Here is a 114150-nt window from a genome sequence, read left to right on the forward strand (position 1 = left end):
AGGCTACAAGGCAGCGTCGATTTCTCGCGCAGCCTGCCTGGCGTGGGCCGCTTTCGCGTCAATGCCTACCGGCAGCGCCATGCCGCGGCCTTGGCCCTGCGCCTTATACCCATCGGCATCCCTAGTCTCGGCAGCCTCGGCCTGCCTCGGGTCGTCAGTGAGCTGGCCCGCAAGCACGCGGGGTTAGTCATTGTCACCGGCCCAACGGGTAGCGGCAAATCGACAACCTTAGCCGCCATGCTCGGGCAAATAAACTCCGAGGAGTCGCTCCACATCTTGACCCTAGAAGACCCCATTGAGTTTTTGCATCGCCATAACAAAGCCATGGTTAATCAGCGCGAAGTAGGCCCCGACACCCCTTCTTTTGCCGCCGGGTTGCGCGCCGCCCTGCGCGAAGACCCCGATGTCATCTTGGTGGGCGAAATGCGCGACTACGACACCACGCAAATCGCCATCAGCGCCGCCGAAACAGGGCATCTTGTGCTTACTACCCTGCATACGCCTTCGGCCTCGCAGACCATTGACCGCATTATCGATATCTTCCCCCCGCATCAGCAGTCGCAGGTGCGCATTCAGCTCGCGGCTTCGCTGCAGGGTGTGGTGGCGCAGCAGCTGCTGCCGCGCGCTGACGGGCCGGGCCGGGTGGCCTGCGTCGAGGTGCTCCTTGCTACGCCCGCCGTGCGCAACCTTATTCGCGAGGGCAAGACGCATCAGCTGCCTTCTATCATCCAGACTAACTCGCGCCTAGGTATGGTGACCATGGACACGTCGCTGCGCGATTTGCGCCAACGGGGTATCATCAGCCAGGAGACATACGAAGTCTACTCGCAAGAGCATACCCTGATGAAGATTCTGGAATAGGGGGGAGGTTTGTGCCGATTCTCTATGACTACCGCGCCCGCTCGGCGCAGGGGCAGCAGTTGCGGGGCCAAATCGAGGCCGAGTTCGAGCATGAGGCCCTGCATAAATTGCAGGAGGGCGGCTTAGTGGTTGTGCACCTCGAGCAGAGCCGCGATATAAAGACCTACTTTTCGCGCGACAGTAAGGGCAACTTTGTTCTCTTCCCCCAGGCGGTCACTCCGAAGGACCTCGCCATTATGTCGCGCCAACTCGCCGTACTGTATGGCGCCGGGGTGAGTATTTTGCAGAGCCTACGCACTGTGGCGCAGCAGACCCGCAATGACCGCCTAAAGGGTATAATGAAGCAGGTAGCGGCAATGGTGGAGGCAGGGCATGGCATGGGCGAGAGCATGAAACGTTTTCCTGATGTTTTCCCCGCGCTGCTCTACAACATGGTGGCGGCCGCTGAAGTCTCCGGCGCGTTAGAAGCAGTCTTAAACCGCGCCGCCGAGTACTTTGAGCGCGACTACGAGCTAGAGCAAGAAATTAAGTCGGCCCTTAACTACCCCAAAATGGTATTTATCGCGCTCTTCTTAGTCGGGGGCTTTCTTATCACCTTCGTCGTGCCGAGCTTTGCCGGGGTCTTTGCCATGCTGGGGGCAGAGCTGCCCCTGCCCACCCGCATACTTATGGGGGCGGGCGATTTTATGCAAGTGTACTGGGTATGGCTCCTTCTCACCATATTTCTCGCTGTAATCGGGGTCAAGATCTATGCCCGCACCAAGCCCGGACAAATCGCCATGGATAATTTAGACCTGCGCTACCCCATACTCGGTGACATCACCAAGAAGCAGTTAGTCTCGCGTTTTTGCCGCAGTCTGGCCACGCTATCGCGGAGCGGCGTGCCCATCATACCCGCCCTAGCCCTCGTACGACAGACTCTCGGCAACTCCGTAATCAGCGAGTCGCTGCGCCCCGCACAAGAGGCGGTGCGCATGGGCGAGCCGGTAGCCCGCCAGCTCGAAAAAACCGGCTACTTTCCGCCCCTCGTCATCCAAATGATCAGCGTGGGCGAGGAAACAGGTAACTTTGACCAAATGCTCGAAAAATCCTCCGACTTTCTCGACTCCGAAATACGGCACACCACCGACAACATGACCCAGCTGCTCGAGCCAATTATCATCGCCTTCCTCGCCCTTGGCGTCGGCTTCATCCTCATCGCTATCGTCATGCCCATGTTCGACACCTTCACCCTCATAAACTAAATATCTTGCCATAAAAAGCAGGAATTCATACTTTAATGTCGTAATAAATCTCTGATATCACCCTATCACTAGAACTTATAAGGAGGGACTATTAATGAAACTACACCATAAATCTCGCCAAAGCGGTTTCACCCTTATCGAACTCCTCGCCGTCGTCGCCATCCTCGGCATCCTCGCCGGCATCGCCATCCCCCGCGTCCTCGGAGGGCTCGAAAACGCCCGCACTAGCGCCAACAATGCCAACCTCGCGTTGTTACAATCTGCCGTAGAACGGTGGGCTTTCGACAATAATCCCACAACGCTAGCGGGTACAACCGGCTGGGATCGCCTAACAGCGCTTGCTGCGGATGGATTAGTCAGTACGCCGGCCACAACTGCGACAGCTGGGCACTTTATTATGCGTGCACCTCTCGAACCCTATCTCGGAAGGTTTCCAAGCCACCCAACCGCAAATCATCACTACAGGATCCAATTAGTGCTCGTCACCGGCACTGTATACCGGGCAACGGTTATCTCTGGACCATAATGCTGTATAGACGCTAGGGCCCGAGGTCGCCTCGGGCCTTTTCCCCACATCCAATCCATCTCACTCCACAAACACTTTTCTCTTGCTTCTATTTTCTTGCCTCTATCCTCTTGCTTCTTGCTTCCAACCTCCAACCTCCAATTAAGGTGGTGTTCCCATCACAACCCTACTCTGGCTCCTCGTGGGCTCCTTTTTTAACGTCGTCATACACCGCTTGCCCCGCGGCGAGAGCATCGCCTTCCCCGCCTCGCACTGTGTGCACTGCGGGGTGCGGCTCTCTGCCAAGGAGCTCATCCCTTTCTTCTCTTACGCCTGGCAAAGGGGGCGTTGCCGGCATTGCGGCAAGCCCATCTCTTTACGTTACCCCTTGGTCGAACTATTGACGGCGGTGTTGCTCACATTACTCTGGTACTTGCACCAGGGTGGGCCGGCGGTTTATGCCTACCTAGCCTTCACCTCTCTTCTAATTGTGATTAGCTTTATCGACTACGACCATTTTTTAATACCCGACCAACTGCTCGTTGCCGGGCTTGGCGTGTGGTTGCTACAGCAACTTTTTCTTCCCTTTATTGCCTGGCCGCTGGCTTTGGCAGGTGGGGCCCTGGCTTTTGCCATGATGCTTGTTATCTACGTGCTCTCGCGCGGGGGCATGGGCTTTGGCGATGTGAAACTGGCGGGGCTTATTGGGCTCTACCTCGGCACGCCGCTGGCCATGCTTTCGCTCTTTCTCGCCTTTGTCCTCGGGGCGGGCATCGGCCTCTTGCTCCTCGCCTCGGGTCTAAAAAAGCGGAAGGACGCCCTGCCTTTTGGCCCTTTCTTGGCTGTCGGCGCGTTCTTAGCCATGGTCTGGGGGCCGCAATTTATCACTTGGTATCGAATCTTTTTTGGACTGTAGGGGTGCCGTATGTTGCAGGGTACACAGCGAGGCTTTTCGCTCATAGAGGTACTGGCAGCGGTGGCGATCTTGGCCTTAGTCGCGCTACCGCTACTTGGCATGTTTACAGCCGCCATGCAGGCTGGGCATGCGGCGCAACTTGGTACCTTGGCAACTCTCCATGCCCAGCAGCTGATGGAGGAAACGATTGCCGGGACGGTAAGCCCTCTAAGCGGCACGATTCCCTTTGGCACTGTCAGTAACTTCTTTTCTTTTTCGAGAAGTATCGTGGATGACCCAACGGGCCTGCGACTGATTACTATTACTATTACTGTTAGTTGGACGGAGGCGCGCGGTCCGCGCTCCTACAGGGTGGTGACTTTGGTTGAATAGGCAGTCGGGCATGACTTTAATGGAACTAACCGTTGGCATTGCCATCATTGCCCTAGTCGCAGTCACCGCCGGCTCTATGTTTGTGGCGGGCATGCGTAGCTTTCAGGCGCGCCATGTCGGCAATGTGGTCATGGCTGACCTGCGCTTCGCCATGGAGGTGGTGGCTAGTGATTTGCGGGCAGCCACCCAGATCTCCCCACTTAATAGTCCTGGGGTTAGTCAAATTCAATTTATACGTCCAAGCGATACTGTGTGGCGCGGCTACCACATTAGCGACCGAACATTGTGGCTTACGCAGACCAGTGCTGCACCGCATTCGCTTGCTGCTAATGTGGCTTCGCTCACCTTTGCCATTGAGCCAACAGCCATTAGCATTACTATGACCAGTGTTACCTCAGTAGATGGAGTAACCGGCAGTGGCTTGCCGCTGACTTTGACCACGCGTGTAATGAGGCGTAACTAGAACGGGGGGCTATGCTAGGGATGCGGACTTTGCCAGGCAAGCAAGCCGGGGGCTTTACTCTTATTGAGTTACTGGTAGTCGTAGCCCTACTTGCCCTCATCGCGGGGATGGCTGTGCCGCGTGTTTCTGCTATCTTGCTCGATCTAAGCTTAATCGCCGAGGCAAGATATGCCCACTCCCACGCGCAGGCTGTGCGCCAGTTCGCCATTATGCGCGGCAGTGCGGTAAGTATACACTATTTTAGCTCTGCCCCGGCCCGGATTCTAGTAATCGACCCTCAGTCAGGGGTAGCGGTATCAGAGTTTACAGAGCGCATTTTACCGGCTGGTTTCCGACTCGAACCCGTTTTACATGGCTCAAAAGTTGTGACCTTTAACGCGCGGGGCGAGGCAACATGGCATCCCTCTGCCGCGCAATTGATTGTTATCCGTGCGCCACATGGGCAGACGCGCAGCTTACGCTTTCACAGTGCGGGGCGAATTATGTTTTTAAACCCGTAGAGAAGGGTAGTTTATTGCTTAATGCCCTTTGTTTGCGTGGTGTCGTGATAGGAGGTACCTGTGCTAATGTCTTTTTTTACTGCCAGTAATGCCTGGCTGTACTTAGTCGCTTTGTTACTGCTGCTGCTCGTCGCGGGGTATTCTCTCTTGCGCTTACGCTCCAGCACCAGAACAACCCTTGGCATTGACGTTGGCAATGCCCAAATTAAGATCGCGGAGTTAAGTGTGGGTAGGCGACCGGCCTTACTGCGCTACGCGATTGTGCCCACCCCTCCGGATGCGGTTCATAATGGCGTGGTTAAAGACGGAGAAGCTTTGGTACTCGTTATTGCTGATGCCATCGCTAGCGCTGGCTTTCGTTCGCGACGTTGTACGGCAGTGTTAACGGGGCAGAATCTGCTGCTACGGCATATTGAGCTACCTGCTATGCCTACCGCGGAATTGCGTCAGGCTATAAAGTGGCAGTTTGAGCAATTTTTTCAGATTCGCCTAGCGGAGATGCTCACTGACTACCAAGTTATCTCGGCTGGCCCCGGGCAGCCCTCTACCGTCCTCCTTGTGGCCATGCAACGCGAGCCGATTATGTCCTTGGTAGACCACTTGCGGCGCGCCGGTCTTGTCGTTCTGGGCGTGGACATTGAGTCGCTGGCTGTGCAGCGCGCCATCGGCTTAACGCAGAGCGCGGACAAAACTAAGGTCACGGAAGCCGCGGTAGACTTTGGTGCGGGTACGACCAATGTAAGCATTTACCATCAAGGGCTACTGCAGGCCAGTCGTATATTAAACATCGGGGGCAATGACTTTACCAGTGCCATTGCCGCGTACTTTGACTTAGACCACGATTCGGCCGAGGCCCTTAAATTACGCCATGGGCTGGCCACGGCGAGCGAGATTGGGCCCGCTGTAGCAGCAGTGCGAGACCGCTTGTTTGGCGAAATCTACAAGACCCTAGACTTTTATTTTACGGAACATCGCGAGCAAAAATTGGCCAAGCTGACTATTGTCGGCGGGGGCAGTAATATGGCGGGCCTAGCCGTGCAAATTGACCATTTTTTAGGCGAAAACCAGGCCATGCTACTGGATACTTTTTCTGTAGAGCTACTTAACCCCCTGCATTTTGTGGAGCACAAGCTGGGGGAAGAGGAGGCCAAGCTGCTAGGGCCTGCGCTAGCCGTAGCCATTGGACTGGCGCTTGAAGAGGTGGTGACGCGATGAAAGTAAATTTACTGCCACTAGAGATGAGGCGGCGGAGTGACTTAAGCCCGTACCAGCGCTACCTAGGTGGTTTTGTCGCGGCATTGGTGCTCCTACCCATGCTCTACACCCTGATGGTGTACCTAGATACCAATCGCTTAAGCCGTGAAGAGGCAGCTTTAGAGGCGCGTCTAGAAGTGCTGCGCCCCTTGGAGGGGCTACTCGCCGAGCGAAATACCTTGGCGCAAGAGGTGCAGGTATTACGGCAGGCGATGGCGGCGCGCGAGAAATTTGCGCCAAGTATTTACCTAGAGGAGATGCTTAAGTTACTGCCCCCGCAGACTATTTTGGCTGATCTTGCGCTCGACCGCGAGACCTTGCGCTTTAGCGGCACCCTCGGCAGTTATACCGAGGCCGCCTACTTGCTGGTCTTGTTTGAGTCGTCACCTCTTTTTGCCAACCCTGTACTTTCACATTTGACCGCGGATGAGGCGGGGTTTGCTTATGACTTTACAGTAGAGCTTGCGGGGGGTGAGGAGTGATGAAAGTAAACATCAGTCCGCGCGAAAAGCGGCTGCTGGCGGGGCTACTCACGTTCGTGCTCTTTTTAAGCTACTACCTCTTTGTTTTAGAACCCTTGCTGGCACGGCAGGCCAGACTACAAACGAGCATTGCTGACAAAAGGATAGAAGTACAGCGCCTGCAGCCGCTCGAAGCACAGGCGCCACAGCTACGGCAAGAAATTACCGCGCTAGAGAGCGACTTAGCGGCTTTGCAGGACTTAGGGCGGCCACTGCCCTTGCCCGATGTGCTAGTTACTTTGGAGCGCTTGGCAGAGACATGGCAAGTGGAGCTCGAGGCACTTGGTCTGCAGGGGGTTGTCCCTGAGACGGGTGGGGCACTTAACTTGCGGTTTAGCACGCAGTATGCCTCCTTTAGTGGTTTTCTGCTCGACTTAGAGCGGCTCGACCACAGCTTCTTGCTTTCATCTCTACGCCTTGCCTCGACCGGAGTGGCGGTCGATGTTGACCTTGCTTTTAGCATCTTTAGTGGTGTCATACCGCCCCGCGACGATATCTTAGTACCATGGCGACTTTCGCCCTTTAATACACGGAGGTAGACTTGTTGTATGGCAAGCTGTTCGGCTTACACTTACTGCGATAGGGCCGCCTGCTTTTCTGCGGGTGGCTTTTCTGTATACTTATTGTATGTGTAGGCGCACGTGAGAGCTAGTCGGTAAAGGGGGAGTTTTATGAAAATTATTCTCATTGGCATGATGGGTAGCGCTAAGAGCACCGTGGGGAGGCTTCTCGCGGCACAACTTCATTGTCCGCTTCTCGATCTAGACAACATGATTGAAGAGCAGTGCCAGCAAGCTATATATGAGATTTTTGCCGAGCGCGGAGAGGGCTATTTTCGCCAGCTCGAGGCAGCTGCCATGCTGAAGCTAGCCGCCCAGGCCGGGCCGGCGGTGATTTCACTTGGTGGGGGAGCCATACTGAACAGCACGGCCATGGACGTACTTAAAGACACAGGGCGAGTGATTTACTTGCGCGCTACTCCAGCACATCTGGCCAAACGCCTAGCCTACAGTGCCGAAAAGCGCCCCCTGCTGCTAGATGCCCCGGATCAGCTCGCTCGCCTTACCGATATTCTTGCCCTGCGGCGCCACATCTACGAGCACTATGCCCATTTAATCCTTGATTCCGACAACAAGAATAGTGCCGCTCTCGCTGCCGAAATTTTGCAGTGGTGTAGCAGTGCCGATGCTCTTAGTTAAAGGCCCTACAGTACAAAAACTACGCGGTGGGGCATGCAGGATTTTCTTACCTACCTAGAGAAAGTTCTTGTAGTTAAAGATGCAATCAAGGAGGTATTTCTGTTGCCGAATGTCTTAGTTATACATGGCCCTAACTTGAATATGTTGGGGCAGCGCGAAAAGCGCATTTACGGCACAACCACTTTGCCCGAGTTAAACAACATGCTCATGGCCGCAGCCACGGCTTTGCAGTGGGACGTCAGTATAGTGCAGAGTAACTCTGAGGGTGATATTGTAACCGCCATTCATGAAGCCTGCGGTCACTACGAATGTATTATTATTAATCCTGCTGCCTACACACACTACAGCATCGCCATACGCGATGCTATCGCCGCCTGTTCTGTGCCCACGATTGAGGTTCATCTATCCAATATCTACCAGCGTGAGGAATTTCGGCATAAATCCGTTATCGCTCCGGTCAGCGTAGGGCAGATTAGTGGTTTTGGCCCCTATGGGTATGTACTGGCCCTGCATGCCGCCGCTAATCTTATCGGCACCTCTCCGGCGATACAAAGTTAGTAGCTCTGCTGGTTGTTAAGCGAAATTATACCAATTTGAGGGGGGAATTATAAATGAACTCGCGACTAGAGAAACTACGCCTAGCACTGCCCGAGGACGTCGACGCCCTGCTTATCTTAAAGCCCGACAACCGCACATACATCAGTGGCTTTACCGGCTCTAATGCCTTTGTGGTCGTAGGCCGAGAGGCAGCCATCTTGCTCACAGACTTCCGTTATGTCGAGCAAGCCACCTTGGAGTGCCCCGATTTTACCGTTAGTGATTATGCCCCGGTTATGACTGACAGCTTAAACGCCGCTCTTGCCGCCGCGAACATTAAGTCGCTGGCCTTTGAGAGTGATTTTGTTACCGTCAGCCAGCATGAAATGCTGCAGGAGAAACTCACGGCAAGGCTACTACCCACTACTGGTCTGGTGGAAAACTTGCGCCAGGTAAAAGACGCCGCTGAAATCGAGGCCATGCGTCAGGCGGCCCTTATCGCTGAAGCAGCTTTGGCCGAGGTCTTGCCTCTTATCAAGGTCGGGGTCAGTGAAAAATATATCGCTCTAAACCTCGAGTTCGCTCTGCGACGCCTTGGGGCTTCACGCCTGCCCTTTGATATTATAGCCGCCTCTGGGCCTCGCTCGAGCCTGCCCCATGGTCGGGCCACAGAACGTCTCATAGAATGCGGAGATTTCTTGACGCTTGACTTTGGCGCTGTGTACAATGGTTATTGCTGCGACATGACCCGCACCTTTGTCGTGGGTGCAGAGCCTACACCCGAACAGAGTAAAGTGTATGGCACAGTGCTCGAGGCGCAACTAGCGTCACTGGCCGCCATTAGACCGGGAATGATCGGCCGCGAGCTAGACCAAGTAGCGCGCGATATCATCACCGCGCACGGCTATGGTGAGAGGTTTGGGCACGGCCTAGGACATGGGGTGGGTCGCGCCGTGCACGAAGGACCTGGTGGAGGCAGTAAATCCGAAGACAAGTACCTCCCCGGCATGGTCATCACCATTGAACCCGGCATCTACTTGCCGGAATGGGGTGGGGTGCGCATTGAAGACATGGTGCTCATCACGGATGACGGCTACAAGAACTTTAACAGCTACCCCAAGGCACTGACTCGCGTCGGCTAGTCAAAGAGCAGTAAAGCCCTATATTTAGGAGGATGCAGCAATGATTTCAACAAGCGAATTTCGTACGGGCCTGACGGTGGAAATAGATGGTGTGGTCTACCAAATCATCGACTTCCAGCACGTCAAACCCGGTAAAGGGGCGGCCTTTGTGCGCGCCAAGCTAAAAAATGTCATGACTGGCGGCGTGCAAGAGATGACTTTTCGCGCGGGTGAAAAAGTGAACCGTGCTCATGTGGAACGCCGCACCATGCAGTACCTCTACGATACGGGCGATTTCTACACTTTTATGGACACCGAGAACTATGAGCAAATGAATGTCAATCACGCCACTATCGGGGACGACATCAAATACCTGAAGCCCAATGAGAATATTAGTCTACTTATGTACCAGGAAAGAGTAATGGGGGTTGAGCTGCCTTTCTATGTGGAGCTCACCGTTGCCGATACCGCCCCCGGCTACCGCGGCGACACCGCCACGGGGGGCAGTAAACCAGCCACTATGGAGACAGGCTTAGTTATCAATGTGCCCTTCTTTATCAATGTCGGCGACAAACTGCGCATTGACACGCGCACCAAGGAATATCTCGATCGGGCTTAATTTGTGGGAGGTGCCTCTACATGCTGTTGACAGGCGACCAATTGCGCCAGATTTTTGCTCATACCTCTCCCTTTACGGCGAACGGAACATTAAAGCCGGAAGGAGAGCGCGTGACCCTGCTCGCCGCTAATGCCAATTTCCCCCTCGAGCTACAATTTCGCGCCTTCGCCATGGCTGCAGCAGCAGGCGATTGTTCTCCCATCATTGTGCAGATTAGCCAAAATTCTGCCGAAGCCGCCGCCGGAGACCCTGGCAAGGTTCCGCCCCTTAAAGGTGTAGAGCACTACAGCCCGGATACTAATGTCGTGCTAGGCGCGCAAATTGCTGCGGCCCAACTTGCCCGCTACGCGCGCGAGTACAACGCGCCCTATGTCGCGCTTTCGCTCGACCACTTTAAAGTGCCGTCCTTTCCGCAGGCAGAGCCGCCACAGGTTGCTGGGCTCTCTTACGAGCTGGCCGAGGCCAAGGTGCAGCATGCCCTTGACCATATGCGGCCCGTGTTTGGTGCAGAAGCAGAGCTAGATATCCGCACGCGCGAGCTCTACTGCCACTACCTCTTAAGCCCCGCCTATGTGCGCTTTAAGCGCGATTTTGCCCGCATTGTGGAGTTGGTGCGCCCCGCATGGGGTATGATTGATACCGAGCACCTGCCGCCCGCCCTTGATTTTGTGGTGACGCGCGACATTCGCGATACAGTGCGCCACCTAGTCGGCAATGAGGAGATTATTATCGAAGCGGAGTTTGGTGCGACTGGCACAAGTGGGCAAGCCCTAGACTACAAGAAACTTAGGGGCGCGGAGTTAGATCATTTTGCGGCACAGGTAGTCTCTTTCATTCAATATACAGGTGCCGATGCCATCGCCTACCCCATCGGCATGGAACATGCCGCCAAAAAAGATAAGCGTCATGAACCAGATATAGAGAGGATAGAGGTAGTACAGACGGCACTCTACCAAGCCCTTGGCCGGTACATACCTTTTGCTCAGCATGGGGGTTCGGGTGCGGCTAAAATTGCCCGTGGTCTCGTAGGCAAGAACAATGTCAATACCCATTTTCTCGTGGAGGGCTCACTCGCGGTAGGAGAGTACGCGGTCGCCCATATTGAAGCCATACGGGCCGGCGACAAAAAATACTGCGGCCCGGCCATCTTCACCCAGTACATGCAGGCGGTAGCGGCAGGTGCTCTAGGCAAGCTTAAAGAAACAGGCAGCCTTAATTTGGGCAAGCAGCTTCGAGAGCACATGTCACTAGCCACACGTAAGCTACCCCGGGCCTCAGTAGGTACACCTATGGGGGCATATGACGAGTAAGGGAGGTTCTGTAGGTGGTTGTACAGATTCCGCGTCCCACCATTGAGCGTCTGCCCCTTTACTTACGCTGTCTTACACGTCTAGCTAGTAGTGGGGTGGAAGTGGTCTCTAGCGAGGAACTTGGCAAATTACTTGCCATCACCTCAGTGCAAATTCGCAAAGATTTGGCCTATTTCGGCGAGTTCGGGCGCAGGGGAGTCGGCTACGATGTTTCTTCCTTGCTCGCGCAAGTTTCGCAAATTCTCGGTGTCGACCGAGCGCGCAAACTGGCCCTGGTTGGGGTGGGGCACCTTGGTCAAGCTCTCGCCAACTATGACGGTTTTCGTGAGCATGGCTTCAATATTTCGGCCGTTTTTGATGCTGACCCGAGCAAAATCGGGCTTACCATTGCCGGGCAGCGCGTTTTGCCGGTGCATCGCATCGGGGAGATGCTGCCCCAGATAGGTGTGGAAATGGCTATTCTCGCCGTACCGGCCCATGCTGCGCAAAAAGTTACCGACGCCCTGGTGCAGGCTGGCATCAAGGCCATCTGGAATTTTGCTCCGGTGCGGCTAATCGTGCCCGACCATGTCGAAATACGCCAAGAAAACATGATTGTCGGCCTACTCGCACTGTCTTACTACTTAGCGCAACGGGGCAAGTAACCAATATTTTGCTTAACCAGCGCTCTGGCGCTGGTTAAGTCTTTGCCCAAAACAGTGTTGACCATGTATAAAACCCATGCTACAATTACAACTGGACAAAGTGATATTTTTCACAAAGACTAAATCATCTGACAAATCATGTGCGAGGTGGGACACCCATGTTAACAGTTGCCGAACTTAACGAGATCAGATCCCGAGTGAGAAAACAGCTGCGCGTGCGTACCAATGGTTCAGCGGTGAAAGTCATTATTTCTGCTGGGACTACGGCTATTGCTGCCGGTTCACGCGCTATTATGGCTGCTGCCCTCGACGAAATTGCTACTAAGGGGCTCTCTACCGTGCAAGTTGAGCAACGTGAAATTGATGTCTTAGCAACCGAACAACCAGCGGTCATTATTTTAGCTCATGACGAAGAGATCTTAGTGAAGAACTGCACGCCAGATATGCTGCGTGAGCTCATGCAAAAAGCCGCGCAACAAAACGGCGAAGTAGCCGATTCCTAATATACGATAGGAGGTGCTGTTATGGCCTATATACGCTCTCATGTTCTTGTTTGCGCTGGTACCGGCTGTACGTCTTCTGGCTGTAAAGCCGTTGAGAACTCGATGCAGGCTGAAATCGCCAGATTAGGACTCGAAGAAGAAGTAAAGATAGTAGAAACAGGCTGTTTTGGTTTCTGTAAAATCGGCCCCATCGTCATGGTCTACCCCGAGGGCTCTTTTTACTGCCATGTTAAGCCGGAAGATGCTCCCGAATTAGTGAACGAGCATCTCTTGAAGGGGCGCATGGTGGAGCGCTTGCTCTATCGCGACGTGCAAAACCCCAAGCCCACCGCTTTTTTTACTGATATCGACTTTTACAAGAAGCAGCAGCGCGTAGCTTTGGCTAACTGCGGCTCGATCGACGCGGAGAGCATAGAGGAGTACATCGGGGTGGATGGCTATCAGGCTCTCGCCCAAGTCGTTACCCAGATGACCCCGGCTGAAGTCATCCATGCTGTTAAGCAATCTGGTTTGCGCGGACGCGGGGGCGGTGGTTTTTCTACCGGTCTCAAGTGGGAGTTTGCGGCGCGCAGCGCAGGCCCAATTAAGTATGTCGTCTGCAATGCCGACGAAGGCGACCCAGGGGCTTTTATGGACCGCAGTATTCTGGAAGGCGACCCTCATTCTATTATCGAGGCCATGGCTATCGCTGGCTACGCCATTGGGGCTAGTCAGGGCTATGTGTATGTGCGAGCCGAGTACCCCATAGCGGTAAACCGACTGGCTATTGCTATCGAGCACGCGCGCACATTGGGTGTTCTTGGCAGCGGCATCTTCGGCACGAAATTTAACTTTGATCTGTCTATACGCCTAGGCGCGGGTGCCTTTGTCTGCGGCGAGGAGACGGCTCTCTTGGCCTCTATCGAAGGCAAGCGCGGCATGCCTAAGCCACGTCCTCCTTACCCTGCGGTGCGGGGACTATGGGACAAGCCCACACTCATTAACAATGTCGAGACCTTTGCCAATATCCCTAAAATCATTACCAAGGGTCCCGAGTGGTTTTCCGCCATGGGCACGGAGAAGTCCAAAGGAACCAAGGTCTTTGCCCTTGCCGGCAACATTAATAACACCGGCCTCGTAGAGGTGCCCATGGGCATCACCCTGCGAGAAATAATCTACGATATTGGCGGCGGTATCCCCAATAAAAAGGCCTTTAAGGCTTGCCAGACGGGTGGACCTTCGGGCGGTTGCCTGCCCGCGTCTTACTTGGATACCCCCGTTGATTACGACAACCTTATCGCTGTAGGCTCCATGATGGGCTCTGGCGGACTTATCGTTATGGACGAAAGTAACTGCATGGTCGATGTGGCGCGCTTCTTCTTGGAGTTTACCCAGGAGGAATCTTGTGGCAAGTGTGTGCCTTGCCGCGAAGGTACGAAGCGCATGCTAGAGATACTAGAGGGTATTACTAAGGGGCATGGGCAGAGTGGGGACATCGACCTGCTGGAGGAACTTGCCGAGACGATTAAGGGCGCGTCTCTCTGTGGCCTAGGTCAGACGGCTCCTAACCCGGTACTCGCCACCCTGCGCTTTTTCCGCGATGAGTTCTTGGCGCATGTTGTGGATAAAAAATGTCCGGCGGGCGTTTGCCAATCTCTCCTGACATACAGCATCATTTCCGAAAAATGCAAAGGCTGCACTCTGTGCAAGAAGGTTTGTCCTGTAGACGCCATAACCGGCAGCCTCAAGCAAGTGCATGCTATCGACAATGCCAAGTGTATTAAGTGTGGCGCCTGTGTACCTAAGTGTCCCTTTAAAGCCATCGTACGCTAGCCACGGAAAGGAGAATTTGCATGGAACGACTTAAGCTAACTATAGACGGTACCCCGGTTGAGGTAGACCCCGGTTCCACAGTTCTCGATGCCGCAAGAAAAGCTGGCGTGCATGTTCCCACTTTGTGCTACCATCCTGAACTGCGCCTAGAGGGTTCCTGCCGCATTTGCGTCGTTGAGATTGAGGGTATGAAGACTCTGGCCGCCTCATGCGTTTATCCCGCCACGAGTGGCATGGTGGTCAGAACGAATTCTGAAGTGGTGCGCAAAACCCGCAAGTCCATAGTCGAACTTCTACTCGCCAATCATCCCCAAGATTGCCTCGTCTGTACTCGGCACGGCACCTGCGAGCTACAAGACCTCTCGCATCAGCTCAATGTGCGTAAGATTCGCTTTAAGGGCGAAAAACGCCAGCTAGCACTAGATGAGAGCAGTATCGCCGTCGTGCGCGACCCCAATAAGTGCATTCTCTGCGGTCGCTGCCTGCGCGTTTGCGAGCATACGCAAAAAGTATCGGCCATTGGTCTCTCCGGCCGCGGCTCGCACTCTGTCGTCACCACACCCTTTAACCATGGGCTAGCTGAAGGCCCCTGTGTCTCCTGCGGGCAGTGCATTAAAGTGTGCCCGGTAGCGGCCCTGCGTGAAAGAGATGCCAGCGAACAAGTATGGAAGGCCTTGGCCAGCAAGAACTTGCATGTTGTCGTGCAGGTAGCCCCTGCTGTGCGCGCTGCCCTAGGCGAAGAGTTTGATATGCGCCCCGGCTCCCTGGTTACGGAAAAGATGGTCACGGCTCTGCGCAGACTGGGTTTTGACCAAGTCTTTGACACCCAGTTCGCCGCCGATCTCACGGTCGTGGAAGAAGGGTACGAACTCCTCTCGCGCCTCGAAAAGAACGAGAATTTGCCGCAAATTAGCTCCTGCAGCCCTGGCTGGGTCCATTACGCTGAGCTTTTCTTCCCGGAGATGCTGGCTCATGTCTCTACTTGCAAGTCGCCGCAACAGATGTTTGGGGCGGTGGTCAAAACCTACTACGCCGAGCGCAATGGACTTGACCCCAAGAACATTTTTCATGTCGCTATCATGCCATGCACGGCCAAGAAGTTCGAAGCCAGCCGTAGCGAGATGGGTCGTAACGGAAGCCAGGATGTAGATGCGGTCCTTACCACTAGGGAACTCGCGTCCATGATTAAAGAAGCAGGCATTGATTTTGCCAACCTGCCGGACAGCGAATTTGACTTGCCGCTGGGTATGTCTTCTGGCGCAGGCACCATCTTTGGTGTGACTGGCGGAGTCACCGAGGCAGTGCTACGCACCGTCTACGAGCTTAAGACCGGTAAAGAGCTAGATGAAGTAGAGTTTCATGCGGTGCGTGGTTTTGGCGGCGTAAGAGAGGCGCAAGTACCCCTCAATGGTTTAACTTTAAAAGTAGCCATTGTTAACTCCTTGGGTCAAGCAGAGAAAGTTCTGCAAAAGGTTAAGGCTGGGTTGGCGCACTACCACTTTATTGAGATTATGGGCTGCCTGGGCGGCTGTATTGGTGGCGGTGGACAGCCCTTTAGCAAGGACGCCGATATCAAACAGAAACGAGCCTCGGCTCTATACCGTCAGGACCACTTAAAGCGTGTGCGCAAGGCCCATGACAATCCGGCCATTAAGGAGCTCTACCGTACTTTTCTCGGAGAGCCCAACGGACACAAGGCCCACGACCTACTTCACACACATTACCAAGAGCGTCCGCGCTACTAATTGGGGGTGCAGTACATGACTTTAGAAAAAAAATGCCACACCTGTCCAGGCTGCGATGGGGCGCGTGATCCTAAGTTTGACGAACTAGACCAAGTCATAGCCGCACACAAGTCGCTTGAGGGTGCCCTCATCATGATTCTGCATAAAGCGCAGCAGATCTTCGGCTACCTGCCCGAGGAAGTACAGCGCTATGTGGCCAAGACACTTAACATTCCCCTCACCGATGTGTACGGCGTCACTACCTTTTACTCCTACTTCTCTCTCACGCCGCGCGGCAAGTACCGCATTGCCATTTGCATGGGCACCGCCTGCTACGTGCGCGGCGCGGGCGAGCTGGTGACGGCCTTTGAGAAGCAACTAGACATTAAAGTCGGCCAGACTACGCCCGATCGTCTCTTTACCCTCGAAGTATCACGCTGCATAGGGGCCTGCGGTCTCGCCCCCGTACTAACAGTGAACGAGGACGTTTACGGCAATATCGGCGCGGACCGCGTTCCTTCTATCATCACCAAGTACCGCGACCGTCAACAAGCTTTAGCGACTGGCAATTAGCCAGTCCTTTTTTTCTTGCCCACGCCCTCTGTCACAATCTTTGTTCTAGAGCTATAATTATAGTAACTCCACCCCTAACTCCCCGCCCCTCTTTTCCTGCCTCTTATTTCTTGCCTCTATCTTCCTGCCTCTTATTTCTTGCCTCTATCTTCTTGCTTCTATTCTCTTGCTTCCTGCTTCTTGCTTCTTGCCTCTATCTTCTTGCTTCTATTCTCTTGCCTCTTGCTTCTATTCTCTTGCTTCTTATCTCTTGCCTCTTGCTTCTTGCTTCTATTCTCTTGCCTCTTGCTTCTATTCTCTTGCCTCTTGCTTCTTGCTTCTATTCTCTTGCTTCTTGCTTCTTGCTTCTATTCTCTTGAACCGGGGTGTTGCACTATGCGCGTTATAACATTATGCGTCGGTAGCTCCTGCTACCTGCGCGGTGCCCACAAAGTTGCCGAGGCTATTGAGCACTTTATTACCAGGCACGGCCTCGCTGCCCAGGTGGAATTACAAGGGCACTTTTGTCTCAACCGTTGTTTAGAAGGTGTGGCCGCCGACCTCGACGGGCACCCTTTGCCGCGCCTTACTCCTGCTAATACGGCAGATATAATGGCTCTGTACATGCTAAAGGAGGCGTAAGCGTGGGAGCAATACAAGTACGACAAGGTTATTGTAAGAGCTGCTATGCCTGTATCCGCGCCTGCGAAGTAAAGGCCACCTCTATACGCCGTGGCCAGGCTTCCATAATTGACGATGACTGCTTGTCTTGCGGCGAATGCCTCGCCCACTGTCCGCAGAAGGCTCGCGAAATTCGTAGCGACATAGAGGTTGTACGCAATTTGCTCAAAGGAGTCACGCCCTTGTGGGCCAGCCTTGCACCCGCAGCCGCGGTGGGCAAGTACACTCTGCTGGAATGGGAGACTAGGCTTATGCGGGCAGGTTTCGCCGGTGTCAGCCTTACGAGCTGGGGGGCAGTGCCAGTCGCCGCCGCCTACAACGAAGCCGCTCTACGCGAGGGCTGGGTGCTTACGACCGCCTGTCCTGCCGCGGTCAAACTTGTCTGCCGTTTTTTCCCTACGCTTACCTCGCATCTCGCCCCTGTGGCCTCGCCCATGCTCACCCATGCCGCCTGGCTTAAGGAGACCCATAAGGCCAAAGTGGTCTTCATTGGCCCTTGCGCCGCCAAAAAGACGGAGGCCCAAGGCAGTACGCACATGGCTGCAGCCCTCACTTTCGCTGAGGTGTTGCCTTTGTTGGCAGAGACTTCACCTGCAGTTGACCGCGAGCATGCCAGCCTCTCTTTTTCTGCGCAAGGGCTGATGCACTTTCCTGTACCGGCGGGGCTCGCGTCGGCAGTCGATGTTCCGGTGCTGGCAGTTGACGGCGTTAGCGATCTATGGGGTTTTTTGCGGCGCGTGGAAAGGGGAGAGACGACTCCGCGAGGCATTGTCGAGATGTCTGCCTGTCGCGGTTCCTGCCTAGGGGGGCCGGCCGCTTTTTGCCGCGACCTCACGCTCTCGGAGCGCCGCGCCATGCTGGTTACTTTGCCTGAGGGGCGAGTACATAGCGCCCTGCCCCTACGCAGACACTTCTTGCCCCAGCCAGTTTTGCGCAACACGCCTAGCGACGCCGCCGTGGCCGATGTGCTTAACCTCTTAGGTAAAGCAGACAAAGCGACAGAGTATAACTGCGGTGCTTGCGGCTACCATACTTGCCGTGACAAGGCCCTTGCGGTGGTAAATGGCCGTGCAGAGCTTGAGATGTGCCTTCCCTACATGCGTACTAAGGCGGAGTCTCTGGCCAATCTTATCCTCGCCTCTACACCGAATGCCGTCATCTTAGTGGACAGAGAACTGCATATTAGGGAGTGGAATGCCGCGGCGGAGCGCCTGTTTGGCATTCCGGAGGCACATGCGCTTCATAGAAATATCGCCGATTTTCTTCCCGCCGAAGACTATGCGGCTCTCTTTGCAAATTCTTTTTCTATACCGGGCAAAAAAATTAGCGTTATCCCGGGTGTAGTCACTCTTTTCACCGCCTCCTTGGTCAAGGGTGGTGAGTTAGCCATGGGCATCTATACAGACATCACCCGTCTTGAGGAGCAGGGTCAAGCCCTGCTTAAAGTGAGGCAAGAAACCATTGAGCGCGCGCAAGAAGTAATTAACAAGCAAATGCGCGTCGCGCAGGAGATAGCGAGCCTCTTAGGCGAGACCACGGCCGAGAGTAAAGTATTGCTCCTAAAACTGATGAAGGTAGTGCAGGGCGACGCCAAATGAGTCTCTACTTCGAGACCTTTTCGCGACAACTTCACAAGTGGGGTGAGGAGCTGTGTGGCGACCATGTCGAAATCGTCCGCACCCCCGAGAACATCATTATTACCCTCGCCGATGGTCTTGGTAGCGGGGTAAAAGCCAATATTCTCTCTACACTGACGACAAAAATAGCCGCCTCCATGCTTAAAGAAGGCGTGCACTTTGATGAAGTGATCTCCACCATGGCCGCGACCCTGCCGGTATGTAGTCAGCGCGGTGTGGCGTACTCCACCCTGACGATTTGTCAGATAAAGCCCAGTGGAGAATGCTACCTGGCCGAATTTGATAGCCCCGAGGCCATTTTTCTGCGGCGGGGAGAGTCACTGCTGCTGCCGCGCCATGAGCGCCTCGTCTTTGGCAAAGCCATTTTTGAGAGCCACTTTAACTTGCAACAAGGGGATACGGTGCTCTTTATCTCCGATGGCGTGATTCATGCCGGCATTGGCACGAGTCTTAACATGGGCTGGCGCCTAGCGAATGTGGCCGCCTATGTCGCCAACCTGGCCCGCAAGAACACTAGTTTGCGCGGTATGGTCAGCTCGTTGGCTAACACTTGCCATCATCTCTATGCCGGCCGACCAGGTGATGACGCGACTATCGTCGGTCTTCGCGCTGGCTTGCCCAAGCACCTGGCGCTACTTACGGGTCCGCCACAAAACATGGCCCTTGACGACATGGTCGTCGACCGTTTCATGTCTCTAGCGGCCATCAAAGTGATTTGTGGGGGAACAACGGCACAAATGGTCGCCCGACGCCTAAATGTGACTGTGTCGACGGCCATTAGCACTATGGACGAAGACGTACCACCTATCGCTACTATGCCCGGCATAGACCTGGTCACTGAAGGGATGCTCACCCTTACCGCCGCGCTCGCCATCATACGCAGCTTCGCCCTAGCGCAGGGGGACCTCTCAGACAGTAAGTTGCTCAAAAATAAGGATGGCGCGTCGCGCCTAGCCGATCTCCTCATGAACCACTGCACACATGTGCTGCTTCTCGTGGGCTGTGCGGTCAATGCCGCGCATATCGAGCACTTAGCGCCACAACTCGGCTTACGCCGCCAACTCACCACTGACTTGGCGCATTACTTGCGCTTGCTCGGCAAAGAAGTGGTAGTGGAATATTTTTAAGCCGCCAGTGACGAAAAACCCCCACAAGCATAATGCTTCTGGGGGCAAATTTACTTAAGTTCCCATTTCCCAGGGGATAGTTGTTCCAGGGTCGAATTTGGCATAGGCGTCTGACATTAAGCTAATGTAGTGGTCTAGGTCAGACGCTGTCTTGGCTTCGCAACGGGTGACAATTACTGGGCCTGTGTTTGAGGCACGAAAGAGGCCCCAGCCGTGGGGAAAGAGGACGCGCACACCGTCGATGGTGATGACTTCGTAGTGCTTGGCGAATTCTTGCCGGAGCATTTCTACGACATTAAACTTTTCGGTGTCGGGACAAGGAATGCGCACTTCGGCCGTCGTATGGTACTGTGGCGCATCAGCCAGTAGCTCTGATAATTTGCTTGTGGTATTAGACATGATGCGTAGCAGGCGGCCGCAGGCGTAGAGAGCGTCATCAAAGCCGTAGTACTCATCGGCAAAAAAGATGTGCCCCGACATTTCACCCGTAAAGACGGCGTTAGTCTCCTTCATGCGCGCTTTAATGAGGCTGTGGCCTGTTTTACAAAACTCCGGACGCCCGCCGAGGCGTTGTACTTCATCTACAAGGGCCTGGGAGCACTTCACTTCTACCAAGCAAAGAGTGCCGGGATACTTGGGGAGTATTTCGCGCCAGAAGAGAATCATGAGCCTGTCACCCCAGACAAAGTCTCCGCGGTCATCGACCACGCCGATGCGGTCACCGTCGCCGTCAAAGGCCACCCCGAAGTCAGCTTTTTCTTCGAGTACTCGGCGGCGTAAGGCGACAAGATTTTTGGGCTTAACAGGGTCGGGCTCATGATTGGGGAAGGCGCCATCTGGGGTAAAGTAGAGGGGGATGTAATCTAAGTCTAAGGTGTCGAGGAAGGCACCGGTAAGCGGTCCTGCGCTACCATTGCCGCAATCGACAACGACTTTTAAGCGGCGCGGTCCTAGCGGGAGTTTGTGCCGCAGGGTGGACAGGTACGCGTCCTCGATATTGTACTCGAGGTGTGTGATTTGCGACACAGGCTCTAGTGTGGTGGCGGCTACCTCGCTCGGTGGTAGTGTAGCGGCCAGGGCGCGTATTTTTTGAATCTCGCTGCCATAGATAGTGCTACTGCCGAGGAGCACTTTAAGACCATTGTCGGGAGGGGGATTGTGGCTGGCAGTTATCATCAGCCCGGCCTCAATTTTAAGGTGCTTGGAGGCAAAATAGAAGGCGGGGGAGGTCACTAAGCCTAGATTGGTGACCTTCATGCCATACTCCGCTGCTAGTGCTAGGATGGCCTGACTAATGCGTGGAGAACTCTGGCGGCAGTCCTGCCCGAGCAAAAACTCACGGTGGCCTTGTAGGGCAAAGTAAGTGAGCACGGCACGGATAAGTTCGTTAAGTGCGGCGGGGTGGAGATCACTTTCTGCATGACCGCGGATGTCGTATTCGCGAAAGATAAGTGGATTAACTGGCACGAAAAAACCCCTCTCATGGCGCATTATCTTTATCAATTTCGCTATTTTAAGGAAGTAACCTTATCTTGGTGGAACTTTGTAACCAAACTGCAACATTGAGCATAGAAGAAGCGATGCACAAGATGGCGAATGTCTCCAAGGAATTAGGCTTAGGTGAGGGAGTGTAGTAAGTGGAACGCAAAGGTATAGTGATGGTGTACACTGGAAATGGCAAGGGCAAGACTACGGCAGCCTGTGGCTTGGTACTTCGGGCGGTAGGTCATGGGCACAAGGTAGCCTTTGTGCAATTTATGAAAGGTCAGCCCACAGGCGAGGTAGAGGCCATGCGAAAATTTTTGCCGGGTGTCGATGTTTTTCGCTACGGTAGAGACGTTTTCGTCGACCAAAGTAACCCTGACCCTGAGGACGAGCAATTGGCTGCAGAGGGTTTACGCCAAGCCCTAGACCTGCTCGCGAGCGATATTGACTTGCTGGTGCTTGATGAGGTCAATGTAGCGATTGACTATGGGCTCGTCTCGGCCGAAAAATTGGTGGCTGCCATACACCACCGCAGACCCCAGATGACAGTTGTGCTCACCGGGCGTGGCCTAAGCCAGATGGTAGAAAATGTGGCCGACTTGATAAGTGAAGTGCGAGAGGTTCGTCACCACTGGCGGAAGGGAATACCGGCCCAGGTGGGGATAGAAGAATAAAGGGTGCGGTATCTCCTATGTTTCGCTGGGGCAAGCTAGGCGAGAAACTGTTGTGGGGGGCGAGTTGTGGACAGACATGCTGTAGAGTGGCGCACTAAGGAGCTTAAGAGCCGCACGGAGAGCTTGAAGGCCTATGTCGGGCGACAGGCAGAGAGCAGTCAGAACCACAAAGATGTACTGCTGCTCGAAACTGTCGCCTGTCTCACGGAACTCACCGAAATCACCGGCGAGTTACTAGAACAATATGTTCAGTTGATGTCGCAGTACGGCCTGCAGCAAGACTTTGCCGAAGAAACAGAGCAAGAGGAGATATACATGCTCTGCCCCCTGAGCCATGGAACTTGCCCAGAATAAACATAGGCGCCCCCGGGGGCGCTTTTTGTTTTAGGGAAGTATTGTCCTAAAGGAGAGAGGTTGTTCATAGTAATGTAATCAGAAGGGCGGGTGAAAACGTGGACAAGACACCAAGCAGTGAATGGACTAGCCTCCTTAGGTATATGCCGTCTTCCTGGCACGAAGTACTGAGCCCGCTGTTGTTTTTCGAACTACGTGTGCGGGTGGACAAACCACTGCAAATCGTGGCGAGAGGTGGAGAGAGACTGCTACCCCTAACGGCCACAAGTCGAGACATTAAGCACCTGGTGGCTGCTTTCTCGCAGAGTTCGCTTTATGCCTTTGAAGAGGAACTCAAGCAGGGCTACATAACACTGCCGGGTGGGCATCGCGTGGGATTTGCCGGCAAGGTGCTGCAGGACGGCGCGGGCAAAGTGAGAGGGCTAAAAGACATATCGTCCCTATGTTTGCGCGTGGCGCGCACTGTGCCGGGTTGTGCCGACCGCTTGCTGTCCTCTTTGCTCGACCCAGGGGGGGTGCCCTACCACACCTTACTAATTTCTCCACCACAAGGTGGCAAGACAACAATGCTGCGGGATATTGTGCGGCAAGTGAGCGATGGCGGCCAGCGCGTGTGTGTGGTAGATGAACGCTCAGAAATCGCTGGCTGCTACCAAGGAAGGCCGCAGTTAGATGTGGGTAGGAGGACTGATGTTCTAGATGCCTGCCCCAAGGCCCAGGGCATGTTGATGGCTCTGCGCGCTCTATCGCCTAATGTACTCGTCACCGACGAAGTAGGGCGCGCCGAAGACGTAGCGGCCATTGAAGAGGCCCTAAATGCCGGGGTACGGGTGCTGGCCACCGCGCATGGTGCCAATTTGGGTGATGTAGCGCGACGCCCACAATTAGCGCCGCTCATGGGGAGAAATTTGTTCCAGAGGGTGGTCATCATGAGTACCCGCTGTGGCCCTGGCACTGTTGAGTATGTTGGCGAGCCCTTGTCAGCAGGATGTTAGACCTAAGATTTATCTTAAGCGTGGCCTGCTTTGGCTTGGTTCTTTCTGGCTCGGCCATGATCGGCTTTGGCATCGCCAAAAATTATGCCGATCGTCCTCGGCAGCTGCAGAGCCTTCGCACCGGCGTGGAAATGCTGCTGACTGAGATCGTCTATGCGGCTACACCATTGTCTGAAGCCTTAAGCGGGGTGGGCAAAACGCAGGCCCAACCTATCGCCGAGTTTTTTGCCGAGGTGGGTACTGGCATTTCTGAGATGATGACCGTAAATGAGGCCTGGGCCAGGGGGCTAGAAGGCCTGCAGTTTTCTTCGGCCTTACTACTGCCTGATCTCGAAGTGCTGCGTTCCCTAGGGGAGGTCCTCGGCGTGAGCAGTAGAGAAGACCAAGAGCGACACTTGCTCTTAGCCTGCCAGCGGCTGCACGCCCTGCATGTAGCCGCAACAGATGAAGCCAGCCGCAATGTGCGCATGTGGCGGTATCTTGGGTTTCTCATTGGGGTGGTCGTCGTTATCATCATCTTGTAGTGGGGGGGTCCTATATGGAGATGAACTTTAGAGACATGATGCAAATGACAGCCTTTTTGCTAGCTTTAGGGATTATCTATAATCTGCTCTACAATTGGGACCGCAAAGAGTCAGCAGGGCTGGTGATGATAACGGGCGTAGTAATGGTTCTCACCTACTTGGTGTACCAGGTGGTGGCCCTGTTTCGGGCCATACAAACACTGATGCACTTCTAAAATGGGTATCTTTCATTTTGTGATTTTAGCGGTGGCAGTGTCGATGGCGACCTTGATCTTAAAACAGTTCCGACCTGAACTAGGACTAGTCCTCGTAGTGGTGGCCTCGGTGGCGCTGATGATGACACTACTAAGTCGCATGGCGGTGGTCATGGCGCTAGTTGAAGAAGTAGCGCAAAGGGCGGATATTGGGAGCCTACATCTTAACACAATTTTTAGGATTATGGGGGTTGCCTTTGTGGCTGAATTTGGAGCTATGCTCTGCAAAGATGCCGGCGAGAACGCTCTCTCCGCCAAGGTGGAGCTGGCCGGCAAGCTGATTATCCTTGGTCTGTCGGTACCCTTGGTGCTAGTGATACTAGAGACTTTGTTGCGGCTGATTCCCTGAGGTAGAAATGAGACGGATAAAGATACTTTTAGGCGTCGTGTTGACCTTGCTACTACTACTGTGCCTAGCTCCACAGGCCCACGGCTCGGAGCAAGCAGGTGGGCTAGAACTTGACGCCGTACTCAATCAACAACTGCGTGAACTCAATTTGCACTCTTTCGAAGAGGTGCTGCGCGATGTGGAAGAAGAGTATGCGGGGTTTGTTCCTGAGCTTACTATAGAGGGTCTGACTTTGGGCTTGGGGGGCAGTGGGGGGCTGAACCCGCGCCAAGTGCTTATCAACTTAAGCCGTTTTGCATTGGGGGAAGTATCGCGGCAAACTTCTCTTCTCGGGAGGATTATTGTTGTAGCGATGCTCTGCGTGCTGATGAAAAAAATGCAGGACAGTTTTGGGGGCAGCGTCGGCAATGCCGCCTATGGCGTCTGTTTTTTAGTGCTAGTGGGCGTCGTTTTGCAGAGTTTCTCTCTACTGACCCGCGAGGTGATGAATGCGGTAGAGCTTATGATAAGCCTTCTTTATAGCTTGCTACCAGTTCTGTTATCACTCCTAGTGTCGCTAGGTGCCGCAGGTTCGGCGGCGCTCTTTCATCCGCTAGTCGCGGCAACAGCGACGACTGTCAGCACAGTGGTCAGGAATTTAGTGATACCACTTATTTATTTCGCGGGGATTCTCACTTTGCTTAATGCTCTATCCGATAAAGTGCAGGTCAGCAAACTAGCCAGTCTACTAAAAGACTTGAGTATCGCCATTCTCGGCATTTCCTTTACCGTCTTTGTCGGTCTCAGTGTGGTGCAGGGCACGGCTGCTGGTGTGGCCGATGGCATTGCTCTGCGCACGGCGAAATATGCAGTGAAAAACTTTATTCCTGTAGTGGGTGGTTTGTTCGCCGACGTTTTTGAAACGGTGGCCGGGGCTTCGCTGCTCCTTAAGAACGGGATCGGTATAACTGGTCTACTTGCTGTGTTTATCCTGTGCGCTATGCCGGCTCTTAAAGTATTAGTCGTAGTCTTTATTTACCGCCTGGCTGCAGCCATTATCCAGCCCATGGGTGTTACCCCGGTGGCCGAGGCCTTGAGCAATTTGGCAAGCATACTCACCGTGTTGGCAGGGGCGCTCATTACGGTGGGTATCATGTTCTTTATATTGATTACCATCGTTATTGGCGCGGGCAATGCTACGTTATCAATTAGGTGAGGGGCAGAAGCATGATGGAGTTTTTGCGCCTGTGGGTGCAGGATATTGTGGTGTTACTAGTTTTGGCCCTGGTAGTAGATATGGCGCTGCCTAGTGGGCCGCAAAAGCGCTATGTCGATTACGCACTGGGTTTGATGTTGTTGCTGCTTCTTTTGAACCCAGTCAAGCACATTTTAGACAATGAACTGAATGTAGCTGCCATGCTAGCCCAGGCGGAGGCGGAAAGCGACAGGAGGCTTATGGTCCATGAACCACTCTCGGCCCAATCGACCTGGCTGACTTACAGAATGATACTGGAGGACCGTATCTCGGAACTGGCGGCAGAGCATAAGGAGGTCATCACCGCGCAAGCGGAAGTGAGCCTTGAACAAGCAGAGGGGAGCGCTAATTTTGGCCGTCCGACCGCTATTTTGCTGACTATACAGGTGCATGCCAGTGTTTTGCCGGGCGGGGCAGAGGAGGCACACTTAAACAGCGACATCAAGGAGCGACTGGCTGAGGTCTACGGCATAGAACAGGCTCACATAGCCATAGAATTTACCAGATAGGAGTGTTACGACTTGGCAAAGGAATTAAATCGCCCGGCGGCTTGGGAGACTACTTTGGCGGCCTCGCTGTACAAGTTAGCTGAAAATAGAAGGGCACAGATGATCTTGGCCATCATTCTGCTGCTCCTAGCGATAAGGATGTTTATCCCGCCAAGCGCGCCTGCCGACCGGGGAACGGTGAGCACCGAGCAAGTGCTGCCTAGTAAGTGGGCTAGTGTGGAGGAGTACCAACTAAGCCTGGAGCGACAACTAGCTCTCACCCTCTCCCAAATGCAAGGGGTTGGGCAAGTGACAGTGATGCTCACCTTAGGAACCACTTTCGACCAGCAGTTAGCTGTCAATGTACAGCAAACTACGCGCACCACCGAGGAAAGAGATGGGACAGGTGTAAGCAATATGACGAAGGAGAAGATAATGTCTTCTCAACCGGTGATGTCGCGCGTAGGGGGGGGTGAAAGTATTGTGGTCACTACCGAACTTATGCCGCGCATCAAGGGGGTATTGATAGTCGCCACCGGGGCGAAAGATGCTAGGATTCAGGAGTCCTTAATGCGAGCGGCACAAACAATTCTCTCGTTACCCGCGCATAAAGTGCAAGTATTACCAGGAAAATAGGAGGTAGAGAACGATGTTGATCGATAAGAAGATGTTAGCGAAATTTCTTTTGACGGTGGGAGTGGTCGGCGGAGCGATGTACTACACCTTGTCATGGCTTTCACCCCCGCCACGCACAGTCAGCAAACTTGAGCCTCTAGAAGTAGGTGAAGTCCTGCCCGTAGTGGCCCCCGTCACGCCACCCGAACGAGATTTTTTTGCTGAGCACCGTATGGAGAGGGCCCGTGAACGAAGTGAGCGCATAGAGCTGCTGCGTGAGATTGTTAGCAATGTCAATAGCACGCCAGAAGCTCGCAGCAAGGCCCAAATGGAGCTAATAAACATCGGCAGCATCAGGGAAACAGAGATGCAAGTGGAGCGCTTAATCCTCGGGCAGGGTTTTAGCGATACCGTTATCTTTTTTGGCAGTGGCTCAGCAGAGGCCATTGTGCGCGCCCCCTCCCTTACTCAAGTAGAGGCACTTGGCATAGCTGATGTCATTCGCAGTGTAGCCGGAGTGAGGCTACAGAACATTAGGGTGCGCTTCCGCAAATAACGTTGTACCGTCTTTGCAGGTTCTGGTATAATAAGCCCGTAACCTTAGGAGGTGATTTGTCTTGGAGAAAGCTCTCCAACATGGCTCATACGAAGTGGGAACTCTGCGTATAGAGCCTGATGTAGTCGGTGCTATCGCTGGCCTAGCGGCAAGCGAAGTGCCAGGAGTGGCAGGAATGAGTGGTGTCTCGCTCGTAGAGATGCTCCGCAAAAGCAACCTATCCAAGGGTGTCAGGGTGACCATAGGTGAGCGAGAGGCAATTGTAGATTTATACATTGTGCTCGAGTACGGCGTGAAGATTCCTGAAGTGGCACAGCGGGTTCAAGAAAATGTGCGCAACGCCATTGAGACCATGACTAGCCTGCAAGTAGTCGAAGTTAATGTGCACATTCAATCGGTCATTATTCAAGAAGCCAGAGAAGAAGCGCTATCGAGTTAGGCATCGAGAAGGGGGTGCTGTCGGGTGAATATCTTTGATCGCATAATGTTGTCTTTGTACACCCTTGCAGTCGCAGTTGTTACGCTCTTGGTCGTCGGAGCATACCTTAATTTTCCCCCAGGTTGGGGCTATGAGGATCTCGGGCTCCTGCTGACTCGGTGGGAACTGATCCCGGTTGCGATTTACTTCTTCGTTTTTAGCGTGCGTTTCTTAGTGTCAGGCTTGCGCCGAGATCGTCCGTCCAAGGCTGCCATAACCCACCAAGGCGAGCTTGGTGATGTGCGTATTGCTGTGAGTGCTGTGCGCAATTTGGCGCTCCGCACGGCCCAAAATGTCCGCGGTGTGCATACGGCGAAAGCCAGAGTGCAGCTTGGCGAACCGGGCCTGCAAGTTTCTCTTGAGGTGTCGGTGGCGCAGGGTAGCCATATCCCTACTTTGACGACCATCCTCCAAGAAGAGGTCAAGCGCAATTTAGAGGTAAGTACGGGGGTTACCGTCCTTGCCGTCAAAGTGCTAGTGGTGGAAATGTCACCTGCCCCCAAGCATAGGTTGCAGTAGGTGTTGACATGAATAGTGGTTTAAGGCAGTTACTGCTGCTTTACCGGGGCAGACTTATCGGCACTACCCTTGGTATCGTGTTGGCACTGATGTGGATTTTTTTAGGGTTTTGGAGCATGGCCTTTGTCGTGGTCTGCGGAGTGGTTGGCTACTACATCGGCGTGCGGTTTGACGGCGACGAAGATTTTCGCGCGTTCTTAGAGCGTGTGCTGCCGCCCGTTGACTAGAACCACCTGTTTAGAGGTGGTTTTTTCATGGTATATTAAGTTAACACGTCAAACAGGGGAGTGTTTTTTTGAGTAGACGCAACGCAAGGGAGGCGGCCCTACAGTCGCTGTTTCAGTTAGAAGTCGGGCAGATGAGCGCTAAAGACGCCCTTTACTTCGCACTCGAAGTGACGGCACTGCCGGAGAAAGATGAGGCCTATGCCCGCACTGTGGTAGCCATGGCCACTGCAAAATGGGACGAGATTAACGGCCTGATCAGCCAATTTGCCGAAGAATGGTCTTTAGATAGATTGGCACGTGTAGACCGTGCTATTTTGCGACTTTCGATCGCGGAGATGCTCCTTAATGCCCACGATACACCAGTAAGCGTAGTTATCGATGAGGGACTTGAGCTCGCCAAAGAATACAGCACGGAGGAATCTAGTCGCTTTATCCACGGCATTTTGGGCAGTGTAGCGAGTAGTCTTGGCTGGGTACAAACATGAAGTCGGCCGTCCTAGGCATTGACACAAGCAACTACACTACTTCCTTGGCCATGGTGTCGGCTAGCGGCGATGTTCTTGTGGATTCCCGCCAACTCTTGCCTGTCAAGGAAGGCGATGTAGGGCTCAGGCAGACTGACGCCCTATTTTTGCATGTACGTCAGTGGCCAGAGGTATTGCAACAAGGTGAGCTCAGCAGCCTGCAGATTAGCGCGGTGGCTGTAGCCACGCGCCCTACCCCTCAGTCGGGCTCATACATGCCTGTGTTCCTGGCGGGACAGGCCTTTGCCGCCACGGTGGCACGAGTGTTAAATGTGCCCCTCATCGAATTTTCGCATCAGGAAGGGCATATGCGGGCGGCACTACTCCACCACGGTATGATTAGTACCTCTTTTGTAGCCGTGCAAATTTCGGGGGGCACGACAGATGTTTTACAGGCTACTCCGAAGCTAGAGGGGGGCTTCGATATCGCCCTGCTTGCCGAGAGCAGTGATTTGCATGCCGGGCAGTTCATCGACCGCGTGGGTGTACATATGGGTTTAGCTTTCCCTTGTGGTAGGGCCATGGACAAACTTGCCGCCGACTATGCCTTGGCGGGTGGCGAGCCACTACCCATACCTTCTGCGGTAAAGGCAGGTTCGATTAGCTTCTCGGGGCCAGCTTCTCATGCCCTGCGTGCGCTAGATAGAGGCCAGGATAAAGGAGCTGTGGCTCTAGGCGTTTTTCGTTGCATCAGTAACTCTTTAGAGAAGGTGCTGCGTGAGCGCGGGGAAGGTAAAGAGAAAGTTCTTCTCTGTGGGGGGGTCGCGGCCAACACACATATTAGGCAGCGCCTGATGGCTCGCCTGCGCCGGCGCGAGTTCGTGCTGGCCCCGCCCCATTTAGCGGGGGATAATGCGGTGGGTATAGCGGTTTTGGGTTTAGATAGAATGCGGAGCAGGGGTCATTTGTGTTAAAATCTCAATGAAAGACTGTGAGGGGGTTCGTACATTGGCAAAAGTTATTGATGGCAAGGCGCTAGCCAAGAGTATTCGTGAAGATGTGGCCAGGGAGATCGCCGCGCTAGATTACAAACCAAATTTAGCGGTTGTTTTGGTAGGGAGTGACCCAGCTTCGGCTACCTATGTGGGCATGAAAGAAAAAGCTTGCCATGATGTGGGCATGGCCTCGCATGCCTACCGACTCTCTGCCGACATTTCGCAAGGGGAGTTGATGACTCTCATTGCGCGGCTAAACTCTGACCCTACGGTCAGTGGAATTTTAGTACAAATACCGTTACCGCGCCAACTCGACCAGATGGCGATTTTCGGGGCGATTCGGCGCGACAAAGATGTGGATGGTTTTCATCCCATGAATGTCGGCTTGCTGAACTTAGGGCTGCCTGGCTCGTTAGTGCCATGTACTCCAGCGGGGGTTATGGAGATGCTAAAGTCGATTGACTACAATTTGAAGGGCAAGCATGTGGTCGTCGTAGGGCGCAGCAATGTCGTCGGCAAGCCGATGTCAACCCTCGCCCTGCTGGCCGACGCTACCGTGACCATTTGCCACCGCTACACAGAAAATTTGGCGTTTCATACCCGTCAAGCTGATGTCTTGGTAGTGGCCGTCGGCAAAGTGAACTTGATAACCAAGGATATGGTCAAGCCTGGCGCTGTCGTTATCGACGTGGGCACGAATCGCGTGGGTAAAAGTTTGGTCGGTGACGTAGATTACGAGGGCGTGGCAGAGGTGGCGTCATACATAACGCCTGTCCCAGGCGGCGTAGGTCCGATGACGATCGCCATGTTGCTTAAGAACACCCTTGAGGCGGCAAAAATGCAGCATGCTTGAGGCTATTTCTGTCCATAATTTGACTCGCCTGGTGCGAGAGCTGCTCGAAGGGAGTGCGCTCCTTAAGAACTTCTGGGTGACGGGGGAAGTAAGCAACTTTAAGGCGCATTCCTCCGGGCATTGCTATTTTACGCTAAAGGATGACCAGAGCAGCGTGCGCTGCGTCATGTGGCGGAGCAGGACGCCGAGCCTGCGTTTTCGCCCTACCGATGGCATGAGGGTTATGGCGCGAGGCAGTATTGGCGTCTACGAGCGGGATGGTACTTACCAGTTTTATGCCGATCAGCTAGAGCCTGATGGACTTGGTTCACTTTATGCCGCCTATGAGCAGTTAAAGGCTAAACTTGAGGCGGAAGGGCTTTTTAGCCCGAGCCGTAAGAGGAAGCTACCCCGCTTTCCGCGTGTGGTGGCCTTGGTCACTTCTCCTACTAGTGCGGCGGTACAGGACATGGTCAAGGTGCTAGGGCGTCGGTGGCCCCTAGCTACAGTTTTAGTGATACCGGTCATTGTGCAAGGAGCTTTAGCTGTGCCCTCCCTTGTCGCTGCCCTCGCCAGTTTGCAAAACTACCCAGATGTAGATGTCGCCATTGTCGGCCGGGGGGGTGGCTCTATAGAGGACCTCTGGGCCTTTAACGATGAGGCTGTGGCCCGGGCGATAGCGAATTGTGTGTGCCCCGTTGTTTCTGCGGTAGGACATGAGACTGATTTCACCATTGCCGATTTCGTGGCCGACCAGAGGGGTGAGACGCCCTCGGCTGCAGCCATGCTGGTGGTGCCCGATATAGATGACCTACTGCGACAAGTAGGAGTCCAGAGCGGCCGCTTGGCGCGGGGTATCGAGAGGAAGCGAGCCTTGTGGCGCCAGCAAATCGACGTTTTATCCTCTCGCTTGGCTTACGCCTCACCTAGGCAGCGCATCACAGAGCACAGAGTAAGGCGCGGAGAACTCGCCCGGCGACTAACGCAGTCGGTGGTGTTTCTCTTGGCTAAGGAACGCAGTCGGATGCGTACAGAAGCCGCTCGCCTACAGGCGCTCAGCCCGCTCAATGTGTTGGCGAGAGGCTACTCGGTAACGCGTAGCTCGTCTGGTAGGGTCATCAGGGCGGAAGCCGATGTAAGCATCGGTGACCATTTAGAAACAACTTTACTGCGAGGCACTATTGTTTCTGTAGTGACAGGGAAAGGAGAATGACGATGACCTTTGAAAAGGCCCTGCAAGAACTAGAGACCATCGTATCTAGATTGGAAAATGGCGAAGTGACCCTAGAACAAGCGCTCGAGATGTACGCGGAGGGTGTGCGACTGCTCGCCATCTGTGAAGCGGCGCTCTCACACGCGGAACAAAAAGTCGAAATTCTGGTCAAGGATGAGCGGAAGCCTTTCCTACCTGAGGTCAGCAGTGAAAACATTTGATCTTAAGCACTACGTTCATTTAGTAAATGAAGCGCTAGAAATATACTTGCCCGGCGAAAAGGAGCACCCTGCCACCATTCATGCCGCCATGCGCTACAGCGTTTTTAGTGGTGGCAAACGTCTCCGTCCGGCCATGGCGATAGCTACATACCAGATGTTTGGCGGCAAGGCCACTAGTATTATGCCGGCAGCCGCGGCCATTGAGTGTATCCACACTTACTCTCTGGTGCACGACGATTTGCCAGCGATGGACGACGACGATTTTAGGCGGGGCAGGGCCAGTTGCCACAAGGTGTATGGCGAAGCGATAGCCATCTTGACAGGAGACGCGCTCTTAACCCTAGCTTTTGAGCTAATGGTCAACCGTTTGCCAGAGTTTCATAGCGCGAGCAAAGTCTTGCAAGCCACAGCAGAATTAGCCCTCGCGGCTGGCACTTATGGTTTGGTAGGGGGGCAGGTAGTAGATATATTATCTGAGAACAAAGAATTGGCCCTTCCCTTGCCTACCTTAGAATACATACACTCTCACAAGACGGGGGCTTTAATCACCGCTGCGGTGAGGATGGGGGCCATTTTGGCAGGCGCTGTTGATAGCGAGCTAGCTCTCTTGACACGCTATGCGGCCCACTTGGGCTTAGGTTTTCAGATTCGCGATGATATTTTAGATGCAACACAGAGTGCCGAAGTTTTGGGTAAGACCGCGGGCAAGGACAGCGCCGCGGGTAAACTGACCTATGTTTCGGTCTTAGGGTTAGCGGGAGCCGAAGAAAAACTAAGAAAGTGCCACGCGGCATGTTATGACGCTCTGAGCTCGCTAGGGGGCAGTGAAATGCTGCGTCAGGCTGCCGATATCTGCTTGACAAAAAACAAATAGGTAGGGAGGCTTGTTATGCCTTGGCTTCAGAATCTGACGTCTAATCCCATATTGTATCGCTCACTTTTGGCCTGGGCCATAGCCCAAGGCCTAAAGGTTGTCGTGGCCTGGTGGAAGTCCGGCTACTTTAGTTGGGAGCGACTTTATGGGGCAGGTGGCATGCCTTCGTCCCATTCGGCCATCACCAGCTCCTTGGTCGCCTCTGTAATTCGTGTAGAGGGCTTCGCCAGCTCCTACACCGCGGTTGCCCTCATTTTTGCCTTCATAGTGATGTATGACGCCACAGGTGTCCGTCAAGCCGCCGGCAAACATGCGGAGGCCTTAAATAAGATCATCATTCAATCGCGCTTGAACGGTCATGTCTCCGAAATTCCACTTAAAGAATTGTTGGGACACACACCGCTAGAGGTACTAGCTGGGGCGATACTGGGTTTAGTCGTGGGTGGATGGCAGTAGTGCATCAAAGCCGTTCTACAAGGAGGAACCATGGTTTTAGAGAGGATTAGTGGCCCTGAAGATGTGAAGCAGCTACGTGGCAGTGAATTGCGCGCTCTGGCCGCGGAACTTAGGCAGGAGATTATTGCCGGTGTGGCTAAGACCGGCGGGCACTTGGCATCGAATCTGGGCGTGGTTGAGCTTACCGTGGCCTTACATAGAGAGTTTTCGACGCCGCAAGACTTATTGGTATGGGATGTAGGGCATCAAACTTATGCCCATAAATTGCTCACGGGGAGAAGGCAACAATTTGCTACCCTACGTCAAGAGGGTGGGTTGAGTGGTTTCCCTAAGCGGAGTGAGAGTTGTCACGATGCCTTTGATACTGGCCACAGCACAACTTCTATTTCTGCTTCCTTAGGCTTGGCTGAGGCGAAGCGCATGAAGGGCGAAGTAGCCCATGTAGTGGCCATCATAGGGGATGGCGCTTTGACGGGTGGAATGGCCTGGGAGTCTATTAACCATGCCGCGCACCTCAACAAGCCTCTCATTGTCATTTTAAATGACAATGAAATGTCCATTGCCCCAAATGTGGGCTCCATTTCTAAGTACCTCGCCGCACTCCGCACCCTGCCTTTTTATCAGAGGACAAAAAGAGAAGTGCAGGGAGTGCTCAAGGGCATACCTCGTGTCGGTTCCCTGCTGGCTTCACTTATCCTGCGTGCTAAGAGCAGCTTAAAGTACCTTGTCGTGCGAGGCATGGTCTTTGAAGAGCTCGGCTTTACCTACCTTGGCCCTGTGGATGGCCACAACATAGCCGATTTGCGGGCAGCTTTGCGACAGGCCAAGCAGATCGGAAGTCCCGTTCTCTTGCATTGTGTTACAAAAAAAGGCAGGGGCTACGCGCCTGCCGAAAGTCGTCCGGAACAATTTCATGGCGTGGGGCCCTTTGATATCGCCACGGGGGCTCGTCTCACGAACGGCGGACAAAAAAGTTTTACCGAGCTCTTTGGTGAAACCATCTGCCTTAAGGCGTCAGCCGACAGCCGCATTGTAGCCATTACGGCTGCCATGCAAGAGGGCACTGGTCTAGGTAAATTTTCTACGAGGTATCCTGCTCGTCTTTATGACGTGGGTATTGCTGAGCAACATGCTGTGACCTTTGCCGCAGGGCTAGCAGCAGGGGGAGCCAAGCCTATCGTGGCCATTTACTCCTCTTTTTTGCAGCGCGCTTACGATCAAGTGCTGCATGATGTCAGCCTACAAAAGTTGCCGGTAGTTTTCTGTCTGGACCGGGCTGGCGTGGTAGGCGAAGATGGCGAAACTCACCATGGCATTTATGATTTGTCTTACTTGCGTACCATACCCGGCATGACTATTTTGGCGCCATCCGGAGGCGATGACTTTGCCTACTTACTCGGTGAAGCTCTGCAAGCGCATGGCCCAGTGGCCTTGCGTTACCCGCGGGACGAAGCGGGGCAGTATGGCTTGTCTAGCTCTCTCACCGGCAGTTACCAAGGAGACGAGGGGCCGTTGGTGCTGCTTGTTGGTGTAGGGCCACTAGTCAAGGAGTGTCTCGAGGCCGCTGCAGTCATCAGACAAGGGGGCAGGAAGGTGGGCGTGTACTATGCGCCGCAGGTGTGGCCCTTGCCAACGGAACTAGTCGCCCTCGCCCATCGGACACCCTTGGTAGTAACGGTGGAAGACAATGTATTGCCAGGTGGTTTTGGGGCCTCTTTGCAGGAGGCCTTGGCTGGCTCTGGCTACTTAGGGAGAGTTAGGAGCCTAGGCTTTACAGATGGTTTTGTCGGCCAGGCGTCTCGCGCTCGCTTGCTCGAGCGAGCAGGACTCACTGCTGGTAGCATTGTTGCTTTGGTAGGTCGCCATGCAGATTAAAAAAGTACGTTTAGACGTTTTGTTAGTGTCCAAAGGCTTGGCCGAGACACGCGAAAAAGCGCAGGCTCTCATTGCCGCGGGCTTGGTTTCAGTCGCTGGCGTGCGCCGTGACAAATGTGGTCATGCCTACCCTAAGGAAGCAGAAGTAACCGTTTCCATGCCGCAGAGGTACGTGTCACGCGGTGGTCTTAAACTTGAGAAAGCCATAGCTGCATTTAACATCGACTTTGCCGGCAAGTATGTGCTAGATGTTGGTGCCTCAACGGGGGGATTTACGGACTGCGCCCTGCAGCATGGGGCCAGTGGTGTGATCGCTGTAGACGTGGGCAAGGGGCAGCTCGCTTGGAAATTGCGCGAAGATGCGCGCGTGACAGTTCTTGAAAAGACCAATGTGCGCTACTTAGAAAGGGCAGACCTTCCCTACGTCCCGGCCATGGCCCTGGTTGATGTCTCCTTTATTTCTTTGCGCTTGGTGCTTCCGGTCCTCCACAAGTTGCTTAGTGAGGGTGGAGAGGTCATTGCCCTTATTAAGCCGCAATTTGAGGCCGGCAAAGAGGTTGTGAGCCGGGGAGAAGGGGTAGTAAGGGAAGAAAAAGTACATATCGCTGTGCTAGAAAGTGTTTTGCAGAGTGCTCGAGAACTATCCTGGGGATTGTGTGGCTTGACATTTTCACCTCTTCGTGGGCCAGAAGGCAATATCGAATTTCTCGGCTGGTGGCGGCTTGGCAAAGCAGACCAAGTAGTCGCTGAAGTCGAGAAAGTTGTGCTAGCTGCACATCACTTGTGCTAGCTGCACATCACTTGTGCTAGCTGCACATCACTTGTGCTAGCTGCACACTAAGAGCTACTCTAGCTTGGGGAAATGAGTGGAAAGGAGGAGCGCTACATGGCTATAGGAGTAGTAGGAAATCTCGATAAGCCTTTGACCGAAGGGGTGACTAGGGTCATCGTCGCTGAGTTCGCAGCTAATGAAGGAACATTGATGCTGCCAAACTGTCTTGCCGAGCGTATTGGTATGCCGAGCTTAGGCTTTTCCGATGAAGAGTTAGCCGAGAAATGCTCTGCCATGATTGTTCTAGGTGGGGACGGGACACTGCTATCCTTCGCGCGTAGTTGGCCCTTCTGGGGAATGCCGCTCTTGGGTGTAAACTTGGGAAATTTGGGCTTCTTAACGGAAGTAGAAGAGGCGGATGTGCTGCGGGCAGTGGCTGTACTTAAGCGCGGGGCACATACCATTCAGGAGCGCATGATGCTAAAGGTAGTAGTACATCGTGAGTGCCGCCAGGTGTATGAATCGTTTGTGTTAAATGACTGCGTAGTCACCAAAGGCGCCTTCGCGCGTATGATTCGTCTTGAAGTGCATATAGGCAACAATTTCTTTAAGACTTTTCCCGCTGATGGAGTAATTATCAGCACGCCCACTGGGTCTACGGCCTATTCATTGTCCGCAGGCGGACCAATAGTCGATCCCAGTATGCGACTGATGCTCTTGACACCGATTTGTCCTCATATGTTACAGGCACGCCCCCTGGTGGTGTCGCCCCATGATCGCATTGCCATCCGGGTACATTCTGTACACGAAGATGTGGTCCTGACCCTAGACGGTCAAGAGGGTGTGCGCCTATACCCCAAGGACGAAGTCATCATTGAGAGCGCGGATATCGTCACCCGTCTCATTAAGATTACCCCCCGCAGCTTCTACGATGTGCTGCGCTACAAACTCTAACCCAGCCCCGCTCTAAACAGTCTTCTCCTCTTGATCCTTGTTTCTCGTTTCTTTCTTCCTGCTTCCTGCCTCCTGTTTCCTGTCTCCTGTTTCCTGCTTCTTGCCTCTTGTTTCTTTCTTCCTGTTTCTTGTTTCTTGCCTCTTGTTTCCTGTTTCTTGCTTCCTGTTTCTTTCTTCCTGTTTCTTGCCTCCTGCTTCTTGCCTCTTGTTTCTTGTTTCTCACTTCTCATGCCGGGGGTGGCCTATGCTTGAAAGACTGATTATTCGCAATCTTGCCGTTGTTGAGGGGCTAGACTTAGAACTTCACCCGGGGCTCACTGTTTTGTCGGGGGAAACCGGGGCAGGAAAGTCAATTATAGTGGATGCCCTCAGCTTGCTCCTGGGGGGAAGAGCGTCTAGCGAGATGATTCGCTCGGGGGCGGACAAGGCTTTTGTGCAGGGAGTTTTTTCTATCTCTGCGCCTGCCGCACTGCAACTGCTCGCTGAATTTGGTATTGAGGACGCCCTTGGTGAAAGTGCCACGCGGGAGACTATCATCACCCGCGAAATTAGCGCGGCGAAGTCCGTCTGTCGCGTCAATGGCCGTATCGTCACCCAAGCGACGCTTAAAGCTCTGGGAGACCACCTAGCCGATATGCATGGTCAACATGAGCATCAATCGCTGTTGCAGCCGTCGCGGCACCTAGGCTTGATAGACCGCTTTGCCGGGGCGGAAGGAGCGGAGCTCCTCGCTAGCTTATCTGTCGAGGCAGAATTGTATCGTCAGTACAAGCGAGAGCTTGGTGAACTGACGAGTGATGAACGGGAGCGCGTGCGACAAAGCGATTTGTTGTCCTATCAGATTGCTGAGATTGCGGCGGCACGCCTGCGGCCAGGCGAAGAAGATGAGCACAAGGCCGAGAGAATGCGGCTCTTAAATTTCGAAAAGCTACATACTGCCGTAGAGCGGTCGTTTATCGACTTGTTCGCGGGGCAAGGGAAGAACAAAGCCGTGGTCGACGTTTTAGGGCGTGCGCAAAATGACTTGCGCGAAGCAAGCCGCCATGCCCCAGAGCTTCAGGAAGTAGCAGGCTTGTTAGAACAAGCCTCATACCTAGTTGATGATGCTTGTCGTACGCTAGGCAAATTTAAGGATAACTTGACCTTTGAGCCCGCACGACTGACTAGCATCGAAGAAAGACTTGACGCCATAGGGAAATTGAAACGCAAGTATGGCGATAGCGTGGAACAGATACTGCTGTTCGCGAAAGCCGCGGAGGAGAGTCTGTTGCGACTGCACAATTCTCGCGAGCGGGCTACTGTTTTGCAGGGCAAGCTAAAGAAACATTTCGCGCAATATGAAGCCTTGGCGGCACGTCTGCGAGTTTTGCGGCTGGCCAAGGGCGAACAATTAGCTCAGTCCTGCACAGAAAACCTCCGGGATTTAGGCATGAAGGAGGCTGACCTCCGGGTGGTGATGCGTCCCCAGGAAGCGTCACTGGTCAACGCAGCGGGGACTGAGATGATGGAATTCTTGTTTACGGCCAACCCCGGCGAAGGGTTGAAGCCGCTCGGCAAGATAGCGTCGGGAGGCGAGATCTCGCGCGTGATGTTGGCGCTAAAGGCCGTTTTTAGTGGCTTAGACGACATACCAACCTTGGTTTTTGATGAGATTGACAGTGGCGTGGGCGGTAAGGCGGCGCAAGCTGTGGCCGAGAAAATAGCGAGCGTGAGTAACGGCCGGCAGGTAATCTGCATATCTCATCTAGCACCGATTGCTGCCTTTGCTGATCACCATTTATGTGTGCAAAAAAAGATTCTGGCCGACAAAACTGTTACCGAAGTGCAACATCTCGATATGGAAGGGCGCAGTCGTGAGTTGGCGCGCATGTTGAGTGGAGCAGAAAGTGCTGCCGCCATGACCCATGCCCAAGAATTGCTAGCTATGCGCAAGAGAGTTCGTAAGTAGGCACAGCCGCCCTAAGAGCTTTTCGCCAGAAATTTGTTGTCTGCACTGCCAGCAACAGGTCTGTTATTATGTTAACTAGCGAGGATAGTAGTTTTTCGCCTTGGTTAACTTACAAGCAGACTCGTTTGTTGAAAGGGGTGCAGCCGTGAAAAGGCAAACTCTAAATACCCTACTAGGGTGTATATTTTCAGCCTTAGTGCTCTTGATATCGCTTAGTCCCGAGGCGAGAAGTATCTATGCTCTGCCTCTTGCGCTCCGTGTGACAGAAGGCAGTTCAGTGATGCTGCCAATTAAGCTACCGTTTTCTTTGGGGGTTTCCTTAGATCAAGCTGGGATGCTACGCATTAATGGCACTGAGCTCGGCCTAGAAGCTGTAAATTTTTGTCTCAGCCGACCGCTAGCGCTAGAGCCTGTGGAGCAAGGGACAGTGGAGTTACGCCTTAGCTTGCTTGGGCTAACCTTACGCCGCATTAGTCTCGAAATAGTGCCAGCCATTCATCTGGTGCCAGCTGGACATTCTCTGGGTGTTAGTCTGCACTCTGACGGGCTAATGGTGGTGGGCTTTGCCAATGTTCGTGGGCAGGAGGCAGTTTTGTCGCCTGGGAGAGAAGCGGGCCTGCGCCTAGGCGATCGCATACTGGCTGCTGCGGGAGTTGATCGACCAGATGCCCATACCTTAGGCCAGATAACCGACGAAGTTGGGCGGCAGGGCCAGCAAGTACCTTTAACGGTGGGGCGTGAAGAGGGCAAGGTGGACACAGTAGTGCGCCCCCATTACTGCGTAGAAAGCCGGCAATTCCGACTGGGTATTTTCGTGCGGGAAAGTGCAGTAGGTGTTGGCACACTGACCTTTGTGGACAGGGAATCGATGATGTATGGTGCCCTAGGGCATGTAATCTCAGATGTGGATACCGGCAAGCCAGTGGAGGTAGGCAGCGGAACTGTGGTGCGCGCCACCGTAACCTCCATTGAGTCGGGTACGCGTGGGGTGCCAGGGGAAAAACGCAGTATTTTTGTGGAGGAGCATAACGAAGTGGGCTCCATCACGAAAAACACGCCATTTGGCATTTTTGGGGAGATCTATACTGATATGACGCATGGTAGAGAGCCGGTTGCTATTGCGCTACGGGATCAGGTGCGCGAGGGGCCTGCCTACATCTACACAGTGATCGAAGGGGAGAAAGTTGAGCGCTTCGCCATAGAGCTGCAGCGCGTCTCTCGGCAACAGTTTACCCCAGGTGGGAAGGGCCTAGTAGTTAAAGTTACCGACGAGCGTCTCCTCGCGAAGACAGGGGGCATAGTGCAAGGCATGTCTGGGAGCCCTATCTTACAGGATGGCAAGCTAGTGGGAGCGGTCACACATGTGTTTGTCAACGATCCGAGCCGAGGATACGGGATTTTTGTGGAGTGGATGGTGGGAGAATCCGGGCTATTAGAGCGGAGAGAGGAAGTCGCACCCACCTTCTTTTACAGGCGTCATTGGCGCGCCTCGTAAAGATACAAAAGCACTGGCCTCAGCCGGTGCTTTTTTCTTAATAAAAGTGTGAGATTAGTCGTTTTATTTTGCAGTAATGAATTTTCTGGCAGGAATACTATATTGCCTTGGCGAAATCATTTCGTTAGGTATAGTTGGCTGAATGGGAGGGGACTCTTTTGGGGGACAAAATCAAGGTTCTCATTGTGGATGACAACCGAGACTTTTGCGAGCTGCTGAGTGAATTTTTGTCAAAACGGCCGGAGCTCCAAGTAGTGGGGATGGGGCATAATGGCGACGAAGCCCTGCGTCTAATGCAGAGCTTGAAGCCTCACGTTTGCGTTCTGGACATTATTATGCCGCATCTAGATGGCATAGGGGTGTTAGAGCGCATGGCTGCACTGCCGGAAAAAGATCGCCCGAAGACGATTATGCTTACGGCGATTGGACAGGAACAGATGACAAAAAGGGTCTTAGAATTGGGAGCTAGCTATTATATTTTAAAACCTTTTAATCTCGAAACTCTAGCCGAGCGCATTCAGCAACTGGTCGTGAGCGAGCCACTGCCTCGCATACCTGTCTTCGAGAAGCAGCAAACGCGGCATCTTGAGCAAAAGATTTCGGACTTACTTCATGACCTTGGCGTTCCTGCTAACATAAGGGGTTACCAGTATTTAAGAGAAGCCATTACCTTGGTGACGGGTGAGCTGCAGCTTTTAAACAGTATAACAAAAATACTCTATCCAAAAATCGCCAAGCAGTATGAATCCACGCCTAGCAGAGTGGAAAGAGCTATTCGCCATGCCATCGAGGTAGCCTGGGCGCGGGGTAATGTGGAAGCGATCAACCGGCTCTTTGGCTACACCGTAGACTATCGACGAGGCAAGCCCACAAATTCTGAGTTTATTGCTAAAGTGGCCGACCGCCTGAGGCTAGAAAGGGCGGTCTAGGAGATAATTATACAAGGCGCCAAGATAGGCTGCTCCTTCTGATATTCTCCCCCTCAGTCTGTAAGATGAATTTTTATCTCATCTGTAAAACTGGGGTGGAGAATATCATTTTGGGACAGCCTTTTGTGCTTTTCTAAACACGCAATTTTCTTTTAAAAGGTTTCTTCCACAAGGAGAAGTATTATTATTGATGATAGACTGTGTTGAAAGAGGTGTACTTTTGACCAAGTATGTCTTACTGATTATTAACCCTGGCAGTACTTCAACCAAGGTCGCTCTCTACGAGGGTAGTGAGTGCTACAGACAAGAAAATCTAAGTCATTCGGCGGAGGATTTGGCGCTCTACCCTGAAGTGGTCGCCCAATATCCCTTCAGACTGCAGAAAGTAGAGGAATTCCTCGCCTCTGTTCTCGCTGACTTGGGTGGCGAAGCTAGACTTGATGCCGTGGCTGGTATCGGTGGCTTGTTGCGCCCACTACAAGGCGGGACTTATGTCGTGAATGAGGCTCTAATTCTAGACTTGCAGCAGGGTGTTCAAGGTCAGCACGCTTCAAATTTAGGTGGACTACTTGCGGCAGGCATTGCCAGTCGCTTCGGGGTCGGGGCCTACATTGTGGACCCTGTGGCGGTGGACGAGTTTGAAGATGTTTCTCGCCTTTCCGGGCACCCTTTAATAGTACGTCGTAGTCTGAGTCATGCCTTGAATATTAAGGCTGTAGCGCGCCGTGTCTGTCATGAGCACGGGCAGAGCCTAGCTCTCTGCAATTTTGTGGTAGCCCACTTGGGTGGCGGGATATCGGTGGCGGCACTGCGTGGAGGCCGCATCATCGATGTAAACAATGCCAATGAGATGGGTCCTTTTTCACCTGAGCGCACAGGTTCCTTGCCGGCGGGAGATTTGGCGCGTCTATGTTTTAGCGGCAAATTCACCGCGGCCGAGATGAAGAAACAGATTGCTGGTCAGGGTGGTATGGTGGCTTACTTAGCCACGAATGATGTCCGTGAAGCATATCGTCGGGCAGATCAAGGTGATGCCTTCGCAAAATTGGTAATTTCTGCCATGACCTACCAGATAGGCAAAGAGATAGGCAGCATGGCCGCCGCGCTACAGGGCAGGGTGGATGCCGTCATTCTAACCGGAGGACTTGCGAACTCGCAGCGCTTTGTGCAAGAGATTGCCCAGTATGTTGATTTTATCGCCCCACTTCGTGTCTGCCCGGGTGAGGATGAGATGCTAGCTCTCGCCGAAGGCGTGTGCCGGGTTTTGGACGGAGACGAAGAGGCTAATATATATTAATGGAGGTGTCGATAATTGATTAAGTCATTTACAGAGCTGCTCGCACAAGCTAAGCAAGGTCCGCGACGGAGGGTGGCAGTTGCCGCCGCTGAAGATGTCGAAGTTATCTCTGCACTCTACGCCGCGCAGAGTGCCGGCATAGCCGAGGCCTTTTTAGTGGGAGACGCCGAGAAAATTCGCTCGTTGGCTGCCGAGGCCCATATTTCTTTAAGCGGTATGGAAATCATTGATGTGCCTGACAAGATGTTGGCGGCCAAGGCGGCAGTTAGCCTAGTGCGCGAAGGTCGGGCGCAGATGTTGATGAAAGGACTTATTGGGACGGCTGATATTCTGCGCGCCGTGCTCGACAAAGAACAAGGACTGCGCAGTGGTCGCGTCTTGAGTCATGTGGCCATTATCGAAGTGCCGACTTACCATAAACTCTTGTTTATGAGTGATGGTGGTCAAAATATTGCTCCTGACCTGGCGCAAAAAGCAGAAATACTGCAGAACGCGGTTGATATAGCTCGTGCCCTGGGTGTGGTAAGGCCGAAAGTAGCTCCCTTGGCGGCCGTAGAAGTTGTCAACCCCAAAATGCAGGCCACTGTCGATGCTTACGAGCTGCAGTTGATGGCGCAGCGCGGTGAGCTAAAGGATTGCCTAGTGCATGGTCCCTTGGCGCTCGATGGTGCCATTAGCGCTGAGGCCGCAGAGCACAAGGGCATTAAGTCGCAAGTGGCGGGTGATGTCGATGTCTTGCTTGTGCCAAATATTGAGGTTGGCAATGTACTCTACAAGACTCTTGTGTACCTATCGCGCGCCCGCGTAGCAGGGCTTATCGCTGGTGCCACGGCCCCCATCGTACTGACTTCACGTTCTGATTCACCCGAGTCCAAGCTTTTATCTATTGCCTGTGCAAGCGTTGTTGCGGGGAGGTAGCATTATGACAAAGCATTTCATTTTATCGATTAATCCTGGCTCAACCTCGACTAAGATCGCTCTCTTTGAAAATGACAGCCTGCTTATGGAAGATAACCTCAGCCACTCGAATGAGGACTTAGCGCCTTTTAAGCGCATCGCCGACCAGTATTCATTCCGCCGCCAAGTTATCGTGAATTTCCTCACAGACCGGGGTTTTGACGTTGCCAAACTATCTGCCGTGGTGGGTAGAGGAGGCTTGCTTAAGCCCATTGCGTCGGGAACCTATGCGGTAAATGACGCTATGGTGCGCGACTTGCATGCTGCAGAACGGGGGGAGCATGCCAGTAACTTAGGTGGTCTCCTGGCCAAGGACTTAGCAGATGAACTAGGGATTCCTTCTTTTATAGTTGACCCAGTGGTAGTGGACGAATTACAGGACGTAGCGCGGCTGTCTGGCCACCCCGCCATTACACGTCGCAGCATTTTTCACGCGCTTAATCAAAAGGCTGTCGCCAAGCGCTATGCGCGCGCCAAGGGAGTGGACTACAAAGCAATTAATGTCATTGTTGCCCATCTTGGTGGTGGCGTGTCGGTGGGTGCCCACTGTCAGGGTCGTGTCATCGATGTCAACAATGCGCTCGATGGCGATGGACCATTTTCGCCGGAACGTAGCGGCAGCTTGCCTGCGGGTGACTTGGCTAGACTTTGTTACAGTGGCCAGTACACTTTGGAGCAAGTAAAGAAAATGCTCACTGGACAAGGCGGCATGGTGGCCTATCTTGGCACTAATGATGGCCGTGAAGTGACGCGCCGCATGGAAGCTGGTGATGCGCAGGCGGGGTTGGTGTTTAAAGCCTTTGCTTACCAAGTAGCCAAAGAGATTGGCGCGATGGCCGCTGCACTGAAGGGTAAGGTTGACGTGATTATCCTCACCGGAGGTTTAGCCCACAACAGTAAGTACCTTGTCCCCTGGATAAGCGAAGCCGTTTCTTTCATCGCCCCTCTGGAAATTATGCCCGGTGAGGGCGAGATGTCGGCTCTCTGTGAAGGCGCGCTGCGGGTTATCATGGGCCTTGAAGAAGCCCGCGACTATGTCTAGGCTGTGGCAGCACCGCGTGACCATTATCACCGGGGGCTATGGCAGCGGTAAAACAGAAGTTGCCATAAACCTGAGTCTGCGTAAGCGACAGTTTTACGAGGCAGACCCCATCTCCCTGGTTGATCTTGACATAGTAAATCCTTACTTTCGTAGTCGCGACAAAGTAGAGCTGCTAGAGAGGCGTGGGGTGGACGTGGTGGCTCCTGTAGGGGAGTTGCGTCATGCCGATTTGCCCGCGCTTCCGCCAAGTATTGGCGGTCTCCTCAGCGATACCAACAAGCAAGTAGTCCTCGATGTGGGAGGAGACCCTGCGGGAGCGACGGTGTTAGGGCGCTACCGAGATATCCTCAGCGAGACCCCTTACGACATGTTCTTGGTTGTGAACCCACATCGCCCAACTACCAGTACGGTTCCTGCAGTGCTAGAGCTGATGCAGGCCCTAGAGCACAAGGCGCGGCTTAAAATCACCGCCTTCTGCAATAACACCAATCTTATGGGACTGACCGTACCCGAGGATGTGGTACGCGGACAGGACTTTCTGCACGAGTTAGAAGTAAGAACGGGGCTTTCGACTGCCTTTGTCAGCTGCAAGGCTGAAATTGCGCCTAGAGTAAGTTCTTTGTTGCCAAACCACACTATTTTACCACTCGAATTGCATATGCTACCTCCATGGGTTAGTGGAGGATAACTATGAGGGAAACTATGAGGGGAGGTTTATTCATGGCCCAAGTTGTTTTTAACGAAGAGAGATGTAAAGGATGCGAGCTGTGTACCATTGTCTGTCCGGTCAAGATAGTAATTATGCAGGAAAAGTACAACAAGCGAGGTTTTAGTCCTGCCGGGGTAAGTGACATGTCCAAGTGTATTGGGTGCGCGGCTTGTGCCCGCATCTGTCCCGATGTAGTCATTACGGTTCAAAAGTAGGAGGGTGAAGTATGGGTCAACGTGTCTTGATGAAGGGTAATGAAGCCATTGCCGAAGCGGCTATAAAAGCGGGTTGCCTTTTTTTCTTCGGGTATCCGATTACCCCCCAGAACGAGCTGCCTGAATATATGTCGCGCCGCATGCCAGAGGTAGGAGGCACCTTTGTGCAGGCGGAGAGCGAAGTGGCGGCCATAAACATGGTGTATGGGGCGGCTGGCGCTGGGGCGAGAGTGATGACCTCCTCTTCTAGCCCAGGAATCAGTTTGAAACAAGAGGGAATCTCCTACATGGCAGGGGCTGAACTGCCCGCTGTTATCGTCAATATCGTGCGCGGCGGCCCTGGTCTGGGCAGTATCCAGCCCGGGCAGGGAGATTATTTTCAGTCTGTAAAGGGCGGCGGGCATGGTGACTACAAACTGGTGGTCTTGGCTCCCGCTAATTTGCAGGAAGCTGTCGATTTAGTAACAGAAGCCTTCGATATCGCCGATCAGTACCGCAACCCCGTCCTCATTCTGGGGGATGGCCTACTGGGCCAGATGATGGAACCGGTAGAATTTAGGCCCCTGCCTGAGCGCAGTTTGCCGCCTAAAGACTGGGCGACGAATGGTTTGCGCAACCATAGAGGGCATAAAAATGTAGTCAATTCACTGGTGCTGCAGGCCGTTGGTTTGGAAGCGCACAATGTGCACCTGCAAGCCAAGTATGCTCGTATCAAGGACGCTGAGCAAAAGGCGGAGCTACTCTACTGTGATGACGCCGAGGTCGTGGTTGTCGCTTATGGCTCGACGGCGCGTATAGCGAAGACCGCCATCCTAGAATTGCGTGAAAAAGGGCATAAAGTTGGCTTACTCAGGCCCATTACCCTATGGCCGTTCCCAGAAAATGCTTTCAACGCGATTATACCCACCGTCAAGACTTTCTTGTGCCTGGAGATGAGTGCCGGGCAAATGGTCGAAGATGTGCGCTTAGTAATTAACGGCCGGAGGCCTGTGGAGTTTTACGGACGCATGGGGGGCATTGTCCCTACTCCAGAAGAGATTGCGGCCCGAATCCTTGAGAGCATGGGGGTGACTAGTAATGGCTAAAGTGTTTGGCTATCCTGATTCTCTCACCGATATGCCGACCCACTACTGTCCAGGATGCACGCATGGCATTATTCATCGTCTTATTGCCGAAGTTATCGACGAGCTAGGTATAGTCGATAGAACGGTAGGAGTAGCTCCGGTTGGCTGCGCAGTCTTGGCCTACAACTACTTCACTTGTGATATGCAAGAGGCCGCGCACGGCAGGGCTCCTGCTGTGGCGACTGGTATCAAGCGTGTTATTCCCGATGGCATTGTCTTTACCTATCAAGGGGACGGAGACTTGGCATCCATAGGTTGTGCGGAGATAGTGCATGCCGCTGCCCGGGGTGAGCAAATTACTACCGTATTCGTTAACAATGGCATCTATGGCATGACGGGTGGACAAATGGCGCCCACCACTCTCCCCGGTGATAAAACTTCGACTTCTCCTTACGGCCGCGACACTATTAAGCAAGGTTTTCCGATTAGAGTCTCGGAGATGTTGGCGACCCTAGATGGTCCGGCTTACATCGCCAGGGTGTCAGTGCACAATGTGGCGCATATCGTGAAGGCTAAACGTGCCATTAAGAAGGCCTTTGAGTACCAAGTGGCCGGTAAAGGCTTTACTCTAGTTGAGGTTCTCTCTACTTGCCCTACGAACTGGGGTCTCACGCCGAAAGAATCGCTCGACAAGGTGCAGCGCGACATGATGCCTTACTACCCCTTGGGCGAGTACAAAGACATCGAGGCAGGTGAGAAGAAGTGACTTTAGACGTTATTATGGCGGGTTTTGGTGGACAAGGTGTCATGCTCATGGGGCAACTTTTGACCTATGCGGGCATGGTTCTGGGGAAACAAGTCTCCTGGATGCCCTCTTACGGGCCAGAAATGCGGGGTGGCACTGCTAATTGCACCGTGATTGTCTCCGATGAAGAAATTGGGTCTCCGGTAGTGACGCGTCCCGATGTGGTGATTGCCCTCAACTTGCCTTCTCTCGATAAATTTGAAGAAGTGGTTGAAGTCGGCGGAGTGCTCATCTACAATAGCTCTCTAATCAAGCGCCGGCCCACTCGCACTGATATTCGCGTTATAGAGATTGCGGCGAATGACATCGCGGCAGAGCTTGGTAACCCTCGCGTAGCTAACATGGTGGCCCTTGGCGCCTTGCTCGAAGCGACCCGTGTAGTTAGTGACGAGAGTATGGAACAGGCTCTTAGGAAAGCGCTCCCCGCCCACAGGCAAGACATGCTACCCCTCAATATGCAAGCCATTAGCCTGGGTCGTGCCGCGGTGAACCTAACTCTCGTCTAGAGGACCCTACAACACCGCACTACAAAACCTCCCCGTCTACCATAGGGGGAGGTTTTTGTAGCATCAGATTTCACCCTTGCCCCCGAGTAGGACTTATGAAAGTAGGACGCCCCGCATAGCATATAGAGCTAATGTAATGGGGGAGGGCTATGGTGTAGTGAAGACGGATGTTTTTCTAGAGCACTTGCGGGAGCGCTGGCTGGCCTTTACTTTATCTGTGGCCATGTTTGTCATCGGCACGATAAGCGGAGCCATCACGATTACCGCCGTCACTTTTCACCAGAGACAGGACTTAATTCGCTACATCAACACTTACTTTGACAGCATCATGGTGGGGACTCTTGAAGCTCCGCCTTGGCAAAGTGTTTTGTGGGCAAACTTTCAAGTAGTGGCGATGGTGTGGCTTTGTGGTCTGTTGGTCTTTGGTGTACCTGCGATTCTTATCTTGTTGCTTATGCGCGGCTTTATCATTGGCTTCAGCGTGGGTTTTCTAGTAGAGGAGTTTGGACTACGGGGCTTCTTCTTTGCGCTCTCATCCATTATTCCCCACAATCTTCTGGCCGTACCCGCCCTAGTGGGACTAAGCGCACTAAGCATATCTTTTTCCTTGGCAGTCATCTTTGGGGCCAGGTCACGCGCAGTTTTACGTAAAAGTGGCTCACCCATCACCAGATTTGCCCTCCATACCATTCCTTATGTAGGGCTCATGGTGCTAGCTAGCCTAGTAGAGGTCTTTGTCACCCCGGTGTTTATTCGCGCGGCACAGGCACTGTTTTAGAGTTTCCCGTTGTGGTATATTGACTAAGAAAGCAGGGGCAGAATAATTGCCTGGGAAATAGACCCAAAGCGTCATTTTGCGACGTGCTTCGACGCACTTTGTTGTATTTTGTACTGAGGAGTTCTGACATGCGATACCTAAAGACGCTTTTTTGTCTTGTGCTGATAGTTCTTTTGGTGGCTAACACGGCCTCGTCTGTTTCTCTGGTCGCCTCACGAGCAGTACTAGTAGCGCAGGGAGGGTCTGATCTTCTCTTTAATCGGGGAGCTGATGTACGTCACCCACCTGCTAGTATAACCAAGGTCTTGACAGCGATATTGGCGCTAGAGAGAGGTAATCTCGACGCTCAAGTCACCTTTAGCCAGCAGGCCGTGTCTGTGGGGGGCTCTTCGCTGAACGCTAGGGCGGGTGATACCTTCACCCTGCGCGATCTTGTCTATGCCGCCATGTTGATTTCCGCCAATGACGCTAGTAACGCCATAGCGGAACACTTAGCGGGTAGCCTAGATAGTTTTAACGAGATGATGAATGAGCGCGCCATCGAATTAGGTATGCGAAATTCTCAGTTTCGCAATGCCCACGGCATGCCGGAGCAGGGGCATTTCTCCACCGCAAGGGACCTCGCTCTACTCGGGCTCCACGCCCACACCGTCCCTCTCTTTACAGAGATTGCGGGAACTGAGCGCTATGTTTTAAGTAGCGGCCGGGTGCTACACAACCAGAACCGTCTCCTCGGGGAGTACTGGGGTGTCAAGGGTGGGAAAACTGGTTTTACAGATGAGGCTGGACAATGTCTGCTTCTCATTGCCGAGCGGGGCGGCTTGGTGCTAGTTAGCGTAGTGCTAGGTTCTGAGGGTCGTAATCTTTGGTCGGACTCCGAGGCACTACTCAACTTTGGCTTCAATAATTTTACACGCCAAGTGCTCGTCAGTGCTAGACAAACGCTCGGGCTACTTGAAGTGCCCTTGGCGGGAGAAGTATTGGTGGTGGCCAAGAACGAGCTCTCTCGCGTTGTTCGCACCGCTGTAGTGAGACAAGCCGTGCCGCACATAGATTTAGAGCTGCAGAAGAGTCTGTGGCCACCCCTTAAGCCGGGACAAGTGGTGGGAGAAGCCATCGTCACGGCGGACGGCGCACAACTAGGTAGGGTGGAATTAACCGTTCCCTCCTATGTGCCTCTCTTTACTGCAGCGCGTGTCAGTATAGTCATAGGTGTAATGACGCTATTCTTTGCGGTGGTCAAGTTGAGACGGAGGTGGCGCAGATGAAAGAGCGCATCATTATCCTTTTTGGAGGACGTTCCGCCGAGCACGAAGTTTCTGTGCAATCAGCAAAATCGGTCATCTCTAATCTAGACGAGAGAGAATTCGTGCCGCTTCCCGTTGGTATTACCAAGAGTGGAAGGTGGGTAGCGGGGCTTGACCCGAGAGAAGTCCTCGCCCGTGGCGATAAAGCAGTGCTAGAGCCCCCGACAGAGGAAGCAAGCTCTATCGCCACCATCTTGGCGCAGGGTGATGTGGTTTTCCCGGTGCTGCACGGTCCTTTCGGTGAAGATGGCAAAATGCAGGGTTTACTGGAAATCATGGATATTCCCTATGTCGGGTCGGGGGTGGCAAGTTCGGCGCTAGGAATGGACAAGATCTTCCAAAAAATCATCTACCGTCAAATGGGCCTCCCAGTCGTCGAATTTTTGTGGACTAGCGCTTTTTCTTACGAAAAAAAACCTACGGACTTCCTTCTACGTGTAAAAGAGCAACTAGGTTTTCCGTGCTTTGTCAAGCCTGCTAATATGGGATCAAGTGTCGGTATTAACAAGGCACTCGATGAAGAATCACTCCGCCAGTGTGTTTCTATCGCGCTCCGATACGACCGCAAAGTACTAGTAGAGAAGCTTGCTAAAGGGCGTGAAATTGAATGCAGTGTCATGGGCAATGACGAACCCTGTGCCTCGTTGCCAGGTGAAATTGTGCCCAATGATGACTACTACAGCTACACCGCCAAGTACGAGTCGCCGTCTACACTCTACATACCAGCGGCTTTGACACCACAGCAAGTTGTAGAAGTACAGACTTTAGCTCTCAAGGCCTACGAGGCCTTAGACTGCGCTGGGCTAGCGAGGGTTGACTTCTTCCTCACTGCTCAAGGCCAAATTTACGTGAACGAACTAAACACCATGCCTGGGTTTACTGCTATCTCTATGTATCCTAAAATGTGGGAAGCGTCGGGCGTTTCGTATGCCGCGCTTATCAGTAAGCTAATTCGCCTTGCCCAAGCGAAGTACGCCGAGAAACGCAGGATTTCCGTAAGTCATAGAGAATCATTATAGGCGAAGGTTCGGTCAAAATAATAGGAGGTGTTCTTTTTGAGTCCTAGATTGGCACAGAGGGGCATGGACATACCTGCCTCACCCATACGCAAGCTTGTTCCTTTTGCAGATGCGGCGAAGGAACGGGGCACCAAGGTGTATCATCTAAACATCGGTCAACCAGATATCGAGACCCCGGCACAGATGTGGGACAAAATCAGGCATTTCGACGAAAAGGTGCTCGCCTATGGACCTTCTAATGGTCTGCTCGAGTTCCGCCAAGGCTTGGCTAAGTATTATGCAAATTATGGTGTTCATGTAAAGCCGAGCGAGATTATTGTCACCACTGGCGGTAGTGAGGCTCTGCTCTTTGCCATGCTGGCTACTTGTGATCCGGGGGATGAAGTCCTCGTTCCTGAACCCTTTTACGCCAACTACAATGGTTTTGCTGTGTATGGCACCATCACCATCGTGCCCGTGACTACCTTGGCTGAAGATGGCTTTCGCCTGCCCGCTAAGGAACGTTTTGCCGCGAAGATAACGCCGCGTACCCGTGCCATACTTATCAGTAATCCCGGCAACCCCACGGGCGTGGTCTACACTAAGGCTGAACTAGAGGTGCTGGCAGAATTAGCCATAGAGCATGACCTCTTTATCATCGCCGATGAAGTGTACCGCGAATTCATTTATGACGGAGAAGAGTTCACCAGCATTATGACCATACCTGGTATGGCCGAGCACGCCATTATAGCCGACAGTATCAGCAAGCGTTTTAGCGCTTGTGGTGCTCGTGTGGGCAATATAGTTACCCACAACAAAACACTGCTCGATTCCATGATGCGTTTCGCACAAGCTAGGCTGTGCCCGCCCACTCTCGAACAGTATGGCGCCATAGGTGCTTTAGAGGTTCCTGAATCATACTTTGCGGATGTGCTGGTCGAATATCAAAAGCGCCGCGACATAGTTTACGCGGGCGTGATGAGTATTCCTGGCGCAGTTTGCAAGCAGCCTAAGGGGGCCTTCTATGTCGTGGCCAAGCTACCTATTGATGATGGGGATGCCTTTGCGGAGTGGATGTTAGCAAAGTTTAGTTTAGAGGGAGCAACCACCATGGTGGCCCCTGCCGCTGGTTTTTACGCGACGCCTGGCTTAGGCCGCGATGAAGTGCGCATTGCCTACGTGCTGAATTCTGCTGACTTAGAACGAGCCATGCACATCTTAGCCAAGGGCGTTCTAGCATACAGGCAAGAGAAGGGGCTCTAGCATTTCTCTGTTCTAATACCCCCCCTACGCGCATAAATGTTAACGATAGTTTATGGGGCGAAATAGGGGGGGGAGAGCTCTATGTGGGTTGTAACTTTGGGACCCTTCCGCGGCAAGCGCATGCAGGGTGTGAAGCTTGTGGCTATGGTGATTGCAGTGCTACTGCTGGCTTTGTTGATTTGGCAAATTGCAGGTCTTTTGACCGCACCAGAACCTGTACTGGAGCAGCGTGCTTTAGATGCGGCGCTCGCGGCTGAGGGCCTGCCTGAGGCAGGCTTCCTAGGGAGACTCTTGGCGCATTTGCGACTGTGGTACAGAGAAGGTTTCTGAAACCCCCCCTCACCAGGGGGATTTTCTTCGCCTAGGCCTCCTTGGCCAGAGAGGAATTATTGTGGCGACGACGAATTATAATAGCCATAGACTGTGCAGAGGGAGGATTGGCGTGGAGACATACATTAGGGAATATCTTGACCATATCGGGGTTGAGCAGGGGTTAGCAAAAAACACCTTGGAATCCTATGGGCGAGATCTACGCCAGTTCAAAGATTACATGGTACAAGCCGCCCTAGATTGGCAACAACTAGACCGGCAGCAAATTCGCCTGTATCTAGAACAATTGCGCAATCAAGGAAAGTCTACGGCTACAGTATCACGCTGCCTTTCGTCAATTCGTTCATTTTTTCGCTTTCTTCATCGCGAAGGCAAGCTATCGTACGACCCGGCGGCAGCGCTCGATACGCCCAAGGTGCATAAGCGACTGCCAAAAGTGCTTAACTTGCATGAAGTCGAGAGACTTCTCTTTGAGCCAACTGACGCGACTCCAGCGGGGCTCCGGGACAAGGCCATGTTTGAAGTGCTATATGCCACAGGCATCCGTGTATCAGAGTTGGTATCGCTCCAGATGATCGACGTCAACTTGGAGGTAGGGGTGTTGCGTTGCTTTGGCAAGGGTGACAAAGAACGCATGGTGCCTTTAGGCTCGGTAGCTGTAACAGCGCTTAACTCCTACATCGCTAAAGGGCGCCCAAAAATGGTGCAGAGAGCTATAGTCGCCTCCCTTTTTGTTAATCACCATGGGCGACAAATGACTCGGCAAGGTTTTTGGAAGTTATTCAAGAAGCATGCCAAGGAAGCCCAAATACCAGTCAATGTCACCCCTCATACCATGCGCCACTCGTTCGCCACACATCTACTCGAGAACGGCGCTGATCTGAGAGCAGTACAAGAGATGCTTGGTCATGCTGATATCAGCACTACGCAAATTTACACACATGTAACTAAATCACGGCTGCGGGAAGTCTATGACAAGGCTCATCCGCGTGCATAGGAGGCATTTTCGTGCAGAAAAAAATAGTCCTAATCGTGCTAGATAGCCTGGGAATTGGTGCTCTGCCCGATGCGGAGGAGTACGGAGACCTAGGTAGCAATACTTTGAAACACGTCTTGGATGCCAACCCAGAATTGAGTCTGCCTAATCTAGCCAAGCTCGGTCTGGGGCAGGTACTCCCCCACGCCGGGCTACCTTGTTCTCTGCCGCTGCAAGGGTTTTTTGGGCGTGCTATGACACGCTCGCGTGGCAAAGACACCATCACTGGGCACTGGGAAATGGCCGGTCTAGTGCAGGACGAGCCCTTTCTTACCTTTCCCCATGGTTTTCCTGCCTCAGTGGTCGCCGAGTTGACTAAGAGAACTGGCCGGAGCTTTCTCGGCAATGTGGTGGCCTCAGGGACCGAGATTCTGGTGGAGTTAGGGCAGCAACACGTAGAAACTGGTTCGCCCATACTCTATACTTCTGCCGACAGCGTTATGCAAATTGCCGCCCATGAGTCAGTTGTGCCTCTTCTGGAGCTCTACGCAATTTGCCGTACAGCCCGGGAGCTAATGCAAGGTGAAAATCGCGTGGCGAGGATTATTGCTCGCCCCTTCACTGGCACAAATACTTTTAGCAGGACTGTCAATCGCAAAGATTACGCAGTTGCTCCTCCCACGCCCACTCTGCTCGATGTGCTCTCTAACACGGGGTATCCGGTGGTTGGAATTGGTAAGATATGTGATATATACATGGGCCGCGGCGCTACCAACTGCCTTAAGACCGACAACAATGCCGAGGGTATGCAGAAGACAGAGAGAGAATACCTACAGGCGGAAAGTGGACTCATTTTTACAAACCTCGTTGATTACGACATGCTTTACGGTCATCGCAATGACGCTAAGGGTTACGGGCAGGCCTTGCTGGAGTTTGACATCTGGCTAGGTCAGTTCATGGCGCAAATTTCCCCCGGAGACTACCTGTTTATTGTCGCCGACCATGGGTGTGACCCGCTGCACCCCGGCACGGACCATACGCGCGAATATGTGCCGCTCTTAGTGTACAATCCTGCCCTGAGCGAGACATGTGCCCTCGGTGATCGGACAACATTAGCTGACGTGGCGGCAACTATCGCTGACCTGTTCGACTTACCAGAGAGGTTTGCAGGAACCTCATTTAAGGAGATGCTAGTGCAGTAATGATAAGATTTTACGATGTTATAAAGAAAAAAAGAGATGGTATGGCCCTCAGCACCGCGGAAATTGACTTCTTTGTACAGGGGATAGTCGACCATAGTATTCCCGACTACCAGCAGAGTGCGTTTCTCATGGCGATCTTCTTTCGCGGTATGGACGAGAGAGAGACGGCGGATTTAACTATGGCCATGGTGAGATCGGGCACGCAGATCGAACTCAAGATGCCTAAAGCGGTAGATAAGCACTCTACTGGCGGAGTTGCCGACACCACTACCCTCGTTGTGGCACCAATCGTTGCGGCTTGTGGCGTGCCTGTCGCGAAAATGAGTGGTCGCGGTTTAGGGCACACGGGGGGGACCGTCGATAAACTTGAGAGTATTCCCGGTTTCTCTACGTCGCTGACCATGGAGCAATTTCGCAAGCAAGTCGCGCAGATTGGCCTGTCTATCATCTCAGCTACCGCCGAGGTAGTCCCGGCGGATAAAGTGCTCTATGCTTTGCGCGATGTTACGGCCACCATTGATAGCATTCCGCTCATTGCCAGCTCCATCATGAGCAAGAAATTAGCTGCTGGTGCGACTCACATTGTCCTTGATGTCAAATTTGGACGCGGAGCATTTATGGCCAAGTATAGCGATGCCGAACGCTTGGCGCGGACGATGATTGGTATCGGGACTCGACTCGGGCGCCCTACAGTAGTCCTGTTGACCAGTATGGATGCTCCGCTCGGCAGTAGCATTGGCAATGCCTTAGAGATTAAAGAGGCCCTTGCCATTTTGACTGGGCAAGGAGGTTCAGCTGATCTCTGCCATGTTTCTCTGGCGCTAGCACGTGAGATGATCCTACATTACTACCCTAGTATGACTGTGGACGAGGCCTGGCAAGCAGCCAAGGAGGCTTTGGTTTCGGGACGTGCTCTCGCTAAGTGGAATGAAATGGTGGCAGCGCAAGGAGGCGACTTGAAGCAAGGTTTGCCCCAGGCGAAGTTTTGTGAGAATGTGCGGGCTTCGCGCGGGGGTTACATTCAGTCCATCGACCCCTTGCTGCTAGGGAGCATGTCCGTGGAGATCGGTGCGGGCCGTAGTAAAAAGGGAGACCTCATTGACTACGCTGCTGGTTTTGTTATCGAGGCGCGTGTAGGCGATTATGTGGAGCAAGGAGCGCCCCTCCTGCAAGTTCACTCTAGCAGTCCTGTAACTGCCGAGTTCTTGGCACGACTTGCTGTGGCGTTTACCATAGTTGACCAACAACCAGAGACCTCGGCGTGGCGCATCGAACGTATCGTCTAATCAGTATGTAATTTCTCACGGCAGGGGTATGCTAAGAGAAAAGTGCTGAGGAGGACTACACTTGTCACAGCGGCATATCCTGGCAGTCGTCGCGATTTTGTGTCTCTGTCTTATTCCTATCCCCGTTGTCGAGGCCACAGCCACAAATCGAAGCCTCCCTGCGATGGCGTTGTCGGAGGCCCTCCGGGTTCCACAGGCGCTATTGATGGATATGGGAACGGGCACCATTCTCTTGGCGAAGGACGAGCATCAACAGAGGCCTATTGCCAGTCTGACCAAAATTATGACCAAGCTCTTGGTCTTAGAAGCGATAGAAGCAAATCGCATCACATGGGATGATCAGGTGCGCATTAGTAGCCACGCACGCCAGTACGGAGGCTCGCAAATTTGGCTGGAAGAGGGCGAAGTTCTTACCGTCGAGCAGCTGTTTTTGGCTGTGGCAGTAGTCTCGGCCAATGATGCCGCGGTAGCCCTGTCAGAGTTTATTGCCGGCAGTGAGGTAGGCTTTGTTGCCCTTATGAATGAAAGAGCGCGTGGGCTAGGAATGACCAACACCAATTTTACCAGCGCTTGTGGACTCGACATCGGTCAGCCCTTCTCCTCAGCTTACGATGTAGCTCTGATGACGCGCGCCTTACTTAAGCATGAGAGAGTGCACGACTTTGTCAGTATCAGGGTAACTCACCTCGAACGGGCGCGCGTGCGCAGTATGCTCGCTAATACCAATCGCCATCTCCTGGCCACCTACCCAGGTTATGACGGTCTTAAGACCGGCTGGACAACGAAAGCTGGTTGGTGTTTGTCTGCGACAGCTAAGCGCGGCCAACTGCGTCTAATTGCCATCGTTCTAGGTGGAAACACCCCGGCAGAGCGCAACAGCGATATAGTGCAACTCCTAGATTATGGCTTCGCCACTTACGAGGGGAAGCGCGTCGTGGAAAAGGGCCAAGAAGTAGGCCTCGCTCGGGTACAAAAAGGTCAGACGGAGCAAGTGAAGCTTTATGCTGCAGACTACTTGGATATTATTTTTCCTAAGGGCCAGAAGAGCGCCTGGGAGCAGAAAACCGAATTCTTCGCTGTGGAGGCGCCAGTGGCTGCGGGTCAGATTATGGGTAGACTGACGATCCTTCAGGACGGCAAGGTTGTAAGACAAGTTGACTTAATGGCGGCAGAGAATGTACCTCGCGCTTCGGCCTTTCTTTTCTTTAACCGACTATGGCGCCGCTTACTGCGCTAGCTACAAACTACCGCATCCCCCATTTTGGGGGTTTTTTCTTTGTTGCGGCAGGATTTGTTTGCCAAGGAGAGAATCCCATAGCAAAGGGAGGTTGACGTTAATGGAGATTGATTTGAGATACCGCGGTAATGTCTTAGTGGTGACACTGAAAGGTGAGTTAGACCACCACGCCGCCGACAAACTGCGGCAGCTGGTGGAAAAAGAGCTGGACAAGGAGATAGCCATCCATCTTTTGTTCAATTTGCCCGGTCTTACTTTTATGGATAGCTCTGGCTTAGGCGTCATACTAGGTCGCTACCGGAGGGTTAATGCTGCGGGTGGCAAAGTAGGTGCCTGCTCGTTGCACCCATATATAGAGCGGTTGTACCAAATGGCAGGGCTACCTCGCATTATCCCGGTCTATGAATCCGAAGAGGCGGCGCTCGTTTCACTGAAGAGATAGCTGAGAAATGGGGGAAAAAAATGGAAAATTGGTTCGAGCTGCGCCTGCCTGCGCTGTCACAAAACGAAAAGTTTGCGCGCACTACAGCTGCTCTTTTTGCTCTTCAGGCGGGTGACTGGTCACTAGTAGAGATAAATGAAATCAAAACGGCAGTGTCAGAAGCGGTGACTAATGCCATTATTCATGGCTACCATGAGTGCTGCGGCGAAATTATAGTAAGTGGCACAGTGGCAGCGGGTGTTGTGGAATTTACTATCTCTGATGCCGGACAGGGCATTGCTGATGTAGAGACAGCCCGTCAACCGTTATTTACAACCAAACCTGAGCACGAACGCAGCGGTCTTGGGTTTACGGTCATGGAGAATTTCATGGATGAGGTAGAGATAGACTCAACACTTGGGCAGGGGACTAAGGTGAAGATGACTAAGTACCTCCTGCGTAAAGTACAATAGAGCCGTAATGAGCACGATAAACGCCAAGAAGGTAGCCAGTGGTCCCGTGCTGAGCGAAGCTGATACACAAGCACACTTGCGTAGTCTTCGCGCTGGAGATAAGTCAGTCCGTGAGAAAATGCTCCTAGGTCACGCACGTCTCGTGTATTCGCTCGTGACTCGTTTTTTAAACAGTGGACACGATCCCGAAGACCTCTTTCAAATTGGCTGTATCGGCCTCTTGAAGGCCATAGACAGATTTGATCTTAATATCGGGGTGAGATTCTCTACCTATGCCGTTCCCCTGATCATCGGGGAGATTCGCCGCTTTTTGCGCGATGACGGGCCTATAAAAGTGTCGCGTTCTATCAAGGAGACGGCACATCGAGTGCGAAAATGTAGCGAAACATTACGGGCCGAACTGGGTAGGGATGCCCGTCTTAGCGAAATCGCCGCCTCGCTCGAGTTAAATGAAGAAGAGATTGTCTCGGCATTGCTTGCTATGCGCCCCATGGCTTCATTGGAAGAGAAGATATCTTCGTCCGACAGTAACTCTATGTACTTGGTTGACTGTCTTAAACTAGAGGAACCGGTGCAAGAGGCAGTAGTGGAGAACATCGCCCTGCAACAGCTAATGGCCAGTCTGTCGCCCAAGGAACAGCGTATTATTACCGCTAGGTACTTCGAAAACAGGACGCAGTCTCAAGTGGCTAGTGAGCTCGGTGTTAGTCAAGTGCAGATTTCGCGCTTAGAAAAAGCAATTTTAGCTCGCTTGCGCCGGCTCCTCGACTAGCTACATGATTTGATAAGTTGTGGAGATACTAGGTTTGAGCGACCAAGTAAGGTTGCACCCTGACAACCGAGGTGGAAGACATGCGGCTCCGGCGAAAACAGATGTACGTGGTTGCTCTGGCAGCAATGCTCACAATTGTTGCTTGGTCGTGGTGGTACCTCTCTGTGCGCCAAGATGATAGGAGACCCCATGGCGCAACGATGGTCAGGCTACAGCTGACAAATGAGGAGGTGCGACATGGCGCAAGTGGTAAAAGTTCTTGAGTTGGTGGGTGACTCCACCCGTGGTTGGCAAGAGGCAATTGAAAACGCAGTGCAGGAGGCCGCACGCACCGTCGACAATATTACCGGAGTAGAAGTCTACAATATGACTGGCAATGTGGAGAGAGGACACATAGTGGAATATAAAGCCAATGTGAAAGTGGCTTTTCTCGTAGAACCACAGCGCTGAAGTGAGGATGTCCCGTTTCGCGGGGCATCTTCTTCTTGTATTATCCTTTTCTCTCTTGTGAACAATAGAGGGGGAGGTGTGACGATGGTTGGCAGCAAGGCTCGTAAAAAACAGTTGCAGCGCAAAGACTACCAGCAACTGAGTGCGCAAAAGAGGTTGAAGATTCCTGTATGGCGGAACACCTTAGTGGCCTTTGTGGTAGGAGGATTAGTTTCGGTGCTTGGTCAAGGACTGATCTTTTTCTATATATGGTTGGGATTTAAGGAGGAGCAGGCGGCGAGTCCGATGGTGGCAACACTGATATTGATTGCCTCTATTTTGACAGGCCTTGGAGTGTGGGATTACCTCGGGCAGTTTGCGGGGGCTGGGGTAGGGGTGCCAGTCACCGGCTTTGCCAATTCCATTGTCTCTTCGGCGATAGAGTTTAAGCGTGAGGGCTACATCTTGGGTGTGGGAGGACGCATGTTTCAGTTGGCTGGGCCGGTTATTGTTTACGGTGCGGTTACAGCCTTCGTTGTGGGACTTATACACGCCTTGGTGCAGTGGTTATGAAGGCGCGGAAGAAAGTCGGTTTGCAGTCTATGGTTTTCTCGCGGCCGGTGGCGATTCTTAGTTCGGCTGCTTGCGTGGGCCCACTCGAAGGGGCAGGTCCCCTGCAGGGGAGCTTTGACGTGGTCTACCCTGACCTGCTAATTGGCGCTAAGAGTTGGGAAGCAGCGGAAACAACTATGATCAAAGAGGCGGTAGAGATCGCACTCGGCAAAGGCAGTTTGTCCACCCAAAGCGTGGACTACTTACTGGCAGGGGACTTGCTCAACCAGTGTATTGCGGCTAACTTCGCGGCTCGCGATCTAGGCATACCCATGCTAGGTTTGTACGGCGCTTGTTCCACCATGGCGGAGTCGGCAGGTCTTGGGGCGGTACTCATTGATGGCGGTTTTGCCCAGTACACGGTGGCAGCTGCTTCTAGTCATAATGCTACTTCTGAACGTCAGTACCGTTATCCAACTGAGTACGGAGGACAACGACCGCCCTACAGCCAGCATACCGTTACTGCGGCTGGGGCGCTACTCCTTAGTAATGGCCTCCACTGCCAAAGTCCCATGCCGCGCATTACGCACTTTACCGTAGGCAAGGTCTGTGATCTAGGTATCAAGGATCCCTTCGACATGGGCTCGGCCATGGCTCCAGCCGCAGCTGACACCTTGCTAAGGCACTTCGCCGATCTGGCTTTAGCGGCGGACCATTACGACCTAGTAGTGACAGGCGACCTAGCCTATGTTGGCCACGCTATCCTTAAAGAACTGCTGCATCAATCCAATTTGGACTTGGGGAGTCGCCTTAACGACTGCGGGCTGATGATTTATGACCGCCATGAACAGCCTGTCTTTGCCGGTGGCTCTGGTTGCGGTTCTAGCGCCGCCGTTCTTTGTGGCTACCTCCTAGACATGCTCAGCTCCTACACCATAAAGCGTCTCTTGTTAGTCGGCACAGGAGCACTGCTTAGCCCTGTTACCTACCAGCAAGGCGAGACCATCCCCTGTGTTGCTCATGCTGTCGCTATAGAAATGTGCCATGACCATTTGGCAGATGAGGAGTTACGATGATATTTCTCTATGCCTTCTTAGTGGGTGGGGCAATCTGTGCTATCGGCCAATTACTCATCGACCTAACCCCGTTGACCCCTGCTCACGTTCTCACGGTCCTAGTTGTCGCTGGGGGCGTCCTCTCTGGCCTTGGAATGTATGGCCCCTTGGTAGAATGGTCGGGGGCAGGTGCGTCAGTCCCCATAACGAGTTTCGGCCATCAATTAGTGCAAGGCGCATTACAAGAAAAGGCCACAGCGGGGCTTTACGGAGTCATGGGTGGGATTTTTGACCTGACTAGTTCGGGAATTACTGCGGCTATAGTCTTTGGTTTCTTCTGTGCCCTTATTTTTGACCCTAAAGGATAGCAGTGCCCTGCGCAATCGCGTTATGTTGGGAACGCGGTTGTGTTTTTCTATGCTATAATTAGGTAGTCATGTGTGGGGGTGTTTAGGTGGAGGTAGTAGTATGCCATGCCAATGCCGATTTTGACGCCCTAGGGTCATTAGTTGCTACTAAAGTACTAAGACCCAGGGCGCTAGCTTGTTTTCCGGGCCATATTAACAAGAAGGTGCGCGAGCTCTATTCACTCTACAAGGACAGTCTCAATATTACATCCGCTGACCATATCAATGTGCAAGAAGTTACCCATCTTTATGTGCTAGATACACAGCGCCCCGAACGTATTGGTAAATTCAAATCCATTTTTGAGCGCAGCGACGTGCGCTTAAGCATTATCGACCATCATCCCTTACAGAGTAATCTGCCCTCATGGGCCAAGCTGCAAGTAGAAATGGTAGGGGCCACTACCACCCTGTTGGTGGAAGAGATTGCGAGCAGGGGGTTATTTCTCAGCCCCAGCCAAGCCACGGTGATGGCAGTCGGTATCTATTCAGACACTGCGTGCCTAACCTCTGGCACCACATCGCCTAGGGACGCCAAGGCGGTGGCTTTTCTCCTCAGCCAGCAGGCTAACTTAGAGGTCATTGCTAGTTATGTTCGTAGCCCGCTGAGCGATGGGCAGCGCACCCTCTTTGAAGAATTGCTCACTGCCTCTCGTGAAGTGTCTGTGAAAGACGCTAAGATAAGGCTAACCTCATGTGAGGTCAACGAATATGTGGACGGACTTGCCGTGTTGGCTTCACGGCTGGCTGAAATTGATGACTGTGATGCCTGTATTGTGGCTGTGAATATGGATGGACGAGTGCATATAGTAGGGCGTAGCAAGAATGACCGCGTGAACATGCATGCCCTGATGCGTCATTTTGGGGGCAGCGGACATCAGCAAGCTGCGGCCGCCACCGTCAAGGGTAAAGGGATAGTGGAGCTCCTGGACTTGATTGAGCAAGTTTTGCCAAGCGTAGTCGAGCCACCCCTTCGCGCTAAGGATATTATGAGTTCGCCGGTAAAAAGTGTTGACCCCGAGATGACCATGGAAGAGGCCGGGCACATGATGCTACGCAGTGGTCACAGCGGCTTGCCTGTGGTCCAAGGCGGTAGCTTAATCGGCATTATTTCTAGGCGCGATCTCGACAAGGCCAATCATCATGGACTGCAAAATGCTCCCGTCAAAGGGTTTATGTCTACTGTGGTCGTTACCGTAAACGGAGAAGCCTCCATGGATGAAGTGCAACGTTTAATGATGGGTAAAGACATCGGTCGCTTGCCCGTGGTAGATGCAGAGGGCGGCATCATCGGCATAGTCACGCGCACAGATGTGTTGCGTACCTTGCACGGCAAAAGCTACCCACATTGGTATCAGACCACTTTTCGTTCGCAGCCTGAGGCGCTTGACTTAGAGCTGCCTAACATTGCCCCCTTACTGGAAAAGCACTTGGGCAACAAAACGATTGGCCTCTTGCTCTTGATTGGGCAGGAAGCGGAGCGGTATGGCGCTAAAGTATACCTTGTGGGCGGTCTGGTGCGAGATATATTGGTGGGCTATCCCAATGTAGATATAGATTTAGTAGTAGAGCCTGAGGCCATTCCTATCGCTAAAATCGTGGCCAAGCTGCTAGGGGCTGAATGCGTTGATTACCCAAAGTTTGGCACGGCGACCCTCACCCTGCCCTCAGGTGATCAGATTGATTTTGCCACGGCGCGCACTGAATTCTATGCGATGCCAGCGGCCATGCCTGATGTAGAATATGCGACTATAAGACAAGACCTCTATCGGCGTGATTTCACCATCAACACTCTCGCTGTGCCGCTTAGCTCATCTCTGTTTGGTAATTTGCTTGATTTTTACGGGGGGCGAGATGATCTTCAAGCAGGATTGGTACGAGTGCTCTACAACCTAAGTTTTGTCGAAGACCCTACCCGCATCATACGTGCCGTGCGATTTGAGCAACGATATGGCTACGCCTTAGAAGAACAAACGGAACGTTTTTTACGCCATGCCCTCGACAATGGTGTGCTGGAGAAAGTTTCGCGCGAGAAGTTGCGCGAGGAGTTACGTTTGTTGTTTGTCGAGGCGTCGGCCCCCCGAGCCATCCTACGCATGGACGAGCTAGCTATCTGGCCACATATCTTGCCACAGTTTCGGCTAACTGATCGGCAAATAGATGTCTTACGCACTGTGACCCAGGTGGATTTAACAGAGCTCGATGTGTTTGCTATTTACAGCACGGTATTGTTTCTGTACCGGCCCTATGCAGAATGGCCGCCACTTATTGAGAGCCTTAAATTGCCACGCAAAGCACGCGATGTCGCCCTTGAGGTGATGGAACAAGCGGCACAGATACTCGGTGCCCTCTCTCTGGAAGAAGCGAATTTAGCAGAATTACTTCTTATGTACGAGCCCCTACATGCCGAGACAAAAGTAATACTTGGCGCACTGGCTAGTAAAGAGGGAGCCAAAAGAATAGAGGCCATGCAAGCATTAGGCTCTGTCAAAATGTCTCTCAAAGGTCAGGATCTTATCGAGCGTGGCATTGCTCCAGGGCCGCTTCTTGGCAGGCTGCTGCGAGATATTAAGAAAGCTCGTCTCGAACGCCTAGTAGCAAGCAGGGAAGACGAGCTGGAATACCTCGATTTGCTCCTCGAGCGCAACCAAAAGGGAGGAAACTAAGCATGGACTTACTAGCACTGCTTCCGGAAAACTTAATCTTTTTGCTGCCTGCGTTGCTCTTGGCACTAACAGTGCATGAATTTGCACATGCCTATGTGTCGCATCGCTTGGGAGACCCCACGCCCAAGTGGCAAGGCAGGCTGACGCTCAATCCTATCGCGCATATCGATCCCGTTGGTTTTCTCATGATCATGTTCTTTCGCTTTGGCTGGGGCAAAGCCGTAGAGATTGACCCTAAGTACTACCGCAACCGGCGGCAGGGGATGGTGCTCGTTTCTGTGGCTGGCCCTGCTGCGAACATTGTTACTGCCTTTGTCTTAGTGGTCGCACACATTCTCGTTATGATACTGAACCCTGCTCAAATGGGGGGCTTTGTGGGGGAACTGCTTAGCACGGCCATTTCGCTGAACATTTTTCTGGCCGTCTTTAATTTGCTGCCCATACCGCCCCTTGATGGCTCTAAAATACTTGCTGGTCTACTGCCGGGTAAGTACTCATATCGTTTTCAGTCGTTCACAAATCAATGGGGCATGTTGCTGTTGTTAGTAGTCGTCATGACCGGCATTACATCATATACGGTGCTACCTATTGGTGGCTTCTTGCTTGACATGATGTACGGAGTGGTACTAGCTTTTGTCGGGATTTTTGTATGAGTGAAGTAGTAGTCAGCTGCGAGAATTTCTCGGGATCTTTTGCCAAGCTCGTGCGCCTGCTCGTGGAGCATGAAATGGATATACTGTCTGTGCGCTTAGAGAACATTGTCGCGCAGGTCATCGAAACTATTATGGACTGCTATGCGCCTTTGTCTGTCGATGAGGCAGGAGTGCAGTTGGTGCTTTGTTCTACACTCCTGCGACTGAAGTCGCGTCGGCTACTGCCTGCTGACGAAGTAGAAGAGACTGAGGCTCTGGCGACTATAAGTTCCACCCTGCCGCCGTCTCTCGCGGCGGATTTTCCCTATGAAAATTATCGTGAGGTTGTGTTAGTACTCGAAAACTTGGCCTCTCAGTCGGCCCTGCTCAGTCCGCGTGGCGCAACAGGGGCTCTAGACATGCCCACAGCCAATGTCTTACTCGGTAAAGTATCGCTGCTTTCGTTAACGGCAGCGTTTGAGCAGGCGCTGCGCACGCGGAGCCCCCATTTTCTCGAAATAGCGCCGCCCGAGTGCTCCTTGCCTTGGGCCATGGATGTACTGCGCCGCACTATCGGAAGGCAGGGCAGGGTTCAGTTTGCGCAGATTCTTCCTGCCACTTGCTCTAGACTCGAGATAATCATGATTTTCTTAGGACTGCTAGAACTGATTCGCTTGGGAGAAGTCGTGCTCCATGGCGAATCGACTAATTTTTACTTAGAGAGCAAGGAGGGCGGCCAAGTTGCTTAGTAAACAGGGGTTGCTCGAAGCGCTTCTCTTTGCTTCCGGCGAACCTATCGAAAAGACCCGACTCCGGGAACTGCTATCCCTAGACGAGAAAAGCCTAGACCTTCTGGTGGAACAATTAGAGTGTAGCTTTGCTGAGGCAACGCGAGGCGTACAGCTCCGGTATACTAACGATAGTTTACAGCTATTGACGAAACCAGAAGCTGCTGATTTAGTGCTACGACTTACCGCGGTACGGCAGTACCGGTTGTCGCAACCGACACTTGAGGTTCTAGCGATTGTGGCCTACAAGCAGCCCATTACAAGGGCAGAAATCGAAGAAATACGCGGAGTTAAGTGTGAGCGGGCCTTACTGACATTAGCGGAAAAAGAGTTAGTGTGTGAAGTGGGGCGCAAAGACACCATCGGTCGCCCCATACTATATGGCACTACCGAACGCTTCCTGCATCACTTCAACCTCCGTTCGCTCAAGGATTTGCCAACACCCGGCTTGCTACCTTAAAGGCGCGCTGCATGCGCGCCTTTAGTTTTGGACACATTAGAACAATGGGTCTAAGTAGGTGTGTCATGGAGCTGCAAATTTTAGCCATCATGTTAGTCGTGCTAGGCGTGGTGGCACTCTTACTAGCAAAAGCTGAGGTCGAGTTAAAGTATGAGCGCAAAGGGTCTGATGATCGCGTTACCATTCGCATGCTCGGCCCCTATGGCGTAGTTTTCCAGCGCACAGAGGTTTCTGTGGTAGATCTTGGCCCCACCCTGGAGTCCTTGCGATTAGAAGTGCAGGTGACCACCAAGGAAGAAGTGGGAGATGCTCCTGTTGTTGACTACCGCATGGAGGCTGATATCAGCGACAGCCAGAAGCTGCTGCGACTAGCGCGGGCGGTGCAGGGCTTAGTACAGGATTACCGACGAGTCATCCAGTACGCAGAGCGAAGAACTAAATTGCGCTCCCTATCATGGCAGACCGCCATTGGTACGGGAGATGCGGCCTCTACAGCGATTCTCTGCGGCATGCTCTGGGGTTTAAAGGGCATGCTCCTCGGGTCACTACAGTCTCGCCTCACCATAGAGGACAAAAACATGACCATAGCGGTCTTTCCGAGCTTTAACGAGCGCAAATTCCAGACCTTCTTGCACTGCATATTGTCCTTGCGAGTCGTACATATTATAGGTGCAGGCTATATTCTATGGAAAGAAAAACGTAAGCGTAAAAAAAGGGGTGAACGCAGTGGAAAGTCATCCAATCCAAGGGCTGATGAAGACAGCCATGGAAAGCATTCAGGACATGGTAGACGTCAACACCATTGTTGGTGATCCGGTGGAAACGCCAGATGGCAGTGTAATCATGCCCATTTCTCGCGTGACTTTTGGATTTGCCGCAGGTGGCAGTGAGTTTGATGTGGGCAAGGTACAAGCGGACGGAGGTTACCCGTTTGGCGGTGGCTCCGGTGCCGGGGTAACTTTACAACCGGTGGCCTTCCTAGTTGTGGGTGGAGGCAATATTCGCTTGCTGCCAGTCGATGCGAACACTATGGCGGAGCGTATTTTGGATGTAGCGCCTCAACTAATTCAACAAATCGGCTCCATGTTGAAACCGCCGATACCCCAAAATCGTAATGGCAGTACCCCCTCGACACCTTAATGACCTCGACTGACGCCCACGAAAAGAGACCTCGCGGTCTCTTTTTGCATGTGCTAGGTGTTTTCTGCTCGCCATATACTCTAAAGAGGCGAGGGGGTGCATCTTGGTGCGGGCTGTAGCGGTCCTCATAGCGATTATTATGGGCTTAGGCTGCTTTTTCACAAGTGGCGAGGCCCTAGGTGTGGCTGCTAGGGCCGCCATCCTTATGGATGTCAACAGCGGCCGCGTTCTCTATGGCAAGAACATACATTCTCGCCTGCCGATGGCTAGTCTCACCAAGATTATGACGGCCCTGCTGGCAGCAGAAAGCGGAAAACTAGACGAGTTGGTTACGGTGCAGGAGGAATGGATAACTGTTCCCCCAAGCAATATCTGGCTTACTGCGGGGGAAAGTATTAGCCTGCGCAATTTAGTCTATGGCCTGTTGTTGCGGTCCGGCAATGATGCGGCGATGTCTATCGCTTACTTCTTGGCGGGGGGAGTGGCACCCTTTAGCCAGGCCATGAATAAACGGGCAAAGGAGCTTGGCGCGCTCGACACTAATTTCAGTAATCCACATGGCCTCCATGCGCGAGATCACTACTCCACTGCCTACGATTTAGCACTTATAACACGAAGCCTGCTTCACAATCCCTTTTTGCGGTCGGTTGTCAGAACAGAACGGTTCGATAGTCGGAGATACGGGGGAGATGTGCCCCGCATTTGGCATAACAAGAATAGGCTACTGCAGATGGAAGAGCAGGCCGACGGCATTAAGACCGCATGGACGGTCGCGGCTGGCCACTGCTTTGCCGCTTCGGCAACTAGGCATGGTTGGCAATTGCTCAGTATCGTACTCAATTCTCCCAACCACTACGGCGAGAGCCGTTCTTTACTCTCTTTTGGGTTCGCCAACTATGCTCCAACATTAGTGGTGCCACGCGGTCTCTTTCAGGGACAGGTGTCAGTGCCAGGAGGAGAGCCCTCGCTTGTCGGTGTAGTGGCAGCTCAGGACCTCTGGTGGGTACAGGGGCATCGCGAAGAGCCCGCTGCCGAGGCCGAGGTGCAGGTCATTCTACCAAAATTTTTGAAGCCGCCCATCGCCTTGGCACAAGTGCTAGGCGAGTTAACCGTAAGCTCGCGGGGAGAGCTTTGGGGCCGAGTAGAGCTCATTAGCGATACCGTGGTGCGCGAGGCATCGCTGTGGCGGCAACTTCTTCGCCAAGTGAGGGACTACGTTCAGTTTGTGAACTGGCCCTTTACGCCTGCCTTATGATGAACACTATCTGGGGAGTTGGCGTGCTAATCTCGATTGGGTACATGTTCCTGGTGGGCGGTGATGCACAGGCACTGGCCAATTCCCTGGCGAGGAGTGGTGAACAAGCACTAGCCCTGACACTCGGTCTAATTGGTACTGTGGCTTTTTGGTCGGGGATGAATCGCGTTGCTGAAGCAGCAGGATTGCTGAAGGCACTAGGGTTTCTGCTCAGGCCCTTATTTGTCCGGCTCTTCCCCTCCCTGAGGCGAGAAGATAGGGCCCTACGCCTAGTGATGTCTAATGTCTGTGCCACCCTGCTGGGGTTGGGCAATGCCGCCACGCCTCTAGGGCTTGAGGCCATGAGAGCTATGCAGGAGCAGAACCCGCGCCAAGATACGGCCACAGACGCGATGTGCACGTTGATTGTGATGAATACTACGGGGGTAACAGTCTTCCCGGCGACGGTGGTGGGTCTCCGCTTAGCGGCGGGCAGTGAAAACCCGATGAGCATCATTGGAGCAACTCTTTTGGCCAGCCTATTTGGCTTAAGTGTTGGTCTAATCGCCGATCGTTTGCTCTCTAGGTGGTGGAGCAGATGATACTACTTATTATTTGCGCGGTGATTTTGGCGACTGGTCTGTGGCGGGGGGTACCAGTCTTCGATGAGTTCGTTCTCGGGGCCAAGCAAGGCGCGCTCATAGTTGTGCGCCTGTTTCCCTATGTTCTCGCCATGATTTTAGCAGTGAACCTCCTAGAGGCCTCCGGTTTGATGGCTCTCTTGGTGCATCATGTGGGGAATGTAGTACAAGGTCTGGGCATGCCTTCAGAGGTAGTACCGCTGGCACTACTGCGGCCGCTGACTGGCAGTGGGTCATTGGCGGTGACACATGGCATCTTGGCAGAGCATGGGCCTGATTCGTTTGTGGGACTCTTGGCATCAACCATACAGGGGAGTAATGACACCACTCTGTATGTGCTGACGGTGTACTTCGGAGCGATTGGCGTCAAGAAAATGCGGCATGGCTTGGTAGTGGGCTTGCTTTCTGACATGGCGAGCCTGTTCGCGGCCGTAGCTATTGTTCACCATCTCTTTAATTAGAGAAGCGGTTGCTTTTACCCATCGCTTGTGGCAAGATTAACCCAAGTGAATTAGAGGGGGTCTACAGATGGGTATTGACGCAAGATTGAACGAATTGGGCCTGGTCATCCCCGAGGCAGCCAAGCCAGTTGCAGCCTATGTGCCAGCGGTGCGCGCAGGGAGTCTGATTTTTGTTTCTGGCCAACTTCCCACGGTCAAAGGTGAGCTCAAATGGAAAGGCATGGTAGGACAAGACCTCGATATCAGTGCCGCTTATGAAGCCGCGCGAATTTGTGCTCTTAACTGCCTCGCCGCTATTAAGACGGTCGAGCCAAACTTGGACAAGATTAAACGCATAGTGAAACTCACCGGTTTTGTCAGTAGCTTGCCAACATTTGGCGACCAACCCAAGGTGATTAACGGAGCTTCAGAGCTTTTGCAGCTAATATTTGCCGAGAAAGGCATTCATGCCCGAGCTGCGGTGAGCGTAGCCTCTCTACCTCTTAACGCCGCCGTAGAAGTCGAGATGATTGTGGAAGTGGAGTAGTAAAGACCCCCTTGCGGGGGCTTTTTTTCAGTGGACGGGGCAACATAAATTACGGCTGAGGAAGGGTGGTGCTGACTTGATAAGGGTAGGTATTGTTGGTGTTGGAGGCAGAATGGGTTCGCTTATTGCCAAATTAATCGATCAGACAGCTGATATTGTGGTCACAGCGGCTGCAGAGCAAGCTACGCATCCCCTCTGCGGTCAGAAGTTAGACCTGGTGGCGAGACCGCAGGTAACTACCTTGGATGAGCTAGACTTGACTGCAGTCGATGTGCTGGTGGATTTTTCTGCGCCAGCAACCTGTCTCAAAGCTCTGTCAGTGGCAGAAAAAAAGGGCTGCGCCTTTGTCTCGGGGACAACCGGCTTAACGGGTGAGCAACTTAATATTGTGCGAGCCGCGGCGTTTAGCATACCCATCGTGCATTCGCCCAACATGGCTCCTGGGGTAAACGTCTTTTTTCATGCCGTAGCGGGTCTGGCCAAGCACCTTGGGGGGGACTACGAGGCTGAGGTTGTGGAAATACATCACCGTTACAAGGTGGACGCCCCTAGTGGGACAGCCAAGCGCATAGTTGAATTTATCGGTCGCGACGTACCCTGTCACAGCCTGCGCATGGGCGAGGTTGTCGGTGAACATCAAGTGCATTTTGCTGCGCATGGTGAGCGCATAACCTTGACCCACCAGGCGGAAACACGCGAGGCTTTCGCCCAGGGAGTTTTGTGTGCCCTGCGCTTTGTCGCGGGGAAGCAGGCAGGGTTCTTCGACATGTCTCATGTCCTGGCTCTCAATCCCTGATGTTGCGTCTACAAAAGGTACTGGCGCAACACGGCCTAGCTTCGCGGCGGGCGGCGGAAGAACTCATTTTGGAGGGCAGAGTTACGGTCAATGGCCAGGTGGCAGTTCTCGGCACCAAAGTTGGTGTGGGGGATAAGGTGGTTGTAGACGGGCAGCCGCTCTGCCAGAGAGAAAGTTTGACCTACCTCATGCTTAATAAACCGCGAGGATATGTGACCACCGTAGAGGACCCCCATGCCCAGAAGACCGTCATGGACTTAATGACTGACATCAAGGTGCGGGTGTTTCCCGTGGGTAGACTAGACAAGGATACTGAGGGCTTGTTGCTGTTCACTAATGACGGGGACCTCACGCATAGGTTGCTACATCCCTCGCGACATGTGGCCAAGACTTACTTTGTTGAAGTTCAGGGGCACCTTTCTTCCGCGGCGATGGGGGCTCTCGAAGCAGGCGTCATGCTTGATGACGGCCTCACGGCGGCGGCGCGAGTTGCTGAGCTGACCCATAAGGCAGCTCGTAGCACATTTCTCCTCACGATTTTTGAAGGAAGAAAGCGGCAGATTAGGCGCATGTGCTCGGTGGTCGGACATGAGGTAGTTTATCTGCAGCGCCTAGCAATCGGCCCGTTGACGCTAGGAGACTTAGCAATCGGGGCCTATCGCCATCTGTCGTCGGATGAGGTCGCGCAGTTAGTGATAGCAACGGAGGAAGCTCACCATGCCTAGTAATGTGCTTGTAATCGGCTGCGGCGCCGCCGGCATGATGGCCGCCCTATTTGCCGCACGGGGTGGAGCTAGGGTCACGGTCATCGAAAGGAACCATTCTCCTGGAGTTAAGCTCTCCATCACCGGGAAAGGGCGCTGCAATATAACTAATGCCTGTTCCGTGAATGAGTTAGTGAGCAATGTGCCGACCAATGGACGTTTCTTGCATAGCGCTTTCAATTACTTAGACAGCAGTTCCACCATGGAGCTGTTTGAAAGCATAGGAGTTAGGCTCACCACAGAGAGAGGTAATCGTGTGTTTCCCGCTAGTGACAGAGCTCAGGAAGTTATTAGTCTGTTGCACAGCGAACTGCTGCGTCTTGGTGTACGGATACACATGGGTTCACGCGTAGGGAGTATTATTAAGCAGGAAAGTGGCACCTTCATACTAGAGTGTAGCGGTGGCAGACGATTTATGGAGGCAGACAAGGTAATTTTGGCCACGGGCGGTGCTTCTTACCCGCGGACTGGCTCCTCTGGTGATGGATACAAGCTGGCGGCCTCACTTGGGCACCGGATTGTGCCCCTGAGGCCCGCCTTGGTGCCTCTTGAAGTTGCCGAAACTTGGGTTAGGGAAGTGCAGGGCTTGAGTTTAAAGAACGTTGAGCTCACCTCGCCCACAGGGCAGGAGTTTGGTGAGATGCTCTTCACGCACTTTGGCATTAGTGGTCCGATCGTGCTTTCCTTGAGCAGTCGCCTGAGGCAGTCTCTAGAGCAGGGTAGCGTCGTGCTCCGCCTCGACCTTAAGCCCGCCCTTACACGCGAGGTTTTAGAAGCACGTCTAAGACGCGATTTTGCCGTAGCAGGAAGAAAGTTCTTTGGCAATAGCTTAGGTGACCTGCTGCCCTCCTCCTTGATTCCGGTATTTGTCAAGCTAGCGCAAATACCGCATGAGCGTCAGGTCAGCCAGATTACCAAGGCGGAGTTTGAACGATTGAGTTTTATGCTCAAGAATTTAAATCTTACGGTCATCCGTCAGCGCCCCATTGACGAGGCCATTATTACCAGCGGCGGTATCACCACAAGCGAGGTAGAGCCGCGCACTATGGAGTCAAAGCTAGTGAGTGGACTTTACTTCGCAGGAGAAATTCTCGATGTTGATGGGTATACGGGGGGTTTCAATCTGCAAATCGCCTGGAGTACGGGTGCGATGGCAGGAAATTATGCGGCAAGAGAGAACTGACGAGAGGTAGTAGCATAGAAGCGGACACCAAAGACTAGTCATTAGAGTGGGTGAAGAGTATTATTGCCATTAGAGGGGCGACAACTTGTGAACAAAATGCGCGTGAGCATATCTTAGAGGCCACGCAGGAATTGCTACTTGCTGTCATAGGAGAAAATAGTATTCACGAGAGCGAAATCGTCAACATAATGTTTACTGCAACGCCTGATATTAGCGCAGCTTTTCCGGCCGAGGCCGCGCGCGCTTGCGGGCTAAGCAAAGTGCCCTTGCTAGGCGCGCAGGAAGTAGCGGTAACAGGCGCACCCTTGCTTTGCATAAGAGTGATGTTGTTGGTTGACAAAGAGCTTCCGCGGGCTATGGTAAGACACATTTACTTGCGGGGGGCCGTGGGACTACGGCCTGATTTGGTGGGGGTGGGTGCCTTGAGGAACATTAACATTGCCATTGATGGCCCTGCGGGGGCTGGCAAAAGTACCGTAGCTCAGAATGTGGCCAAGAAGTTGGGTTTGCGTTACCTAGACACCGGGGCTATGTACCGTGCCCTGACTTGGCTCTCTCTACAAAGAGGCGTGGAACTACGAGATGGCACTTCCTTAAGTGCGTTAGCAGAAAAATTAGCATTTAATCTTAACTCCGACTCGCAGCTGACACTAGATGGTCGGGTTTTAGGCGATGAAATTCGCACACCACAAGTAAATGCCGCAGTGTCATTGGTTTCAAGCCATGGTGCGGTACGCGAGATCATTGTCCGTAAGCAACAACAACTTGCCGCGAGCGGCGGAATTGTGATGGATGGGCGTGATATCGGCACCACGGTACTCGTCGATGCCCCAGTGAAAATATTTCTCGTTGCCGACGCGCGAGAGCGGGCCAGGCGACGTTTGCGGGAGCTAGAGGCCTTAGGACATAGGGTAGATTTGGCGGAAGTGGTGGAGCAAATTATACAGCGAGACCATTTTGACAGCCATCGCGCAGTATCGCCGCTCACCCCTGCCTCTGATGCGATTGTAGTTGACACTACTGACTTGCCCATCGATAAAGTTATTCGGCAAATCTTAGATATTGTCGCTAATAAACAATATGAACTATAAAATACTGAGGTTTCTCGCAGGATGTCTTGTTAGACTACTCTACCGCGTAGAAATAGTGGGTAGAGGAAAAGTGCCTAAGACCGGCGGTGCGATTATCTGTGCCAACCACATACATCTCTTCGACCCGGTGGTCATCGCCCTAGCTGTGGAGCGACCTGTCCGTTTCATGGGTAAAACAGAACTCTTCTCCTGGCCCATCGTAGGTTATCTAGCGAGAAAGGCTGGCGTCTTCCCGGTGAAACGGGGCAGCGCCGATATGCAGGCCATTAGGCAGAGTTTGCGCATCTTACAGGAGGGCGAATTGCTGGGTATTTTTCCTGAAGGTACACGTAGTAAAGATGGCGAGATTGCGCCTTTCTATAGTAGTGTGACCATGTTGGCTGAGAGGGGTGGGGTGCCCGTTATCCCGGCCGCGATTTCAGGGGAATATCGCTTTGGGCGCACAGTCAAGGTGCTTATAGGTGAAACAACCGAACTAACCGCACTTTCCCCTGAACCCTACGAAAGGGGCAAGGCTACTGCCGGGTTGATGGCTCGTATCAAGAGCTTAAAGGACTCTTTACGATGAAAATTTTCGTGGTTGCCCCCACAGGTATGTGTGGTGGGGTAGAGAGGGCCATCGTCATGGCCGAGGAAGTGGCTAGAGAGCAGGGGTTTTCTTTGGGGCCCGTCGTCCACAATCCAGCAGTTGTGCAGAGGTTGTCAGAAAAAGGGCTCAGGCAGATCGACTTAGATGAGGTACAGAGCGGCAGCACTCTACTCATCCGCTCGCATGGAGCTTCTCCCTTGGTGTATAAAACCGCCCGCGAGCGAGGCGTTAAAATCGTAGACGCTACTTGCCCTCATGTCTTGCGTTTGCAGAAGGAGGCCGCAAAGGCCGTTACGGCGGGCATGGACGTGGTCATTGTGGGTGATAGTACACATCCCGAAATTGAAGCCGTACTAGCCCATGCGGCAGGGAGGCCCTTTGTCGTACGCGGTACGGATGATCTTCGGGGTCTTCCTCTTAAGGAGCAAATTGCTGTTATGGCTCAAACAACTGCCTCTCCCGTTCTGTGGCAAACTGTGGTAGAATGGTTAGAGATACAGGGCAAGAAAGTCACCCCAGTAGAAACTATTTGTCGGGCCACGCAAGAAAGGCAAAAAGCAACCTATGAATTGGCCAGAGAAGTAGATATAATGGTAATCGTGGGCGGGAACAATAGTGCTAATACCAGAAATCTGGCCGACATATGTCGGGCGGGGGGCACGCCCACTTACCAGGTCGAGAGTCCTGATGCGCTCGAACGAGACTGGTTTGTTTCGGCCAATCGCGTTGGTATCGCCGCGGGTGCGTCCACCCCTGCATGGATCATTAAGGAGGTCGTCGTTGCTATGGAGAACATGGAAAACAAAGTTTTAAACGAGCAAGAAACGGTAGTTGAGGAAACTGCCACCCAGGAGACAAGTAGCTTCCCCAATCTAAAACGAGGTCAGTTGGTCGAAGGCAAAGTGGTCAGCGTGGACGCCGAAGGTGTCAGTGTTGACATCGGCCAAAAGTCGGAAGCATACATAGCAAAAAATGAACTAAGCAATGACCCCGACCGCTCGCCTATGGACTTGTGCCAAGTAGGTGATACCGTACTAGCGCAGGTGATCCGCATTGATTCCAAAGAGGACAAAGTGCTGCTTTCGCGACGTCGTGCGGTCGAAGAACAGGGTATGAAAGACCTAGCTGCTGCCCGAGAGTCTGGAAAAATTCTGCAAGGCAAAATTTTGGAGGCGGTAAAAGGAGGCGTCATGGTTGACGTCTTGGGTGTCAAAACTTTCATGCCTGCCTCTCATGTTGATCTCCGCTATGTACCTGACCTCGCCTCCTATGTTGGCCAGACAGTCTCGATCATTGTCAAAGAAATCGAGGAGGCACGCCGTAGGGTCGTAGTGTCGCGCAAAGAAGCCCTAGAGAAGAAGACTGAGGAAATTAAAGGAAAAACTTGGGATTCCCTCCTCGTGGGTAGCCTGCGCGATGGCATTGTGCAACGGCTAACTGACTTTGGCGCCTTTGTAGACCTCGGGGGCATTGACGGACTAGTTCATGTCTCAGAGATCGCTTGGCAGCGCGTCACTCACCCCTCTGAAGCGCTGACTGAGGGTCAAGCAGTGCGCGTGAAAGTTCTAGGGGTAGATCGCGAAAAGGGTCGCGTTTCGCTCAGTATCAAGCAGGGCGAAGGCGATCCCTGGAACAGAATCGGCGAAAAGTTCTCTGCTGGCTCTGTTGTTCCTGGTCGTATAGTGCGTACCGCTAGTTTCGGTGCTTTTGTGGAGATTGCGCCCGGCATTGAGGGCTTGGTTCACATTTCGCAGCTCTCTCATGAGCGAGTTGAGAAGACTGAGGATGCTGTCAAACCCGGTGATGAAGTCCAAGTGAAGATCCTTTCCATCGTGCCCACTGAACATCGCGTCAGCCTCTCCATCAAGGACGCCGTTGATCGTCCGCGTGTGGAAAGGACAGAGCGCCCCGAAAAAGGGGAGCGTCGTGAGCGCGGTGACAAGCGCGGTCGTGACGACCGCAATCAGAGCTACCGCGAGGAGAGCAAGGTTACTTTGGGCGATAAATTCGGAGATTTGCTTAAAGAAAGAGATAAGCACTAGACTCCCCCTGCATGCTAAGACGCGCCGCTTAAAAGCGGCGTGTTTTTGTTTTTATGGCAGGATAATCGGGCAAGATAGTTCTAGGACTTGTCAAATGAGGGAAGGAGCCGTCTGATGTTAGGTTTACCAATAGGACTGTTGGTATTGGTTGTAGTAACGATCCTCATCTTGTCGGGCATTGCCCAGCGTGTGCTTGATCGCATGAAGATGGACGACAGAACAGCCTTGGTGCTCATCTTGGCGATGCTAGTGGGGGGCCTTCTGCCCGACTTGCCTCTGGGTAGAACCCTCAGCATCAATGTGGGTGGCGGGCTCATACCTGTCGCCATATGTCTATATCTCTTTGTCACCGCAGGTACGGCCAAGGAGCGTTGGCGCACCGTCATGGCTGTGGCAGCCACGACCGGCGCCGTCTACTTAGTTTCGGCCTTCCTGCCCTCTGACCCCGCCACCATGATTCTGGACCCTATCTACACTTTTTCACTCATCGCCGGAATTACAGCCTACCTGTTCGGGCGCTCACGGCGTGGAGCCTTTATTGCCGGTGTACTTGGCATCGTCCTCAATGACGTAATTTATGGGCTACTCCTCCTCATGGGCCCCTTCACCGGGCAAACGGTGATTGGCGGGGCCGGAATCTTCGACGCCGTGGTCTTAACCGGGCTCTTAGCTGTTCTCTTAGCTGAGCTTGTCGGTGAGACGCGTGAGAAAATTCAAGGGGGACCCGCGCCCATAACGGAAAATCGACCACAGGGTCTCAAGGCGCCAGGAAGGAGTGACAATGATGAAGAATAGGGGTTTTCGGCTTTACCTGCTGCTTATCGTCAGCCTTGTTTTGGCTCTAGCTACGGAACCCATTTGGTCAAGAACGGCGCTGCTAGACAATGCCATGCATCCTGAGATCTTATGCGAGCTAGTAGATGGGCAGCACTTTACCGTTGTTGACGAGGTTTCAGGCGAGGAAATTTTTCGTACTGCTCGCGTCGTCGTCGTCGGCGACATGTACCAACAAGCCGATAATCGCTTCTATGAAGTGGTCGCAGTGCAGGGGCTGATTGCTAAGGCGAGATTCTTACGCTATGAGTCTGTCGGCGAAGTCTCCTCATGGTTTCCGTCCTTTCTCGAAGAGTGGGGTAGTACGGGGGTATTGCCGGACCAGCTACGTACACAGGCGCGTGAAGAAGTGAGAATAGCCCTCTATCACACGCATAGCGCAGAGTCTTACATACCTTCGGATGGCAAGGCTAGTATCAGAGACAAGGGCGGTATTTTCATCGTCGGTGAAAGCTTTATGCAAAATCTAGAGAAACAGGGTGTAGCAGTAGAGCAAGACAGACGCAGTCATGATCCTCATGACAAGAGGTCCTACATGCGTTCGCGGCGTACTGCCGCCGAGATGTTGCGCGCTGTTAATCCCGCTGCACTTCTCGATGTGCATCGCGATGCCCTGCCGCGGCGATTCTATACCACGACAATCAAGGGAAATGAGTTGGCCCAAATACGTTTAGTAGTAGGGAGACAAAACCCGAACATACGGGCCAATAAGCAGTTTGCCCAAGAACTGATGGCCGCCGCCAACAAGCGCTACCCCAACCTAGTGCGCGACATTTTTTTCGGCAGGGGTAGCTACAATCAGGAACTCCACCCCCGAGCCTTGTTGCTTGAGCTTGGCACCTACAGAAGCACTCACGAAGAAGCCAAGGATGGAGCGGAATTACTTGCTGGCGTACTGGCTGCCTACTTAGGTGCCGCAGCTCCCGCTGATGCTGCTGGCATCGCCAGGGAGGGAGGAGCAGCACGCAGCAGCCTGATGTTCGTTCTAGGTTTAGTGCTGGTAGGAGGGCTGGTCTTCCTCTTTCTGAGTACGGGCAGTCTCAAAGAAATGGGCAGCAAGATGCGTCATTTTGTCACTGACGAGTTTAGCATGAAGTCTGGCCGTAAGGAAAAAGCAGGAGCGAAGCGGGATGACAAATCGTCTGACGAAGGTGATTCATAGCTCCCATGGTTTGGCGGCTCTAGTGGCAGGGCTGTCGCTACTGTGTCAGAGTCCTCGCGAGCTAGGGCTTCTCTTGCCGCGCTACCTGGTGCAAATGCAAAAACCGGGGCAGCATGTGATTCTGAGATGTGGCAAACGGGACATCGTATGTTTTCGCAGTGGAAAGCACCCAGAGATAGTCGACATGCTGTTTAACACGGCCAGAGACATTTGGCCGCTCCACAATTTTAGTACACACTACCTCAGAGAAGGGCGCTGCGCGAAGTGGAGGGCCCTTCTCTACACCTACTTGCGGCAGGACTGGCTCATTGCTGGAGAGCTGCGCAGAGATGGGCATGATGCACCTTGGAGATAATCTACTGCTGTTACGGCGGCTCACATACTTCGATAACGGCAGCTGCCTTGCACCTAGGTCTGCTCTCGCGCGACAGGCGACCGTCTGTGAGGGAGATCTTATCTCTCCCTCACTTTGATTGTCTTCCCGCGGCTGACTTGGGCAGGGTATTTCGCTACGGGAGAGATGCTGCGAACAACAACATCTACATTGCCTCATTAGGACCCGACCGTAAGGCTACCTCTAGTGCGCTGCGGCTCTTCTTCGTTGCGGCAGGCCTAAATGAAGAGCATCTGCTAATTGTAGACGCCCTGCAGTGCGTCACTGCACCTATTAGAGTTGGGGGATTTTTATCGCGCCGCTTAGGACTAATCTGCTTAGGCAGACCCCTCTGTGCCTACGGCATAGTCATGAACTTTGCGTGTTTTCAGTCCCTCTGGGAGAGCGTAGTGGCAGCGAGGAAGGTAGGGATTGACGCCCCTAGTTAGGTAGGGGATAATGTGGCATGTAAAGGTTGATGTGGAGGCTTAGTGTGGGCGAAATTGTTAAGATAACCCCAGGTTCGGAAGCCGCTAAGGCGGGACTACAACCTGGCATGGTGGTTACCCATGTCAATGACGGTGAAATTAGGGACATCATTCAGTGGAAGCAAGCTCTCGCCTTCCCCACCATGCATGTGGCTGTCATTCTGGCAGGTGAAAAAAAACTGTTTAAAATACGTCATCGGTCGGGGGAAGAAATTGGGATTGAGTTCGCCTCACCCACCCTTGACAAACTCTGTTCCTGCCACAACAATTGCGAATTTTGTTTTGTGCGACAGATGCCCAAGGGAATGCGCAGCTCGCTCTATATCAAGGACGATGATTATCGGCTGTCCCTTGTTTACGGTTCATTTGTCACTCTCACCAATGTCACTAATGAGGAATGGCAGCGCATACTGCGGGAGGGCATCTCTCCAATCTATGTTTCTGTGCATACGACTAATCCGAAGCTGCGCGTAGAGCTCATGGGCAACCCGGCAGCAGCCGGCATCATGGAGCAGCTATCTCAACTTGTGGCGGGGGGCATTACCGTGCATGTACAGCTCGTGCTCGTGCCCGGTAGAAACGATGGTTTAGAGTTAGAGCGTAGTCTAGATGATCTGCTGCTCCTTAGCCCTGGGATTGAATCTATTGCCGTGGTCCCGGTGGGTCTGACAGGGCATCGCCATGGCTTACCCCTGCTTCACGGCTTCGCCAAAGACAGCGCACGAGCAGTGATCGAAGTCCTGGAAAAGTACAGAGCACGCTGTCGCCGCAAGTTTGGGCGCACCACGGTCTATGCCGCGGACGAATTTTACATCTTAGCAGAAACCGATTTTCCGCAGGCCCACACTTATGATGACTACCCACAGCTAGAGAATGGAGTCGGTTTGGCGCGTCTCTTTCAGGAGGAGTTTCGTCAGGCACTTTCCGCTGCTCGACGAAAGCGGGGGTCCGCCACAAGAGTGTTGTGGGTTACTGGCATGGCTTCGTCTATGGCACTAAAGCGTCTGCAGCATGAACTCAATGCCCGCCACCCTGTATGGGTAGATGTGCTACCTGTGCCTAACCTCTTGTTTGGTGGAGGAGTCACCGTCACGGGGCTACTCGGTGGTCAAGACATAGAGAGGGCCATGCGTGAGGCGACAATTGTGCCGTCAACGCGGGTTCTCGTTCCAGATGTGACCCTGCGCCAAGGTAGATTCTTGGATGATCTATCTGTAGAAGACTTGCAGGTGGCTTTTCCTTTAGTAAATATATCTATATGTCCGACTACGGGGGGAGATCTAGTAAGATACACCCTGGGTCTAGAGGAGTGATTGACAATGTCTTATGTAGCTATTGTTGGTAGGCCAAATGTGGGTAAGTCAACGCTGTTTAACTACCTTGTGGGGCAGCGAATTTCGATCGTCGAAGACTCACCGGGTGTGACGCGTGATCGCATCTATGCCGATGTCGAATGGACTGGTAAGCGCTTTACACTAATTGATACGGGCGGGATAACTTTCGGCGGTGATGACACCTTGCTTATGCAAATGCGCTACCAAGCTGAGGTGGCCGTCGAGTCGGCTGATCTTATCATCTTTATGGTTGATGGTCGAACAGGTGTTACAACAGCTGATAGAGAAGTGGCCCAGCTACTGCGTAACACTAAGAAACCTGTGCTGCTCGTAGTCAACAAACTAGACGTCCCGAACCTCTTTCCGCACGCGACTGACTTTTTCACTTTAGGCCTAGGTGACCCACTCCCTATATCCGCGGCTAATGGGTTGAATTTGGGTGACTTTCTTGACGCTATTATTACTTCTTTACCGCAAGAAGAAGAAACAACCTACGGCGCTGATGTCGTAAAAATTGCTGTCATGGGAAGACCAAATGTAGGTAAATCCTCGCTGGTGAACAGTATTTTAGGCGAAAACAGGGTTATCGTCAGCGACATACCTGGCACGACACGTGATGCAATCGACACCTACTTTGAGCGCGACAATCATAAGTATGTGCTCATTGACACGGCGGGGCTACGCCGGAAGGCGAAAATCAGAGAAGATATTGAACGCTACAGCGTGGTGCGCAGTCTTCGTGCGGTCGATAAGGCCAATATTTGTCTTATGGTTATTGACGCCACGGAGGGAGTTTTAGAGCAGGATAAGAAAATAATCGGCTATGCCCATGAACGGGGCAAAGGGCTGATTTATGTTGTTAATAAATGGGATTTAATCGAGAAAGATGACAAGACCGCTGATCGTTTTGCGAAGAACCTCAAGGCGGAACTATTGTTTGCTGACTACGCCCCAGTGATTTTCGTTTCTGCCAAGACGGGGCAGAGGGTGCAAAAGATCTTAGAGCTCGTCAACTCTGTACGTGAACAACAACGAAAACGGATTTCCACCAGTGCGCTCATGGAGTTGATACTCGAAGCCACCTTGGTGACACCCCCTCCCTCTGAAAAGGGAAAACGTCTGAAGATCGGCTTTGTGACCCAGGTTAGTGTAGAGCCGCCTACCTTCTTGCTCTTTGTCAATGACCCCGAACTTTTGCACTTTAGTTACAAGCGCTTTCTCGAAAATCGCTTGCGGGCAGTCTACGCCTTTGTTGGCACGCCCATAGTGCTGGCCGCGAGGAAGAAGGAGTAGGCAGCATGGATAATAGACAGCGCAGAATTGGCATTGTTGGAGCTGGTGGCTGGGGTACTGCCCTCGCTAAGGTAGCCGCGCACAATAGTCGCAGTGTGCACCTATGGGTGCGCGAAGCTAAGTTGCGCGAAGAGATCGCTCTCCATGGCAGGAACGAGCTCTACCTACCCGGTGTGCAATTACCAGACAACATTGTTCCTGTGTCCGACTTCGCTACTTTCGCAGACTGTGAGTTAGTGATTATGGCGACGCCATCACAGTATGTGGGGACGACAGCACAGATGCTCAAGCCTCATTTGAAGCCGGGCACCATAATCGTTAATGCCGCAAAAGGTTTCGATCTCATCTCAGGCACACGCCTGTCAGTGTTACTTGGAGATACGCTCGGCCTAGACTTCCCTCTAGCTGTTATCTCAGGGCCTAATCATGCTCTAGAGATTGCCAAGGGGCTCCCAGCGGCCTCTGTCGCCGCGGCCAACCATCGAGCAGTAGCTGCTATGGTGCAAGATGCGCTCATGACCGACTTTTTCCGTATCTATACAAATGTTGACATGGTGGGTGTCGAGCTGGGCGGCGCTTTGAAAAATATCTACGCCCTCGCCGCAGGTATCGCAGAAGGCCTCGGCTATGGCGATAACACGAAGGCGGCCCTCATGACGCGTGGGCTCACAGAAATGGTGCGGCTCGGAAAGGCCATGGGCGCGCATCCGGCCACATTTGCCGGCTTGTCAGGCATGGGAGATCTTATTGTCACTTGCACTAGCCAACACAGCCGTAATCGACGTACCGGGCTAGCTCTTGGACAAGGCCAGTCTCTCCATTCTGTGTTGCAGAGTACAACACAAGTGGTGGAAGGAGTAAATGCGACACGAGCGGCAGACAGGCTCTCTAAGGAGTATGGCGTAGAGTTACCGATAGCTCGGGCCTTACATGAAGTGCTCTTTATGGAGCGCGATCCACGTGAGGCCGTACATGAGCTGATGACGCGCCACCGCAAAACAGAAAGTGAAGAGCAATTGCCTTTTGAAGCACATTAAGGTGGGGAAACCCCACCTTTTTCTGTTCTATGGGTATATCGCCAAACTCCCTGAATATATTTTACTGACCAAGCCTTGCTAGTTGGTGCGAGGTGTTCTGGTGTTCCACTCGTGGGGCAGTGCTTGGAGAAAGGGAGGGGAGTGGTTGTTCATGGCTCAGTTTGATTTACTAAAAGACATCGCGGAAAGAACTGGCGGAGACATCTATCTTGGGATCGTAGGCCCTGTGCGTACCGGCAAATCCACGTTCATAAAGCGGTTCATGGAGCTTGTGGTGCTCCCTAACATAGATGACGAGAATGTTAGGGATAGAACTAGGGATGAGCTGCCGCAGAGTGGGGCAGGGCGCACTATCATGACTGTGGAGCCTAAGTTCATTCCTGACGAGGCGGTCGAACTGGCGCTTAAGCCTGGGCTATCCGCCAGAATACGCTTGGTGGACTGCGTGGGCTACACCGTTAAGGGCGCCCGTGGCTATGCTGACGAAAACGGTCCGCGCATGGTCCAGACGCCGTGGCACGACGAACCAATCACCTTCGAAAGTGCGGCTGAAATAGGCACGCAGAAAGTCATTGAAGAACACTCTACGGTGGGCATTGTAATTACTGCTGACGGTTCCTTCTCTGACATTGCGCGGGAGGAATTCGTAGCGGCGGAAGAACGAGTTGTAGCCGAACTAAGGCGAATTGGCAAGCCCTTCTTGGTCATCCTCAACTCAAGTCGACCCACCGAACCAGAGACCGTCGAGCTGAGAAATGAGCTAGAAAAAAGGCTCAACGTCACTGTCTTGGCCCTCAATTGCGCTAAAATGACCGAGGAGGACATCTCGACAGTCCTTAAAGAGTCGCTGTATGAGTTCCCCGTAAAAGAGGTCAACATCAATCTCCCCACATGGGTAGAAGTATTAGACAAGAAACACTACCTACGCGTACAACTAGAGGGTGCCGTAAATGACGGTGTCAAAACTGTAACAAAGCTAAGAGATATAGACCGCCTTATCGAGGAGCTTTACACCTGTGATGCGGTGTTAGAGGTGGTCTTGCAGGACATCGACCTAGCACAGGGAGCTGCCAAGATTGAACTTACCACACCGGAGCACCTTTACTACGATGCCCTGACAGAGGCGGCTGGTGAAGATGTACGAGGTCAAGACACTATACTTAGGCTCGTAAAGACCCTATCCGTGAGCAGACATGAATACGAGAGAATCCGCCATGCCTACAGGGATTCGCGCCTGGCCGGCTATGGGATTTCGCCACCAAGCTTAGAAGAAATGGCGCTCGATCAGCCTGAGATTATTCGGCAGGGAAATCGTTTTGGTGTTCGTCTGCGTGCTACTGCGCCCTCCTTCCATATAATCCGTGTCGATGTCGAAAGCGAGATTGCCCCTATTGTGGGTACGGAAAAACAGAGTGAAGACCTCATTAGATACCTGGTGGACGAATTTGAAGCGAATCCGGAAAAGTTGTGGGAGGCCAATATCTTCGGCAAATCCTTGCAACACCTTGTGCGTGAGGGCATCCAAAACAAGCTGTTGACCATGCCTGACGACGCCCAAGGGAAGCTCAGGGAATGCCTACGACGCATCGTCAATGAAGGTAGCGGCGGGCTGATCGCGATTATTCTCTAGTTCACTTGCCAACTGCGGGTCGCTTGAGCTATAATAAGCAAGCGACGGGCTGTAGCGCAGTTTGGCTAGCGCGCTTGCTTGGGGTGCAAGAGGTCGCAGGTTCAAGTCCTGTCAGCCCGACCATTTTTTCTCCCGTGAACCGCTGATATCTTTCAGCGGTTTTATGTTGTTGTTTCTGCCATACTTGATTTGTGCACGTAGTCGTATACAATAAGAGAGAGCAAACGATGCAGGGAGGGATTTTCCATGGAACATAGGGATGCTGAGTTAGTGGCGGAACAAATCATTGATAAGTACGAGAAATACTTAAATCCTGGTTTATCGCGCCTTTTCCGTTACATGGGATTGGCTACTGTGGAATGGGAAGCTAAGGGCTCTGTAGTTACCGATATTAAGGGCGATCGATACCTCGATTTACTCGGCGGATACGGTATGTATGGAGCCGGTCATTCTCATCCTAAGATTGTTCAAGCTGTCAAGGATCAACTAGATCGTATGAGTATGTCGACGAAAATACTGTTAAATAAACCAATGGCCGATTTAGCTGAGCTACTAGCACAAGTGACCCCAGGTGATCTCCAGTATTCGTTTTTTGGCAACAGCGGGGCAGAAGCGGTCGAAGCGGCGCTTAAACTCGCTAAACTGGCCACGAAAAAACAAGGCATAATTTCAACCATAGGTGCCTTCCACGGCAAGACTCTTGGCGCACTGAGTGCAACTGGGCGTGAGGTTTTTCGGCAGCCCTTTTTACCCTTGCTTCCTGGTTTCAAGCATGTACCATATGGCGATGCCCAAGCTGTGCGGGAGGCGATCGATGAACATACCGCGGCGGTTATAGTCGAGCCTATACAGGGCGAGGGCGGAGTAATTGTGCCGCCACAGGGTTACCTTAGGGAGCTTCGAGAGATTTGCGATGCGGCCAAGGTGCTACTTATTGTCGATGAAGTTCAGACAGGCATGGGACGTACGGGCAAGCTTTTTGCGGTAGAGCACGAGGGCGTGGTGCCCGACATTATCTGCTTGGCCAAAGCGCTTGGAGGTGGGATTATGCCCATTGGCGCCATTGTGGCCAGGCCGCACCTTTGGGATGGTATGATTGAGGCGCCCTTCCTGCATACAACTACCTTTGGCGGCAACCCACTGGCGTGTGCAGCGGCCATAGCGGCCATTCAGGTAACGCTTGAAGAAGACCTCCCCGCGCGAGCAGCAACTATGGGTGATCGCTTCCTAGTTGCCCTAGAGGCCGCCAAAGAGAAGTACCCAGACATTATTGCCGATGTACGCGGTAGAGGGCTAATTATCGGTATCGAGTTCACTGATGCGGGCTATGCTGGCTTTGCCATTTCGGAGCTTGTAAACAACAAGATCTTAGCGGCATACACACTAAATAATCCTAAGGTCATTCGCGTTGAGCCCCCACTCGTGATCACTGCAGAAGAAGTGGACTTGGCGCTTGCTGTCTGGGAGAAAATCTTTGCTGCAGCAGCAGAGATGAAAGACGATATTTAGGAGGTAGGGATATGCCATTTATTGAAGTCTCGACTGTTGTGGCGGGCGATATCTCCGGCATTTGGGAGATAGTCTCTGACATGGAGGGGTATCCTAAATTCATGCCCAATCTGCAGAGCGTTACTATCGAAGAGCGCGGTGAAAATAGTACTGTAAGTAGCTGGGTAAGTAATGTCGATGGGCGCGTGATTAGGTGGCGTGAGCGTGATGTGTTTTTTCCGGCTGAATATAGGATCGCCTACAATCAAATTAGCGGAGATCTCAAGAAGTTCGAGGGCCAGTGGCTTCTAGAGGAAGTTACGGAGGGCGTAAAAATAGTGCTCACGGTGGACTTCGAATTTGGCATCCCCATGGTGGCCACACTACTTAACCCTTTGCTAAAAAAGAAAGTTCGCGAGAACAGTGAGGGCATGCTCGCGGCGATCAAAGGGCTCTGCGAAGGCAAGTAGGAAGTAGCGTTCCAGAGAGGCATGTACGACAAGATTTGACAGGAGGCAACCATAATGGACCAAACCCTTAAACTACTTAAAGAGATAACTGACGCCCCCGGAGTGCCTGGCTTTGAACACGAAGTTCGCAAAGTAATTCGATCCTACATGGATGGGCAAGCAGAAATCACCACCGATCGCATCGGAAGCATCATCTGCAAAAAGGTGGGGAACACTGAGGGCCCCCGCATCATGATTGCCGGACACATGGATGAAGTCGGCTTCATGGTCAGCAAGGTCACCAAGGAAGGTTTCGTCAAATTTCAAACTTTAGGCGGCTGGTGGAGCCAAGTCATGCTCGGACAAAAAGTAACTATCAAGACCAGAAAAGGGGATATTACAGGCATACTAGGGTCTAAACCCCCTCATATTCTCACGCCTGAAGAGCGCAGTAAGGTCGTTAATATTGACGATATGTTTATTGACGTCTGTGCAGCCGATGAGACTGAGGCCAAGGAGGTCTTTGGTATTCGCCCCGGGGACCCCATTGTACCAGACGCAACTTTTACGGTCATGAAGAATGAAAAGTTTCTCATGGCTAAAGCATGGGATGACCGGCTAGGGTGCGCACTGTTCATCGAAGTCATTAAAGCGCTGCAGAACGTAGAGCACGCCAACACAGTCTTTGGCGTAGGTACGGTACAGGAAGAGGTCGGTTTGCGCGGTGCAACGACTAGCTCTTTTGTAGTTAATCCTGACATAGGTTTTGCCCTCGAAGTAGGCATTGCCGGAGATACGCCAGGTGCCGAGAAAATGACCGAGAAGCTTGGCAAGGGCCCAGCGCTGCTCATGTACGATGCCTCGATGATACCACATGTTAAGCTGCGTGATTTTGTCATTGATGTCGCTGCGGAAGTAGGTATTCCACTGCAGTTTGACGTTATGCCTGGTGGCGGTACTGACGCGGGACGCATCCATGTGACCGGACGCGGGGTTCCTAGCCTTGTTATTGCCGTGCCTACGCGCTACATTCATAGTCACTACGGGATCATCCACCGGGATGATTATGAGCACGCAGTGAAACTAGTAGTCGAACTAGTGAAGAGGCTCGACAACGACAAAGTAGCCGAATTGAACGCAGATTAGCCTGCCGTTTCGGGGAGTAAATGTTTTGCCAAGAGCCATATTGCATGTGGCTCTTTTCATTTTCCCAAGAGGCTTAGCGTAAACAATGGTTGACTTGGCATTTTTGCGGTGTCAGTGCCTTTGTCATTTCGTGGGTCTTTGTCGGCCTGCTTATCTACGAGCTTTCCGTCTTGGGCCTAGGCGGGGGCAATTACGCCCTAGGGGAGGGCAGGATAGAGTCTGTACTGCTTACTGCAGGCCTAGCGGCCATTGTCGTGGGTGCCCTAGTAGGTATCGTCCCGGGCTGTGGACCACAAATCATCTTCGTTACTCTTTACGCCCAAGGCTTAGTCCCATTTGCGGCACTACTGGCCAATGCGATTTCTCAAGATGGAGACGCACTCTTCCCGCTGCTCGCCCTTGACCGGCGTTCTGCTCTGTCGGCAACACTAATTACTGCAGGGGTCGCTCTTCTCGTAGGCTTCATGGTTTACTGGCTGGAGCTATACACGCCAATCGGGCGTTTACTTAATATTTAACGCGCGGTAGTGTTGACAGCCCCTGTACTTGATGCTATAGTGTTAATGACAATCATTATCAATACGATAATGAACAAATTAGGAGGGTTCGCATGAACAAGAAGGTTCTCTACATCGGGCTGGCAGTGCTGCTGCTAATCGTTTCTTTTGTGAGCGGAACGATGCTAAATCGCGGTGCTGTGACTGCAGGCCAACAGGTCATCAATATTTACACTTCTCGTCACTATGGCGTTGAATCTGTATTTAATGAGTTCACTAAGCAGACTGGTATCGAAATTAGATTTACCACTGGCTCAGATGCCGCCTTGCGGCAACGTCTTCAAGCGGAAGGCAAGCATACCCTCGCCGACATGTACATCGCCGTAGATGCTGGCAATTTGTGGCTAGCTGCGCAAGATGGCCTTTTGGCAGAAGTCACTAGCCAGGCCCTGCAAGCTAATATTCCTGCCCATCTGCGCGACGAGGGCAACCGCTGGTTCGGTCTTACCAAGCGCGTACGCACCATTATGTACCACCCTGACCGGGTTACCCCCGCAGAACTTTCGACTTACGAGGCTCTCACTGACCCCAAGTGGAAAGGTCGTCTCGTCATGAGGCCTTCAACTCACTCTTACACTCAATCATTGGTTTCGAGCCTTATAGCGGCGCATGGTCCTGCCCAAGCAGAGGAAATTGTGCGCGGCTGGGTAGCTAATGAACCTACGCTCATCGATAGCGATACACGTATTCTCGAGGCACTGGCGGCTGGGCAAGGGGATGTTGCTCTTGCCAACCACTACTACTTGGGTCGTCTACTCGAGGGCAATCCTAACTTCCCCATTAGAGTTTTCTGGGCCAATCAAGATGACCGCGGAGCGCATGCCAATATCAGCGGCGCTGGCATTACCGCCCATGCCCGTAATCGCGACAATGCTCTTAAACTACTCGAATGGTTAAGTTCCCCCGCAGGACAAAAACTGTTTGCTGATTCTAACCACGAGTTCCCTGCCAACCCCGAAGTAGCTCCCCATGCGATTATCGCTGCCTTTGGCGAGTTTAAGACAGACCCCCTCAACATGGGTGAGTTTGGCCGTTTGCAGAAGGACGCTGTTGAGCTCCTAAATCGGGCAGGATACAGATAAGATAGGATCTGACGTATGAATACACAAGGGCATCCGCCGTCCGTTAACCAGGGTAAAAGGCCTAGCCGCCTTTTACCTCTGGTTTTATATGTTACTATAGCACTTGTCGTTCTGCCGGTATTAGTCGTGGCTTCATCCCTACTTCATCCTTCGTTAGCGGTTTGGACTCATCTCGGACAGACTATTCTACCTTTGCTCCTGCAAAATACAGCTGTCCTCTTGGTAGGAGTGTCTCTGGGAACTTTGGTGCTGGGCACTAGTCTGGCATGGCTCATTACGGCCTATGACTTTCCAGGCAGGGATAAATTCCGTTGGCTCTTGGTTCTGCCCATGGCTATACCCGCCTATGTTATGGGCTTTATTTACATGGCGTTGTTTGATTTTGCCGGGCCCTTTCACACCTTGGTGCGTTCTGTCTGGGGGGCACAGGCGTACTTTCCCCCCATTCGCAGTGGTGGTGGGGCAATTTTGGTCATGACCCTAACTCTCTACCCCTATGTTTTCTTGCTGGCCAAGGCAGGCTTTGAGGAGCAGACGGGGTCTCATTTTGAGGCTGCTAGAGCTCTCGGGAGTAGCCGGGCAAGGGCGTTTTTCGCCTTGGCCCTACCCCTGGCACGCCCTTCGATTGCCGCTGGGGTGGCCTTGGCCGCTATGGAAGCACTCGCTGACTTTGCCACTGTACGCTACTTTAATTTTCCTACCATAGCAGATGGAATATTGCGGGTATGGCATGGACTGATGGACCTAGGGGCTGCTTCAGAGCTGGCAGGTTTACTCGCCATATTTTCGCTTTTGATGCTACTTTTTGAACAGAAAAATAGGGGCAGGACGAAGTACTACCAGACACGGGGCAGACTGCCTGGCCTTCCAGAGACTAGGCTTGTAGGTGGGCGGGGACTGCTGGCAGCACTATTTTGCGCTTTTGTTTTATTCGCGTCCTTTGGCTTGCCGGTAGGGCAACTGCTAATGTGGGCTGGGCGTGAAATCGCCAATATTACGCCCCCTGTCATGGCCACCTACGTAGAGCTAGCCATGAACAGCATTCTTTTGGCTACTATAGCAGCGATACTGGTGGTCTTAATAGCCTTAGTGGTCGCTAGTTTGTCTCGCCTCAAAGATAAGAAGTCGCTACAAAGCCTAGCCCGCTTGGTAACCATCGGCTATGCCATCCCTGGGGCGGTGATTGCGGTAGGCATACTTCTACCCCTATCGTTCATAGATCGGTCTATAAACGCCTTTACGAGCGCTTGGTGGGGGTTTACACCGGGGCTGCTCCTTACAGGGTCCCTGGTGGGTTTGATGTATGCCTACATCGTCCGGTTTATGGCCATAGCCTACAGCAGTGTTGACGCCAGCCTAGAGAAAATCTCGCCCAATACAGTGCTGGCAGCACGAGCCTTGGGGGCCAATGCCCAGCGCGTCATGTTCGCGGTGCAGTTGCCGCTCATTACGCCTGGGGTGATCGCCGGGGCGGTCTTGGTGTTTGTGGATGTGATGAAAGAGCTGCCAATCACCGTGATGATGCGCCCCATGGGCTACGACACTTTGGCGGTGTGGGTCTGGCAGATGGCATCAGAGTCTCTCTGGACCAGTACGGCGATACCAGCCCTCATCATCGTTCTCGTAGGCCTAGTACCGATAAAGTTTTTGCTTGATGCCAGCTCGTCACGCACTGAAAAACAAACGTCACAAATACTGATGAGAAAGGACCACTAACATGTCATGGCACTGTCCTTTGCCCACGCGAGACCTACTCCCTGGGTATGTTACTCTGTCGCATCTCTATAAGAAATTTGGTGAGCTCGACGCCGTCAAGGATGTAGACTTAAGTATCGCTAGGGGAGAGTTCTTTTCACTCTTGGGACCCTCTGGCTGCGGAAAGACTACGACTTTGCGGCTCCTCGCTGGTCTTGAGGAACTAGACGCGGGCGAAATCTCTATTAGTGGCGAAACCGTGGCCACTGTGCAAAGCTCCATACCACCAGAAAAGAGGGGAGTGGGGATAGTCTTTCAGGACTATGCTCTGTTTCCCCACCTTACTGTGTTCGCGAACGTGGCTTTTGGCTTGTATGGTATGAACAAAGAAATTATTAAATCGCGCGTACAGGAGATGCTCACTCTAGTCGGCCTGCAAAACAGCGGTGGTCAGTACCCACACGAATTGTCGGGCGGGCAAAAGCAGCGCGTGGCCCTCGCCCGCACACTGGCTCCTTGTCCTAGCGTCATCTTGCTTGATGAGCCCTTTTCCAATTTAGATGCCGAACTAAGGGATGCCCTGCGTCTGGAAACCAAGGAGATTCTCCGCGCTAGTGGGAGCACGGTTATCTTGGTTACCCATGACCAAGAAGAAGCGCTGTCTTTGTCTGACCGCGTGGGAGTGATGAATGGTGGTCATCTAGAGCAGGTAGGGACACCTTACGAGATTTATCACCAACCAGCCACTCGCTTTGTCGCCAATTTTGTCGGCAAGGCAGACTTTTTTAGAGCCACCATACGTGAGGGCCAGGTAGTCTCAAACATCGGCTCGTTTCCCCTTCTGTCCCCATATGACGCTCTAGAGGGGGAAGTGGACTTGATGGTAAGGCCAGACGATGTTACCCTGACGCCCGACCCCCTAGGCACAGGTACTATCGTGGAAGCAAGGTTTCTCGGTGGAGACGCTGTTTACCGCGTTGCGTTGCCAGAGCAAACCTACTTGCATTCCCAGCGCATGTCAGCCAACCTGCTCGATGTAGGTAGCCGAGTCCTAGTCGAGGTTAATCTTCCCCATGTGGTTATCTTCCCTCGCCGCTAAAATTCCTTTGTAATTGTTCCCAACAGAAAGGGAATTGCTATACCTCATGGAGAATAGATTATGTAGGTGATGAGGAGGTGGCATTTTGGAACGAACCCTATGTCTCGTTAAACCCGATGGTGTACAACGGGGGTTGATGGGAGAGGTGATCTCCCGCTTTGAGCGCAAAGGATTGCAAATTGTGGGCGTGAAGATGCAGAGAATTAGCGCTGAGCTCGCGGCCAAACATTACGCGGCCCATCTAGAGAAGCCCTTTTATCCGACGTTAGTGGAGCATATCACCAGTGGGCCTGTTCTGGCTCTGGCTGTAGAAGGGCACCGTGCAGTAGAAGTTGTGCGTAGTTTAATCGGCAAAACTGACCCTGCCGCCGCCATGACGGGGACCATCAGAGGCGATTTCGGCCTCACCATGAGCCGCAATATCGTACATGCCGCCGACAGTGTGGAGGCGGCCGCCTACGAAATTGCCCTGTACTTTACCCCAGCTGAACTGCTAACCTACGATCAAGCCCTGCACAATTGGATTTTTCGTGAAGATTAAGTTTCTGGCCTTCCTAGGCGGACGCCCACTAGATGACAAACAGGTGTACTGGCAGTGGCGTGACTTTTGGCGCCTGTACGGACTTTATGTAAGTATACAGATAGTGATGAGCATTTTTCTGTCGCAAATCTTGCGCCGCACTTTCTTGTTGTCGTTCATCGATGCGGGCAGTATCGTCTATGCTGTGTCGCTGCTCATGCTCATCCCCTTTGTGCGGCACTATGAATTTTGGCCCTCGCTTAGCTACTTGGGGGCTACACTAATTGACTTTCAGAAATTCTGGAAGGTTGGCGTAGTTTACGGACTGGTACTGCGGGTTGCCCCCCTAGCACCGGTGCTCGTGGTGGTGCTCATTATGCAGCTAGGTGGCCAGATGCCCTACCTCCCTGATAACAACCCGGTGATGGGGCATGCGGTCTTTAGCTTTTCGTGGTTTCTTGGGGCACTGCGCGGGGTTGTATTCGCCCCTGTGGTAGAGGAGTATTTTTATCGCGGCTTGCTCTATCCCTTACTTCGGCTGCGCTGGGGTGTCAGGTCTGCCATATTGTTTTCAAGTGTGCTATTCGGTGTGATGCACGGAGTAAATTTGCTTGGGTTTTGGGCCGTTTTTGGTGGTATTGGCTTTGCCGTGGCCTATGAGCACACTGGCAAGCTCGCCACACCGATAGTAGCCCACTTTATCGTAAACGCGATAGCCACAGTACTGGGCAGTATTTAGGCGCTGCCTAACTTGGTAAACTAAAAACAGCTCGCCGCAGGGCAAGCTGTTTCTTTTTGTTGTTGAACAGGTTGTAGCTGCCTGTTTTTACTGAACCAAAACGGTGCAATATGACAATGCCCGGAACCGCAGACCGGATCTTCAGGTACATCCGGTCTGGTGCGAAACTGCGGCTTACATAATCAGCATTTCCGGCATTGTAAGTCAAGGAATCACTATCCAAACAATAATTCGACAGCACTTAATTCCTCAAGCACCCAACCGGAACAACCCAAACGCCGTTCTTCATTTGAAAAGCATATTCCGTGCCGGTGAGTACCATTAAAAAAGATGGGGCTGGCGTTTTGGCAGTATCAATATTTTCGCTGAATTTAATAAGGTTTTCAGCTGCCTTCTCAATCTCTCCCGCTCCCATTTTTACTTCGACAGCCGCCCAGCGTTCGTCTTTCAGTTGAATAATTGCATCCACTTCAAAATTAAGCTGGTCTCGGTAGTGATAGACCGAACCGTCCAAGCTGTCTGCATAAATCCGTAAATCCCGGATACATAATGATTCAAAAAGATATCCGAATGTCTTAAAATCACTCAACAATTTTCCGCTGTCGGCGCGGAGAGCGGCGGTGGCGATAGACGGGTCAGTAAAGTGCCGCTTAGCAGTAGTACGAATTGCGCGTTTGGAACGTAAGTGCGGGCTCCACGCAGGAAGATCCTCGACCACATATAGTTTCTTCATTGCAGAAATATAATCATTAATCGTTTTATCAGAAAGCCCCTCATCGTTGGAAACAAGGTCACGCAACAGTGTTTGCGTATTTGCCTGTGTGGATATATTCCGAGCAATTGAGCGCAGCAACGCATACACTCTATCCGGGTTGCGCTCAACATCATCAATTCGTGACATATCCTGATGCGCAACCGCATCCAAGTAGTTGTATACCATTTTTAGTGCATATTTTTCGTTTTCTTCCCCCACCGCTTCCGGCCAACCGCCGCGCGTGAGAATAAAAGCGATGCGTTCGATAGTCATTTTACTTTCGGCGAACATATCTTTTTTGTCGTCAAACAAATCTTTCAGAGAAATTTCCCCTGTGGATTCGCCCGACTCAAATAATGACATAGTACGCATAACCATTCGGCTGATTCGTCCTGTCCCTGTATGCATATCCTTTGTTTCCGGAGGGACAACCGATCCGGTTAAGATAAACTGCCCGCGTGAACGGCGTTTGTCAACGGCAAATCGCACAGCATTCCACAAAACCGGTGCTGTCTGCCATTCATCAACAAGTCGTGGCGTTTTTCCTTCCAATAGTTTTGAAGGTTTTGTGTCCGCAAGCAATTTATATTCAGCCGCGTGATCGGGATCCTGCATATATAAAACGCTGGCGGACGCTTCTTCGGCAGTTCGGGTCTTGCCGCACCATTTAAGACCGATAATCAAGACCGCTCCGGACGTTGCCAGCGAAAGCTTCAGTTTTTCATCTGCAATTCGCGGTAAGTATTTTTTATCCACAATACAGCACCTCATTTTTGATTTCGTAATATATTATGTGCCACACTTCCCGATTTGTCAAGAATACACTTCCCGATTTGTCACTAAATCAATTCGTCCTTTGAAGTCACCTCTCATATGATATCTTTTTTTGTGGTTACCATTCAACAGACAGCGAAATATCGTAAAGGGCATACCGTCTCCTCCGTTTGTTGCGCCGCAGGCTCAACCTCGCCATGATCCTAGAACAGTTGTTTTCAAGTCCCCACTTCCTCAAATAAACCCACTTGAAACCGCCAAGAAATGATACAAAGCAAAACGCAAGAAGCAAAAAAGCCCAGTATTACTGGGCTTTCAGACAAAACAAAACCACCCACCGATAAAAATCTTTTTATCAATAGATGGTAGATTATTTGGTGCGAGGAAAGGGAGTCGAACCCTTACACCTTTTGAGTACTAGATCCTAAGTCTAGCGCGTCTGCCAGTTCCGCCATCCTCGCGTTAGTGGTGGGCCATGATGGACTCGAACCATCGACTCCCCGCTTAAAAGGCGGGTGCTCTACCGCTGAGCTAATGGCCCACTTAAATTAGATGTTAGATGTGAGATGTGAGATGTGAGAGGTGGGATTACTAACTTTGCACTTCTCGCCCATCATTTCTCGCCGCTCACTTCTCAAATGGCAGGGGCGGCTGGATTTGAACCAACGCATGCGGGAGTCAAAGTCCCGTGCCTTACCGCTTGGCGACGCCCCTGTATGACTAGAGGTTAGAGGTTAGAGGGTAGAGGGGAGAGGGGAGAGGGGAGAGGTTAGATGGGAGATGGGAGAAGAAAAATGGAGCCGGCGATGGGATTTGAACCCGCAACCTGCTGATTACAAGTCAGCTGCTCTACCGTTGAGCTACGCCGGCATTTGGTGACCCCAGCGGGATTCGAACCCGCGTCGCAAGCGTGAAAGGCTTGTGTGTTAACCGCTTCACTATGGGGCCAGATTTTGGTCGGGGCAGCAGGATTCGAACCTGCGGCCTCCTGCTCCCAAGGCAGGCGCGCTAGCCAAGCTGCGCTATACCCCGACATGCAACACAATATAATTTACACGATTTCGCGGCTTCCGTCAAGAGGCGACTTGGACCGCAGTCAGTGCTCTAGTATTATAGCATCGAATCAAGTTCTCGCCAAGCTAAAAATGATTTTCGCAATATTTGGTTGACCATCAGCTCTTTTTGGTACAGAATAATATTATGATTGTCGCTCTGCGTGAAGGGGCTGTGAGTTCTGTATAATAAGTGTGCCGGACGCGCATTGCGAGCAAAGGTGCTCATCGGGTATGGCGGCCCCCCAAAAGTAGGCGAATTGTTTCCCACATGTGGCGCAGTTTCTTTGTGTAATCGTCATTGTCCTCACCTCAGTAAGAGTGTTACCCGAAAGTCACTTTGTCAAACTGATGCAGCGAGATTGCCTTTATCAAGAAAATGAAAGCGAGGTATGGGAAGATGCGTAAGGTTGCCTTTGTCCTCACTCCTGCCGCTAGTAAGCGGCTGATTGCGCGCGGCGTGGCCGCACTGCCTGAGGTGAAGTATGCACAGAAACACGGCAAGATCATTGTGGCGGGTGGTACGACTAATGCCTACATTGTGGAAGAGCTGATGGGAAGGCCACTTGAAAAATGGCGTTACACGGCGGGTATAGTCACTGATGCGCTGTGGACCTTGACACCTACCGCAGAGCGCATCAAACCGCTTGTGCTCGTCAAAGGCGAAGAATCCCCACAGCCTTGGCCCGAAGTACTTAGCGAGTTTGCCAGGGGAGATGTCTTTATAAAGGGCGGTAATGCTCTAGATGCTGATGGAAACGTCGGTGTTCTAGTGGCAGCAAAAAATGGTGGGACTATCGGCACTGCCATCGGTCACCTGGTTTCTCTGGGTGCTCATCTGGTCCTACCCATCGGTCTGGAAAAACTTATTCCGTCGGTGATTGACGCTGCCAATGTGCTAGGGCAGCTTGAGCTAGATGCTTGCTCCGGACAACCTTGCGGTCTTTTTCCAGTCAGCTTTGGCACCGTCATCACCGAGATCGATGCCATTTCCATCCTTTACGATTTGGAGGCTGTACATGTGCACAGCGGCGGAGTGGGTGGTAGCGAAGGCGCGGTAGGCCTAGTCGCCTACGGTGAGGAGACAGCCACACAGCGCTTGATGCAGGATGTAGAATTGTTGCGGTTAGAGCCGCATACTACGAGCCATACTTGCTAAATTAGGGTCTATAATCAGTTGAAGGAGCAAGACGGAATGCAGACCATATTTCATAACTGCCATGTTCTAACCATGAACCCGAGTATGCCGGAGGCAGCCGCGGTTGTGACAAGGGGCGACAAAATTGTCTACGTCGGCAATGACAGCACGGCACTAAGTTTTGCCGGGCCTGGTAGTCGTATTATTGATGGTCGAGGCGGTTCATTGCTCCCTGGCTTTAATGATAGCCACCTACACCTCTTGGGATTAGGGCTAAGCATGAGTAACATTGATTGTCGCGACCTTCTAGGTCTACCTGCTCTGCAGGCTAAAGTTGCCGCGCGGGTTCGCGAGGCTTCTGCGGACGAGGTTATTCTTGGCCGAGGCTGGGACCAAAACAAGTACCCCGGTGCAACCTATCCTAGCCGCTTTGACCTTGACGAAGTCGCGCCGCACCACCCAGTGATTTTGTTTCGCGCTTGTGGTCATGTTTTGGTCTGTAACTCCCGCGCTTTGCAGCTTGCCAATATCAATGACGGGGTAGAGGATGTAGAAGGAGGCAGCTTTGACCGTACCCCGGCAGGAGAACTGACCGGTGTACTCAGGGAGAAGGCCATGAGCTTCGTCCTGTCTGCTCTGCCCAAGAGCAGCCCAGAGGTCATAAGGACCGCGCTCCTCCGAGCAGCAGAGCATGCCTTGTCACATGGCATAACCACCGCCCAGACCCATGATGGAAATGGGAACGATTGGGAAGAAGTAGTGCGAGCGTACCACGAGTTAGCGCTGCCCCTGCGTGTAAACCTGCTCTTTAATTTAGATAGAAGTGAGATTATGAGTTTCGGGCCGACCATGCTCGCGGCGAACTCTCGTGACGAGCAACGCGTAGGTGTAAAGACGATTAAAATCATGGCTGACGGGTCGCTAGGGGCGCGCACGGCAGCACTTAGTGAGCCATACCATGATGACCCGAACAATACTGGCCTTAGCTACTACACACAAGAAGCCTTTGATGACTTGGTGCGTGTGGCACACCAGGCGGGGTTTCAAGTAGCTGTCCACGCTATCGGGGACTACACTGCAGACCAAGCCATCACGGCCATCGAGCGTGCGCAAGGCAGTGACACCACGCGTCGTCATCGCCTTATCCACTGCCAGATTCTGCGGCGAGACTTGGTCGAGAGAATGTCGCAGGCCAATATCGTGGCCGAAATTCAGCCTATCTTTGTGACCACTGACTTGCATTGGACTGAAGACAGGGTTGGTAAGGAAAGACTGCGACATGCCTATGCTTGGAGGAGCCTGCTTGAGTTTGGCGTAAACTGCGCTGGGGGTTCTGATTGCCCGGTAGAAATTATTGCACCGTTGGCAGGCATAACAGCCGCTGTGACCCGCAGCGACAACAACGGAAACCCGCCAGAGGGCTGGCTGCCCGAGCAGAAACTTACTGTACGTGAGGCGGTTGCTCTCTTTACAGGTGGCTCTGCCTATGCCGAGCACATGGAGGGATGCAAAGGACAAATTAGGCCGCAGTACCTAGCCGACCTAGTTCTCCTCGCGAAAAATGTTGAGACGGTCGAGGCGCGACACATTAGGGACATTAAAATCGCCTTGACCATGGTAGCGGGTCACATCGCCTATGCGCCATCATGAAGAAGCAGCTAATTATCAATGCCGATGACTTTGGTTTCACCTGGGGTGTCAGCCAAGGCATTGCCGAGGCCATGCGCCACAATGTGACCTCGACTACGATAATGGGCAATTGCGCCGAACTACCTAGGCATCTTTCACTACTTGAGGGCTTGCCGCAGCGTAGTTTAGGGGTGCACCTAGTACTCTCTGCAGGGGCTCCCTTGATGCCGCCCGATTCCGTTCCAAGTCTTGTCAACAAGGAGGGGCACTTCTGGCGCAACTTTCGGCAAGCAACGCGGTTAGCCAAGCCGAAAGAAGTGTATCTGGAGTGGCGGGCCCAAGTGGAGGGGATCTTACGTTGCGGAGTAAAACTAACCCACCTCGATAGCCATCATCATGTGCATCTTGAGCCCAAACTTACGCGTGTAGCCATGGAGATTGCCCGGGAGTACAGCATCCCAGCGATACGCAGGTTGACTGTGCGAGACATGTGGCGAGAGCAGGGCTTCTGGCAGAACGCCATCTTTATGCCCCAGGTAGCACGTTCGGCCGAACTTATACGGCTCTCTGGCCTGTCATATCCCCAGGGGCTCATGTCTCTCGATTTGCGCCATCTGCGCGCCTTAAAGAAATTGCCCCCTGGTATCTATGAAATGTTCTGTCATCCAGGCAGAGTTGATGACGAGCTACTGGGCAAAAGCTCGCTCACCTACCATCGGGAAGAGGAACTCACGATGTTGAGTTCACCCTCTTTCGCTGCAGACCTACATGAGAGCGGCATAGAGCTTGTAACATACGATATTTTTAGGGGGTGACAGTTTGCGTGTGGGTCTCGCCTTAGGTGGTGGGGGAGCGCGGGGCATTGCACACATCGGTGTGTTGGCAGAGCTCGAAGCCGAAAACATACCGGTGCACTTGATTGCCGGCACGAGTGCCGGCAGCCTTATCGGTGCTCTTTACGCTGCTGGTCTAACACCGGACCAGATGTTCGCCTTGGCGCAGCGCACAACCTGGCGTGACTTGGTACACCTGACGCTGCCTAGGGTGGGCCTGGTCAATGCCGACCCGATGCAGGCGTTGCTCAATGACTTGCTCGGCCAGGGAAGCATTGAAGACTTGTCTATGCCTTTTGCCGCGGTCGCCTGCGACCTCATCACAGGTAGGGAAGTAGTACTCACTAAGGGCAACATCGCCTTGGCAGTGCGAGCCAGTTGTTCCATACCGGGTATTTTTACGCCGGTGCCGCATGGCGATCACCTTCTTGTAGATGGTGGACTCATCAATGGTGTTCCTGTCAGCGTTGTAAAGCGGATGGGCGCCGATATAACCATTGCGGTGAGGCTAAATCAGGGGGTGACCCCCTCGCAACAGTTGCACAATATCTTTGGTATTCTGGCCCAAGCCGCCGAGATCATGCAGCGTTCGCAACAGATGATGGACCCCGACATTCTTATCTCGCCAGATATCGTTAACCAGTCGATGGCTGATTTACATCGCGCCCTGCCAGCGTACATCGCCGGCAGGATCGCTACTCGGGCCGCCTTGCCAGAGGTTTTTGAAGCATTTAGAAAGCAGGGATGAAGTTGAGTTCTCTCGCCATTATTGGAGGTAGCGGTGTTTACAGTCCTGATTTACTAGAGCAGGCCACCTCTATTTCTGTAGAAACAAAGTACGGTAAGGCCTCAGTGCTAACTGGCAAATTCGGAGGGCGTGACGTCTTCTTCATGCCACGTCACGGTGAAGGACACCGGAGCCCGCCACATATGATTAACTATCGCGCCAATATCGCGGCACTTCTTGAGTTAGGGGTTAAATTTGTCATGGCCACTACGGCGGTGGGTAGCCTAAATCGAGTTCTAGGCCCGGGGACACTGGTGTTAAGTGACCAATTGCTCGACTTCACACGTAACAGGCCTGTGACTTTTTTTGATGGGGCAGAGGGAAGAGTCGTCCATGTCGACTTTACCTACCCTTACTGCCCCAACCTGCGAGCACAAGTGTTGCGCGCCGCCAAGCAAGCTGCTTCGCCCCTAGTCGATGGCGGTACTTATGTCTGTTTTGAAGGCCCGCGTTATGAAACTGCTGCCGAAATACGCTTGTACAGGCAAATGGGAGGAGATATCGTAGGCATGACCGCCATGCCGGAGGCCATCTTGGCACGCGAGGCGGAGATGTGTTATATCGGTATCTCTATGATTACTAATTTCGCGGCAGGCATAACTAATAGTCCTCTCGCCCATACAGAGGTGCTAGAATGCATGAAGGCTAATGCTGCGAATTTGCGATCCCTACTAGAGCAGGCGATGAGGACTGTAGACACTTTGCAGGTCTGTAGTTGTCACTCTGCGGTGCAGGGACATTAGAACCATAAAAAGAGGGGGACATAAAATGATTAAAACAAATCGCGCCAAACTAGTTATGATTAGCGTGCAAGGGGAAGTAAACCATCCTAAGGCCGTGGCTCCGTATCGCATCTCGGTAGAGGGACGCCCCGTCGTTCTACCGGGGACGGGTGGCATCACCTACAGCCACCAAATTGGCGACTCTTGCATGGACTTAGTAGGCGACCATGTGGAACCCGGTGTTTCCGTGACACGAGCAGCGGAGAATGAAAATGGCGGGTTTAACACCCTGGCCTGCGTGGGCAATGTGGCTAAAGTGGTCAGCGGAGACGGCAAGAACGCTTTGGGATATGTCACTGGGACCCATGGCGGTGCTGAACACGTGCTCATGTACTTTGCCAAAGAAACACTAGAAAACTTGGCCGTGGGCGATAAAATACTCGTTAAGAGCGTGGGCCAAGGTCTTAAATTGCTTGATTTTCCCGACATTGCGGTAATGAACTTAGACCCCGATCTCCTAGAGAAGATGGGCCTGTCAGTGGCACCCGATGGCGTCCTAGAGGTTCCTGTTGCTGCGACCGTACCTGCCTACCTCATGGGGTCTGGTATCGGCGCAAACACAGCCTATCGTGGCGACTATGACATCATGACGCATGACAAAGTAGCCTATGAAAAGTTTGGTCTAGGCAAATTGCGCTTTGGCGATATTGTCGCTCTAATGGACTGCGACACGATGTACGGACGTGGTTATCTTGCCGGAGCCGTCACCATTGGTGTAGTAATTCACTCTGACTGCGTACTCACTGGCCACGGACCCGGGGTGACCACTCTTATGACCTGCAAAGAACCGCAGATACGGCCGGTGTTAACCGATAGGGCCAATATCGCCGATTATTTAGGCTTATAGACAACCAAAAGGCTACTACCAGCAGCGGACTGGGAGTAGCCTTTTGGTTGTCTATTACTTAAGATAGCTCATAAATAAGGTGGCGATAGAGAAAAAGATTAGCAAGCCGGTTGCGTCTTTTATGGAGGTGACCATGGGGCCTGAACCATAGGCCGGGTCGATGCCAAGTCGGGTGAACACTAGTGGTACACCCGTGCCGACAACGGTGCCGACTGTCACAGTGGAGAACATCGCGGTGCCGACTACTAAGCCTAGGATTGGCTGTTGCCAGAGAGCGACGACTATGCCAAGGGTTGCGCCACAAACGGTGGCCATAATTAATCCGACGCGTACTTCCTGAGCAAAATATCGAATTTGTTCCCTGGCTGTGATTTCGCCAGTGGCTACGCCGCGCACAAAGACTGTAGAGGCCTGGGTAGCCGCATTACCGCCCATATCCATGATCACGGGAATAAACATCGCTAAGATAACCACAGCCTGGATGGCCTCGGCATAGGCGCCGACTATGCTTCCAGATATAAGCCCGGCAAACAGAGTTATAACTAGCCATGGTAGGCGTTGCGCTACCTTTTTCAAGACGGGGGAATGCACGGGGTCGAGATTCTCCATGCCCGCCGCACCTCGGCTACGGAAGATGTCCTCCGTGGCTTCCTCTTGCACGACATCGAGAATATCGTCAACGGTGATAATGCCGAGCAGGTGTTGGCAGGCATCGACCACGGGGACCGCAAGCAAGTCGTATTTGGACACAATTTTCGCGACTTCTTCCTGGTCGGCTTCTGGGCCCACGGTGATTAGATTGTCTTCCATGATATCTTTGAGAATAGAGGAAGAGGAAGTTAAAATCAGCTGTCTCAAGCTCACGACGCCGACTAGGCGTTCTTGTGAGGTGACATATACATAGTAAAGGCTAGAATTTGCTTCACTGACGTGGCGGATGGCGGAGATGGCATCATCCACCGAGTGGTGCTGCTCGAGAGAAAGAAACTCGGTGGTCATTAGCCCACCCGCACTATGCTCGGGATAGACCATCAAATCTGTAATTTCCTTGGCCTCATCGTGTGGCATCAGGTTGAGCACCGCTTGGGCTTCTTGGGGGGATAGCTCGCCCACAAAGTCAGCAATGTCATCAGAGGACATGCTTTCGAGGATCTCGGCTGCTTTGATGCTGCCTAAATCGGCTAAGAGTGATTGTTGTAGGCGCGCCTCCAGATTCTCGAAAACTCTGGCGCCGTCCTCATTAGATAACTGCAAGATGACTGCCTTCTGTTCCTTGCGGTCAAGGAAGACCAGCAAATCGGCAATGTCTGCGGGCTGTAGTTCTTCAAACAAGAGGTCAAGAAGCTCGGGCCTGCCCTGTGTGATGGCAGACTTAATTTGAGATACGACATTTTCTTGATTCCATGTCAATGTTAACCCTCCTCAATTCTTTGTTCAGGAGGGCTCTCCCTGTGGCGCGGTGGCAAGTGGAGAGCCTCCGGGTTCTGCGACATCAGCTTTTCGACTACCGTCTCCGTCCACTTGCACCACCACCTTTCTTGCCTCAGTATAGCACTAGGGCACAGCCTCGTCTAGTCATGTGTACAGATAGGAGCACACCCTTACTGTTTTGGGGGAGATGTTTTCTGTCGTAGATGCCTTGGTGGGCGATACTTACTCACCAAGCCACGACTCTTCTTGCCACTATCTGCTTGCTCAATGTAGCCTAGCTCTTCAGCGAGCTCGTAGCGGAATTTCTCCACGTCCTCTTCCTGGCCTCTGTCTTTATTCATGTTTTCACCTCACAGGGAGTATGCCAATTGCCTGCGAAAATAATGCTCGCAGCAGGAGAATTGGGTTTTCTGCCGAATCAAGCAAAGGCTACACTCTATAGTGCGGACGAGAGGGGGACACAACTTGGACAGTAAGGATTTTCTGCGGATGATGGTTGAAGCGACGGGGGTATCAGGCCACGAGACTCCGGTTGCCGCCTTGATCAAGGATACGTTTCTGGCTCTAGCTGACGATGTACGCATCGATGTTATGGGCAATGTGGTGGCACAAAAAAAGGGCGAGGGCGAGGACGACATTTCCATCATGTTGGCTGCGCACATGGATGAGATTGGACTCATGGTGACAAAGATTGATGAGAGGGGATTCCTTAAATTTATCGCCATCGGCGGCATCGACCAACGGACACTAGTAGCACAGGAAGTAATAGTGCACGGCAAAAGAGAACTCATCGGCATTATTGGCATGAAGCCGCCCCATCTCATGAGCCCAGAAGAAACACAGGTAGCTGTAAAGATACAGGACATGGTCATCGACTTGGGCCTATCGCACGATGAAGTGCGGCAGCTAGTCTCGATTGGCGATGTAGTGACCATAAATAGAAAATTTATACCCTTAGCGGGTGACTTTGTGGCCGCCAAAGCCATGGACGATAGGGCTGCTGTGGCGGTGCTCGGGGAATGTTTACAGGTGCTCAAAATGATTCGTCACCAAGCTGACGTCTATGCGGTAGCGACTGTGCAAGAGGAAGTAGGACTAGGGGGTGCCTTAGTCAGCACCTACCGTCTTAAGCCGCACATTGGCATTGCCATCGATGTTTGTCACGGCGAAATGCCCGGTGTTCCGGAACAGGACACTGCACCCATGGGCAAGGGCCCAAACATTGCCCTCGGCGCTAATATTCACCCTAAACTATACGAACGTTTGGTGGAAGTAGCTAAGGAACACAATATTCCTTATACCCTTGACCCGTTGCCTGGTGCATCGGGAACCGACGCCTGGGCCATGCAAGTGACCCGCGCTGGTGTACCTACTGCGCTCGTTTCTCTGCCCTTGCGTTACATGCACACCTCAGTCGAGACCTTATCTATGTCAGACATCAAGTCCACAGCCCGACTCCTGGCCTACTTTATCGCCAGTGTCGACAAGTCTTTTGTGGAGGGATTACTATGCTATTAAAGAAGCTCTCCGAAGCTTTTGGCCCTTCTGGTTGTGAAGGTGACGTCAGAAATGTTCTGCTCGAGGAACTAACCCCCTATGTGCAGGAATGGCAGAGAGACGCCTTAGGCAATCTCATCGCTGTCAAACCACACCCACGGGGGCCACGAGTCATGCTGGCGGCACACATGGATGAGTGCGGCCTCATGGTCTCGTCTATAGACCGTTCTGGTCTCTTGCGCTTTCGCAAAGTGGGAGGGATTGACGACCGCGTTCTGGTTTCCAAACATGTAGTGATTGGTCCAAAGAAAATTTCCGGCATCATTGGTGCCAAAGCCATTCACTTGCAAAAGCCTGAGGAACGTAGCCAAGTGATACCTCTCAGTGGCCTCTACATCGACATCGGCGCTAAAAGCAAGGAAGACGCGGAGAAACTCGTCAAAATAGGGGATTATGCGGTATTCGCCACAGAGTACAAGGCTCTAAGCGATACGGTGGTGGTAGGCAAATCTTTCGATAATCGCGCCGGCTGCGCTATCTTAGCAGAAATCCTCAAAGAGGATTTTGCCCTAGACCTTTTCGGTGCCTTTACGGTGCAGGAGGAAGTTGGTTTGCGCGGAGCAGGGGTGGCGGCTTATGGGATTAGTCCGGACTTAGCCATAGTGCTGGAAGGTACAACCTGCAATGATCTTCCTCCCAGCAAAGAACATGGTTACTGCACCACTCTAGGCGGCGGCCCGGCGTTAACCGCCATGGATGCTTCCGTTATTTGCGACAAAGCCATGATTGGCGAACTGCTACGGCTAGCCAAAGAAAACGATATCCCCATACAGTTTAAACGCTCGATTACAGGAGGCAGTGATGGTGGTCGCATCAATCAAACCAAGGACGGTATACCCGTGGTTGTGATTTCTGTACCCTGTAGGTACATCCATTCGCCTGTTTCCATGCTCAGTCTCACAGACTTTAACCATACGCTGCAGCTTGTCAAGTTGTTTCTTACGAGCATTGCTGAAGGAGGATTCACAAGATGAAAGATCTCATTAAAAGGGTAGTTGAAACCTACGGACCCGCTGGCAATGAGCGTCGCATCAGGGAGCTTTTGCAAAGCGAGATTGCGCCATTTGTCGATGAAATGAGGATTGATGCTCTAGGCAATCTAATTGCTTTGAAACGCGGCGGCGGCAAGAAGCTGATGCTAGCTGCGCACATGGATGAAATCGGCGTCATGGTGACTCACATCGATAAGAATGGCTTTCTACGCTTCTACCCCGTGGGTGGGTTGTCGCCCTTGACTTTGCTTGGCAACCGAGTGGTGTTTGAAAATGGCACCGTGGGCGTTATTGGCGCTGAAAAGTTAGAGGCCCAAAAAGACCTCACCCTGCACAAATTGTTTATTGATATTGGGGCGACCTCCAAAGAAGAGGCCGAAACGAAAGTTGGCCTCGGTGACGTAGCTGCCATGATGCGTGAATTTGCTGATCTAGGCAAGCGACTGGTTGCCAAGGCCATGGACGACCGTATCGCCTGCGCTATCCTAGTAGAGGCTCTAAAAGAGGTCAAGCATGCAGCCTATGATATCTATGCAGTTTTTACGACACAGGAAGAGGTAGGTCTCCGCGGGGCAAGGGTAGCAGCCTATGGCATTACTCCAGACCTTGGTATTGCCGTTGATGTCACCCGCACAGGCGATACGCCCGAAGCCATGGTCATGGACGTGTCCTTGGGCCAAGGTCCTACAGTTAAAATTCGCGATTCTAGCCTTATCTGTACACCTTCAGTACGCAAATTCATGGAAGAGGTTGCCGTGCAGAACGGAATTAAGTACCAGCTGGAAGTTTTAGAAGCGGGCGGCACAGATGCAGGAGCTATACAACTGACTAAGGGAGGCATTCCAGCTGGGGTTATGTCCATACCCTGTCGCTATATTCATACGGCCAGTGAGATGGTGGATTACGACGACGTTTTAAATGGGGTTAAGCTGCTTACCCACATCATGGAAACCGAATTTAAGGGCTAGTGGCCTGGCAAAGACACTAAAGCACGCCCTCTCGGGGCGTGCTTTAGTGTGCACCAATTTTACGGCCAGTTCATAACATGTAAGGTCACATACTGCAGGAAAAGGGGGAGAATCCTATGACTGACCCGCGTCTGGTGTTAGGCGTGGGACCTCAGGCCGACGTTAAAGAAATTCGCCAAGTCTATAGAAGGTTGGTTAAGCTTCATCACCCCGATGTTGGGGGGCATCCGGAGCATTTTAAAGAAATTACCGCCGCTTACCTGCGCCTCTCTGCGCGAGCCACACATCCCGCCCTGGCCGGGGTTTGTGACCACAGGGTGAGGGTTGTGTACGGGCGGGGGACCGGAGGTCAGCCTTTCTACATAATGCTGCGCAAACTTCTTAGTCACAAAGTAGTGTGGCACAGTGCCAGAATTAGGCTTGCCCTGCCGCTGGCCTGGGCGTTGACCATACCGACCGTGGTCTGGTTCATTAATCCCTACGCTGTCATGATCATGGGAGCGATTGTGCTACTGGGTGGGCGAACTTCATACCGCAAGTTCTAGGCTGGTTTCTGCACGACAGCCTAGAACAGAGAGGAATTTGTCGCGAGAAAGCGAATAAACAATAGACATGGAAGAACTCGAAGCAACGACTTTACTAGAGAGGTGTTAACGTGGAATTTAGAAGAGTATCTAAGTACAAGGGCGTTGCCATTTGCGCGCTTTTCCTCATCGTTGGCCTGTTCATAGGAGCTACCAGCCAATTTATCATGGGACCGAATGTAGCCATTATTTTATCTAGGCTTGGTTTCCCTATCGACCCCGAGTTGTCAAAGCTACTCGCCGTGCAAGACCTGGTGCTAGAGCGCCACGTTTCTCTTGAGCTCGATCCGAGTGCCATGATGGAAAATGCCATACGGGGGATGTTGACGAGGGTGGATGGAGGCTATACGCGCTATGAAAGCCCCGATGAGGCCAGAGAGACCACGGAACAGGGGGCAGGGGAGTACTCTGGCATAGGTGTATCTGTACGGATGGTGGAGGATCAGGTGCATATTGAGAACGTGTTTCGCGGTAGCCCCGCCCAAGGAGCTGGGTTGCTACCACGAGACGTCATTATTGCCGTGAACGATGAAAACATCAGAGGACTCTTGATCAGGGATATTACCGGCCGCATAAAGGGACCAGTAGGGACTGATGTGCACTTGACGGTCTTCCGTCCAGCACTCAGAGACACGCTAAATGTGACCATTACACGCGCGCGTATTATTGTGCCCGTTGTAGAGGCTACAATTGTAGAGCCGGGCTTGGCCCATGTAGTGCTCACGCAATTTACTACCACGGCCACAGAGCAAATGCGTAGCACTCTGCAAAACCTAGAGCAGCAAGGCGTAAAGCACATTTTACTTGATCTGCGCTTCAACCCAGGTGGGCACACCGCGGTCGTAGAAGATATCGCCGACTTCTTCCTCGAGCCAAATCTAGTTATTTACAAGACCATCAACCGTGAGGGTGTAATTACCGAATACAGGACGAACCAGCCGAAGTTGTTTCAAGGAGAGGTGACCCTGCTAGTCAATCAGGGCAGTGCCTCAGCTTCAGAAATACTGGCCGGAGCTCTGCGCGATCATCGCCAGGCAAAAGTCTTGGGCGTAACGACCTTTGGCAAGGGCACAGTGCAACAGGGCTTCTCACTTCTCGACGGCTCTCGCGTGTGGATTACCGTACAGACCTACAGGACGCCAAAAGGTGTGGACATCAATGACGCCGGGATTGTTCCTGACGTCGTAATTGAAGCCACCGAGCCTCTGGCAGAGGACAAACAACTAGAAGACGCGCTAGAGTATGTCAAAGAAAATCTTCTCAACAACTAAAAGTAATTGCAGAGCGTGGTGGCTGTAACGTGATTCTCATGCATTATGGAGTAGCACTCATTGTGGCGTACTTGGTAGGGGCCTTTCCTACCGCCTATGTCGTAGGCAAGACGCGCAATATCGACATTACCCGCCACGGTAGCGGCAATGTGGGCGGTACGAACGCCTTGCGCGTCATGGGCGTGGGCCCGGGGGTTACTGTTGCCTTGTGTGATTTTCTTAAGGCTGCTGTGCCCACCTATCTGGCGACGCAAGTAGCAGACATAGCCTTGTGGCAAGTGCTGACCATTGCCGCGGCCACGGTTATCGGCCATAATTGGTCGGTCTACATTGGCTTTAGAGGGGGTAAAGGCATTGCCTGCACTATAGGTGTCAGTGCCATTTTGTACACCCCGGTGCTACTGGCCTCCCTTGCGGTGGCCGCCTTGGTCATGTATTTAACCCGCTACGTCTCAGTGGGGTCGCTACTCATGACCACTTTGATACCGGTAATTTTGTTCCTGTGGCGCTTTGACGCACCCTACATTGTATTCGCACTGTTTATTATGGTGTTAGCCTTTTACCGCCACAGAAGTAACATCGTCCGACTAATGCAAGGCACCGAAAACAAGCTCGGCAAGAGCAAAAAATAAAAAAAGCACTGCTCCCAAGAGCAGTGCCGTTTCTTTTTGGTGGCAGGGGCAGAGGGACTCGAACCCACAACCAACGGTTTTGGAGACCGCTACTCTACCAATTGAGCTATACCCCTATGCGAAAACCTACTTCATTATACAAGAGCAGAGCACCTTGGTCAAGTGATTGCCGGCGGCTCCGTGCACTGAGAAGTGATTATCGCAATACTCTTTCATTTACAAATACCTACAAAGGCGTTGAGATAGGGAGCTAGGACTGATAAAATCATGATGCGGCATGGCACCAACAAGCAAAGGGGGAGTCTACCTGAGCAACATTATCTATCTCGATGGACAATTCGTATCAAAAGAAGAAGCCAAGATCTCAGTCTACGACCACGGTTTACTCTACGGCGATGGCATCTTTGAGGGTCTGCGCGTCTACAATGGGCGCATTTTCAAACTTGAAGAACATATCGAGCGCCTCTATGAGTCCGCAAAATCCATCATGCTCCACATTCCCATGTCCATGTCGGAAATGATTGAGGCCCATGCCGAAACAGTCAAGCGAAACGGTTTGCGCGATGTCTACATTCGTACCCTTGTCACTCGCGGTGTTGGGAGTCTCGGTATCGATCCGCGCTCATGTCCTAGAGCAAGCGTCATTATAATTGTTGATAAAATTTCTTTATACCCAGCCGAGCTCTATGAAAAGGGGATTGATGTCGTCACTGTCGCCACCCGTCGTCCCGCCGTGGATGTGCTTAGCCCCCGCGTGAAGTCACTAAACTATCTCAACAATGTTATGGCCAAAATAGAGGTAGCAAGGGCGGGTGCCTTTGGTGGCATTATGCTCAACAATGAGGGCTTTGTAACAGAGGGAACAGCCGACAATATTTTTATCGTCAAAAAAGGGGTGCTCTACACTCCGCCGAGCCATGTGGGTATACTGCAAGGCATTACCCGCGACACAATTATGGAGATGGCCCGCGAGGCAGGCTACACTGTAGCGGAGCAAGTCTTTACGCGACATGATGTTTACATTGCCGATGAAGTGTTTTTCACCGGCAGCGGCGCTGAGGTCATTCCGGTGGTCAACTGCGACGGCCGCGCCATAGGTGACGGCACTCCGGGGATAGTGACTCGCCACTTCATTCAAGCCTACCGCCAGCTGGTTAATTCAACTGGATACCAAGTACTTGCCTAGCACGCTGAGAAAGTAAGCCAATCTTAGTGCGCCGGAAAATAAGCCAAAAAGTAACCGTCACTGCGCGGTTACTTTTTAATTTCACGGTAATCAGGCTCTCTCCGTTCTAGTTAACATAATATACATTATACGACACAACGTAAAGGCGATGGAGGAGCCGCCTTAGGCTCCTCCATCGCTATCACTTACTGAGCTAACCTTTTGTACAGAGCGATACGTCTTTTGGCATCTTGCTCGGCGGCGGCAAACAGTTCTTCGGCCGCAGAGGGAAACTCGCGCAGCAAGGTCGTATACCTAGACTCCCCTGTCAAAAACTCACGGAAGTTGTAGGTCGGCTCCTTAGAGTCAAGGGTGAAGGGGTTCTTGTCTTGTTCGGCCAGCTGCGGATTGTAGCGGTACAGCGGCCAGTAGCCAGACTCCACCGCCAGCTTGCCCTCATTTTGGCTAGCTGACATGTTGATGCCGTGAGCTATGCAAGGAGAGTAAGCAATAACGAGCGAAGGACCATCATACTTTTCTGCCTCGACAATGGCATTCAAAGTATGGTTGCGATTGGCACCACTGCTGATTGAGGCCACATAGACATAGCCGTACGACATAGCCATAAGACCAAGGTCTTTCTTGCGCGTGCGTTTTCCGTTGGCGGCAAACTTGGCCACGGCTGCCGTGGGCGTTGCCTTGGAGGATTGTCCGCCGGTATTGGAATAGACTTCGGTATCTAGCACCAACAAGTTGATATCGACCCCTGAGGCAATAACATGGTCTAAACCGCCAAAGCCAATGTCGTAAGCCCAGCCATCACCCCCAATAATCCAGATGGACTTCTTGGTGAGATGGTCCTGTAGCTCTAAAATACCTTGCAGGGCATCCTTAAGACCACCCTCAGCGCCTTCTAAGAGGTGTGGGATGAGCGCGCGCAATTTGTCGCCGTGGAGACGTGACTGCTCAGCGTTCTTCTTGCCTGCTAGCCAGCCTTCTGCCGCTAGCTTGAAGTCATCGTGGTCGATAGCCTTAGCCTCTGTAATTAGCTCTGTCAGCTTGTCACGCTTTTGCGCCACAGCAAGAGCCATACCATAGCCAAACTCGGCGTTATCTTCAAACAAGGAGTTGGCCCAGGCAGGACCATGCCCCTCTTTATTCGTGGTATAGGGGCAGGACGGTGCACTACCGCCATAAATAGAGGTACAGCCCGTGGCATTGGCAATCATCATCCGTTCGCCGAAAAGTTGTGTAATGAGTTTGATATAGGGGGTCTCACCACAACCGGCACAGGCGCCGGAGTACTCAAACAAGGGCTTCTTAAACTGGCTGTTCTTAACCGTAGTGGGTTCAAACACAGCCTGCACTTCTGGCAAGGCCTCGAGGAAGGTGAACTTGGAAGTTTCATCTTCTAGCACCTGCTCGAGATTTTGGAGAACGAGGGGCTTTGGCTTAGCCGGGCACACTTGCACGCAGTTACCGCAGCCAGTGCAGTCGAGTGGTGAAACTTGAATGAAGTACTGTAGCCCTGCGAATTCCTTGCCGAGAGCGTTCTTACCCGGCATATTTCCGGGCGCGGATGCCAGATCACTGCTCTTAGCCAGGTAAGGCCTTATGGCTGCATGGGGGCAGACAAAGGAGCATTGATTGCACTGGATACAAGTATCGGGCACCCAGACTGGAATATCGACGGCAATGCCCCGCTTTTCGTACTTAGTTGTGCCAAGTGGGAACACTCCGTCATCACTAAACTTACTCACGGGCAAATCGTCACCTTTAAGTGCGACCATAGGACGCATAACCTCTGTGACAAAGGTCGGTTCATGTAGCTTTTCCTCTACAGTATTGTTTAGGCCGTCACTTGCCCAAGATGCAGGATAGTCGACCGCAGCGAGCAGGGACGCGGTGCGATCGACGGCGGCGTAGGTTTGTAGAACCACGTCGTCACCGCTCCGTGGCGGCAAAGTCTTATCCTCGCCCTCAGATCTCCACGATGAAGGGTAGTTTACCGCCGTCAGAGCGGCCACGGTGCGGTCGACTGCGGCGTAGTTTTGCAGAACCACGTCGTCGCCTTTACGTCCGTACGTCTTTTTGATGGCGTCTTTGATGTGGGCGATGGCCTCATGGCTAGGAATGACGTCTGCCACTTGAAAGAAGGCCACTTGCATGATGGTGTTAATGCGACCCCCCTGCCCTGCTTCTTGAGCGATTTTCACCGCGTCAATATTGTAGAACTTGAGGTTTTTGTTGGCAATGGTGTGCTTGATACTGTCAGGTAGTCTATGCTCTAGTTCCTCTAAAGACCAAGGCGAGTTGAGCAGAAACACCCCACCCTCTTTAATGTCAGCCAGCAGGTCGTAGCGAGTTACATATGAGGGGTGGTGACAGGCGATCAAATCAGCTTGGTCAACAAGGTAGGGGGAGGTAATAGGGCTCGGCCCAAAGCGCAGGTGAGAAACGGTGACCCCGCCAGATTTCTTGGAGTCGTAGACAAAGTACCCCTGCGCGTAGAGCTCAGTGTTATCCCCGATTATCTTAATTGAGTTCTTGTTGGCTCCTACAGTGCCGTCAGCACCTAGCCCAAAGAACTTACAGCGATACTGACCTTCTGGCGCGGCATCAATGTACTCGGCAACTGGTAGCGAGGTATGGCTCACATCATCGACGATACCCACGGTAAAGTGATTTTTCGGTTGGTCGGCAGACAAGTTGTCAAAAATAGCCTTGACCATGGAGGGTGTGAATTCTTTTGAACCGAGGCCATATCTTCCGCCGACGATGATTTTCTGCTGGCCCTGCTCGGCAAAAACGGTACAAACGTCCTGATATAATGGCTCACCCAAAGATCCTGGCTCCTTGGTACGGTCCATGACAGCAATCCTCTTAACTGAGGCGGGTAAAGCACTGAGAAAATGTGCCGCACTAAAGGGACGATAAAGGCGTACTTTAAGAACGCCGACTTTTTCGCCTCTGGCATTAAGATAATTTACAGTCTCCTGCACTGTCTCCCCGCCAGAACCCATAATCACTACAACACGATCGGCGTCAGCTGCAC

Annotated in this window: 125 protein-coding genes, 8 tRNA genes and 1 pseudogene (2 of these 134 running past the window's edge); 120 read left to right on the plus strand and 14 right to left on the minus strand. The window is 52.7% G+C overall.

Features of this window, described 5'->3' with window-relative positions:
* The 23 genes from KGZ92_08295 to KGZ92_08405 all read left to right on the plus strand — a co-directional run.
* Positions 1-861 carry the 3' portion of a type IV pilus twitching motility protein PilT gene (locus KGZ92_08295; GenBank protein ID MBS3889267.1) on the plus strand. Its footprint begins 207 nt before the window's first position, so 861 of the gene's 1068 nt are visible here — the last part of the coding sequence; its start codon lies beyond the left edge, outside the window; the stop codon is at positions 859-861.
* Between the two features lie 11 nt (positions 862-872).
* The gene (locus KGZ92_08300; protein ID MBS3889268.1) at positions 873-2105 is read left to right on the plus strand and encodes a type II secretion system F family protein; all 1233 of its coding nucleotides are present in this window, start codon (positions 873-875) and stop codon (positions 2103-2105) included.
* A 94-nt stretch (positions 2106-2199) separates the two neighbouring features.
* Positions 2200-2631: a prepilin-type N-terminal cleavage/methylation domain-containing protein gene (locus KGZ92_08305; protein ID MBS3889269.1), complete on the plus strand. Its 432-nt coding sequence runs from the start codon at positions 2200-2202 to the stop codon at positions 2629-2631.
* Positions 2632-2788: 157 nt separating this feature from the next.
* Positions 2789-3526, plus strand: a complete 738-nt coding sequence (locus KGZ92_08310; GenBank protein MBS3889270.1) for a prepilin peptidase — start codon at positions 2789-2791, stop codon at positions 3524-3526.
* A 9-nt stretch (positions 3527-3535) separates the two neighbouring features.
* On the plus strand, positions 3536-3898 hold the full coding sequence (locus KGZ92_08315; GenBank protein MBS3889271.1) for a prepilin-type N-terminal cleavage/methylation domain-containing protein: 363 nt from the start codon (positions 3536-3538) through the stop codon (positions 3896-3898).
* A complete protein-coding gene (locus KGZ92_08320) occupies positions 3891-4361 on the plus strand; it encodes a prepilin-type N-terminal cleavage/methylation domain-containing protein (protein ID MBS3889272.1) in 471 nt (156 codons plus the stop codon). Before KGZ92_08315 ends, KGZ92_08320 begins: the two co-directional genes overlap by 8 nt.
* Positions 4362-4381: 20 nt before the next feature.
* Positions 4382-4861 carry a prepilin-type N-terminal cleavage/methylation domain-containing protein gene (locus KGZ92_08325; protein MBS3889273.1) on the plus strand — a complete coding sequence of 160 codons (480 nt, stop codon included), beginning with the start codon at positions 4382-4384 and terminating at the stop codon, positions 4859-4861.
* Between the two features lie 66 nt (positions 4862-4927).
* Complete coding sequence (gene pilM, locus KGZ92_08330; protein MBS3889274.1) at positions 4928-6076, plus strand: type IV pilus assembly protein PilM; 1149 nt, start codon at positions 4928-4930, stop codon at positions 6074-6076.
* Positions 6073-6597 carry a hypothetical protein gene (locus KGZ92_08335; GenBank protein MBS3889275.1) on the plus strand — a complete coding sequence of 175 codons (525 nt, stop codon included), beginning with the start codon at positions 6073-6075 and terminating at the stop codon, positions 6595-6597. The genes pilM and KGZ92_08335 overlap by 4 nt, the downstream gene beginning before the upstream one ends.
* On the plus strand, positions 6594-7175 hold the full coding sequence (locus KGZ92_08340) for a type II secretion system protein M (GenBank protein MBS3889276.1): 582 nt from the start codon (positions 6594-6596) through the stop codon (positions 7173-7175). Before KGZ92_08335 ends, KGZ92_08340 begins: the two co-directional genes overlap by 4 nt.
* A 132-nt stretch (positions 7176-7307) precedes the next feature.
* A complete protein-coding gene (locus KGZ92_08345) occupies positions 7308-7835 on the plus strand; it encodes a shikimate kinase (protein ID MBS3889277.1) in 528 nt (175 codons plus the stop codon).
* A gap of 102 nt (positions 7836-7937) precedes the next feature.
* Positions 7938-8393, plus strand: a complete 456-nt coding sequence (aroQ, locus tag KGZ92_08350) for a type II 3-dehydroquinate dehydratase (protein MBS3889278.1) — start codon at positions 7938-7940, stop codon at positions 8391-8393.
* A gap of 53 nt (positions 8394-8446) precedes the next feature.
* On the plus strand, positions 8447-9514 hold the full coding sequence (locus tag KGZ92_08355; GenBank protein ID MBS3889279.1) for an aminopeptidase P family protein: 1068 nt from the start codon (positions 8447-8449) through the stop codon (positions 9512-9514).
* Between the two features lie 40 nt (positions 9515-9554).
* Positions 9555-10112: an elongation factor P gene (gene efp / locus KGZ92_08360; protein ID MBS3889280.1), complete on the plus strand. Its 558-nt coding sequence runs from the start codon at positions 9555-9557 to the stop codon at positions 10110-10112.
* Positions 10113-10132: 20 nt separating this feature from the next.
* Positions 10133-11422 (plus strand): class II fructose-bisphosphate aldolase, encoded by a 1290-nt coding sequence (locus KGZ92_08365; protein MBS3889281.1) that lies wholly within the window; start codon positions 10133-10135, stop codon positions 11420-11422.
* A 14-nt stretch (positions 11423-11436) separates the two neighbouring features.
* The gene (locus KGZ92_08370) at positions 11437-12066 is read left to right on the plus strand and encodes a redox-sensing transcriptional repressor Rex (protein MBS3889282.1); all 630 of its coding nucleotides are present in this window, start codon (positions 11437-11439) and stop codon (positions 12064-12066) included.
* A 158-nt stretch (positions 12067-12224) separates the two neighbouring features.
* The gene (locus KGZ92_08375) at positions 12225-12569 is read left to right on the plus strand and encodes a hypothetical protein (GenBank protein ID MBS3889283.1); all 345 of its coding nucleotides are present in this window, start codon (positions 12225-12227) and stop codon (positions 12567-12569) included.
* A gap of 21 nt (positions 12570-12590) precedes the next feature.
* Positions 12591-14381, plus strand: coding sequence for an NADH-quinone oxidoreductase subunit NuoF (locus KGZ92_08380; GenBank protein ID MBS3889284.1), 1791 nt, complete (start codon positions 12591-12593; stop codon positions 14379-14381).
* 20 nt (positions 14382-14401) lie between these two features.
* A complete protein-coding gene (locus KGZ92_08385) occupies positions 14402-16126 on the plus strand; it encodes a [FeFe] hydrogenase, group A (protein ID MBS3889285.1) in 1725 nt (574 codons plus the stop codon).
* Between the two features lie 15 nt (positions 16127-16141).
* On the plus strand, positions 16142-16678 hold the full coding sequence (locus KGZ92_08390) for an NAD(P)H-dependent oxidoreductase subunit E (GenBank protein ID MBS3889286.1): 537 nt from the start codon (positions 16142-16144) through the stop codon (positions 16676-16678).
* A gap of 375 nt (positions 16679-17053) precedes the next feature.
* Positions 17054-17299 (plus strand): (2Fe-2S) ferredoxin domain-containing protein, encoded by a 246-nt coding sequence (locus tag KGZ92_08395; protein ID MBS3889287.1) that lies wholly within the window; start codon positions 17054-17056, stop codon positions 17297-17299.
* Positions 17300-17301: 2 nt separating this feature from the next.
* Positions 17302-18936: a PAS domain-containing protein gene (locus KGZ92_08400; protein ID MBS3889288.1), complete on the plus strand. Its 1635-nt coding sequence runs from the start codon at positions 17302-17304 to the stop codon at positions 18934-18936.
* Entirely contained in the window at positions 18933-20102 is a 1170-nt protein-coding gene (locus KGZ92_08405; GenBank protein MBS3889289.1) for a SpoIIE family protein phosphatase, read from the plus strand. Before KGZ92_08400 ends, KGZ92_08405 begins: the two co-directional genes overlap by 4 nt.
* 54 nt (positions 20103-20156) lie before the next feature.
* Here the strand turns inward: KGZ92_08405 and KGZ92_08410 are convergent, their stop codons facing one another.
* A complete protein-coding gene (locus KGZ92_08410) occupies positions 20157-21593 on the minus strand; it encodes a phosphomannomutase/phosphoglucomutase (GenBank protein ID MBS3889290.1) in 1437 nt (478 codons plus the stop codon).
* A 167-nt stretch (positions 21594-21760) separates the two neighbouring features.
* Between KGZ92_08410 and KGZ92_08415 the strand changes: the two genes are divergently transcribed.
* The 23 genes from KGZ92_08415 to KGZ92_08525 all read left to right on the plus strand — a co-directional run bounded on the left by KGZ92_08415 (position 21761) and on the right by KGZ92_08525 (position 37510).
* Positions 21761-22261: a cob(I)yrinic acid a,c-diamide adenosyltransferase gene (locus KGZ92_08415; protein ID MBS3889291.1), complete on the plus strand. Its 501-nt coding sequence runs from the start codon at positions 21761-21763 to the stop codon at positions 22259-22261.
* Positions 22262-22327: 66 nt separating this feature from the next.
* Positions 22328-22615, plus strand: coding sequence for a hypothetical protein (locus tag KGZ92_08420; protein MBS3889292.1), 288 nt, complete (start codon positions 22328-22330; stop codon positions 22613-22615).
* 143 nt (positions 22616-22758) lie between these two features.
* A complete protein-coding gene (gene spoIIIAA, locus KGZ92_08425; GenBank protein ID MBS3889293.1) occupies positions 22759-23610 on the plus strand; it encodes a stage III sporulation protein AA in 852 nt (283 codons plus the stop codon).
* Entirely contained in the window at positions 23604-24134 is a 531-nt protein-coding gene (locus KGZ92_08430) for a stage III sporulation protein AB (protein MBS3889294.1), read from the plus strand. Before spoIIIAA ends, KGZ92_08430 begins: the two co-directional genes overlap by 7 nt.
* Positions 24135-24148: 14 nt before the next feature.
* A complete protein-coding gene (locus tag KGZ92_08435; GenBank protein MBS3889295.1) occupies positions 24149-24349 on the plus strand; it encodes a hypothetical protein in 201 nt (66 codons plus the stop codon).
* Between the two features lie 43 nt (positions 24350-24392).
* Positions 24393-24737: a stage III sporulation protein AD gene (spoIIIAD, locus tag KGZ92_08440; protein ID MBS3889296.1), complete on the plus strand. Its 345-nt coding sequence runs from the start codon at positions 24393-24395 to the stop codon at positions 24735-24737.
* Between the two features lie 7 nt (positions 24738-24744).
* Positions 24745-25932 (plus strand): stage III sporulation protein AE, encoded by a 1188-nt coding sequence (spoIIIAE, locus tag KGZ92_08445; GenBank protein ID MBS3889297.1) that lies wholly within the window; start codon positions 24745-24747, stop codon positions 25930-25932.
* 11 nt (positions 25933-25943) lie between these two features.
* Entirely contained in the window at positions 25944-26480 is a 537-nt protein-coding gene (locus KGZ92_08450) for a stage III sporulation protein AF (GenBank protein MBS3889298.1), read from the plus strand.
* A 12-nt stretch (positions 26481-26492) separates the two neighbouring features.
* Positions 26493-27095, plus strand: coding sequence for a hypothetical protein (locus KGZ92_08455; GenBank protein MBS3889299.1), 603 nt, complete (start codon positions 26493-26495; stop codon positions 27093-27095).
* Between the two features lie 13 nt (positions 27096-27108).
* Positions 27109-27630, plus strand: a complete 522-nt coding sequence (locus KGZ92_08460) for a SpoIIIAH-like family protein (GenBank protein ID MBS3889300.1) — start codon at positions 27109-27111, stop codon at positions 27628-27630.
* A 61-nt stretch (positions 27631-27691) separates the two neighbouring features.
* On the plus strand, positions 27692-28069 hold the full coding sequence (locus tag KGZ92_08465) for an Asp23/Gls24 family envelope stress response protein (GenBank protein MBS3889301.1): 378 nt from the start codon (positions 27692-27694) through the stop codon (positions 28067-28069).
* A gap of 24 nt (positions 28070-28093) precedes the next feature.
* Positions 28094-28627 (plus strand): alkaline shock response membrane anchor protein AmaP, encoded by a 534-nt coding sequence (amaP, locus tag KGZ92_08470; GenBank protein ID MBS3889302.1) that lies wholly within the window; start codon positions 28094-28096, stop codon positions 28625-28627.
* An 8-nt stretch (positions 28628-28635) separates the two neighbouring features.
* On the plus strand, positions 28636-28854 hold the full coding sequence (locus KGZ92_08475; GenBank protein ID MBS3889303.1) for a DUF2273 domain-containing protein: 219 nt from the start codon (positions 28636-28638) through the stop codon (positions 28852-28854).
* 68 nt (positions 28855-28922) lie between these two features.
* Positions 28923-29339: a transcription antitermination factor NusB gene (nusB, locus tag KGZ92_08480; protein ID MBS3889304.1), complete on the plus strand. Its 417-nt coding sequence runs from the start codon at positions 28923-28925 to the stop codon at positions 29337-29339.
* A complete protein-coding gene (locus KGZ92_08485; protein ID MBS3889305.1) occupies positions 29336-30292 on the plus strand; it encodes an O-sialoglycoprotein endopeptidase in 957 nt (318 codons plus the stop codon). Before nusB ends, KGZ92_08485 begins: the two co-directional genes overlap by 4 nt.
* Before the next feature lie 7 nt (positions 30293-30299).
* Complete coding sequence (gene folD, locus KGZ92_08490) at positions 30300-31166, plus strand: bifunctional methylenetetrahydrofolate dehydrogenase/methenyltetrahydrofolate cyclohydrolase FolD (GenBank protein MBS3889306.1); 867 nt, start codon at positions 30300-30302, stop codon at positions 31164-31166.
* Positions 31159-32358 carry an exodeoxyribonuclease VII large subunit gene (gene xseA / locus KGZ92_08495; GenBank protein ID MBS3889307.1) on the plus strand — a complete coding sequence of 400 codons (1200 nt, stop codon included), beginning with the start codon at positions 31159-31161 and terminating at the stop codon, positions 32356-32358. The genes folD and xseA overlap by 8 nt, the downstream gene beginning before the upstream one ends.
* The gene (locus KGZ92_08500; GenBank protein MBS3889308.1) at positions 32355-32579 is read left to right on the plus strand and encodes an exodeoxyribonuclease VII small subunit; all 225 of its coding nucleotides are present in this window, start codon (positions 32355-32357) and stop codon (positions 32577-32579) included. The genes xseA and KGZ92_08500 overlap by 4 nt, the downstream gene beginning before the upstream one ends.
* Positions 32533-33453: a polyprenyl synthetase family protein gene (locus tag KGZ92_08505; GenBank protein MBS3889309.1), complete on the plus strand. Its 921-nt coding sequence runs from the start codon at positions 32533-32535 to the stop codon at positions 33451-33453. The genes KGZ92_08500 and KGZ92_08505 overlap by 47 nt, the downstream gene beginning before the upstream one ends.
* A 15-nt stretch (positions 33454-33468) precedes the next feature.
* On the plus strand, positions 33469-33909 hold the full coding sequence (locus KGZ92_08510; GenBank protein ID MBS3889310.1) for a divergent PAP2 family protein: 441 nt from the start codon (positions 33469-33471) through the stop codon (positions 33907-33909).
* Between the two features lie 30 nt (positions 33910-33939).
* The gene (dxs, locus tag KGZ92_08515; protein ID MBS3889311.1) at positions 33940-35784 is read left to right on the plus strand and encodes a 1-deoxy-D-xylulose-5-phosphate synthase; all 1845 of its coding nucleotides are present in this window, start codon (positions 33940-33942) and stop codon (positions 35782-35784) included.
* Positions 35774-36574, plus strand: a complete 801-nt coding sequence (locus tag KGZ92_08520; GenBank protein MBS3889312.1) for a TlyA family RNA methyltransferase — start codon at positions 35774-35776, stop codon at positions 36572-36574. The genes dxs and KGZ92_08520 overlap by 11 nt, the downstream gene beginning before the upstream one ends.
* A 96-nt stretch (positions 36575-36670) precedes the next feature.
* A complete protein-coding gene (locus tag KGZ92_08525) occupies positions 36671-37510 on the plus strand; it encodes an NAD(+)/NADH kinase (GenBank protein ID MBS3889313.1) in 840 nt (279 codons plus the stop codon).
* On the opposite strand, the gene KGZ92_08530 is transcribed toward KGZ92_08525, so the two are convergent.
* Positions 37507-37740, minus strand: a complete 234-nt coding sequence (locus tag KGZ92_08530) for a hypothetical protein (GenBank protein ID MBS3889314.1) — start codon at positions 37738-37740, stop codon at positions 37507-37509. The genes KGZ92_08525 and KGZ92_08530 overlap by 4 nt on opposite strands.
* A gap of 14 nt (positions 37741-37754) precedes the next feature.
* Between KGZ92_08530 and recN the strand changes: the two genes are divergently transcribed.
* The 61 genes from recN (at position 37755) to KGZ92_08835 (ending at position 93899) form a co-directional block, all read left to right on the plus strand.
* A complete protein-coding gene (recN, locus tag KGZ92_08535; GenBank protein MBS3889315.1) occupies positions 37755-39458 on the plus strand; it encodes a DNA repair protein RecN in 1704 nt (567 codons plus the stop codon).
* 145 nt (positions 39459-39603) lie between these two features.
* A complete protein-coding gene (gene spoIVB, locus KGZ92_08540; protein MBS3889316.1) occupies positions 39604-40953 on the plus strand; it encodes a SpoIVB peptidase in 1350 nt (449 codons plus the stop codon).
* 158 nt (positions 40954-41111) lie between these two features.
* Positions 41112-41882 carry a sporulation transcription factor Spo0A gene (gene spo0A / locus KGZ92_08545; GenBank protein ID MBS3889317.1) on the plus strand — a complete coding sequence of 257 codons (771 nt, stop codon included), beginning with the start codon at positions 41112-41114 and terminating at the stop codon, positions 41880-41882.
* A gap of 220 nt (positions 41883-42102) precedes the next feature.
* On the plus strand, positions 42103-43179 hold the full coding sequence (buk, locus tag KGZ92_08550; protein ID MBS3889318.1) for a butyrate kinase: 1077 nt from the start codon (positions 42103-42105) through the stop codon (positions 43177-43179).
* 15 nt (positions 43180-43194) lie between these two features.
* The gene (locus KGZ92_08555) at positions 43195-44097 is read left to right on the plus strand and encodes a phosphate butyryltransferase (GenBank protein ID MBS3889319.1); all 903 of its coding nucleotides are present in this window, start codon (positions 43195-43197) and stop codon (positions 44095-44097) included.
* 4 nt (positions 44098-44101) lie between these two features.
* A complete protein-coding gene (gene buk, locus KGZ92_08560; protein MBS3889320.1) occupies positions 44102-45178 on the plus strand; it encodes a butyrate kinase in 1077 nt (358 codons plus the stop codon).
* Complete coding sequence (locus KGZ92_08565; GenBank protein ID MBS3889321.1) at positions 45171-45866, plus strand: hypothetical protein; 696 nt, start codon at positions 45171-45173, stop codon at positions 45864-45866. The genes buk (KGZ92_08560) and KGZ92_08565 overlap by 8 nt, the downstream gene beginning before the upstream one ends.
* 32 nt (positions 45867-45898) lie before the next feature.
* Positions 45899-46102, plus strand: a complete 204-nt coding sequence (locus KGZ92_08570; GenBank protein MBS3889322.1) for a 4Fe-4S binding protein — start codon at positions 45899-45901, stop codon at positions 46100-46102.
* A gap of 11 nt (positions 46103-46113) precedes the next feature.
* Positions 46114-47187, plus strand: coding sequence for a 3-methyl-2-oxobutanoate dehydrogenase subunit VorB (locus KGZ92_08575; protein MBS3889323.1), 1074 nt, complete (start codon positions 46114-46116; stop codon positions 47185-47187).
* Entirely contained in the window at positions 47180-47932 is a 753-nt protein-coding gene (locus KGZ92_08580) for a 2-oxoglutarate oxidoreductase (GenBank protein MBS3889324.1), read from the plus strand. The genes KGZ92_08575 and KGZ92_08580 overlap by 8 nt, the downstream gene beginning before the upstream one ends.
* Positions 47929-48477, plus strand: a complete 549-nt coding sequence (locus KGZ92_08585; protein ID MBS3889325.1) for a 2-oxoacid:acceptor oxidoreductase family protein — start codon at positions 47929-47931, stop codon at positions 48475-48477. Before KGZ92_08580 ends, KGZ92_08585 begins: the two co-directional genes overlap by 4 nt.
* 157 nt (positions 48478-48634) lie before the next feature.
* Positions 48635-49255: a stage II sporulation protein M gene (spoIIM, locus tag KGZ92_08590; protein MBS3889326.1), complete on the plus strand. Its 621-nt coding sequence runs from the start codon at positions 48635-48637 to the stop codon at positions 49253-49255.
* Between the two features lie 128 nt (positions 49256-49383).
* Complete coding sequence (locus KGZ92_08595; protein ID MBS3889327.1) at positions 49384-50523, plus strand: D-alanyl-D-alanine carboxypeptidase; 1140 nt, start codon at positions 49384-49386, stop codon at positions 50521-50523.
* Complete coding sequence (locus KGZ92_08600; GenBank protein MBS3889328.1) at positions 50520-51581, plus strand: D-alanine--D-alanine ligase; 1062 nt, start codon at positions 50520-50522, stop codon at positions 51579-51581. The genes KGZ92_08595 and KGZ92_08600 overlap by 4 nt, the downstream gene beginning before the upstream one ends.
* Positions 51582-51644: 63 nt before the next feature.
* Positions 51645-52823, plus strand: coding sequence for a pyridoxal phosphate-dependent aminotransferase (locus tag KGZ92_08605; GenBank protein ID MBS3889329.1), 1179 nt, complete (start codon positions 51645-51647; stop codon positions 52821-52823).
* Between the two features lie 81 nt (positions 52824-52904).
* Positions 52905-53153 (plus strand): hypothetical protein, encoded by a 249-nt coding sequence (locus KGZ92_08610; protein MBS3889330.1) that lies wholly within the window; start codon positions 52905-52907, stop codon positions 53151-53153.
* A gap of 112 nt (positions 53154-53265) precedes the next feature.
* Entirely contained in the window at positions 53266-54150 is an 885-nt protein-coding gene (gene xerD / locus KGZ92_08615; protein MBS3889331.1) for a site-specific tyrosine recombinase XerD, read from the plus strand.
* Between the two features lie 11 nt (positions 54151-54161).
* Positions 54162-55331 (plus strand): phosphopentomutase, encoded by a 1170-nt coding sequence (locus KGZ92_08620; protein ID MBS3889332.1) that lies wholly within the window; start codon positions 54162-54164, stop codon positions 55329-55331.
* Positions 55331-56617, plus strand: a complete 1287-nt coding sequence (locus KGZ92_08625; GenBank protein ID MBS3889333.1) for a thymidine phosphorylase — start codon at positions 55331-55333, stop codon at positions 56615-56617. Before KGZ92_08620 ends, KGZ92_08625 begins: the two co-directional genes overlap by 1 nt.
* Before the next feature lie 61 nt (positions 56618-56678).
* The gene (locus tag KGZ92_08630) at positions 56679-57854 is read left to right on the plus strand and encodes a D-alanyl-D-alanine carboxypeptidase (protein MBS3889334.1); all 1176 of its coding nucleotides are present in this window, start codon (positions 56679-56681) and stop codon (positions 57852-57854) included.
* A gap of 100 nt (positions 57855-57954) precedes the next feature.
* Positions 57955-58296: an anti-sigma F factor antagonist gene (gene spoIIAA / locus KGZ92_08635; protein MBS3889335.1), complete on the plus strand. Its 342-nt coding sequence runs from the start codon at positions 57955-57957 to the stop codon at positions 58294-58296.
* Between the two features lie 20 nt (positions 58297-58316).
* The gene (spoIIAB, locus tag KGZ92_08640; GenBank protein MBS3889336.1) at positions 58317-58748 is read left to right on the plus strand and encodes an anti-sigma F factor; all 432 of its coding nucleotides are present in this window, start codon (positions 58317-58319) and stop codon (positions 58746-58748) included.
* 46 nt (positions 58749-58794) lie between these two features.
* Positions 58795-59520: a SigB/SigF/SigG family RNA polymerase sigma factor gene (locus KGZ92_08645; protein ID MBS3889337.1), complete on the plus strand. Its 726-nt coding sequence runs from the start codon at positions 58795-58797 to the stop codon at positions 59518-59520.
* 237 nt (positions 59521-59757) lie between these two features.
* On the plus strand, positions 59758-59970 hold the full coding sequence (locus KGZ92_08650) for a dodecin domain-containing protein (protein MBS3889338.1): 213 nt from the start codon (positions 59758-59760) through the stop codon (positions 59968-59970).
* 84 nt (positions 59971-60054) lie between these two features.
* Positions 60055-60522, plus strand: a complete 468-nt coding sequence (gene spoVAC / locus KGZ92_08655) for a stage V sporulation protein AC (GenBank protein ID MBS3889339.1) — start codon at positions 60055-60057, stop codon at positions 60520-60522.
* Positions 60519-61577 carry a stage V sporulation protein AD gene (gene spoVAD, locus KGZ92_08660; GenBank protein MBS3889340.1) on the plus strand — a complete coding sequence of 353 codons (1059 nt, stop codon included), beginning with the start codon at positions 60519-60521 and terminating at the stop codon, positions 61575-61577. Before spoVAC ends, spoVAD begins: the two co-directional genes overlap by 4 nt.
* Entirely contained in the window at positions 61574-61924 is a 351-nt protein-coding gene (gene spoVAE / locus KGZ92_08665; GenBank protein ID MBS3889341.1) for a stage V sporulation protein AE, read from the plus strand. Before spoVAD ends, spoVAE begins: the two co-directional genes overlap by 4 nt.
* Before the next feature lie 86 nt (positions 61925-62010).
* Positions 62011-64626, plus strand: a complete 2616-nt coding sequence (locus tag KGZ92_08670; protein MBS3889342.1) for a CBS domain-containing protein — start codon at positions 62011-62013, stop codon at positions 64624-64626.
* 2 nt (positions 64627-64628) lie between these two features.
* A complete protein-coding gene (locus tag KGZ92_08675) occupies positions 64629-65279 on the plus strand; it encodes a site-2 protease family protein (GenBank protein ID MBS3889343.1) in 651 nt (216 codons plus the stop codon).
* Positions 65276-66007: a segregation/condensation protein A gene (locus KGZ92_08680; protein ID MBS3889344.1), complete on the plus strand. Its 732-nt coding sequence runs from the start codon at positions 65276-65278 to the stop codon at positions 66005-66007. The genes KGZ92_08675 and KGZ92_08680 overlap by 4 nt, the downstream gene beginning before the upstream one ends.
* Complete coding sequence (gene scpB, locus KGZ92_08685; GenBank protein ID MBS3889345.1) at positions 66000-66506, plus strand: SMC-Scp complex subunit ScpB; 507 nt, start codon at positions 66000-66002, stop codon at positions 66504-66506. The genes KGZ92_08680 and scpB overlap by 8 nt, the downstream gene beginning before the upstream one ends.
* 65 nt (positions 66507-66571) lie before the next feature.
* Positions 66572-67318: a DUF2953 domain-containing protein gene (locus tag KGZ92_08690; protein ID MBS3889346.1), complete on the plus strand. Its 747-nt coding sequence runs from the start codon at positions 66572-66574 to the stop codon at positions 67316-67318.
* Positions 67233-67646, plus strand: coding sequence for a GerW family sporulation protein (gene ytfJ, locus KGZ92_08695; GenBank protein MBS3889347.1), 414 nt, complete (start codon positions 67233-67235; stop codon positions 67644-67646). The genes KGZ92_08690 and ytfJ overlap by 86 nt, the downstream gene beginning before the upstream one ends.
* 103 nt (positions 67647-67749) lie before the next feature.
* Positions 67750-68901: a D-alanyl-D-alanine carboxypeptidase gene (locus KGZ92_08700; protein ID MBS3889348.1), complete on the plus strand. Its 1152-nt coding sequence runs from the start codon at positions 67750-67752 to the stop codon at positions 68899-68901.
* Between the two features lie 23 nt (positions 68902-68924).
* The gene (locus KGZ92_08705) at positions 68925-69482 is read left to right on the plus strand and encodes a hypothetical protein (protein MBS3889349.1); all 558 of its coding nucleotides are present in this window, start codon (positions 68925-68927) and stop codon (positions 69480-69482) included.
* Entirely contained in the window at positions 69479-69982 is a 504-nt protein-coding gene (locus KGZ92_08710; GenBank protein MBS3889350.1) for a spore maturation protein, read from the plus strand. The genes KGZ92_08705 and KGZ92_08710 overlap by 4 nt, the downstream gene beginning before the upstream one ends.
* Before the next feature lie 67 nt (positions 69983-70049).
* Positions 70050-70508 (plus strand): RidA family protein, encoded by a 459-nt coding sequence (locus tag KGZ92_08715; GenBank protein MBS3889351.1) that lies wholly within the window; start codon positions 70050-70052, stop codon positions 70506-70508.
* Between the two features lie 76 nt (positions 70509-70584).
* The gene (gene dapB, locus KGZ92_08720) at positions 70585-71304 is read left to right on the plus strand and encodes a 4-hydroxy-tetrahydrodipicolinate reductase (protein ID MBS3889352.1); all 720 of its coding nucleotides are present in this window, start codon (positions 70585-70587) and stop codon (positions 71302-71304) included.
* Positions 71304-72029: an rRNA pseudouridine synthase gene (locus KGZ92_08725; protein ID MBS3889353.1), complete on the plus strand. Its 726-nt coding sequence runs from the start codon at positions 71304-71306 to the stop codon at positions 72027-72029. The genes dapB and KGZ92_08725 overlap by 1 nt, the downstream gene beginning before the upstream one ends.
* Entirely contained in the window at positions 72022-73251 is a 1230-nt protein-coding gene (locus KGZ92_08730; GenBank protein MBS3889354.1) for an NAD(P)/FAD-dependent oxidoreductase, read from the plus strand. Before KGZ92_08725 ends, KGZ92_08730 begins: the two co-directional genes overlap by 8 nt.
* A 356-nt stretch (positions 73252-73607) precedes the next feature.
* Positions 73608-74342 carry a (d)CMP kinase gene (locus KGZ92_08735; protein MBS3889355.1) on the plus strand — a complete coding sequence of 245 codons (735 nt, stop codon included), beginning with the start codon at positions 73608-73610 and terminating at the stop codon, positions 74340-74342.
* 70 nt (positions 74343-74412) lie between these two features.
* On the plus strand, positions 74413-74910 hold the full coding sequence (locus KGZ92_08740; protein ID MBS3889356.1) for a 1-acyl-sn-glycerol-3-phosphate acyltransferase: 498 nt from the start codon (positions 74413-74415) through the stop codon (positions 74908-74910).
* The gene (locus KGZ92_08745) at positions 74907-76973 is read left to right on the plus strand and encodes a bifunctional 4-hydroxy-3-methylbut-2-enyl diphosphate reductase/30S ribosomal protein S1 (GenBank protein MBS3889357.1); all 2067 of its coding nucleotides are present in this window, start codon (positions 74907-74909) and stop codon (positions 76971-76973) included. Before KGZ92_08740 ends, KGZ92_08745 begins: the two co-directional genes overlap by 4 nt.
* A gap of 114 nt (positions 76974-77087) precedes the next feature.
* Positions 77088-77768, plus strand: a complete 681-nt coding sequence (locus tag KGZ92_08750) for a DUF1614 domain-containing protein (protein ID MBS3889358.1) — start codon at positions 77088-77090, stop codon at positions 77766-77768.
* On the plus strand, positions 77755-78969 hold the full coding sequence (locus tag KGZ92_08755; GenBank protein MBS3889359.1) for a stage II sporulation protein P: 1215 nt from the start codon (positions 77755-77757) through the stop codon (positions 78967-78969). The genes KGZ92_08750 and KGZ92_08755 overlap by 14 nt, the downstream gene beginning before the upstream one ends.
* Positions 78938-79324 (plus strand): hypothetical protein, encoded by a 387-nt coding sequence (locus tag KGZ92_08760; GenBank protein ID MBS3889360.1) that lies wholly within the window; start codon positions 78938-78940, stop codon positions 79322-79324. Before KGZ92_08755 ends, KGZ92_08760 begins: the two co-directional genes overlap by 32 nt.
* On the plus strand, positions 79315-79791 hold the full coding sequence (locus tag KGZ92_08765; protein MBS3889361.1) for a DUF3189 family protein: 477 nt from the start codon (positions 79315-79317) through the stop codon (positions 79789-79791). The genes KGZ92_08760 and KGZ92_08765 overlap by 10 nt, the downstream gene beginning before the upstream one ends.
* A 44-nt stretch (positions 79792-79835) precedes the next feature.
* Positions 79836-81143, plus strand: a complete 1308-nt coding sequence (locus tag KGZ92_08770; GenBank protein MBS3889362.1) for a DUF512 domain-containing protein — start codon at positions 79836-79838, stop codon at positions 81141-81143.
* Between the two features lie 6 nt (positions 81144-81149).
* Positions 81150-82457 carry a ribosome biogenesis GTPase Der gene (der, locus tag KGZ92_08775; protein MBS3889363.1) on the plus strand — a complete coding sequence of 436 codons (1308 nt, stop codon included), beginning with the start codon at positions 81150-81152 and terminating at the stop codon, positions 82455-82457.
* A gap of 5 nt (positions 82458-82462) precedes the next feature.
* On the plus strand, positions 82463-83494 hold the full coding sequence (locus KGZ92_08780) for an NAD(P)-dependent glycerol-3-phosphate dehydrogenase (GenBank protein MBS3889364.1): 1032 nt from the start codon (positions 82463-82465) through the stop codon (positions 83492-83494).
* Positions 83495-83645: 151 nt separating this feature from the next.
* Positions 83646-85124 (plus strand): stage IV sporulation protein A, encoded by a 1479-nt coding sequence (gene spoIVA, locus KGZ92_08785; protein ID MBS3889365.1) that lies wholly within the window; start codon positions 83646-83648, stop codon positions 85122-85124.
* Between the two features lie 45 nt (positions 85125-85169).
* Positions 85170-85247: transfer RNA gene (locus tag KGZ92_08790), tRNA-Pro, on the plus strand.
* Between the two features lie 123 nt (positions 85248-85370).
* The gene (locus KGZ92_08795; protein ID MBS3889366.1) at positions 85371-86633 is read left to right on the plus strand and encodes an aminotransferase class III-fold pyridoxal phosphate-dependent enzyme; all 1263 of its coding nucleotides are present in this window, start codon (positions 85371-85373) and stop codon (positions 86631-86633) included.
* Between the two features lie 11 nt (positions 86634-86644).
* A complete protein-coding gene (locus KGZ92_08800) occupies positions 86645-87082 on the plus strand; it encodes an aromatase/cyclase (protein MBS3889367.1) in 438 nt (145 codons plus the stop codon).
* Positions 87083-87136: 54 nt separating this feature from the next.
* Positions 87137-88207: a M42 family metallopeptidase gene (locus tag KGZ92_08805; GenBank protein ID MBS3889368.1), complete on the plus strand. Its 1071-nt coding sequence runs from the start codon at positions 87137-87139 to the stop codon at positions 88205-88207.
* Positions 88208-88296: 89 nt separating this feature from the next.
* Positions 88297-88725, plus strand: coding sequence for a hypothetical protein (locus KGZ92_08810; GenBank protein ID MBS3889369.1), 429 nt, complete (start codon positions 88297-88299; stop codon positions 88723-88725).
* Positions 88726-88817: 92 nt separating this feature from the next.
* A complete protein-coding gene (locus tag KGZ92_08815; GenBank protein ID MBS3889370.1) occupies positions 88818-89846 on the plus strand; it encodes an extracellular solute-binding protein in 1029 nt (342 codons plus the stop codon).
* 228 nt (positions 89847-90074) lie between these two features.
* Positions 90075-91562, plus strand: a complete 1488-nt coding sequence (locus KGZ92_08820; protein MBS3889371.1) for an iron ABC transporter permease — start codon at positions 90075-90077, stop codon at positions 91560-91562.
* Between the two features lies 1 nt (position 91563).
* Positions 91564-92640, plus strand: coding sequence for an ABC transporter ATP-binding protein (locus tag KGZ92_08825; protein ID MBS3889372.1), 1077 nt, complete (start codon positions 91564-91566; stop codon positions 92638-92640).
* A gap of 85 nt (positions 92641-92725) precedes the next feature.
* Entirely contained in the window at positions 92726-93181 is a 456-nt protein-coding gene (ndk, locus tag KGZ92_08830) for a nucleoside-diphosphate kinase (protein ID MBS3889373.1), read from the plus strand.
* Positions 93171-93899 (plus strand): CPBP family intramembrane metalloprotease, encoded by a 729-nt coding sequence (locus KGZ92_08835; GenBank protein MBS3889374.1) that lies wholly within the window; start codon positions 93171-93173, stop codon positions 93897-93899. The genes ndk and KGZ92_08835 overlap by 11 nt, the downstream gene beginning before the upstream one ends.
* A 20-nt stretch (positions 93900-93919) precedes the next feature.
* Here the strand turns inward: KGZ92_08835 and KGZ92_08840 are convergent.
* The 8 genes and pseudogenes from KGZ92_08840 to KGZ92_08875 all read right to left on the minus strand — a co-directional run bounded on the left by KGZ92_08840 (position 93920) and on the right by KGZ92_08875 (position 96459).
* A pseudogene (locus tag KGZ92_08840) lies at positions 93920-94083 on the minus strand (PhzF family phenazine biosynthesis protein).
* Between the two features lie 57 nt (positions 94084-94140).
* Positions 94141-95424 carry an ATP-binding protein gene (locus KGZ92_08845; protein ID MBS3889375.1) on the minus strand — a complete coding sequence of 428 codons (1284 nt, stop codon included), beginning with the start codon at positions 95422-95424 and terminating at the stop codon, positions 94141-94143.
* 378 nt (positions 95425-95802) lie between these two features.
* Positions 95803-95888: transfer RNA gene (locus tag KGZ92_08850), tRNA-Leu, on the minus strand.
* Positions 95889-95893: 5 nt separating this feature from the next.
* Positions 95894-95968 (minus strand) — tRNA-Lys (locus KGZ92_08855).
* 98 nt (positions 95969-96066) lie between these two features.
* Positions 96067-96141 (minus strand) — tRNA-Gln (locus KGZ92_08860).
* 81 nt (positions 96142-96222) lie between these two features.
* Positions 96223-96297, minus strand: a tRNA-Thr gene (locus KGZ92_08865).
* Between the two features lie 3 nt (positions 96298-96300).
* Positions 96301-96375, minus strand: a tRNA-Glu gene (locus KGZ92_08870).
* A 6-nt stretch (positions 96376-96381) separates the two neighbouring features.
* Positions 96382-96459: transfer RNA gene (locus tag KGZ92_08875), tRNA-Pro, on the minus strand.
* Positions 96460-96879: 420 nt separating this feature from the next.
* On the opposite strand from KGZ92_08875, the gene KGZ92_08880 reads away from it, so the two are divergent.
* The 6 genes from KGZ92_08880 to KGZ92_08905 are packed head-to-tail and all read left to right on the plus strand — an operon-like array spanning position 96880 to position 102495.
* The gene (locus KGZ92_08880) at positions 96880-97638 is read left to right on the plus strand and encodes a hypothetical protein (GenBank protein ID MBS3889376.1); all 759 of its coding nucleotides are present in this window, start codon (positions 96880-96882) and stop codon (positions 97636-97638) included.
* A 36-nt stretch (positions 97639-97674) separates the two neighbouring features.
* A complete protein-coding gene (locus KGZ92_08885) occupies positions 97675-99267 on the plus strand; it encodes an amidohydrolase (protein ID MBS3889377.1) in 1593 nt (530 codons plus the stop codon).
* On the plus strand, positions 99264-100061 hold the full coding sequence (locus KGZ92_08890) for a ChbG/HpnK family deacetylase (protein ID MBS3889378.1): 798 nt from the start codon (positions 99264-99266) through the stop codon (positions 100059-100061). Before KGZ92_08885 ends, KGZ92_08890 begins: the two co-directional genes overlap by 4 nt.
* A gap of 4 nt (positions 100062-100065) precedes the next feature.
* Complete coding sequence (locus tag KGZ92_08895) at positions 100066-100827, plus strand: patatin-like phospholipase family protein (GenBank protein MBS3889379.1); 762 nt, start codon at positions 100066-100068, stop codon at positions 100825-100827.
* Positions 100824-101609: an S-methyl-5'-thioadenosine phosphorylase gene (gene mtnP / locus KGZ92_08900; GenBank protein MBS3889380.1), complete on the plus strand. Its 786-nt coding sequence runs from the start codon at positions 100824-100826 to the stop codon at positions 101607-101609. The genes KGZ92_08895 and mtnP overlap by 4 nt, the downstream gene beginning before the upstream one ends.
* A gap of 25 nt (positions 101610-101634) precedes the next feature.
* A complete protein-coding gene (locus KGZ92_08905) occupies positions 101635-102495 on the plus strand; it encodes a DUF4438 domain-containing protein (protein ID MBS3889381.1) in 861 nt (286 codons plus the stop codon).
* A gap of 54 nt (positions 102496-102549) precedes the next feature.
* Here the strand turns inward: KGZ92_08905 and mgtE are convergent, their stop codons facing one another.
* Together mgtE and KGZ92_08915 are read right to left on the minus strand one after the other, a co-directional pair.
* Positions 102550-103905: a magnesium transporter gene (gene mgtE / locus KGZ92_08910; protein ID MBS3889382.1), complete on the minus strand. Its 1356-nt coding sequence runs from the start codon at positions 103903-103905 to the stop codon at positions 102550-102552.
* Positions 103906-104096: 191 nt separating this feature from the next.
* The gene (locus tag KGZ92_08915) at positions 104097-104267 is read right to left on the minus strand and encodes a hypothetical protein (GenBank protein MBS3889383.1); all 171 of its coding nucleotides are present in this window, start codon (positions 104265-104267) and stop codon (positions 104097-104099) included.
* Positions 104268-104391: 124 nt separating this feature from the next.
* Here KGZ92_08915 and KGZ92_08920 point away from each other — a divergent pair, with 124 nt between their 5' ends.
* The 6 genes from KGZ92_08920 (at position 104392) to plsY (ending at position 109930) form a co-directional block, all read left to right on the plus strand.
* Positions 104392-105444, plus strand: a complete 1053-nt coding sequence (locus KGZ92_08920; GenBank protein MBS3889384.1) for a M42 family metallopeptidase — start codon at positions 104392-104394, stop codon at positions 105442-105444.
* Positions 105435-106457 carry a M42 family metallopeptidase gene (locus KGZ92_08925; protein ID MBS3889385.1) on the plus strand — a complete coding sequence of 341 codons (1023 nt, stop codon included), beginning with the start codon at positions 105435-105437 and terminating at the stop codon, positions 106455-106457. Before KGZ92_08920 ends, KGZ92_08925 begins: the two co-directional genes overlap by 10 nt.
* Entirely contained in the window at positions 106454-107443 is a 990-nt protein-coding gene (locus KGZ92_08930; GenBank protein ID MBS3889386.1) for a M42 family metallopeptidase, read from the plus strand. The genes KGZ92_08925 and KGZ92_08930 overlap by 4 nt, the downstream gene beginning before the upstream one ends.
* Positions 107444-107559: 116 nt before the next feature.
* Entirely contained in the window at positions 107560-107988 is a 429-nt protein-coding gene (locus KGZ92_08935; protein ID MBS3889387.1) for a J domain-containing protein, read from the plus strand.
* Between the two features lie 110 nt (positions 107989-108098).
* Complete coding sequence (locus KGZ92_08940; GenBank protein ID MBS3889388.1) at positions 108099-109298, plus strand: PDZ domain-containing protein; 1200 nt, start codon at positions 108099-108101, stop codon at positions 109296-109298.
* A gap of 29 nt (positions 109299-109327) precedes the next feature.
* A complete protein-coding gene (gene plsY, locus KGZ92_08945) occupies positions 109328-109930 on the plus strand; it encodes a glycerol-3-phosphate 1-O-acyltransferase PlsY (GenBank protein MBS3889389.1) in 603 nt (200 codons plus the stop codon).
* Positions 109931-109970: 40 nt separating this feature from the next.
* On the opposite strand, the gene KGZ92_08950 is transcribed toward plsY, so the two are convergent.
* Positions 109971-110046 (minus strand) — tRNA-Trp (locus tag KGZ92_08950).
* 161 nt (positions 110047-110207) lie between these two features.
* Here KGZ92_08950 and ilvE point away from each other — a divergent pair.
* Positions 110208-111116: a branched-chain-amino-acid transaminase gene (ilvE, locus tag KGZ92_08955; protein MBS3889390.1), complete on the plus strand. Its 909-nt coding sequence runs from the start codon at positions 110208-110210 to the stop codon at positions 111114-111116.
* Positions 111117-111301: 185 nt separating this feature from the next.
* Here ilvE and nifJ read toward each other — a convergent pair whose 3' ends face one another.
* Positions 111302-114150 carry the 3' portion of a pyruvate:ferredoxin (flavodoxin) oxidoreductase gene (gene nifJ, locus KGZ92_08960; protein ID MBS3889391.1) on the minus strand. 793 nt of this gene lie beyond the right edge of the window, so the window shows 2849 of its 3642 coding nt (coding positions 794-3642); its start codon lies off the right edge, out of view — the gene reads right to left on this strand; the stop codon is at positions 111302-111304.

It is taken from the genome of Bacillota bacterium (assembly GCA_018333655.1).
Classification (GTDB): Bacteria; Bacillota; UBA994; order UBA994; family UBA994; genus BS524.

Excerpts from the sequence above, each read along its gene's own strand:
- KGZ92_08305 (MBS3889269.1), top strand. The coding sequence starts at position 2,200 with ATGAAACTACACCATAAATCTCGCCAAAGCGGTTTCACCCTTATCGAA.
- KGZ92_08315 (MBS3889271.1), top strand. The coding sequence starts at position 3,536 with ATGTTGCAGGGTACACAGCGAGGCTTTTCGCTCATAGAGGTACTGGCA.
- KGZ92_08325 (MBS3889273.1), top strand. The coding sequence starts at position 4,382 with ATGCGGACTTTGCCAGGCAAGCAAGCCGGGGGCTTTACTCTTATTGAG.
- pilM (MBS3889274.1), top strand. The coding sequence starts at position 4,928 with ATGTCTTTTTTTACTGCCAGTAATGCCTGGCTGTACTTAGTCGCTTTG.
- KGZ92_08335 (MBS3889275.1), top strand. The coding sequence starts at position 6,073 with ATGAAAGTAAATTTACTGCCACTAGAGATGAGGCGGCGGAGTGACTTA.
- KGZ92_08345 (MBS3889277.1), top strand. The coding sequence starts at position 7,308 with ATGAAAATTATTCTCATTGGCATGATGGGTAGCGCTAAGAGCACCGTG.
- KGZ92_08355 (MBS3889279.1), top strand. The coding sequence starts at position 8,447 with ATGAACTCGCGACTAGAGAAACTACGCCTAGCACTGCCCGAGGACGTC.
- efp (MBS3889280.1), top strand. The coding sequence starts at position 9,555 with ATGATTTCAACAAGCGAATTTCGTACGGGCCTGACGGTGGAAATAGAT.
- KGZ92_08365 (MBS3889281.1), top strand. The coding sequence starts at position 10,133 with ATGCTGTTGACAGGCGACCAATTGCGCCAGATTTTTGCTCATACCTCT.
- KGZ92_08375 (MBS3889283.1), top strand. The coding sequence starts at position 12,225 with ATGTTAACAGTTGCCGAACTTAACGAGATCAGATCCCGAGTGAGAAAA.
- KGZ92_08380 (MBS3889284.1), top strand. The coding sequence starts at position 12,591 with ATGGCCTATATACGCTCTCATGTTCTTGTTTGCGCTGGTACCGGCTGT.
- KGZ92_08385 (MBS3889285.1), top strand. The coding sequence starts at position 14,402 with ATGGAACGACTTAAGCTAACTATAGACGGTACCCCGGTTGAGGTAGAC.
- KGZ92_08390 (MBS3889286.1), top strand. The coding sequence starts at position 16,142 with ATGACTTTAGAAAAAAAATGCCACACCTGTCCAGGCTGCGATGGGGCG.
- KGZ92_08395 (MBS3889287.1), top strand. The coding sequence starts at position 17,054 with ATGCGCGTTATAACATTATGCGTCGGTAGCTCCTGCTACCTGCGCGGT.
- KGZ92_08405 (MBS3889289.1), top strand. The coding sequence starts at position 18,933 with ATGAGTCTCTACTTCGAGACCTTTTCGCGACAACTTCACAAGTGGGGT.
- KGZ92_08410 (MBS3889290.1), bottom strand. The coding sequence starts at position 21,593 with ATGCGCCATGAGAGGGGTTTTTTCGTGCCAGTTAATCCACTTATCTTT.
- KGZ92_08415 (MBS3889291.1), top strand. The coding sequence starts at position 21,761 with ATGGTGTACACTGGAAATGGCAAGGGCAAGACTACGGCAGCCTGTGGC.
- spoIIIAA (MBS3889293.1), top strand. The coding sequence starts at position 22,759 with ATGCCGTCTTCCTGGCACGAAGTACTGAGCCCGCTGTTGTTTTTCGAA.
- KGZ92_08430 (MBS3889294.1), top strand. The coding sequence starts at position 23,604 with ATGTTAGACCTAAGATTTATCTTAAGCGTGGCCTGCTTTGGCTTGGTT.
- KGZ92_08435 (MBS3889295.1), top strand. The coding sequence starts at position 24,149 with ATGGAGATGAACTTTAGAGACATGATGCAAATGACAGCCTTTTTGCTA.
- spoIIIAD (MBS3889296.1), top strand. The coding sequence starts at position 24,393 with ATGGCGACCTTGATCTTAAAACAGTTCCGACCTGAACTAGGACTAGTC.
- spoIIIAE (MBS3889297.1), top strand. The coding sequence starts at position 24,745 with ATGAGACGGATAAAGATACTTTTAGGCGTCGTGTTGACCTTGCTACTA.
- KGZ92_08450 (MBS3889298.1), top strand. The coding sequence starts at position 25,944 with ATGATGGAGTTTTTGCGCCTGTGGGTGCAGGATATTGTGGTGTTACTA.
- KGZ92_08460 (MBS3889300.1), top strand. The coding sequence starts at position 27,109 with ATGTTGATCGATAAGAAGATGTTAGCGAAATTTCTTTTGACGGTGGGA.
- KGZ92_08475 (MBS3889303.1), top strand. The coding sequence starts at position 28,636 with ATGAATAGTGGTTTAAGGCAGTTACTGCTGCTTTACCGGGGCAGACTT.
- KGZ92_08485 (MBS3889305.1), top strand. The coding sequence starts at position 29,336 with ATGAAGTCGGCCGTCCTAGGCATTGACACAAGCAACTACACTACTTCC.
- folD (MBS3889306.1), top strand. The coding sequence starts at position 30,300 with ATGAAAGACTGTGAGGGGGTTCGTACATTGGCAAAAGTTATTGATGGC.
- xseA (MBS3889307.1), top strand. The coding sequence starts at position 31,159 with ATGCTTGAGGCTATTTCTGTCCATAATTTGACTCGCCTGGTGCGAGAG.
- KGZ92_08500 (MBS3889308.1), top strand. The coding sequence starts at position 32,355 with ATGACGATGACCTTTGAAAAGGCCCTGCAAGAACTAGAGACCATCGTA.
- KGZ92_08505 (MBS3889309.1), top strand. The coding sequence starts at position 32,533 with ATGAGCGGAAGCCTTTCCTACCTGAGGTCAGCAGTGAAAACATTTGAT.
- KGZ92_08510 (MBS3889310.1), top strand. The coding sequence starts at position 33,469 with ATGCCTTGGCTTCAGAATCTGACGTCTAATCCCATATTGTATCGCTCA.
- dxs (MBS3889311.1), top strand. The coding sequence starts at position 33,940 with ATGGTTTTAGAGAGGATTAGTGGCCCTGAAGATGTGAAGCAGCTACGT.
- KGZ92_08520 (MBS3889312.1), top strand. The coding sequence starts at position 35,774 with ATGCAGATTAAAAAAGTACGTTTAGACGTTTTGTTAGTGTCCAAAGGC.
- KGZ92_08525 (MBS3889313.1), top strand. The coding sequence starts at position 36,671 with ATGGCTATAGGAGTAGTAGGAAATCTCGATAAGCCTTTGACCGAAGGG.
- KGZ92_08530 (MBS3889314.1), bottom strand. The coding sequence starts at position 37,740 with ATGAGAAGTGAGAAACAAGAAACAAGAGGCAAGAAGCAGGAGGCAAGA.
- recN (MBS3889315.1), top strand. The coding sequence starts at position 37,755 with ATGCTTGAAAGACTGATTATTCGCAATCTTGCCGTTGTTGAGGGGCTA.
- buk (MBS3889320.1), top strand. The coding sequence starts at position 44,102 with ATGACAAAGCATTTCATTTTATCGATTAATCCTGGCTCAACCTCGACT.
- KGZ92_08565 (MBS3889321.1), top strand. The coding sequence starts at position 45,171 with ATGTCTAGGCTGTGGCAGCACCGCGTGACCATTATCACCGGGGGCTAT.
- KGZ92_08570 (MBS3889322.1), top strand. The coding sequence starts at position 45,899 with ATGGCCCAAGTTGTTTTTAACGAAGAGAGATGTAAAGGATGCGAGCTG.
- KGZ92_08575 (MBS3889323.1), top strand. The coding sequence starts at position 46,114 with ATGGGTCAACGTGTCTTGATGAAGGGTAATGAAGCCATTGCCGAAGCG.
- KGZ92_08580 (MBS3889324.1), top strand. The coding sequence starts at position 47,180 with ATGGCTAAAGTGTTTGGCTATCCTGATTCTCTCACCGATATGCCGACC.
- KGZ92_08595 (MBS3889327.1), top strand. The coding sequence starts at position 49,384 with ATGCGATACCTAAAGACGCTTTTTTGTCTTGTGCTGATAGTTCTTTTG.
- KGZ92_08600 (MBS3889328.1), top strand. The coding sequence starts at position 50,520 with ATGAAAGAGCGCATCATTATCCTTTTTGGAGGACGTTCCGCCGAGCAC.
- KGZ92_08605 (MBS3889329.1), top strand. The coding sequence starts at position 51,645 with ATGGACATACCTGCCTCACCCATACGCAAGCTTGTTCCTTTTGCAGAT.
- KGZ92_08610 (MBS3889330.1), top strand. The coding sequence starts at position 52,905 with ATGTGGGTTGTAACTTTGGGACCCTTCCGCGGCAAGCGCATGCAGGGT.
- KGZ92_08625 (MBS3889333.1), top strand. The coding sequence starts at position 55,331 with ATGATAAGATTTTACGATGTTATAAAGAAAAAAAGAGATGGTATGGCC.
- spoIIAA (MBS3889335.1), top strand. The coding sequence starts at position 57,955 with ATGGAGATTGATTTGAGATACCGCGGTAATGTCTTAGTGGTGACACTG.
- spoIIAB (MBS3889336.1), top strand. The coding sequence starts at position 58,317 with ATGGAAAATTGGTTCGAGCTGCGCCTGCCTGCGCTGTCACAAAACGAA.
- KGZ92_08650 (MBS3889338.1), top strand. The coding sequence starts at position 59,758 with ATGGCGCAAGTGGTAAAAGTTCTTGAGTTGGTGGGTGACTCCACCCGT.
- spoVAC (MBS3889339.1), top strand. The coding sequence starts at position 60,055 with ATGGTTGGCAGCAAGGCTCGTAAAAAACAGTTGCAGCGCAAAGACTAC.
- spoVAD (MBS3889340.1), top strand. The coding sequence starts at position 60,519 with ATGAAGGCGCGGAAGAAAGTCGGTTTGCAGTCTATGGTTTTCTCGCGG.
- spoVAE (MBS3889341.1), top strand. The coding sequence starts at position 61,574 with ATGATATTTCTCTATGCCTTCTTAGTGGGTGGGGCAATCTGTGCTATC.
- KGZ92_08675 (MBS3889343.1), top strand. The coding sequence starts at position 64,629 with ATGGACTTACTAGCACTGCTTCCGGAAAACTTAATCTTTTTGCTGCCT.
- KGZ92_08680 (MBS3889344.1), top strand. The coding sequence starts at position 65,276 with ATGAGTGAAGTAGTAGTCAGCTGCGAGAATTTCTCGGGATCTTTTGCC.
- KGZ92_08690 (MBS3889346.1), top strand. The coding sequence starts at position 66,572 with ATGGAGCTGCAAATTTTAGCCATCATGTTAGTCGTGCTAGGCGTGGTG.
- KGZ92_08710 (MBS3889350.1), top strand. The coding sequence starts at position 69,479 with ATGATACTACTTATTATTTGCGCGGTGATTTTGGCGACTGGTCTGTGG.
- KGZ92_08715 (MBS3889351.1), top strand. The coding sequence starts at position 70,050 with ATGGGTATTGACGCAAGATTGAACGAATTGGGCCTGGTCATCCCCGAG.
- KGZ92_08725 (MBS3889353.1), top strand. The coding sequence starts at position 71,304 with ATGTTGCGTCTACAAAAGGTACTGGCGCAACACGGCCTAGCTTCGCGG.
- KGZ92_08730 (MBS3889354.1), top strand. The coding sequence starts at position 72,022 with ATGCCTAGTAATGTGCTTGTAATCGGCTGCGGCGCCGCCGGCATGATG.
- KGZ92_08735 (MBS3889355.1), top strand. The coding sequence starts at position 73,608 with ATGGTAAGACACATTTACTTGCGGGGGGCCGTGGGACTACGGCCTGAT.
- KGZ92_08745 (MBS3889357.1), top strand. The coding sequence starts at position 74,907 with ATGAAAATTTTCGTGGTTGCCCCCACAGGTATGTGTGGTGGGGTAGAG.
- KGZ92_08750 (MBS3889358.1), top strand. The coding sequence starts at position 77,088 with ATGTTAGGTTTACCAATAGGACTGTTGGTATTGGTTGTAGTAACGATC.
- KGZ92_08755 (MBS3889359.1), top strand. The coding sequence starts at position 77,755 with ATGATGAAGAATAGGGGTTTTCGGCTTTACCTGCTGCTTATCGTCAGC.
- KGZ92_08760 (MBS3889360.1), top strand. The coding sequence starts at position 78,938 with ATGACAAATCGTCTGACGAAGGTGATTCATAGCTCCCATGGTTTGGCG.
- der (MBS3889363.1), top strand. The coding sequence starts at position 81,150 with ATGTCTTATGTAGCTATTGTTGGTAGGCCAAATGTGGGTAAGTCAACG.
- KGZ92_08780 (MBS3889364.1), top strand. The coding sequence starts at position 82,463 with ATGGATAATAGACAGCGCAGAATTGGCATTGTTGGAGCTGGTGGCTGG.
- spoIVA (MBS3889365.1), top strand. The coding sequence starts at position 83,646 with ATGGCTCAGTTTGATTTACTAAAAGACATCGCGGAAAGAACTGGCGGA.
- KGZ92_08795 (MBS3889366.1), top strand. The coding sequence starts at position 85,371 with ATGGAACATAGGGATGCTGAGTTAGTGGCGGAACAAATCATTGATAAG.
- KGZ92_08800 (MBS3889367.1), top strand. The coding sequence starts at position 86,645 with ATGCCATTTATTGAAGTCTCGACTGTTGTGGCGGGCGATATCTCCGGC.
- KGZ92_08805 (MBS3889368.1), top strand. The coding sequence starts at position 87,137 with ATGGACCAAACCCTTAAACTACTTAAAGAGATAACTGACGCCCCCGGA.
- KGZ92_08815 (MBS3889370.1), top strand. The coding sequence starts at position 88,818 with ATGAACAAGAAGGTTCTCTACATCGGGCTGGCAGTGCTGCTGCTAATC.
- KGZ92_08825 (MBS3889372.1), top strand. The coding sequence starts at position 91,564 with ATGTCATGGCACTGTCCTTTGCCCACGCGAGACCTACTCCCTGGGTAT.
- KGZ92_08845 (MBS3889375.1), bottom strand. The coding sequence starts at position 95,424 with ATGAGGTGCTGTATTGTGGATAAAAAATACTTACCGCGAATTGCAGAT.
- KGZ92_08880 (MBS3889376.1), top strand. The coding sequence starts at position 96,880 with ATGCGTAAGGTTGCCTTTGTCCTCACTCCTGCCGCTAGTAAGCGGCTG.
- KGZ92_08885 (MBS3889377.1), top strand. The coding sequence starts at position 97,675 with ATGCAGACCATATTTCATAACTGCCATGTTCTAACCATGAACCCGAGT.
- KGZ92_08890 (MBS3889378.1), top strand. The coding sequence starts at position 99,264 with ATGAAGAAGCAGCTAATTATCAATGCCGATGACTTTGGTTTCACCTGG.
- mtnP (MBS3889380.1), top strand. The coding sequence starts at position 100,824 with ATGAAGTTGAGTTCTCTCGCCATTATTGGAGGTAGCGGTGTTTACAGT.
- KGZ92_08905 (MBS3889381.1), top strand. The coding sequence starts at position 101,635 with ATGATTAAAACAAATCGCGCCAAACTAGTTATGATTAGCGTGCAAGGG.
- KGZ92_08915 (MBS3889383.1), bottom strand. The coding sequence starts at position 104,267 with ATGAATAAAGACAGAGGCCAGGAAGAGGACGTGGAGAAATTCCGCTAC.
- KGZ92_08925 (MBS3889385.1), top strand. The coding sequence starts at position 105,435 with ATGCTATTAAAGAAGCTCTCCGAAGCTTTTGGCCCTTCTGGTTGTGAA.
- KGZ92_08930 (MBS3889386.1), top strand. The coding sequence starts at position 106,454 with ATGAAAGATCTCATTAAAAGGGTAGTTGAAACCTACGGACCCGCTGGC.
- KGZ92_08935 (MBS3889387.1), top strand. The coding sequence starts at position 107,560 with ATGACTGACCCGCGTCTGGTGTTAGGCGTGGGACCTCAGGCCGACGTT.
- ilvE (MBS3889390.1), top strand. The coding sequence starts at position 110,208 with ATGGCACCAACAAGCAAAGGGGGAGTCTACCTGAGCAACATTATCTAT.